Source organism: Bacillus sp. JZ105 (assembly GCF_053903125.1).
Window position 1 is genome coordinate 2415582 of record NZ_CP096387.1, and the last position, 115343, is coordinate 2530924.

Below are 115343 nucleotides of genomic sequence, written 5' to 3' on the forward strand. Positions count from 1 at the left end.
GATCAGCTATAGGTGACTCAGTTGAAAGCGTGAACGCTGCCACTTTTCCGCCAATTGCTTTTGCCTTTTTTGTAAGCACAAGCAAAGTCTCTGTTCGACCAGAGCCGCTCCCCACAATCAAAAGATCCTCTTCTGTAAAGGAAGGCGTATTCGTTTCACCAATCACATAAGCCTTGACGCCAATATGCGTAAGTCTCATCGCAAACGATTTTCCCATCAAGCCAGACCTGCCTGCACCTGCCACAAAGACTTTTTGTGCGGATAAAATACTTGTAACCAGTTGCTCTGCTTGTTCATCTTGAATGGCTGACAAATGCTCAGAAAGCTCATTTAAAATGGCTTTTACATAGTCACTGGTCTTCATGATTGTGCGATCAGCTGCTTCATTTGTGCCGCTACTTCTGCTTTATTGTCCTGGCTTGCGATACCGCCGCCGACAATGATTAAATCAGGGTTTAATTTCACGACTTCAGGTAACGTATCAAGCTTAATTCCTCCTGCAATCGCTGTTTTCGCCTGTTTGACAACTTGTTTAATCGTCATAAGATCAGCAAATGAGTTTTGACCAACCGCTTGCAGATCATAGCCTGTATGCACACAAATATAATCGACTCCAAGCGCATCCAGCTCTTTTGCACGGGCTTCAATATCTTTGATGCCAATCATATCAACTAGAATTTGTTTTCCTCTTGCTTTCGCTTCTTTCACCGCTCCTTGAATAGACATATCTTCTGCCGCTGCAAGAATGGTGACGATATCTGCTCCAGCTTCGGAGGCCTGCTGCACTTCATAGCCGGCAGCATCCATAATTTTCAGATCAGCGAGTACACGTAAATTTGGAAAAGCCTGCTTGACTTCTTTTACAGCACGAAGTCCTTCGTTAATCACAACAGGTGTCCCAATTTCGATCACATCAATGGATGCTTCTACTTCTTTGATCAGCTCAATCGCCTCTGGTATATTCACTAAATCTAATGCTAATTGTAATTTCATCAACTTTCACTCCCGTTTTTCATCTCACCTTCAAGAGCTCCGCGGATGATGCATCTTGAACGATGAAATGAGTATAACAACAGGAATGACTCAATGTAAGTACGCACTTTTTTTTTACATACTATACTTTTCCGCATATGGTTACAAAAAAGATACTGTCTTTTGGCCAGTATCTCAGCGTAAAGACAAAGGGCTAAAATAAAGTTATTTTAGCCCTTTGTCTACAAGCGGTCATCTTTCTATTTATCATCTTTTAAGAAATTGCTGTCGAGATACTGTTTTCCCCAATCATACATCGCCTCTAAAATCGGCATTAAGCTTTCTCCTAGTTCTGTGAGAGAATACTCAACCTTTGGCGGAACGACAGGATAAACCTCCCGGTGCACAATGTGATCTTCCTCTAATTCTCTTAGCTGATTGACAAGCATTCTTTGCGTAATCCCAGGCATTAACGACTTTAACTCACCAAAACGTTTTGTTCCTTCTCTGCCCAGATGCCATAAAATCAGCATTTTCCACTTACCGCCGATAATATTCAGCGTCAGCTCTTTTTCGCAATTGAACACTTTATTTTCCATTCGTGATGACAACAACATACACTCCTTTAATTTCAAACCACTTTATCATTATACTGCGGCAAAAAGAATTGCCCGAGCATACGGTCTTCGTTATTGATTTTGTTTTTTAACAAAAGCCATCACAGCCTCTGTCATTTTTTGTGCTTCTTTTGGCGCCCTGTCTGATCCAAACCATTTGTTCAGGTCACTATGGCTCAGCGTATGCACCCGAAAAACAAACCGAGAGCCTTTGTCATGATTCAGTTTTTCAGCAAATCGGTACACCTCAGGATTTTCCCAGCCCGTCACCAAATAGACAGGCGGTACATTCGCTTGATTCATATAAGTGACAGGTGATGCCTTTGTCCAGTTCTTCTCCTCTTTGCCAAACACTTTTTTATAAGATGGAATGGCTTGTATAAATTGATTGAGGTTTAAAGGCCCGTCTAAAATCACGATGGAATTAATCGTTTTTGGCGACAGCCCCACACGTTTTAAGTAGGTCGAATCTGTGGCAACCAGCGCCGTCAAATGACCGCCCGCTGAGTGACCCATGACATTGATTTTTGATGAATCAATTTGATATTCATCCGCATGATCCTTCACCCATTTAATGGCGTTTGCCGTATCATCTGCCATCTGCTCGTAATTAGCATCAGGGTGAAGCCTGTAATTCATCGAAACAAACACATACCCTTGACCTGTAAAATAATCAGCCTTTGAAGCGACTCTATTCTTATCGCCGCCTGTCCAGCCTCCGCCATGGAGATAGATCATCACAGGATGCTTCTTCTTTTTGTCTTCATCTTTGCCCTTTGGCATATACATATCGAGTGTTTGCTGTTTATTTTGTGTGTCTGCATAATGGATATTGGTTGTCGGCTTAGGCTGGTTGAAACGGAACACAAAGAATGCGCATACCAATAAACCAGCGATGACCGCCGCAAATAAGAGCCATTTCATGATTCGATTCAATGTCATTGCACCTTTCTGTGTTGGGATGGGGAAGCATGTTTAGCAGATATGTAGAGAAACTAGCACGATTCATTTGATACTAGATTCGTATGTGATGTGCAAGAGCAAAACAATTGGTCAAGTCGTAATATTTATTATACTCCTTAAAGTGGTGAAATTCATTGATTTGCTCTAGAGGGTTGACATCGAAATCAGGGATTTGTTTCTGGATTTTTCATCTAAAAACCAATGTCATAGCTTATCCTCCAAGAGGTTATTTTATAAATGCAATGATTCGTTTTCTTGTTTCTTCATGGTACTGGATATAGGAATGTAATAAAGGATACAATTCAAGGACGTGTTGAAATGATTTGATTTGAGGGTGTTGCTCTTCAAATGACTGACGCAGCACGTTTAACTGTTTTTTTGGAATTCGTTTGTGATCGATCACATAACTTAAGCTGCCTGCAACAAGTGAAAAAAACATATAAAGATCATCTGAAAATATACCAGTTTCTGCTTCAAAAGAGACGATTTCATCTGGATAAGCTGAATCTAACAAATATTGATAACGTTGTTTTAAATCATCGAATAAACCTTGTTTATCACGGCTGATTTTCATGGTTTCCCCCCAATCTCTCATAGTTTTTAATTCTTATTTAGACGCTAATGAGATCTTCCTATACACTGCAAATAAATTCTTGTGAATCGAAACATACGTTTTTCGATTCTATTGCGAGTAACATCCCATTGATTTATTTAATTCTGATACTTTTACGCTCAGTATTAATTCTTTATGAAACAAATCAAAAGTGACTCCAAGTACATTACAACCACCATCTAGATAATCGATCCATTTTTCTACACTACTAAACATCTCATTCACATTCAGATTTTTTCATTCTTATCATGTCACGGAGTTTGCAAATATTCTTCAAATGAAATAAAGTCCGCTTTTTTTCGAAATTCGCTTAAGATTTTCTGATCTCCTGTAAAAATAATATCTGTCGAATCAAAAAAACCGATTTCAAACACAGCTTGAGGGATAGCTGGTTGATAATTCACGTTCCAATATCGTTCATTATCTTCAATTTGAGGTATTGAACTGATATTCAAATGATGTACATGACGAGGCAATGCGGTCAAAACAGTGAAAATAAAAGAATAAGAATAGTCATGTAAAAATTTTTTGAAATGTTCTCCCTTCAGAAATAAAAAATCCGTATAATCCGGCATGACTTCTGAATGAGATTGATTATTCCGATCATGAAGCATTGAGAGTGTCACATCACTTATGACCCAATGATACTCTTCTACGTTTAAATTGATTTTTTTTATTAATTCATTTACTTCGAATAAATTTTTCTCTTTTGCTAAAACGATTCTCATTACTTGCTCCACCTCATCAATATAAAACATCAGACGAAACTAAAAATATTCTACAGTATCAAAATCTGGCCATAATCTCCAGTCAGTGTTCGTGTTTACATCTATAATGCATGTTGAATCTTGATAGATCAAACTCTTAGCGACCGATTGAAAAAAAGGAGATTGACTAGGCAGTTGAATATCCGTTTCTGGATGAAACCATGATTCAGTTGTATAAAGCGGTTTATCATATACATGCTGAACGATGTCAAATTGTTCTTGATCTGTCATCCATAATCTATCAAGGACCTCTCGGTGTTTGGCCATTACTCTTAAAAAAGTGATCCATTCATTTTCTTCTTTTACATCGGCTTGGCATGACTCTGGAATTTTGAATATTAAAATAGTCTCCATTTAATTGTATTTGTGAAGGTTGCTTTGTAAATCCAGGTTCTATCTCATCATCCTCTATTATTTCATGATTCCGATCCACGAAAACAAAAAGCTCATCCATCAAAAAATGGATTGATCCATTTTTCAATTCATTACTAATTGCAAAAAAATCAATAGCCGGTCCTAATTTCGATAAACCGAATAATTGAATCGTGATCAGCCAATTTTCCTCTCTAGTAAATAGAGAAAGCTTCCCTTTGGCAAAATCAAAGTTCTCGTTATCTAATAGTAGAAACTCTTTATTTAGAAAAGACTTATCTAATATGTTTAATACATGGTCTATCTGTTTCATGTCTTCCTCCTTATAAAGTTATTTCATTCAACTATAATTCCGCATCAGTGCTTTTCTAAAATCATCAGGAAGTTTTTGATTCAGAAATACAACTGAAATCCAATCTAATACAATCTCATCTAAAGTTCTCCACGTTTTTAACAATTGTTTATTCATTTGTTCTAGTTGATGAACCGCTAGTACTCCTATTTCATAACCTCTTTCGCCATAAATGATCCATTTCGCAGAAGGGGAAACCCATATCACACGTGAAGCAATATTCATCATGCTATCGTTTACACTATGTATCGGGTAATCCGTTAAGATATCAAGATAATCACTTGGTGTGATATTTAACGGGATTTTCACCCAAGGATAATAACCAAAATTAAAATAATAATCATCCATGCTCTGCTGCTCATCTAATACAGCCATGAGTATATAGTCATCATGATGATTCAAAGCTAAACCTTTTAACATCTCCCAGCTATCATCTGATAACAACCAATGGAATTCTTCGAATAAATAATGAGGGGTTTTCGTTTTCAACACTTGATTAGAGAATGTCTTCATACTGTGAACGAGCGAATGAACAAACGATAGAACATGTTCAAGTTCTTTTGGATCGGATATAAACAAATGTTTCACTTTATGCTCCTTTCTTATCTTCGGGTAAATTTATCATCAGTCATTGATACTCCATTTCACCGCTTGTAACATGACGCATAATGAGAAAGCATTTGAGTGTAATAATCATTGAATGTTTTTTGGTCCTTCAATAAGCCTTCAAGCCAATTTGCTAAAACAGGGTGATCCATTGGTTTCCACCCTTCTTTTAATAACCTATTTTTCACAGAATCTTTTGTTGATGTCAACCCTATTACACAAATTTCCATATCTCTATCTGCCCAAATCGCCCACTGCAAAGAATGCGATAACCAGACCACTATGTACGAATTCGTTATGATATCATCCGCTATAGACTCTTTTGGGTGCGTCCATAGTGCGTTTACATAATCCTCACTTGAAATGTTTACACTCGTTTTCAGCCAATTATAATACCCAAATTCCTTCAAATAATATTCGAATGGATCTGGTTGAAGGACTGCAGTTAAAAATTCTCTATCTTGTGTAACAAATGATAACTCTTTAATGGTTGGTAAAATATCATCACTCAATGCCCAATCAAACTCTTGAAACAAAAAACAATCAAATGTCTTACGGAAGACTTGTTGTGGTAGCTCTTTATTTGTGTCAAACACATGGTCTACTAAATTCTGATAGAATTCGAATTCTTTTCCTGAACGAATAAATAAGTCTTTGAGCTCTTTCAAACAAATGCCTCCACTCGTGTCAAACTAATAGTTTTTTAATTCTTCCTCTATATCTTTCTTTAATGTTTGAATATGAATTGAAACCGAATCTTTTCGATTATAGAAAATGGACGGATTGATTCCATCTGCTATCATTCCCGGCAGCCACTCTTCTATAAAATCGTCTAAATCAATCATTTCTGGCACTGTTTTTTCCCATTGATCGATTGCGCAATAACCAGCATGATCCTTTGTCGCCCAAAAATGAAGCTGCGGTACACCACGTTCATCCTCTGACATCACCCATCCCCTCTCGTTGCTTAATGACCAAACCTCATCAAAATCAACAATCTTTTTGATGAAATAGTCATAACGCTTTTTCGCAGATAACTGGACGGTGGTTTCTAATTCTTTTGGATGCATGGACATTGCGTCACTCCTTTATTTATAAATGGGCTTAACCATAAGAATTTAGCAAGCTCATATATAGGAACTATTTGTATTCTTCTAACCAGTCATTCAAATCATCTACAGGATGTAAGTAAGAATTAGGTGAATCTTTCAAATCAATTCCACTTAAAAGAATCAACATATCCCAAACTTGATCATCGTCTATTTTTGGATCGTCTGCAGAAACGTAAATTTCAGCCCATCAGATACTTGTTCTCTTGTGATCGTCCCCTTTAAGACATTTCGTATTTTATTTAAACAGTCTAGCATTTTTGGTTCAGCCATTTATTACACCATTCCTTTTTCAAAACTCATTTTACTCTGTAAATTGCCTATATTTCATATTTAATAATATCCTCCATTGACATACCTTTAAAATATAATGAAAGAATGCTAATAATAGTGTATTCGCCAAGCATACCAATCGGGTTAAATATCATTTTAGCCGTTTTTGGGTCAGCAACCTCTAAGTCCATAACAGGTGCATTGTGACCTTCTTTCCCCTTGCTTACGTAATAATTTCCATCTCGGTATTCCACGAATTTTAGATTTTGAAGATCCTCTTCTTTTATAAAATCTTGATTTATTTTTGTGATGACTTTCCATGAACCATTTAAAAAACCTGTCAGACCTGTATTTGCAACAAATAGTCCATTCTCTTTTTTCATCAATTGTTTTAACTCATTTTTTTCTATTCTTTCATCAACAAACAAATCATAGTATTGGATTAAAATATCATCATATTGATTTTTCCCCTCACCCGAAATGATCAGAGCATAGCTCAATTTTCCATCTTCTTCTAATGGGAGTTCAATAATAGCTCCTGGTTCAATGTCACTTAATTTTTTTGCTTTTTTAGTTGTTATTTTAATGTTCGTTACTTCTTTGTCGTTTAAATCATCAAAATAGTGACTGCCTCCATTGTTTAAGACCGTCATGATTGTCAAAAGCATCTCATCAATCGTTGGCTTTCTTTCCAAATGTTCCTCAGTCATTTCATAAAATTGTTCAATCGCTTCTTCAAAAATATCTAATCCGTCATCACCGATGATGATGTTCTTTTTCTTATGTTCTTCTTCCCAAAAACCCATAGAAAAACATCCCTCCTTATTGTGTTCTTGATTTCCACAAGTGTTATGTTATTCTCATTTAGCTTTATTACGATAACTGTATACTTGTATAAACAGTTTTATGTGTACGTTTGAATAGTGCCACTTCATGATCCGTTAACCATTTAAGCTCTCTCATATGATACGAAATCTCTTCTAAGTAGGTATCGGTTTCAGCAATTAATTTTTTAGATAAGATCTTTCTTTTATTGTCTTCAATGACAAGATAAAGAGTAAACTGCTTTAAATCTAATTCGATAAGTGGATAAGCTTTCTTTTTTTTATCGGGACTTAGTTTTGTTTTCCCTTTAATCTCCGCTTTATATTCCTTCTCTTTCATTTTCTTAAATGTAGCTTTGACTAGCTGACTATCCCATTTTTTTAATTCACACAGATATAGCAACGCTTTTTCCAAAGTATCAGCTAAGATTTTTTTCTTATTGGTTGCATATTCAAATTCACTATAACTGAAGGGTACTTCCAGCTCGTACGTATTTTTTAAAAATAAGATGTCAGGTTCATCTTTTGAAGTACTAATTAATTTGTAGTCTTTAAAAGATCCACAAATCAAAACAATAGCCTCACAATCTTTCGTTTGAATTTTCTTTTCTAATTCGTATAAAAACATTTCAGTCATACAAAGGGATTGGCTAGCTAAAATCCCACGATCATCATCTGACATTAATTGCAAATTTTTCAAATACACTTCTTAAAATCCACCTTTCTAGAATCACTATCTCCACCACATTCAAACTAAGGAAACTTCATTTCTATTTAGAGGAAATTATTCTTTTTAAAGATTTTTCTAACAAATCATGTGGTATATGGTCTTGACTAATAAAATGAAATATTGATATACCATTTTCCAATGAAAGAATTGTCCATGCCATTTCTTCGGATGAAAGAGTAGATGTAAGGTTCTCTTTTTTTATTAAATTCTCAATGGATTGAGAGATTTGTTTTACCGATTGTAGAATCATATTTGACCACTGACACCTTACTTCCTCATTTCTCATTGAATACAAAAGAAATTCCATATTTAGCAGGCTCCACGTCCGATTTTCTTCACGCCTTTGAATAGACTGTTGATTCATTTTTTCAGGAAAGTGCAAAAGGGAAGGCTGTTCTGCTAATAAAGCATTGATTTTTTCTACATGTAATTGCATTTGTTGTTCCAATAGAGCCAAAAAGATCTCTGCCTTTGAACGAAAATGCGCATAAAAGGCCCCTTTGCTAAATCCCGCATTTTCTGCCAATTTATCAATGGAGACCCCATGAAAACCATACTTGGCAAAATTCTCAACTGCAGAATTTATGAGTAGTTTCCGTGTTTCATCTTTCCTTTCACTTTGCGTTTTTCTTTGTCTAATCATTCCTTTACCTCCTTATCTTGACAATCATACCACATAGAATTAATATACCAATTAGTATATAAATTCTATTCGGTATGTATATTGATGTACAGCATAAACAATTAATCGCTATGGAAAAGGAGCAAAACAATGCGAAAGATGGGGAAAAAAATTCACAAAACCAAAATGGACATAATAGGTCAAACAATTAAATCAGGAATTATTAAATCAAATTTAATCCCAATGTGTGCTGGCTTAACCTTGGCATTATACACTTATCAAATTGATATCCTTCATAAATCTATTGAGATACTATTTGCATTTGCAGGTTCAATTTTATTAATTGGTGCTGCTGGAGCTTTAAACAATTTGTATGATAGAGACATAGATTCCGTGATGAATAGAACAAAAAACAGACCTACTGTAACAGGAGAAGTCAATCCTAAAAAAGTTCTATGGCTGAGTATCTTAATGTCTATTTTAGGATTGGTTTTTTTAGCATTTACAACCTATCTAGCAGCTATTATAGGATTGATTGGTTTACTTTTTTATATTTTCCCTTATACAATGTGGAGTAAAAGAAAAACCGTTTACAACACGGAAATTGGAAGTATTTCTGGGGCAATGCCGCCTCTCATTGGTTGGACGGCTATTTCACCAGACATCTCACACCCAGCTATTCTGGGGTTGTTTTTCATTACAATTATTTGGCAGATGCCGCATTTTTATTCAATAGCTATTAGAAAGCAAAATGAATACAAGACAGCAAACATTCCCATGTTACCTGTTGTAAAAGGAATGAAAAGAACATACTTGCAAACGAATCTTTATATCTTAGCAATTACCTTAAGCAGTTTTCTTTTCCGTTCTTTAAGCATAGGGCTTGTGCTTGTGTCTTTTTTTCTAGGTTTTATATGGATATGTTTAAGTATTTTAGGTTACAAACGAATGAATTCCGAGAAGTGGGCATCATTTATGTTTGTCTATTCACTAATTTATATGACAACTCTTTATTCAACGGTCATTATCTATACTCTTACTCGTCAAATTTTTTGATTTATTCAAACCTTAGTTGTGTAGATAACCATAAAAAAGTTCATATAAAAAGCATCCTAAACGGATGCTTCAATCAAATGATATTTTTTCAAAATACGATAGGTGATTTCTTTTGCTTCTAGCCCGGTGCCTTCGATATTTGTGGCGAAGATGTAGGTTTTGTTTTCATGTTTGATGAAGCCTGCGTACCAGCCGATGCCTGAGCCGGAGCCTGTTTTTCCGTATAGGGTGGCATGTTTCTCTTCTTCTTGTATCATCATTCGTTTGACGGTTCTCATGACAGACAGGTCAAATGGAAGACTTTCTTCATATAGCTGTTTGAGGAAATGGACTTGTTCTATTGGAGAAATTTTCAATGTACTGCTTAGCCAAAATTGATCGATTCCACCTGATATGTCTTCATTCCCATAATGAATAGCTTTCACCCAATGACTCATGCGTTCTTCTCCGATGTCACGCGCCATGGCTTGATAGTACCAGACGACTGAATCTCTCATGCCAGAGCCCAGTGTATGATCTTTATTCCAGTTATCAATCTCTCTTTTTACTCCGTCCCAATATTTGATGTCATATTCATCTCTCACTGCGCCTGTTTGGAGTCCGATGAGGGCATTTGCCACTTTAAATGTTGATTGTGGGGCAAAGCGCTTGTTCGCTCTTTTTTTGTTATACACCCATGGCGATTTTTCTTTTACTTCTTGTATCACAAATGTGCCTTCCCGGTCTTTCATGAATTCATCTACTGACCACGCTGGTGATGTTCCCTCACTTGATGAAGGCTGGCCGATACAAAGTGCCATCAACATGAAGCCTGAAAACAGCCATTTCATATGCTTTTTCTTCAAAAAAACCGCTCCTTTTCCTATGATTTGTATCGATTGTAGCATGCCTGAGCGATGAGACATAAGGTACGCTTGTCCTCTTTTCTGTCAAATAAAAAAAAGCCGGTTTCATCCGGCTTTCTGATCATATTAGCTTTCTTTTTTCTCTTCTATGGCCTGCCTCGCGATTTTTGAAATGGTCATATCATCCATTGGCGGGTTATGGAGCCCAGCACGAATATCTCGATAGTAACGCTGCAGCGGACAGCCTAGGCTCAAGCTTTTTGCACCGACTAAACGCATGGCTTTATCAACCACTTGCAGACTATGATTTACGACTGTATGCTTCACAGCACCGAATTCATTGATTAACAGCTCTCTTTTCTCAGGCTTTTCATACAATGTTGTCGTTGAATAAATGACGTGGCGTGCTTGCTTTAATAGTAAATCAATTTCGCCAATCAGTGTTTGGACATTTGGCAGTTCGCTAATCGTTCCGCTGATACTGTTCGGTGAATGTGTGATGGCATACTGAACTGCATAATCTCTTGCCGCTTGCGCAATCCCCAAATAGCAGGAAGGAATATGTGCAATCCAGGGGTTTAACGTACCGCCCCGAGGCCCTTTTTGCACTTCAACAAGCATGTCATCTGAAACCACAACTTGATCTAAGATTAAATCATGGCTTTCTGTTCCTCTCATGCCAACAACATCCCATGTTTCTTCTATAGAAACACCTTCTGTATCACGGTGAATTAAGAAGAAGCCCATCGCCTCTTTTTCTTCAATCCATACGCCGACTAAAAAGTATGTGAGAGCTGGTGACATCGTAGTGAAAATTTTACGTCCGTTGATCACCCAGCGATCACCTGATTTCATCGCTGTTGTCCCAGGCTTGCCGCCTCTTGTTGGACTGCCTGTCTGCGCCTCACTTACAGCGCGGTTGACAAGGGCGCCCTTCTTCACTTCTTCCGCAAAGAATTGCAGCTGCTTCTCATTCCATAGTTTCTTTTCATAAATTTCACCAACAACTCCTTGGTGCCAGCCAATCGATAAGGCAGTCGCTCCGTCCATGCTGCCAAGCGTTTCTTGAAATAGAACCATATCCGTTACAGATTGACCCCCGCCTCCATATTCAGCGGGAAGAGACAGGGCTGTATACCCCATGTTTACTAATGATTCGATATTCTGTTTAGGAAAATAAGCGCCTTCATCATGTTTTTTTGCGTTTTGTTCGATCGTTTCACGAAGAGATTCCAGCTGATTAAGCCATGTTTTTTGAAAATCGGTATCGACAAATAATGCTTTAGACAAAACGTATCCAACTCCTCTGATTCTCACAATCTATGATATCTCATTTTTCCAATCGGAATGAATAAAACATACTTTACTTATAGGATTTAATGTGTTAAATTTTATCAATATTAAGTACATCTGTCAAAGGAACGTGATGCTTTTATGATCTCAGCTACTAATCTACATAAATTTTATGGGCAGACCCATGTGTTAAAAGGCATTGATTTCACTGTACAAGAAGGTGAAGTGGTCGCAATTATTGGACCGAGCGGATCAGGAAAAACAACACTTCTCCGCAGTTTAAACAGCCTCGACATTCCAGACAAGGGAGAGCTGACTGTTGGAGAAGCCATGATTCAATTTGAACGATATCATAAAAAAGATCTTTTAAAACTAAGGCAGCAATCTTCCATGGTATTTCAGCATTATCACTTGTTTCAAAATAAACGAGCACTTGAAAATATTACAGAGGGATTGATTGTGTCCCAAAACATGTCTAAGGAAGAAGCAGAAAAGGTTGGAGAGCAATTTTTAGCGAGGATTGGACTGCTTCATAAAAAGGATGCATTTCCGAGTGAATTATCCGGCGGTCAGCAGCAGCGGATTGGAATTGCCCGTGCTCTTGCGATGAATCCTGCGGTGCTTTTGTTTGATGAACCAACGTCCGCACTGGATCCAGAGATGGTCGGAGAAATCCTTGAAATGATCAAAGATATTGCGAGCCAAGGGATGACGATGGTCATTGTGACGCATGAAATTTCGTTTGCAAAGGACGTAGCGGATACGGTGATCTTTATGGCAGATGGAGAAATCGTTGAAAAAGGCTCACCAGAAGACGTCCTCATGAAGCCTCAGCATGAACGAACAAAACAATTTTTATCCAGAATTCATCGCGGAATGTGGCAACGATCGGAGAAAGACATATGAAGCATAAGACAGCATTCATGACAGCTGGTGTCCTTCTGATTCTCCTCTCTCTGATTGGCTGCAGCAGTGTGAAAACAACAACAGATGATGGAAAACAAATTGTGAAAGTCGCACTGAGTGCAGAAGTCAATCCACCCTTTTTAGCCACAAATGACCAGAACGAACCGATTGGCTATAACATTGATTATTTAAATGAAGTGGAAAAAAGACTTCAGCACATCCATTTTGATTACATCTTTGGCGAGGAAGAATCCAATTTAATTGGTGTTGGCGCAGGGAAATTTGAAATGGCAGCTAATTGGTTTTTCAGTAACCCTGAACGTGAAAAACGGTTTCTTTACCCTAAAGTTCCGTACGGCTATTCGATGACAGGATTAATTGTGAATGAATCAAACCGGGATATTCAATCGCTTGACGATATGACATCAAAAAAGCTCGCTCCTGTCAGTCCCAGCGGTGGATTGCGTTCCATATTAAATCAATATAATGAAGAACATGATCCAGATATTCCGCTGACAACCATTGAAAGCCCTTCAAATGAACTCAACTTAAAGCGCGTTGAAAGCGGACGGTCCGATGCGGCCTTTATGAATATTTCGACCTTCGATACCATTCAAAAGCATCTGAATCTGAAGGTCAAAGTGGGCGGGATCGTGTCAAAGGAGCCGATCTATCTTGTCTTACAGCCAAGTGAGAAGCAGCTTGCAGCAGATTTGGACCGGGTCACACAAGAGATGATTGGTGATGGAACACTGCCTAATCTTGCGAAAAAGTGGTTTGGGGTTGATTTCTTTCAAGATATTAACTACATCTCAGAGCAAGGCTATCAATATGAAGAAAGGAAGGAAGCGTCATGACGTTTACAGCTGGAGATTGGCTGCGAATTTTTTTACAGGTGCTTGAACGCCTGCCACTCACTTTTCTCATTATTGCGGTGTCATTGTTTTTCGCCATCATAATAGGGCTCTTATTTGCATGCATTCGTATAAAACAAATCCCAGTGCTGAAGCAATTGGCTGTTATCTATTTATCGTTTACACGAAGTACGCCATTAATTGTTCAGTTATTCTTAATTTATTTTGGGCTTCCTCAGCTTTTACTTGTGGCAGGAATTCAAATCAATCATTGGGATCGCGTATTATTTGTGATGATGACGTTCTCTTTACATACGGGGGCTTATTTATCTGAAGTCTTTCGCAGTGCGTATTCGTCTGTTGGGAAGGATCAGCTGGAAGCCGCCTACATTGTTGGGATGACAGATACACAGGCCTTGATCAGGATCATTATCCCGCAGGCCTTTCTCATTGCCCTGCCAAACCTCGGAAATTACACCATTGATCTTGTGAAAGACACGGCGATTGCCTTTACGATCGGGCTCATCGATATGATGGGACAGGTGAAGATCATCTTAGGAAATAACTATGGAATCGGCATGTTTGAAGTGTATGTGATCATCGCGATTGTGTACTGGCTCATTTGTATGAGCATTGAACTAGTCACCATGCTGCTTGAAAAGAAATTTGTAAAAGGCCGCACCAGCCTGTCACGTTAAGGAGGCGATTTGATGCAAACCATTGATATTCCATTTGCGATTGACCAAGTACCACATATTCTAAAAGGTGTTCCTTTCACCTTATTAATTGCACTAGTTTCTATGGCTGTGAGTCTTGTGATCGGATCTGTTTTTGCTTTCATTCGCCTCTTTCGCATCCCTGTACTCAGGCAGCTCGTTGCGCTATACGTCTCCTTTTTTAGAGGAACGCCGCTTATTGTTCAACTGTTCGCTTTCTTTTATGGGCTCCCTTTTCTTCTAACCAGTATGAGCGGCACATTCGGACTGACCTTTCACCCGGATACGGTCTCCCCTTTAGCTGTGGCTCTTATTACCTTCAGCCTGCATTCAGCCGCTCATTTAACAGAGGTGGTCCGAAGTGCACTTCTGGCAGTAGACAAAGGGCAGCTTGAAGCGGCAAAAATTGTAGGTATGACAACAAGGCAGGCGATGATACGCATTATTTTGCCGCAGGCATTTGTTGTGGCTTTACCGAACCTAGGCAATCAGCTCGTTCAGTTATTAAAAGCGACATCTCTTGCATTTACAATTGGGGTACTCGAAATCATGGGTATTTCCCGGATCATTGCAAATGACGGCTATCAGTTTTTAGAAACTTATCTCGTCTCTGCTTTGATCTATTGGCTGCTGAGCATTGTTTTTGAATTAGCCTTTGCATTATTAGAGAAACGTGTCAGCGTATACGGAAGAACTCTCGGACGTTAAAAAGTCGATCAGGCACAAAAACCTGATCGACTTTTTTTATTCACCCTTTTTTGGTGTGTTAAACAGTTCTTTTGGTGCGGGTTTGAGCTTTGGTGCTGAGCCGAATACAACAGGTGCAGAAATATATCTGAACTCTCCTTTTCCATCCATGCTGCGGCCATGTGCCCATCTGCCTTGCTTGCTTTCTTCCCCTCTTGAGAAATTAAACAAGTCATAGGATACTTGCTGTTTTTCTAGTGAACGCGGGAAGGTGGTTGGTACGACGACATCCCCTTCTCGCTCTTCTAATTCCTTAATTGCTGCAAGCCACATATTTTGATGATATGTATCACGAGCAATAAGGAAGGAAAGCATATCTTTGACGCCGCGGTCATCTGTCATTTCGTAAAGTCTTGTGACCTGAAGACGGCCCTGTGATTCTGCATTTAAATTGGCCCTGAAATCAGCCATTAAATTTCCGCTTGCAATGATATACTTGGCATTCCAAGGATACCCTTGACTATCCGCTGCCATCGCCCCTAAACCGGCAACAATTGCATGCTGCGGGTTCATTCCGCCCATAACAGCCGCAAGTGCTGGATCACTTTGATACGCCTGTTCCTGTTCTTTTACCGGTGCTTTATCAAGTAGACGTGCGATCATTGTTGCCAGCATTTCGACATGACCAATTTCCTCTGTCCCAACATCAAATAATAAATCCCTATATTTTTGGTCTGCCCGGCAATTAAATCCTTGAAATAAATATTGCATCATTACACTGATTTCACCATATTGACCGCCTAATACTTCTTGTAATTTCTTTGCATACACCGGATCAGGCTTTGAGGGCTTTGCTTCATATTGCAATTCTTTGATGTGATAAAACATGATGTCATCTCCCTTATCAAAAACATCTTTTCACTTATCACTATTCAACCGCAGCTCTTATTATGAAAATGATCTGAATATATAAAAAAAGAGAACGGCTTATGCCATCCTCTTTGTTATCTTACTTATTCAGCACTGACTAAAATTTTCACTTGATCTTTTTCATTGATTAATGCATGGAAGCCATCCTCAATCACATCGTCCAGCTTGATTTTTTTCGTGACGAGTGTGTCTGCAGAGAAATAGCCTTTTCTCATTAAGTTTAATACAGATGGGAATACGTCTCTGTAGCCGATAATTCCTTTTACTGTACGTTCTTTAATGACAATGTCATTCGGCATAATTTCAGCGCCTTTTTCCCAAATGCTTACAATGACTGTTTCGCCTGAAATTCTAGTTGATTGGATTGCTTGCTTCAATACAACAGGTACACCTGTCACTTCAAAAGAAACATCGACGCCACCGTTTGTGCGGCGTGCAATTTCTTGAACAACATCTTCATACTGAGAAGGATCAACAATGATCGCTCCAAGCTCTTTTGCTTTCTCTTGACGTTCTTTTGATAATTCAACTGCATAAATATCAGTAGCACCAGCTGCTTTTAATGCTTCAATGACAAGTAAACCAATTGGTCCGCAGCCAAACACAGCCGCTGTATCCCCAGCTTGTACTTTACTAGAACGAACCGCATATAAAGCAACCGCAGAAGGCTCGACAAGCGCGCCTTGCTCATATGAGATTTCGTCTGGTAATAAATGAAGTAATTCTTCATCGACTGATACATATTCAGAGAATCCACCGCCGCCTCCGGCAAGTCCTAAAAAGCCCATGTTTTCATCTAAGTTATAAGCACCTTGATGCCCGTGAGTTGCAAAAATAGGTTCAACAACCACTCGGTCGCCTACTTTGTAATTGCTCACGCCTTCTCCTACTTCAACAACTTCACCAGAGAACTCGTGTCCCATTGTAATTGGTGCTTTTTCTTTTGTAAGTGGATGAGGTTCATTCACTGGAATGAAGATCGGTCCGCCTAAATATTCATGTAAATCACTACCGCAAATGCCGCACCATTTTACTTTCAGTTTCACTTTTCCTGGAGCAACTGTTGGTTCGTCAATTTCCTCTAGTCGAATGTCCTTTTGATCGTGCCAGCGTAGTGCTTTCATTTGTAAGACTCCTTTTCTCATCAATTTAATTAACTTACTTAAATAATGATAACATAATTTTTTTAATTTTCTAAGAAGGATGCACTATTTTTTTGACAGTCAATGGACGAAAAATGACAAAACATAGCAATAGACAGATAAGAAGCATACATATACACCCAATGATGACGGAAATTCTAATAGATAAAACATGAGCGAGTCCGCCGAATATTCCTGTCATGGTCATCGTTAGAATGGCTTCAACCAAAGCATAAAAGCTGGCTACCCTCCCCATCACCTCTACAGGGATATTTGTTTGATAGAACGTCATAAAACCTGTATTCGCAAATGCTAAAAAGAAGGCTAATATAAAAAATCCACCGGCGGCTGCAACTAGACTGCTGGAAAATGCATAAATAAGATAGCCAAACGCCACAAACAAACTGCCGATTCCAAGCATCAGCGAAACTGACAGCCTTTCGACAATCACCGAATTAAGACTTGCCCCTGCGATAATACCCGCTCCAGCTATACTGACAAGAAGGCTAATATAAAAAATCCACCGGCGGCTGCAACTAGACTGCTGGAAAATGCATAAATAAGATAGCCAAACGCCACAAACAAACTGCCGATTCCAAGCATCAGCGAAACTGACAGCCTTTCGACAATCACCGAATTAAGACTTGCCCCTGCGATAATACCCGCTCCAGCTATACTGACAAGAAGGCCATATTGTGTATCAGTCAGCATCAATACTTCTTTTGCAAAGGCTGTTTCAAGTGAGTCTATGGCCGTAGGAAGGACCGTTATCGCCGCACTAAATAATAAATATACCGCCATGATCTGGCGTGACGTCAGACTAAATCGCAGAACAAGCTTTGCATCCGCTTTTAACATTGAAAGGGAAAACCGCTTTTGGGCAGCATCTGTTTTGAGCAAATTCGGTAAACACATCGTCAACAGAGCAGAAATCAACAGGCAGATGGCATTTACATAAATTGAAAGAACAGGCGTCCCAATGAGAAAGAGCAAACCTGCTGCTGCGGGCCCAAGTAAAAATCCACCGGATTGTAATAAAGAGCGAATGGCATTAAACCGTTTTCGGTTATCCGCCGGAATGAGTCCTGTCATATACACCATCGACGCTGGATGAAACATCGCTTGTGCCATCTGTATGAAAAACACCATGACATACAGAATGAGCAGATGTCCTGAAAATAAGGCAAAAGGGATGCATGCAATGAGCAGAGCACGGGTAATATCTAAACTGATCATCACATTCCGCTGATTCAGCCTGTCAATCAAACTGCCAGACCAGCTATTGGTCAAAAGAGCAGCAGCCGGTCTTAGCAAATAAACTGCTGTTACAGCAAGTACAGAGCCCGTTTCTTGAAAAATAAGCAGATGGAGGGCAATCATATAAATCCATTCTCCTATGTTCGCAATCCCGATGGCTCCAAGTAAAATACTCATATCCCGCCAATGTTTTTTCATCATTGTCCCCCCTATTTGTCATAAAAAAAATCCCGCCCCCAAGACATGTCTGTCTTGAGGACGGGATTTACTCCGCGTTGCCACCTCAGTTCATTCATCTGTTGCCAGATGAACCTTATCGGGTGATTATTCACCCTTCTCTGTAACGGGAGAAGTTCGCTGCACCACCATCCGAGGGAATCCGGTGCAGAGCTAAGAGGCTTGGTTCCATCATGCTTCCCAGCTCCTTCTCAGCTTCACGGAGTTCTCTGTGTGGGGCAGCTATGATGTACTCTTCTCTATTTGCGCTGTGTCTTTTTTTCATCACGATCTTCAGCTGAATTGTTACATATTGTACTGCGCCCCGATCAAAGCGTCAATGTTTTTTTCATGTTAATCCGCATAAATCATTTTCCTAGTCATGCCGCCATCAACAATCAAATCTGTGCCGTTCACAAATTGATTGTCTTCATCTGTTAAATAAAAACAGGCTTTCACAATATCCTTTGGCGTGCCGACTCGATTGGAAAGATGCTGCTGATGGTCAATTTCTCGAAGACTTTTCTCATCTTTCGTTTCAATCCATCCAGGGGAAATGCTATTCACCGTAATGTGATCCTGACTAAAAGAAACTGCCAAGGCATGAGTAAGCGCGGAAATGCCGCCTTTTGATGCAGCATATGCTTCTGTATGAGGCTCTGACATGGCCGCACGGGTAGATGAAATGTTCACAATGGAACCGCCGTTTGGATTCTCTTTGATATAACGTGCTGCTTCTCTAGCGCATAAAAAAGTCCCTCTTACATTTGTATGCAGCACATGATCCCACTCATCGACCGTTAACTCATAAGGCGATACTGTAGACATGACGCCGGCATTATTAATAAGAATATCAATTGTTTTGCAGTGCTCCACCGCAAACGACATTAAGCGCTGAATATCCTTCTCCTGTTTCACATCTGTTTTAATGAAATAAACTTCATAGGACTCTTTTCTCAGCTGCTCCTCCAAACGCCTTCCCTTTTCTTCATCTATATCCGCAAGCACCACACGCGCCCCTTCTTTTGCATAACCGCAGGCGATTGCTTCACCAATACCATTGGCTGCGCCTGTGATGATGACGGTTTTATGTTGAAAATTCATCATTCATCCAATCCTTTCTCCATGAGATGTTGTCGTCTATCATATCATTTTGAGGAGTACGCATGAATAAAAAACCCCTTTATCGCAATTGAGAGCAATAGAGGGAATTTTTAAAACTCAAATGGAACAAAGAAAAATGATTAATAGGATCTAATATTTTTCAAACCAATCACCATAAAAACAATCGTAAAAGCTGCTAAAACTGTTATGTCTAATAATAAGATTGATTGGTTGACCGTACCACTCATGATCTCACCAAAACCAGACATCATCCACGTTTGCGGTATAGCCAAAGAGATCTTCTTCATCATGTCTGGAACGATATCTAAAGGCCAATAAATACCACCCAGCATACACGATCCTACAATAACAATTGCACTAAATACTTCAGCTTGCTTTTTTGTATGAGATAAGGTGGCAATCATAAAACCTAAACTCACGACTAGCCCTATAACAAATGATCCAAACACTAGAATATGAATTACGTTGCCTAAGTACACATGAAAGAACACAGATAAGACAGTCAAAAGAACACCCAGTTGTATCCATCCAAGGAGGAAATAAGCCACTAAATAGCCCAGAAGCACATATATTTTATGAATTGGACTCGAAAGCAATCTTTGCCATGTATAATCTTTATATTCCAAATGAATAGATGACACAGAGCTTGAAATCGCAAACATCATAAACATAATGGTAAAGCCAAGCGGTATTAAATTTGGTTGCTGGCTTGCTTGATCGTCTTGATTTTTTTCAATCAATGAAATGGTGCCAGATTCATTTAACTTGTTCAATGCATTGGTGAGAGAAACACTTTTTTGCTCTTTCACACCCTGATTGATTTGATAAATGATGGCAGCTGTCTCTTTTAAATAAGGAGATAAGACTGCATATTCTTCAGTTTTCTTATAAACTGTCACATCAAAAATTTCTTTATTTTCTTTTAGATGGGACTTTAATTGGTTTACGACTTTCACAGACGCCACTACCTTTTCTTTAGATACTAAATCTTTTGCGTCTCTTTCAGTCACCTTTACCCAGAGAAATTTGGTGTTTTTTTCGAGAATTTGAAAAATTTCTTGATCCAGTTTACCTTGACTAGGCTCTAGAATAAAAGCAACTGTAGGTTTCTTTGAATCAGATGCGGTACTGCCAAAGATAAAACTAAATACGATTGGCATAACAAATAAAAAAATGAGAGTCAATGGGGACTTTAATGTTTCTTTTAACTTTAACGTTATAATGGCTAATATTTTATGCATAACGATGCTTCCTTTCAAAAGACATTCTTAATAAAGCAATGATGAAGAAAGCTAGTCCCATCCCACAGCTAAGTAATAATCCGCTTTGAATTTCACTAAAATCAGCACCTGCCATACTTTTCAAAAACATTTGAAGTGCAAGAGAATTAGGTAAAAAATAGCTGATGTCAATTACCCATTGCGGGAATAAGTATAAGGGCACCATACTCCCACCTAAAGCAGCTAACACTTGAGTTCCTAAAATCCCCACACTGTTAAACGTTTTTTCTCTATTGATAAAAGAACCAATCAGCACCCCGAAACCCGCAGCATTTAATATAAAACTACATCCGATCATAACAACAGTAAAAGGCTCTCCCCAGTTCACCTTAAAGACAAAACTAGTAAATAAAATAATGACCGTAAGTTGAATCATACTCATCAAAACAATACCTAATAACTTCCCAACGATGTAACTAGTATTGCTTAATTTTGATACAATCAGCCTTTTATAAACATCTTCCTCTTTTTCCTCTATCATACTTCCAACTAGAAAAACAACAGTCATTAATAAAAAAAGCACACCCATCCCGCCTGCGTAGTATTGGAAGGATGTAATCGGCTGGCTGTTGATATGAATATTCCTCTCGTTCACCAGTTCTTTTTTCAGTTGATCAGACGCGATTTCCACTTCTTTACCTTGATTCAACGGCACCAGAATACGATTCATATGATAATTTTGAAAGAATTGCAAAACCACATTTTCCAGAACCATTTCCTGTAAGTTTGAATTAGGCCCTTTCAAAATATTCAATTGCACATGATCATGATTCAATAGGCTTTTTTCAAAATTCGGCTTGATGATTATCCCCATTGTAATGTCTCTACTATTTAAATCTTTCTCTAGCTGATTTTTCGAGGTGACCTTCACATCAAATATGTCACTTAGTTCACTCTTAGACACTGTTGAAAGAAACATTTTACTTGTAAAGGACTTATCTTGATCTGTTATTCCTACTCGAAATGAATTGATCCTGATTTCACTATCTTTCTGCATGTTATCTCCAAATGCTGCACCTAAAATAGCAATTAATATGATAGGCATAAAAAAAAGTGTAAAAAAGCTTTTCTTATCCCTAAAAAACAATAATAGATCTTTCAGTACAACCCAAATGCTCATATGCTCACCTCCAAACAGCCTAATCCCTCAATTTTTTACTAGTTAAATATAAAAAAACATTTTCTAAGTTTGGTTCTACGATTTCTGCTGAAATAATTTGAACATTTAATGCAGTCACACCTTGAATGAGACGACTTAATAGCTGCTGAGGATGTTGATCAAATATTTTAATTTGATTTCCATGAATCACGATTTCCTTTAACGGATCTTCATCATGTATGTATTGGCACACACGATCTATTTCGCTCTGTCCATGTTCACGTTTAATAGTAAAAATAATTTCCCTTTGATTGCCGACAAGCTCACTTAATTCATGTTGATCCCCCATTGCAATGATCGATCCGTGGTCCAAAATAGCCATTCTTTCACATAAATATTCGACTTCTTCCATGTAATGACTAGTATATATAATTGTCATCCCTTCACTATTTAACATTTTTACTGTTTCTAGTATGTGATTTCTTGATTGTGGATCTATACCTACAGTCGGTTCATCCATGATTAATAGTTTCGGTTGATGCAAAATCGAGCATCCGATATTCACTCTTCTTTTCATTCCTCCAGAGAATACTTTCACTTTGTCATTTGCTCTATCTTCAAGACCAATTAACTGAAGTGTTTCTTGCACTCTGCTTTTTAACTCCTTTCCTTTGAGTCCGTACATTCTCCCCCAAAATATTAAATTTTCTTTTGCTGTCAAATGTAAATATAACGCGATCTCTTGCGGGACAATACCAATCATTTGCTGTGCTCTATTTGTTTCTTTGTTTAAATCTAAACCTTCAATCGTTACAGAGCCGCTAGTTGCTCGGATAAGCCCTGTCAAGATGCCAATTAATGTGGATTTCCCAGCACCATTCGGTCCCAATAGACCAAATGATTCTCCTTTTTTTAAGTGAAAGGTTACCCCTTTTAATACCTGCTGATTCTCATAATTTTTCTTAATGTCATGTACTTTTAGCAACCTATCTCTCTCCTCACATAAAAACCCTTATAATAAATACCATCCAATCAAATCATAATATATAGTAAAAAAATTCTACTAAAGATGAATATTTCCAATCTCTTCATTTTAACATGTTACGGAATGCAGGAGAATAGTATAGGCTTTTATAAATGTTGAAAACACAAAAAAACTTACAAGGGGTTCTTGTAAGTTTTTTAATCAATATATGCGGATCAAATACTAATTTCAGTCATATTACATCACAGAAGGGGGATCACCACTCACAAATGTTTGATCCTGCTTTTTCCACAAAGTTTAATCGACATTTTTATTCTTTCCTGAAAAGAGCAATCCAGTCATCCACCTCTATTGATTCTATTTGATCCTCTGTCATGTTCAATCTATAATATTGCTTTATTTTCTCGTTAGCATCTAACATGTATTTTGTAACGATCTCTTCTTCCTTTAAAGTTTTCGTTGTTCGCTTGACCCATTCTTGAAAAGGGTAACGTTTTTTTCGTTCCATTGATCTTACTTCTTTTATTCCCTCTTTATAAAACAATTCCCGCCATTGTTCTGTAGATAGACAGGACACATGACTTGGGTCTCTCAATCGTTCCAGCTCATTGATAAATAGGGCAAGCTCTTCATCATTTGGCGAAACATTATCAATAAAGAAAAACAGACCATTTGACTTTAATACGCGAGATGCCTCTTTGGCAAACTGTTCAGGGTGCGGGAAATGGTGTGCTGCAATTCGGCATGTGACCATATCAAATGTGCCATCTAAAAAAGGAAGGCTTTCTGCATCCGCTACTACATAAAAAATTTGTGGATACGCTTTTAAATGAAGTGATGTATGCAAAAGCATCTCTTTCGTTAAATCCGTCGCAAATACTTGATTCACGTATGGAGCCAATGCTTTTGCGGTATGCCCGCCACCAGTGGCTATATCGAGGACGATCCAGCTTTCTTTTGGAGCTGTCCATTCAACGATTAAATCCAGGTCTGCTCCCTTTGCATGAGTTTGACTCGTCACATACTTTTCTGCATTTCTCCCAAATTGTTCTACAACCCTTCTTTTGGCTTGATCCGAATTCATCTGATTTCTCCCCCTTGAAATGGATTTGTATATTCTATGTGATTTTCCACAATAAAGAGCCGCCCCATTGATTGAGCGGCTCCTTCATGTTAAAAATTATCGAGAAAGCATCCCGTGCGGGTCAATGACAAATTTCTTCGCCACACCCGAATCAAAGTCACTATATCCTTTAGGGGCTTGATCAAGGTCAATGACGGTCGCATTGACGGCTTTAGCGATCCGTGCTCTGCCGCTTAAAATGGATTTCATTAGACTGCGATGATATTGCATAACAGGGGTTTGACCTGTCACAAAGGTATGAGCTTTCGCCCAGCCAAGTCCAATTCGCACTTTCAGAGAACCGACTTTTGCATCGGCATCCACTGCTCCTGGATCTTCTGTGACATAAAGCCCTGGGATTCCAAGCTTTCCGCCAACTTTAGTAATATCCATAATCGTATTTAAAACGGTTGCTGGTGCTTCTCCCTGATCTCCATGACCAGAAGCTTCAAAACCGACACAATCGACGGCACAATCAACTTCTGGCTCCCCTAAAATATTCGTAATTTGTTCGCCGATTCGATCATGTTTTCGTAAATTGATCGTCTCACAGCCGAAGCTTCTTGCCTGTTCCAGCCTTTGCTCATTCAGATCTCCAACAATCACAGCAGATGCGCCAAGAAGCTGAGCCGAATGTGCTGCTGCAAGACCTACTGGCCCAGCACCTGCAATATATACGGTCGAACCAGGCTTTACTCCAGCCGTATAAGCACCATGAAAACCTGTCGGGAAAATATCGGAAAGCATCGTGAGATCAAGTATTTTTTCCATCGCTTGATCTTTGTCTGGAAATTTGAGCAGTTGAAAATCTGCATATGGAACCATGACATACTCGGATTGGCCGCCAACCCATCCGCCCATATCTACATATCCATAGGCAGAGCCTGGACGGTCCGGGTTTACATTTAAGCACACATGGGTTTTTTGTTCCTTACACATGACGCAGCGTCCGCATGCAATATTAAACGGAACGGACACGAGATCTCCTTTTTGAATAAACTCCACATCTCGCCCAACTTCAACGACTTCACCTGTAATTTCATGGCCAAGGACAAGTCCTTCAGGTGCAGTCGTACGCCCTCTCACCATGTGCTGATCACTTCCGCAAATATTCGTCGTCACTACTTTTAAAATGACGCCATGCTCACATTTGCGCCCCACATTGGCTTTAGGTACACCCGGGCCGTCTTTTAAGACCAAATCAGGGTATCCAATATCCTCAACTGCTACTTTTCCTGCTCCTTTATAAACGACACCTTTGTTTCCCGACATGATTTCATTCCTCCCTTTTGTTTAAAAATGAAGTCTCTACAATTTTCTCTATTTCTTAAGCAATTTCCTTCTTCAAACAGCACATTATGTGAAAAAGAAGGAGGCACATGTCTTTGTGAGAAAGAAAATGTGTCTTCCAGTAAAATAAAAAAGAAAATATTGAAAAAAAAGCTAAACTTTTGCAAAATGGTGTCGATATAAGAAATAAGCCAGACAGGTATCCTTAATCGACAAACAAATTCCTTATATATACTATCATTCCTTACACACCTGGCTGGCGCCTATATCACATACAAAAGGCTCTACTGATGAAGAGCCTTTTTTTATTGCAGGCAAAGAGGCTCCGCTGACGAAGAGCCTCTTTTTTGAGTACTTGTTCATTACCTGGGAAATATTTTCATCATTTTAAGGCTTTGATACAGATGTATGTATCATAGTGATAAACCGAGATTTCTCTAAAGTGATATGCTGAAAACAGGCGGCTGATTTCTTCTTCACTGTACGATGAAAAAGATGTTGACCGTTTTTGTTCGTTGATCAGCTCCTGCTTTTGGAAAGATAAAAATACTTCTCCATCCACTTGAAGAACGCGGTACACTTCCTTCATGACTTGCTCAATATCCTTCAAGTAATAGATCGTCTGCACCGTAAATAATTTATTGAATGATCTGTCTTCAAAAGGTAATTGCTCAGCCTTACCAAGCGTAATAACGGCTTTGTCCTGTTCCGCAAGCTTCTTATGTTTTCTTTTTGCATATTTAATCATATGACGAGAGGCATCTACTCCATATACTTTTCCGCGGTCAAGTTTTTCAGCTACCTTTGATAAGGTGATGCCTCTTCCAGTCCCAATTTCTAAAATTCGGTCATTTTCTTGTATATTTAAGAGTTGAATCGTCCATTCATTGATATTATGATGATTTTTTTCCATATAGCGGGCAACCCATTTTGAGAACAAGCCTTTTGGTTCCCTCATTTGTTTTCCAATCCAGCTTTGAATCAATGTTAACACCTGCTTTTCACCAGTAAATAAAACTATTTACAAATTTTCTTACTTTTCATATCGGCTCTCACCTAACAAAAATTAAGACCTAGTCCTAATTTGTTTGTCTTTAATAAGACGCTCCTTTTCAGAAAATGTTTCGCAGAAAGTGAAAATTTTTTTAACCTGAATAGGCGTTTTCATTATTTGCGCTCAGATTGATTTCGTTTTCTCCATGAGCTGCATAATTTATAAATGTATCTTGAATAGATAAAGGTGGTGCTAGATTATGGGCTTTGGCGGTTATTCTGGAGGCTACTGCGGTGGCTACGGTGGCGGTTTTGCAGGCGGATTCGCATTGCTTGTTGTACTGTTCATTTTGTTGATCATCATTGGTGCAAGCTGGATTTGCTAATGTAAAAGGAGCAGGAAACCATGACGTTTCCTGCTCCTTTTCTTTAATACCAATAAGTCCGGTACTGATACATATAACGTCTGAGCATTTCCTCTTGCTCTCTTTGCATGCGGTATGGGTTGCCGTATCCGTGCTTTAAGGAATGCGGAATAGATGCATACCCGTGCCCGACAGACGGAAATCTCATATATGGTGACATCGACATTCATTGATCACCTCACAATCACCTTTTACGGTTATCATATGTGCAGGTGATCAATGTGGAGCGTGTCTAAACCTGGTCCTTCTCCATCGTATAACAATCAAGCATGGCAAGCATCATAAACATGTCAATCTCCTCCTTTTCACATTTTTCATTTCCTGTTTTAGTTCATATACTTTAGTTGTTTCTGTTTCATTTCTTCATAAATTGTTTCGACTTCTTGTTCGTAAAGAACGGTCTCAATGTCCTTGTATTTCCGCTTAATCGTCAAAGTAATAAAAAATAAATGGATTGTCATATACGCTCACCTCCCTTCAGTTCGCAGCACGCAAAATAGCCCGCAGATCTTCTTTATCAGTTGACCTGCGGGCACACAAAAATGCAGATCAAAAGACAGTGTCTTCCAACCTGCAATGGATGATACGTGTGAAATCCTCGTTTACTTAAACAGTTTTGAAGCGTGCACCGTATAAGGCAAAGGAAGGACACGAACTCTTCCACAGGCTGATGACATGATGAAATTGTTGGTTGAATTGATCACAAGTAGATACGAATAACATATTCTTCAGCCTCCTTTACGTTTTTTTAATTACTTTGTAAGTATATCCAGCAAGCACCATTTTGTAAACCTGTTTTTAGTCATATAGATAATTTTTGTGTTTTTGACTAAATTTCTACAGTTATTCTTGTCCGATTGTCCAATACAATGAAAAAAAGCCTCCTCAAGGTACATGAGGAGACTTTCGAATTAATCTTCATCTAATTCTTGCAGTTTCTTTTGAAAGAAAATCGCGCGTTTAACACAAACAAACGCTGCTAATAAGAAAACACAATCAATTCCCATCATCAGCATTTTTGGAGATGCTTCGATGTGCTGATTCGGTAAGATTGTACCAATATATAAAAAGGTGCTGACAGCAAGCAAAATAAAAGCGTACTGCTTGTAATCTGTCACTAAATCACTCCACTTTTTCTTCACTTGTTTCACCTTCCAGTTATCAATGTCTATTCATAGCTTAACATAGTGAGAGAAAGCGAGGAGCATGTAAATCTATCCATTTGCCAGTGCGCTTAGTCCTTGCTTGATATCATGTAGTAAATCATCCACATCTTCAATTCCGACGGAAATACGAATTAAACCATCTGTAATGCCAAGCTCCTCCCGGCGGTCTTTTGGAATGGACGCATGGGTCATCCGGGCAGGGACAGAAATTAAGCTTTCAACCGCTCCAAGGCTTTCTGCGATTGTAAACAGCTTAAGCTGGCTTAAAAATACATCGACATGTTCTTCTTTTCCGATATCAAAAGAGATCATGCCGCCGAAGCCGGATGCTTGTGTTTTCGCAAGTTCATGTCCAGGGTGAGTATCGAGACCTGGATAATAAACACGTGTGACGGCTGCATGTTGCTTTAAAAACTCAGCGATTTTCTGTGCATTTTGTTGATGTGCTTCCATTCGTAGTCCAAGCGTTTTCATCCCTCTCATGAGAAGCCACGAATCCTGCGGCCCAAGAATTCCGCCTGTCGAGTTTTGAACAAAGTGCAGTTCTTCTCCAAGCTCTTTCGTCGCTGTGACGACAAGCCCGCCTACAACATCACTATGGCCGCCTAAATACTTAGTCGCACTGTGTAAGACAATGTCTGCGCCATATTCAATCGGCTTTTGGAAATACGGTGTGAAAAATGTATTGTCGACAATCATCAAGATGTTGGCTTCCTTTGTCAATTCGCCGATGGCTTTTAGATCCGTCATTTTGAGTAAAGGATTGGTTGGTGATTCAATGTAAACGGCTTTTGTTTCAGGTAAAATGGCTTTTTTCACTGCTTCAGGATCACTCGTGTCAACAAAGGTTGCAGTAATGCCAATACGGTTTAGCACCTTTGTGATGACGCGGTAGGTTCCGCCGTACACGTCATCTGTCAGCACAATATGGTCTCCGCTGTTAAACAGCATCATCACAGCCGTAATGGCAGCCATCCCTGAACCAAATGCGTAGCCGCTTGCTCCTCCTTCAAGATCACGAATGACTGTTTCCAGTGCAGTTCTTGTTGGATTTGCTGTTCTGGAGTATTCATACCCCGTATGTTCGCCTGCTTTCGGCTGCTTATAAGTACTCACTTGGTAAATCGGCACAGACACGGCGCCTGTTCTTTCATCACCCGTTGTTCCGCTGTGAATCATCATTGTTTTTGGTTTCATGCTATTTTCCTCCCTCATAAATTCCTTTACTTAAATATCGCTCACTGCTGTCAGGAAAAATGGTGACAATGACTGTCCCAGGTGCTGCTTTCTTTGCTTCCTCTAAAGCGGCAAATAAAGCGGAACCAGAAGAGCTGCCGATGAGAATACCTTCTTTTTCAGCTGCTTCTTTCACCATTCGAAACGCATCATCATCACTGACAGTGTAAATCTCATCAAATAAAGCCTGCTCCATATAATCTGGGATAAATTCAAGGCCAATTCCTTCCGTTTTATGCGGACCCGGGTCCCCTCCATTTAAAATTGATCCTTCAGGCTCCACAACCACTGTTTTTAACGCCTGATTCTGCTCTTTTAAATAGGCGGCACAACCTTGAAAAGTTCCGCCAGATCCTGCTCCCGCCACGAATACATCGATATTCCCTTTTAAGTCGGACCATAATTCGGGACCGAGCGTTCTGTAGTAAGTCAATGGATTTACTTGGTTTTTAAATTGTAAAACACAATAGGCATTGTCAAGGCTTGCCTCTAATTCAAGGGCTCGATCAATCGCACCCTTCATGCCTTCTTTTCTGGGTGTATGAATAATCTCTGCACCGATCGCCTTCATCAGTTGTTGTTTTTCTTGACTAAAATGTTCTGGTACACAAAAAATGGTCTGCAATTGATGCTTTCTTGCACTTAGGGCAAGCCCAATTCCTGTGTTTCCAGCAGTTGCTTCAATAATGGTTCCGCCTGGACGCAGTTTGCCAGATGCTAATGCTTCTCTGATGAGCATGTCACCTAAACGATCCTTAATACTTCCACCTGGATTCATCATCTCAAGCTTTGCATACACCTCAACGCCTTCTGGGACGCCAATCCCTGACAGCTTTAAAAGCGGTGTGCGGCCAATTAATTCAGTAATATCCTTTATGACAGCCATATGATTCCCTTCCTTTGTATGGAAAAGAAGGGGGAACCCCTTCTTTTATTGTGTTTGCTTTATCATACGCAAGACAAGGTCGGTTGAGTGAATCGCTGCTTGCTCAAGGAATTGATCAAAGGAAATATTGGATTCTTTCCCTGCAATATCTGATAGCGCTCGAACGACAACAAATGGCGTACCAAAGAGCTGGCAGACTTGTGCAACAGCTGCGGCTTCCATTTCCACCGCATATAGCTCTGGAAACTTCTCTCTCACAAACGCTACACGATCCGGATCATTCATAAACGAATCACCTGTTGCAATCGTTCCTTTTGCTACTTGAATATGATCAATTTCTAAAGCAGATTCTTCTGCCAGCTTCACAAGCTTTTCATCTGCAATGAAAGCAGCTGGAAGTCCCGGCACTTGTCCATATTCGTAATCAAAGATGGTCACATCTACATCATGATGTCTCACATCAGTAGAGATGACAATATCACCTACATTTAATGAGTGGTGAAAACCACCAGCAGATCCTGTATTGATCACATAATCTGGCTGAAAGCGGTCAAGCAGTAATGTTGTGCTGACCGCTGCATTTACTTTTCCAATTCCTGATTTTAATAAAATCACTTCTTTATCTTCATAAACACCTGTTGTAAATTCACACCCAGCGATGTTTTCTTGTGTAGCATTTTTTAGTTGATCTCTTAAAATCGTCACTTCTTCTTCCATTGCACCTATAACTGCGATTTTCAAATCAAAAACATCCTTTCATTCCCTTTTCTTCGCTTCTACGATCCAAACAAAATCATTCATTTGATGAAAGGACGTGCTAAAACCTTCTTCTTGAAAGATTTGCTTTAGCACATCAATGGATGGATAATATTCCGTTTCTAAATCCTCTGCAAGCTGATCGAACCCTGCGGCTCTCGCTTTGTCGATCTCAGCTTGATGTGCTGCTTGATTTTGAAACATTGTATCAGCAAACACTATTTTACCATCTGAGTGAAGGATGTTGCTATAGGTGTGAATGGCTTGTTTTTTTTCTTCATCCGTTAAATGGTGAAACGCATATGAGCTGACGATCGTATCTGGCTCAAAAGGCGGCGCTGGAAATGATAAAAAATCCCCATCATGAAATAGATCTGGCAGTCCTTTTTGAAGAGCCGCTTTCTTCATGGCATCTGATGGTTCAACACCAAACACGTTTTTATCAGCTGCAAGGAGCAGCGCTGTTAGATTCCCCGTACCGCTTCCAAACTCAAGAACGTCTTGGCCTGAAAGGCGGACAATCTCTTTTAAAATAGCCGGATACCGGCGAAACACTTCTTTATACTGCTCGTCATGACCACTTACCGTGTCGTCATAAGAGTCAGCCCAATGATCAAATAAAGAAAGAAATTCACGTCCCATTTTCTTTCCCTCCACTTTATCTATTTATTCCTATGCGTATAGTATGTTTTATTCCGTCGAACAGTTCCTATCCTACCACAACTTCTGTTTCTTTCCTACTAAAAAATACTGGGAGTGGCAGAAAAACATTTGCCATTCTATAGGGAGAGAGATTAAGATGAATGAAGGGTATAGAGAGGTGAATCAAATGGATTTTCAGCTGGATTTTTTAAAGGATAAAATAGAATTTTTTGAAGCAACATCTTTAAAAGAACTTGAACAAAAGATCCAAAAACAAATTGAACATAATCAGGCGATTCTGCTTACCGTTCATTCTGTCAGTCATCAAACGACTGTGATTGATGAGCGGATTTTGTATACAGCAGTTGTTCATTTTAAAGCAAATGTTTAAACAAAAAAGATAGCAGATCTGCTATCTTTTTTTCATGTTTATCTTAATTTTTCAACCTTCACAGGTTTCCAGCCTTTTTCATCTACCCACGTAATTTCCACGCGGTAGCGTTCACCTGTTGATTTATCACGGATGGTTCCTTTTGCATCTTGAGGACTTCCGTTATTCCCCAACCAAAGAACGGTCATTTGATCTTCTGAAATGCCTGTCGCATAGGACATGGCTTTGATCATTTCTTTCCAGTCTTTTGAGCTGGAATCATAGGTTGCTGTATGTGAACCGGATTGCTCTGTCCCTACAGGCTCCCAGTCATCATTTTCGTATGTTTTGTCTACATCACTCGTTTTGCCGCCATCTGTTTCTTTGGCGTCTTTTAACGCATCTTTATTAGGTTTTTCTTCATCATCTGTCTTCTTCTTTTCGTCGTCTTGATCAGATGAGTCATCTTTTTTTGCATCTGAATCAACGGATGTGTCTTTCTTTGGATCTTTCACATCTTCTTGTGAGTTTTGTTTATTTTCACTTGTTGCAGGTGCCGTTTTTGATGGCTCTTTTGCTACATCTGTATCTTTCGGCTTATTAAAAATTAACAAACTTGATGCGACAACCAAAATAAGCACCACAACGATACCAATTAATATGTTAAGCACCATATTCGCCTTTCTGCGCTTATCACGATGCTCAAATCGAGAATTTCTACTCAAAATCTCTGCACTCCTTTGCCTCTGTTCCCTAAGTCGTTACTATTCTAACATGTCATGAAGGGATGTTCTATGTCTGTTTCTTTTCAATTTCATTGACCTTTTTTACAATATCATAAAACGCATCATTTGTCTTAGCCCGGCCACTTGTCTCGTCAAGGTGAACAACGACAAGGGCGTATTTTGGTTTTTCTACCGGAAAGTATCCAGCAAACCACTTATGATAAAGCGGATTCCCCTTTTTGTCTTGACTGCCGGTTTGGGCAGTACCTGATTTTCCCGCTACATCGTATGGCAAATCTTGAAACCTTCTTCCAGTTCCCTTGTCAGAGGTCACCACCTGCCTTAAGTATTTTTGCAGCTTTTGAGCTGTATAGCGGTTGATGCTGCCCCCTTCAGGCCGTTTGTTTGGAAAGGACAGCATCGTTGTTCCGTTTTGATACAGCACTTTTTCTGCGATTTTCACTTCTTTTCGTTCTCCTCCTCTTGCGATCGCAGCCATCATATTCGCGATTTGCAGAGGTGTCGTTTTCACATTTTTTTGTCCTATTGCGGTTTGTGCAATGGCTTTTTTGACATGCTTGTCTCTTTTATCTCCCCACACACTGCCTGTTTCTTCACGATCAAACTGTTTGAAGTGCTGCTTATGATAGACATCCCCTTCCCAGCCAGCTCGATCTATGAGTCCAAGCTTTGCAGCCGTCTTTTCGATGATTTGATCATCTGTTTGAATGAGCCTTTCAGCAAGTGTCGCAAAGGTATAATTGCAGCTCTCTGAGAAGCTGTCCGTCAGATTCAGCACTTCCTGTTTTCCTTCAGGCTCTCCATATAAATTCTTTCGACAGTCATACATGGTTTGTGGCTGGTCAAGGTTTTTTTCGATTACTGCGGCAAGCACAGCCGTCTTAAAGACAGAGCCTGGAGCAATCGCTGTCAGCATGTAATTTCTTGCCTCATGCCTGTTTTTACTTGTGACATTTGGGGTACTTGCCATTGCCAGTACACTGCTTTTTTCAATGTCGAGCAGAACGGCACCGCCTTTTTTAACGCCTTGTTCTTTGAGCACCTTCTCCATTTCAGCCTGCATGTCTTCATCTATCGTTGTCTGTACCTGAAGTGGATAAAAGGAATGAGCTTCTGCTGTATATTTGACGTCCATACCGAACAAAGGGTTTCCCCTTCCGTCCACATGATATAACAATTTTGTGTCTTGCTCGGGTAATAGAAATTCGTCAAAGGTGCTTTCCAGCCCAAATGTGCCGATTTCAGTACGAATAGAAAGCTCTTTTTTGTCAGGATAACGCTTTCTCAATAGTTCTGGATTTTCGCTTGTGAAGCCTAGTGTGTGGAGGGCAAGTCTTTTTTTGTCCTTCTCTTTCATATATACGCCGTACACACCTGAATATTTCATATCATTGATGTCTTTCAGCTTTTTTTTCGTGATGTCATCTTTTAAAATGAGAGGTTTTTTCGTTTCTGTTAACTGTTTTTTGAGTTCATCTTCTTCCATCTCAAGAATAGAGGCGGTTTGCTGTAAGCGTGGAAGATCATATTGCAGGAAAGGAAATAAGATAACCGCAGGCTGTTCTTTTGTAAGAAGTGCTTGGCCGTTTCGATCTAAAAACTCACCGCGCCCGTCTGAAATAACGACTTCTTCTGTTCGCTGTTTGACACTTTCTTGTATCAAATTGATATCAAGCTTTGAAAACGATTCTGTGAAGAACAGCTGAATTTCTGCCAGTCTCATCAGAAGACCGAGCAATAGTATAAAAATAATCGCACCTGTCCATTGAATTCTTCTTTTTTTGCGCATAAAAACACCTCGTCCCTATTGTGGACGAGGTGTTTACCTGATAAACGTGATTATGAAATTTTTACAATTTGGACGAACATTTCTCCGCCAGGTGTTTGAACGGTTACTTTGTCGTCTACTTGTTTACCTAAAAGGCTTTTTGCAATAGGTGAATCGTTTGAAATCTTGCCTTCGAACGGGTCAGCTTCTGCACTTCCAACAATTGTGTAAGACTCTTCTTCCCCGTCTGGTAATTCAACGAATGTCACCGTTTTACCAAGTGAAACCACATTTGAGTTTCCTTCATCTTCGATAATTTTAGCATTACGAATCATATTATCAAGCGTTGTAATACGGCCTTCTACAAACGCCTGCTCTTCTTTAGCAGAATCATATTCCGAGTTTTCAGAGAGGTCTCCAAAACTTCTAGCGATTTTAATACGCTCTACAACCTCTTTACGTTTAACCGTTTTCAAATATTCAAGCTCTTCTTCTAATTTACGTTTTCCTTCTTCTGTCATTGGAAATACTTTCTCTTGTGCCATGAATCATTCACTCCTTCTATTAATCCTCATCATACAAACTTTCTGCACGTGAGTGACGACTGAAATATACAAGAATGAGGACATGTTCAGGCCCTCATTCCTTCTGTACCATATTCGTAAAAGTCCATCTTACATGGCGTCCCTTTTAGATGCAACTAATATGCCTTTTATTAGACAGGACCACTTGCAGCGGTCTAAAATCGCACAAACTGTGGAAAGGCACAGGAAGCTCCTGTACCTCGTTCGGCCATTTCGATCATATGTAGAAGAATAGCTTATCCATTCTCCATCTTCCAATACATAATATGGTCAGTGTACGATATGTCTATGCTATATTATTACAAAATTGCATTTTGATCAAGAATTGTTTGAAAATTTGTGATGATTTGTTTGTCGTTTTTTTAATATACTTTTTCAACTTCATTCTTTCGCTATGTGGTAGTGATTTCTCCATCTCTTCTTTTCTTCATTGTTTTCTTATCATATCAAACCCTTAAGATTCTTTCTGAGAATGATGCTTTCATAAATGTTCACATATTATCAACAAATATTAACAAGGGAATATTTGGTTTTTGTTGAATTCTATCAATGCAAGACCAAATACATGCTAGGGAATGTTTTAAATGAACATGAAGAAAACAATTGTTTCTGTTCTATCCATCTCTACCTTATCTTTTTCACTAATGGGCATGGCTTCAGCCAAAGAAACAGCGGATTTCACAGTCAATAGCAGCTCGTCTGGATTTCAAACATTAGATGTGATTTCGATTCAAGATTACAGTTTACCTTTAAGAGTTGGTGAACGCTACTCGGTCTATGATTCTGCAGCTACACGTTATTGGACTGATAACCAGAGTGTAGCTTCTGTTAGCTCTAATGGAATAGTGACCGCCAATTCACCTGGTAAAGCCACTATCACTCTTTATAAAGGATCGTCTGTCTTAGGACAAGTTTTCGTGACTGTTTATTAATATGATGCTGAAAAGAAGACAAAGGCTAAAATAAAGATCATTTTAGCCCTTTGTCAACAATCTGAGACCTTTACAGTGTAAAGGTCTTTTGCTTCTCCACCATTTACTCTGCTCGGTTTTGAAGAATCGTTTGAATTTTTGTCACCATTAAGTCGATCGCCACATGGTTTTGGCCGCCTTCTGGGATGATGATATCGGCGTATCGTTTCGTCGGTTCAATGAATTGATTATGCATCGGTCTGACAACAGATACATATTGTTCAATCACAGAATCGATCGACCGGCCTCTTTCCTTCGTATCGCGTAAAATGCGGCGGATGATGCGAAGGTCTGCATCTGTATCAACATATAGTTTAATATCCATTAAGTCTCTCAAACGTTCGTCTTCGAGCGCAAAGATACCTTCAACGATAATGACATCCTTCGGCTCAACATGAACCGTCTCTTCTGAACGTGTGTTTAGTTTAAAATCGTATATTGGTTTTTCAATGGATTCGTATCTTAGGAGCTGTTCCAAATGCTCAAACATCAGGTCATTGTCGAATGCAAGCGGATGATCATAGTTCGTGAGCAGGCGCTCTTCAAATGGCATATGACTTTGATTTTTGTAATATAAGTCTTGCTGAAGCATGAGGATGGAATGTCCTTTAAATTTTTCATAGATTGAATTGGTGACGCTCGTTTTACCCGAACCCGAGCCGCCAGCAATACCAATGACAACTGGTTTACTCCTCATGTGGCTGTTATTTCCCCTTTCTCATCATGTTGCTAGGGTATACTTTTTGATCAAGCTTGAATTTGACGATTTGCAGCGGATGACGAGCGGCATCTAGTTCATTTCCTTTTTCATCCCAAATCGTCTCAATTTTGCATGTGAAATTCTCAATTTCTGGTCCGAAGAATTCGACTTCGTCGCCTTGCTTAAAGAAGTTACGCTGCTGCAATGTCACGATTTGTTCTTTTTCATCATAATGAAGAACAAGACCTGCGAAATCAAATGTCGTTTTCTTCCCATGGATGCCAAACATTTGTTCATCCGTTCCTGGTACGCCTTCGAAAAAGGCTGGTGCTGTGTCACGGTTTGCGCATTTATCTAATTCATCTAACCATTCCTGCTGAATGACAAAATTGTCTGGGTCAGCACAATACGCATCAATGACTTTGCGATATACACTTACAACAGTGGCAACATAATGAATGGATTTCATCCGTCCTTCGATTTTTAAGCTGTCAATTCCCATTTCGATCATTTGAGGAATGGATTCAATAAGCTTCAAATCTTTTGGACTCATTGCAAATGGCGCATCTTCCTCGCCAAATAAAGGCGCTTCCTCAGAACCTTCTAGTTTATAAAGATCATAATCCCAGCGGCAGGACTGGCAGCAGCCTCCGCGGTTAGAATCTCTTGCCGTCATATGGTTACTGAGCACGCAGCGGCCAGAGTATGCGATACACATCGCACCGTGAATGAATGTTTCGATTTCAATATCGACCTTTTCTTTCATTTCTCTAATTTCTAACGCACTAGTTTCACGTGCGAGCACCACACGCTCAAGCCCTTCTTCCTTCCAAAACTGAACAGCTTTCCAATTTGAAAGAGACTGCTGTGTGCTTAAATGGACTTCAAGTTTCGGTGCAACACGTTTACATGTTTCAATGATCAGTGGATCAGCTACGATAATGCCTGCTACTCCAGCGCCTTCAATCCCTTGAAGGTATTCCTCCAGCCCGTCCATGTTTTCATTGTGGGCGAAGATATTTGTTGTCACATAAATGCGTGCGCCATATTTGTTTGCAAATGCGACACCTTCTGCCATTTCTTCAATTGAAAAGTTATCTGCATTTGAGCGAAGTCCAAATTCTTTCCCGCCAATAAAGACAGCGTCAGCTCCGTAATGTACAGCAATTTTCAGTTTTTCCAAGTTTCCTGCGGGTGCAAGCAGTTCTGGTTTTTTTGTAATGACACGTTTCCCATCAATCATTTCAGAAATACCATCTTTCAATAATGCCATTTCCTCTGCCTCCTCTTATCTTAATAAACCGTTTCTTTAAAGAAGAACCCTGTATCAATCGAGCGATTCACTGGCTGAATCTCTTCAATCCGCTTCACCCAGTCATCTTTCTGATCTTCATACGCGTCTTTGTCAGTCGTTAGTAAATCAATTGCTTTTCTATAAAATGATGTCACCTCTGTCATATAAGAAAGTGACTTTAAAATTCCGTCAATTTTAAATGAGTCAATGCCTGCGTCAACAAACTCTTCTAATTCGTCAATCATACACACATCATTTGGACTCATAATATGTGTTCCGTTTGCATCCTCGAAAATAGGATATTTGTTTTGACGCTCTTGGTCATGCAGGAATAGCCCTTCCTCCATGTTTCTGCCTACGACATCCATTTGTTTGCCTTGGTATTCAAAGTAGTTGCCGATGAGTGTACGTTTCGATTGAAACATACATGTCATGCCATGGACTTGAATTTCAATCTCCACTTCAGCATTTTCTTTGATGTCGATCACACTGTCCATATTCAGCTCTTTTGCAAGAACAGCACGGGATGCGCCTTTTCTGCCCCAGTAGTTACAAGTGTAATAGTTTGTCCCAGTCGTTTCTGTACTCCAGTGAAGATTCAGGTTCACTCCTGTTTCCTTTGCTGCCATGATCACGGCTGGGTCTCCAAAGACGACGCCGTCCACGCTTAATGAATCGAGAAAGGTTAAATAATCTCCAAGCAGCTGCACGCGGTCATTATGAAAAATCGCATTCATCGCTACATACACTTTTTTGTGATGGGCATGTGCAAGCAGAGCCGTTTGTTTCACATCTTCTCTTGAAAACTCACCTGCAAGACGAATACCGTATGTTTGTTCGCCTATTAAGAATGCATCAGCTCCTGCCTCAATTAATGGCAGTACGTCTGACACGCTGCTTGGCGTCACAAGCAATTCTGGTTTCTTCATGATTGGTCACCTCTTTTTGTACTAATGGCGATCCCGTCTCCAACTGGAATAATACACGTTTGGAAATCAGGGTTTGACATGAGCCATTGATTGTATCGATCAATTTTTCCAATTAATTGTTTTTTTCGTTTATCTTCAATTTCTTCTTCATAATTCGTTGCCACTAAGCCTTTGAATAAGACATTGTCTGTGATAATCATTCCGTCGTGAGCAAGCATCGGTTCAAACAATTCAAAGAAACGCTTGTACTGCCCTTTTGCGGCATCAATAAAGATCACATCATAGGGCGCCATCGTTTGGACCGTTTTAGCCGATTCCATCGCATCACCAAAAAACACGTGTATTCTTTCTTTTAACTTTAATTCCTCAATGTTCCGCGTTGCTTCTTCATAGCGTTTTGCATTTCGCTCAATCGTATAAATCTCAGCGTCTGGAAGAGCTGTTGCCATTCGAATAGCGGAATAGCCAATCGCTGTCCCAACCTCAAGAATTTTCTTCGGCTGTTTCATCGAAAGCAGCTGCAGTAAAAGCTCAATGCTCACCTTTTCCATAATTGGCACATGATGCTCTTTTGCATAGATCTCTAATTGAGCGATTGCATCAGGACTTGGGTGAATTAAATGTTCAATATAATCATTTATTCGATCATCTTCGATAGTCATTATCTGTCTAGCTCCTTCATGACCTGAAAAAGAAGAGTCCTGCCTATTGCAGCTCTCTTTCTCGTCAATCTTTCGTTCATCTAAGTAAAAACAACCCGATATATTTTACCACAAAGAAGTGGCAATTGCGAACCTATAAAAAGGAGTTTCCAACGAAAAAAACTGCAGGCAATCTCGTATTGTCTACAGTCTTTTTCGATTCACTTGTCCATTAATTGCTGCCTGTGATGTATTTCGCTTTTGCTTTATTATGCTCATTTAACGTTTTCGTAAATACGACTTCTCCATTTTTCTTCGCAAGGAAGTAAATGTAATCCGTTTTCTCTGGATGCAATGCGGCTTTCCAAGAGGATTCACCAGCATTTGCAATAGGTCCAGGCGGCAGCCCTTTGTTGTTATACGTGTTATAAGGAGATTTCACTTTTAGGTCTTTGTAATACACGCGGGATTTATGCTCACCAAGTGCATAAAGAACGGTTGGGTCAGTTTGAAGCGGCATGTGCTTTTTCAACCGGTTATAAAATACACTTGAGATTTTTGCCCGATCTGTCTTTTCTGTTGCTTCCATTTCAATCAGTGATGCCATCGTTAACACATCATGTATGGACATGTTTCTCTTTTTCATGTCTTTTTCATACGTCTTCACGTATTGATCTGTTTGTTTAATCATCGTTTCAATGATCGTTTCGAGCGATTCATCCTCACGATAAAATGGATACGTAGCAGGGAATAAATAACCCTCCAACGGGTGTTTCACCTGTTTTCCATTCACCTGTGAAGTCACGGTTTTCGGATATTTTTTCATTACCGTTTGAATAAAAGCAGGATCATCCAGCTTCGCTTCAACTTCCTTCGCTGAAAAATTCGTCTGATTTGCAATAATGGCTGCAATATCAGACAGCTGTCTTCCCTCTGGAATCACAAGCTGAAAGGCGTAATCTGTCCCGCCAGATGTCAGCTTTTTGATCAGCGTGTCTGCGTCCATTGTTTGTTTTAAATGGAAATATCCCGCTTTAAAGCCGGACGCCTTTTTGTATTTTGCATAATAAGTGAAAATCGTGTCATTCGAAATGAGCCCATTTTCTTTTAAAATGCCCGCAATTTCGCGGACAGATGTCCCATTTGGAATATGAATATTAATGGCTTGTTTACTTTTTTGATCGACCGGTCCGAGTGCTGATTTAACATAAAAAAAGCCTGATAATGCTGCAATGATGATGACAGCAAGGACAGATAACAGGACGATCCCCATTTTTCTTTTAAAAAATGGTCGTTTCTTTTGTTCTGAAAACATGCATGGCCCTCCTCACATCTAGCTTTTATAGTACATCATTCGACGGAGTTCGGCAATTCCTTGCTCACGCATGTCGTGACAAAACTTGCCACAAAACGGCTAAACCAACGCCGCCACCGCTTCCAATAGCAGCCATGACACAGCTTCCATTCGGTAAGGCGTGCGCTTCATAACATAATCTCACCATCATAGCAGCTCCTGATGCGCTGTATGGATGCCCAAGGCAAAGTGCACCGCCTCTTCTATTGATCCGGTCATATGGTATCCCCAGCGTCCGGGCAATAAGTGCAGCTTTCAGCGCAAACGCTTCATTGATTTCAAATAACGCCACTTCTTCTGCCTTGATGTTCTCTTGATGTAAAAGTTTCTTGATCGCATCAATTGGTGAAGCAGCTGGAAAATGAGGATGTGGGCAAAGCCTGTATTTTTACCGGGAAAAGGAACTGTGACCGCCCCGAATAAGGGGAGCGGCTAATTGCTCTGGGCGAGAATTTTTCAGCATCCCATTTTTGTCACCGAAGGGTGTTCGTTTTGCTTGTACGATCACTGCTTGCATGACAATTGCTCCTCCGCCCACTTTTTCATGCTCGCGCGGGCTATTTTTCCGCCGGATGTTTCAATCATTTGATCAATCACAAGCCATTTTTTTGGTACCTTGTAGGCCGCCAGCTTTTCTTTAACAGCTTGTCGAACCGCCTTTATTTGCGGCACTTGCTCCGGTATGGCAACAGGGATTTCACCCCAATATGGGTCAGGAACGCCAACCACACATTATGTCAACATAAAATGAAATTAAGTTAACATAGTGATCGTAAAAAAAGACCTGTGAAGAAAGATCAAGAAGATCTGTTCACAGGCCTTTTATTTGTTCTATTCTTCGTCTTCTTGATCTAAGAACGTATTTAACGTTTCTTCAATCATGTCCCACTCTTCATCCGTTTCAATCGGCTCTAGCTCGCCATCTTCACCGTCTTCGTTCGGTGTAAAGCTTGATGCATGAATTTCAATTTCCTCATTGTCTTGTTCAGAAATTGGGTAGTAAAGGACATAAGATTTGTTAAAATGGTCGCTTTCAAAAGTAAATAGTACTTCGCAAAGCTGTTCATTTCCATTATCATCAACGATTGTAATTTGCTTTTCTCCGTGTTCCATTTGATTCACCTCATTTTAATTTAAGCTGTCTAAATACCCTTGCAGGATCATGACAGCCGCCATTTTATCAATGACTTTTTTACGCTTTTGTCTGCTCACATCTGCAGAGATGAGCATTTTTTCCGCTGCCATTGTTGACAGACGCTCGTCCCAAAGCACAACAGGAACATTGTACGTGTTTTCTAGCACTTTCGCAAATGATTGGCTGGCTTCGCCTCTAGGACCGACCGTACCGTTCATATTTTTTGGAAAGCCAAGTACAATTTTATCCGCTCCGTATTCCGCTATGATCTCAGACAGGCGGCTGAGACCAAAGTCTCCGCCTGCTTCATCAATTTTAATTGTTTCAATCCCTTGCGCTGTCCATCCCATTTCATCACTGATCGCAACACCAAGGGTTTTCGTGCCTAAATCTAAGCCCAAAATTCTCATGTTTTACGCCTCTTTATGTGTCTCTAAGTACGATTTAACCAATTCCTCAATTAATTCGTCTCGTTCTAGTTTACGAATTAGGTTGCGTGCATCCTGATGTCTTGGAATATAAGCAGGGTCGCCTGACAGCAAGTATCCGACAATTTGATTGATCGGGTTGTATCCTTTTTCTTGGAGTGCGTCATGAACTGTAATGAGCACTTCATTCACATTGGTTTCAGCTGAATCATCAGAGAAGTTAAACTTCATTGTCTTATCAAATGAACTCACTGCTTCTTGCACCTCTCTTCCAACATTCTACTAGCAAGCTTTTTTCTAACCGCTCATCTAATACCATTATTCTACACTACATTGCCTGATTATAAAACGGATTTGACAGATTCTTCGACAGTTGCCAGTGCTTCTTCAAGCTTTTCTGGTTGTTTTCCGCCTGCTTGTGCCATGTCTGGACGTCCGCCTCCGCCTCCGCCGCAGATTTCAGCTGCCTGCTTCACTAGCTTCCCTGCATGCAGACCTTTTTCGATCACATCTTTTGTAACTCCTGCTGAAATGTTTACTTTTCCGTTTTGAACGGCTCCCAGGACGATGACAGCTGATCCTAATTTAGCTTTTAAATCATCAACCATTGTTCTTAAATGGTTCATGTCTTTAGCATTTACTTTTTCAGTTAATACTTTCACTCCGCCAACTTCTGTCACTTTCTCTAAAATAGAGCCAGCTTCTGCTTGGCTTAATTTCGCAAGGAGAGATTCGTTTTCTCTTTGAGCCTCTTTTAAATCTGCCTGTAATGAAGCAATCCGTTTTGGTACATCCTTCGTATTTGACTTCAGCTCACTTGCTGCCTGTTCTAAAATCGCCAGCTGGTCATTTAATTCTTCATAAGCGCCTTTACCAGTCACAGCTTCAATACGGCGTGTTCCAGCACCAATACCCGACTCAGATGCAATTTTAAACAAACCGATTTCCGCAGTGTTTTGCACGTGACAGCCGCCGCATAGCTCGATGCTGTAATCGCCCACTTGGACAACACGGACAATATCGCCATACTTCTCGCCAAAGAGCGCCATTGCACCCATTTCTTTTGCTTCAGCAATTGGTTTCAGATCAATGGCAACAGAGATACCTTCCCAAATTTTTTCGTTGACGATTTTTTCAATTTGAGACAATTCTTCTTTCGTCACTTGTCCAAAGTGAGAGAAATCAAAGCGAAGTCTGTTTTCATTTACCAATGAACCTGCTTGGTTTACGTGGCTTCCTAATACATCTTTTAGCGCCTGATGCAGAAGATGTGTCGCTGTATGGTTTTTGACAATGCCTTTTCGAAGAGCTGATTCCACTTCTGCAGTGACCTCGAGACCTTTTTGAGCCGTACCGCTTACGACGACTCCTTCATGAACATGCTGACCGTTTGGCGCTTTTTTCACATCTTTGATCTCAATGATGGCTTCTGCACTTTTTAGTGTTCCTTTATCCGCTACTTGTCCGCCGCTTTCCGCATAGAAAGGTGTTTCATCTAACAAGATTTGCACCGTGTCTCCTTCATGTGCTTCAGAGACAATTTCACCATTTTGAAGCAATTCGACAATGCGAGTTTCCGCAGTTAAATTTTCGTAGCCAACAAAGGTACTTTCCACTTTAATATCGCCTAAAGCGCCGCCTTGAACCTGCATACTGCCGACATCTTGTCTCGCATTTCTTGCCCGTTCACGCTGCTTCTCCATTTCCGCTTGAAAGCCTTCTCGATCAACTGTCATGTTTTCATCTTCTGCGTATTCTTCTGTCAGTTCGACAGGGAATCCATACGTGTCATACAGCTTAAATACATCTTCACCTGAAATTTGTGAGCTGCCTTTGTCTCTTTCTTTTTTGATCACTTCTGACAAAATAGCTAACCCTTCGTTCAGTGTTTCGTGGAAACGTTCTTCTTCGTTTTTGATGACTTTTGCAATAAATTCTTCTTTTGCTTGTACATCTGGGTAGAAATCCTTCATGATCTCAGCAACAACTGGCACTAGGTCATACATAAACGGACGGTGGATATGGATCGTTTTTGCATAACGCACAGCGCGGCGCAGCAAACGTCTTAATACATATCCGCGGCCTTCATTGGAAGGAAGCGCACCGTCACTTACAGCAAAAGCAACTGTCCGGATATGGTCAGCAATGACTTTAAATGCTGTATCTTTTTCCTTCGCCAAACCATAGCTTTCTCCAGAAATGGTTTCGACTGCACGAATAATCGGCATGAAAAGGTCTGTATCGAAGTTCGTTGGCACATTTTGAATGACAGATACCATTCGTTCAAGACCCATCCCTGTATCAATGTTTTTCTTCGGCAGTGGGGTGTATGATCCATCTGGATTATGGTTGAATTCAGAGAACACGAGATTCCATACTTCTAAATAACGTTCGTTTTCCCCGCCTGGATATAATTCTGGATCGTTCATATCGTTACCGTAAGATTCACCGCGGTCATAGAAAATTTCTGTATTCGGTCCGCTTGGGCCCTCGCCAATATCCCAGAAGTTGCCTTCAAGACGGATAATACGTTCTTCAGGCACACCAATTTTATCTCTCCAAAGGATATATGCTTCTTCGTCCTCTGGGTGGACTGTCACAGATAACAAATTCGGATCAAAGCCAATCCACTCTTCACTAGTGAGGAATTCCCACGCCCATTCAATGGCCTCTTCTTTAAAATAATCACCAATAGAAAAGTTGCCAAGCATTTCAAAGAACGTGTGATGACGTGCTGTTTTCCCTACATTTTCAATATCATTCGTACGAATCGATTTTTGCGCGTTGCAAATACGCGGATTGTCAGGTATAACGCGGCCATCAAAGTATTTTTTTAATGTTGCCACCCCACTGTTGATCCATAAAAGTGTCGGATCGTCATGCGGTACAAGTGACGCACTCGGTTCTACAGCATGTCCTTTTTCTTTAAAAAAGTCTAAAAACATTTGACGTACTTGAGCTGAAGTTAAAGTTTTCATTCAAAAATCCTCCCTTTTCATTCTTCAATCTCCACACAAACGAAAAACATCCCGCCCTATGCAAGCACAAAACGACTTACACAGGGACGAGATGTTCTCGCGGTACCACCCTGATTATAGACACATTCGTCTATCACCTTCACATCCGATAACGCCGGAAGAGAGCGGCAGTGTTTATCTGCACTCGGGACTAGCTTCCGTTAAAGGTCTGATAAGGCTTTTCTCAGCAAATAAAGCCTCTCTCTGCAACAGCTTTTTAACGTACTCGGGTCCGTCATTGAATTTCAATATGTATGAATCGAAATTATTATAGACAACTCGGCTCATCTTGTCAATGAGCGCTTCGTCTCATCAGGATATATTGCACAATGATCACCCTGATAATCGCAGCTGCTGGTACGGCTAAAATCATCCCAATTAAGCCAAACAGCTCCCCTCCTGCAAGCAAGACAAGCATAATGACGACAGGATGCATATGAAGACTTCTCCCTACAATGATCGGGCTGAGAACATTGCTCTCTAAAAATTGCAGCACCGCTACTGTGATCAATACGATGATGACCGATTTCACTGAGATGGTAAACGCAATAAAGATGGCAGGAACTGCGCCAATTATCGGTCCAAAATACGGAATCACGTTCGTTGCTCCTATCAGCATGCCAAGAACGAGCGGATACGGGATATGAAAAAGCCAGAGCACTATGGCTGCTGCACCCCCGATTAAAGAACAGACAAGCAGCTGCCCTCGAATATAATCACCAAGCGATTCATCCACTGCTTTGACAAAGGCATGCCCCCTCTTCCTAAATGACGGCGGCGTTAAATACCATGCCGCCCGCTTCATCGTACTCATGTCTTTTACCATATAAAAAACAAGAAAAGGGATGAGTGCTGCAACTAAAGCGTAATCAAATAAAACCTTACAGCTAAGAATCATCCGCTCAGCGCTGTTGGCTGCATATGTCTCTGATTGAACAATAAAGCGGTCCAAGCGGTCATGAAGTCCGTCGGGCCAGTGGCTCGTATGACGATGAATATGTGATAAAGCGCCATTATACGTTTCAGCGATGACAGGAATTTGTTCTGACAGCTCATTTAACTGTGCGATCATAACAGGCGCTCCTTTATAAACCGCAAAACCAATCCCGCCAAAAAACAGCACATAGATAAGTAAGAGACTGACTGTTCTCGGCAGCCCTCGTGCATGCAGTCTTTCCACAATCGGATAAAGCAGATAAGAAATAAAAATAGCGATGAGAAGCGGAATGAGAACCGCCTTCAGCAATAAAAAAACAGGCATCCATAACTCGTCGAGCTGCAGTAAAATGAGCAAGGATGCAAGGACAAGCAGGACCCCTGCAGCATATATCAGAAATTGGATGGGACGTTTCTTCACCTTTTTCACCTCTTTTCTTATTGTTTAACCATTTTCTGCAATTATCCACGTAAATAAAATTTGTCCTAACTTTGTTAAAAATGAATACACATGAAACATACAGCTCCATCCAAAGTCACTGTTTGCTGTAAAATATCGTCAGAAAATATTCCATCATTTACTTCTTTTTACACAAGTTGTGCTAGAATCCACTTTAGCTTTAGCCAATGAAACACAAGAGGAGGTTCTTCATGATCACATTCGAAGAAGTCAACAAGCATTATGGCCAGTTCCATGTACTTAAGGACATTAACCTACATATTCAAAAAGGGGAGGTTGTTGTGATCATCGGTCCTTCAGGGTCTGGTAAAAGCACGATGCTCAGGTGTATCAATCGTCTTGAAAGCATTGATGCGGGAAAAGTTCTCGTCAACCAAGTGTCTGTTCAGCATCCGAAGACCAACATCAATCTTGTCAGGCAAAATATCGGAATGGTCTTTCAGCATTTTCACCTCTATCCGCATAAGACGGTGCTTGAAAACATTATGCTTGCGCCGATGAAGGTCAAAAAAGTGAGCAAGGAAGAAGCAAAGGAAACAGCTGAATTTTATTTAAATAAAGTCGGCATCCCTGAAAAGGCAGACACCTATCCTTCACGACTCTCGGGCGGACAGCAGCAGCGCGTTGCCATTGCAAGAGGGCTTGCGATGAAGCCGGAGGTGATGCTTTTCGACGAACCGACATCTGCACTTGATCCAGAGATGATCGGCGAGGTATTAGATGTGATGAAGCAGCTGGCTCGTGAAGGCATGACCATGGTTGTCGTCACACATGAGATGGGCTTTGCCCGCGAAGTAGCCGACCGCATTGTCTTTATTGATGAAGGCAGAATTCTTGAAGAATCAACACCAGCTGCATTTTATGAAAAACCGCAAGAGAAACGTGCTCAATTATTTTTAAGCCGTATTTTAAATCACTAGGGGGAATGGTTTGATGAAAAAAATGAAACGCTTTGGCCTGCTGCTCTTTATGACTTGCTGCATTACCGCTTTGGCTGCTTGTGGATCTACTGAAAAAGGGTCAACTGATGCAAAACAAGGAAGTTCTTTAGAAACCATAAAGAAAGACAAAAAAATCATTTTCGGTGTAAAAAATGATACACGTCTATTCGGTCTAAAAAATCCGAGCACCGGTGATATTGAAGGGTTTGATATTGATATTGCAAAAGCCATCACAAAGGAAATACTCGGCGATAAAGGAAAAGCAGAATTTAAGGAAGTGACATCTAAAACAAGAATTCCTTTGCTTCAAAAAGGGGATATCCATGCGATTGTTGCGACCATGACAATTACAGAAGAGCGTAAAAAAGAAGTCAATTTCTCAGATGTTTACTTTGAAGCAGGACAATCACTGCTTGTGAAAAAAGGAAGCGGCATTCAATCCATTGATGATCTTAAAAAAGGAACGAAGGTGCTGGCCGTGAAAGGCTCTACTTCTTCTCAAAATATACGCGAGAAAGCACCTGAAGCATCCGTATTAGAATTTGAGAACTATCAGGAGGCTTTTACAGCATTAAAGTCAAACCAAGGGCAAGTGCTGACAACGGATAATGCGATCTTATTTGGTATGGCAGATGAGGATTCAAATTATGAAGTGGTCGGCGGCACTTTTACCGATGAGCCTTATGGCATTGCTGTGAAAAAAGGAGATCAAGAATTAACAGATGCGATCAATAAAGCCTTAAAAACGTTAAAAGACAATGGAAAGTATGACAAGATTCTTAAAAAATGGATCAAAGAATAACATTTGATTCGTTAAGATCAATGCCTCAGGTGAGCCGCTCAAAGGCTCCCCTGTTGATCAGGAAGGAAGTGAACTGATTGCTGCGGTTTTCCATTCTCACTGAAAATGTTCATCTTTATTTAGAAGGCTTTAAATATACCATTGGTGCAAGTGTCATTGCTCTGATTGGAAGCTTTTTGATCGGTACATTCATTGCCATTATGAGAATTGCGCCATTTAGGCCGCTCAACTGGTTCGGAACGGCTTATGTTGAATTTATTCGGAATATTCCGTTATTATTGATCACCTTTGTTTTCTTCTTTGGTTTACCCGTACTGGGTATTGTAGCAGATGGCTTCACTGCTGGTACGATTGCTCTTGCCATTTATACGTCTGCCTTTATTGCTGAAGCCATTCGTGCAGGGATACAAGCTGTACCGCTTGGACAAATGGAAGCCGCCCGCGCCTCAGGTCTGTCATATGGCGGGACGATGCGGTATATCATTTTGCCGCAGGCGATTAAAATCGTCATTCCCCCTCTTGGGAATCAATTTATTAACCTTGTCAAAAACTCCTCGATTTTAGGTGTCATTGCAGGGTTTGATCTCATGTATCAAGGAGACCTTATTGCATCTAGAACCTTTGTGACGTTTGATGTCTACATCTTTGTTGCGATGTTCTATCTGCTATTAACCATTCCGCTCAGTCTAGGCGTCGGTTATTTAGAAAGAAGATTAGCAAGAAGCCACTAGAAAGGAGGAAACATCATGGATTTTATAGGTGCCTACCAGCCTGATCATCTCGCCTTTTTACTTGAAGGATTTGCCGTCACCTTAAAAGTGGCTTTTATCTCCATCATTTTGAGCTTTATCATTGGATTAGTCGTTGGCACATTACGGTTCGCTCAAATACCGGTTTTATCGAAGTTACTTGCGGTTGTAGTAGAGACCATTCGAAACCTGCCGCTTTTACTGATCATCTTTTTCACGTATTTTGCATTGCCTGAAATCGGCATCAAGCTAAGCATCACAGCCTCTGCCATTGCAGCTTTAACTGTGTTTGAATCTGCGATGCTGTCAGAAATTATTCGGAGCGGCCTTAAATCCATTGATAAGGGCCAGATTGAAGCAGCCAGATCTTCTGGTTTAACCTATATTCAAACACTGAAAATGATTATTATGCCGCAGGCTCTGCGCCGAATGGTGCCGCCAATTGTCAGCCAATTCATATCTCTTTTAAAAGATACGTCGCTTGCTGTAGTCATTGCACTTCCGGAATTATTACATCACGCTCAAATATTAAACGGTCAAAGCCAATCCTATTTACTGCCGATTTTCCTATTGGCAGCTATGATGTATTTTGTCGTCAATTTCAGCTTATCCATTCTTGCAAGACGCTTAGAATACAGGCAGGCATAAAAAGGACATCCGCTCTTGACGGCTGCCTAAGCGTATAGACCGGCTGGCTATCACGCTGAAAAAACAAAGGGCTAAAATGAAGATCATTTTAGCCCTTTTTGTTTACATCATTCTCATAACACGTTTTCTTAGCTTTTTCATATCCCGCTTTGAAGGCATATCATATCGGCTTGCAAAGTGATATGCGAGTGCACCTGCACCAAGCGTTAATAGTGAAGAAGTCATTTTGCCCATTCGAAATTCCCCCTTAACACTTATAGTTGAATTGAACGTTCATCGTCACTAAACAGATCATCTAAGCTGCTTAGTGTCCCGTCTTCCTCCACTTGGTGTGTAGATATTTTGCCTTTTGACAGCGTCAATTCAATAAAACAGCCCCAGCAATAATATTGATTGACCCCAATTTTTCCGATGTCTTTACATTTGCAATTTGGGCAAATGAGCATAATCAGCACCTCTTTACGTTCGGTTTAGAACCAGTGCTTCCTTTTGAACATTCATCAAGGTTCCGGCAGCCTGCAGCTGTTTCCGAATCCCTGATAGCTCTGTAAAGAAGCCGTCCGAGAGTTCATATGCTACGATTGTGCCCGAATTTGAGCAAAAGTATACATCTTCCAAAATGCCTAAATTTTCACCATCAGGCGACTGCATCATTTTCTTCTTTAATTTCGAAAATAACAAGAATGGAGCAGAGGAATCCATGCCCACTCCCTCCTGGCAGCTTACATACAAACCTTTGTCTGTCAGCTGATCAAAAGCAGAAAATGGAACGAGTGCACAGTCTTTCTTTTTCCCCTCTAACACATATCCTCCGCAGCTGCCTCCGGCTAAAAAGCAAATATCTTTTATGGAACCAAGCGATTGGGACAGCTCATCTGTATAGATCGTCATTCCTTCAAGTTCTCGGCATGTTCTCAAAATGTGCTCAACCACCTTTTGCGGAACAGTCTTATCGTGTGCGTTTGCTTCATGACTCATACGAAGAAATGGCTTCCATGAACGGAATGGGTGAAGTTCTTTTCACGCTGAAAAGAAGACAAAGGGCTAAAATAAAAATCATTTTAGCCCTTTGTCAACAATCTGAACCTTCTACTCATGCATAAAATCAAATGGAGTGATTCCCTCCATGCCAATATTTGCGTCATGTACGCTAAAAGGAAGCTCTTTTTGGAGCGCTTCAAGTTCTGCATCCATGATTTGTTCGGTTTGCACTAGCCGCATCGTTAAGGACGTTTGTCTAAGAGAATCCTCATTGTTTTTCACGCCCCACTCCAGCGCTGATTCCTCGCCGCACAGTATTAAAAACTTTTTACTGCGTGTAATGGCTGTGTACAGTAGATTCCGCCGAAGCATTCGGTAATAGCTCCTCACGACTGGCAGCACAACAATCGGGAATTCACTTCCTTGTGATTTGTGAATAGAGCAGCAATAAGCATGTGTAAATTGATGAAAATCTTTTTTTGTAAAGGTGATTTCATTTCCATCAAAGGAGATCACAGCCATGTCTTCTTTTTCTGTATTTTCTTTTGCATAAAAAATCGAGACAATTTCACCGATATCGCCGTTAAAAATGTTGTTCTCCGGCTGATTCACAAGCTGAAGCACCTTATCACCTGTCCGGTACACCACATCACCAAACGGGATTTCTCTGCCCTTTGGTTTTTTAGGATTCAAAATGTGCTGCAGCATTTTGTTGAGCTCATTGATGCCTGCTTTTCCTTTATACATCGGTGCCAGCACTTGAATATCCTTTGCCGAAAACCCTTTTTGAGCAGCATTGCTGACCACTTTCTCAATGACTTCTTTCATTTGATCAGCTGAACACTGAATGAAGGACCGATCCTTTGAGCGTGCAGTGATATCCTTTGGCAGCACACCATTTTTCATATCATGTGCAAGTTCAACAATGGTTGAGCCGTCTGCCTGCCGGTAAATATCTGTCAGGGTAACAGCCGGCACGGCTTTTGAGGCAAGCAAATCCCGTAAAACTTGGCCTGGTCCGACAGATGGCAGCTGATGTTCATCCCCTACCATAATCACTTGGATATGATCAGGAATCGCTTTAAACAAATGATTCGCAAGCCAAATATCCAGCATACTTGATTCATCAATAATGACAAGCTTGCCTTCAATCGGCTGTTCCTCATCATGAGAGAAGCCCTCCGAACCATTCCAGCCTAGCAGCCGGTGAATGGTGACAGCTGGAAGCCCTGTTGATTCTGTCATCCGTTTAGCCGCCCGTCCAGTTGGTGCCGCAAGCACAAATGGGAAGGATTCATCTTTTTTATAATCACTCGGATCAAGAGAAACACCGTGAAGATCACTGTAAAGCTCGACAATTCCTTTAATGACCGTCGTCTTCCCTGTTCCAGGCCCGCCTGTTAAAAGCAGCATCGGGGACATGAGTGCCTTTTGAATCGCTTCCTTTTGTGTCGGTGCATACTGGACGCCTAACCGCTCCTCCAGCTTGCCAAGTGCCAGCAGGAATTCTGATTCAGGAAATTGATCTGCATATTCTGATTGGGAGACGATTTTTTGAATGCGTTTGGCGACACTTTGCTCCGCATAAAATAAGGATGGATGATAGCAGCGGTCATCTTCAATGATCATTTCTTTTCCTTCGCCAAGTGCAATGATCTGATTGGCAACATCCATTTCAGTCACTTTGTAATCATTGCCGGTTTGGTTGAGCAGCTTGCGTGTTTCGACGATCAAATCTTTCGTTTGTATGTACGTATGACCGTCCTTAAGACTGGCTGTCTCCACTGTATATAGCAAGGCGGCGCGAATCCGTTCTGGGTCATTTCCTGAGATGCCTGTTCTAGCGCCAAGCTCATCCGCCTTAATAAATCCGATCCCCTCAACATCCTTAACGAGCTGATAGGGATTTTCCTCGATTTTCTGCAGCGTTTCACTCTCGTATACTTGGTAAATCTTCATGCTGAGCTGCGGACCAAAGCCATACTGATTCAGGCTGATCATGATTTGTTCCAGTCCTTGATGCTCCTGAAGCGCTGCGGCCAGCTTATCCGCCTTCTTTTTTGATAAGCGCGGTACATCATACAAAACAGCTGGGTCACGCATAATCTTATGAAGCGTCTGATTACCAAGCTTCCCCACGATTTCTTCCGCCGTCTTTTTCCCTATCCCTTCAAATAAATCACTTGAGAGATAATGTATGATTCCTTGCTTCGTTGTCGGCACTTCCTTTTGAAAATGAGTGGCCTGAAACTGTTCACCAAATTTCGAATGGCTTGTCACTTTGCCATAAAAGGTGTAGGTTTCCTCCTCATGAAGTGCGGGGAAGTAGCCTGTGACAGATGCTGTTTTTTCCTCTAAGTTTTCCGATGTTTCAATGACTTTCACCTTTAACACCGAGTATAAATTACTTTCATTATGGAAAATAACGGCTTGAATGGTCCCCTTTAAAAACGGTTCGTCCTCAAGCTTCATTTGATCTGGATGTTCCTGCACAGGTCTTCCCTCCTTCCATCTATTCTGCCTCTTGAATCAGCTTTTGCGCATGTAGTGCCAGCATATGGTCAGGCTGCACGTCAATGGCTTTACCCAGCATCTCAAGTGCTTCGTCTTTTTTCTCTAAGTACGCATACGCAACCCCTAAATTATAAAAGGCATCTGCATGCTGCGGATCACGCGTAATGACTTCTGTAAAAGTTGTCACCGCTTCCTCCAGCATGTGTTCATTGGCTAAACACATGCCAAATTGGAATCTTGCTTCATTATCTTCTTCGTTTAGTTCAACGGCACGCTGAAGATACGGCATCGCAAGCTTTGGCTGCTCTAATTTGATGAGCGTCTGCCCGAGCATATAAAACAAATCACTATTTTCCATGCCGGCTTTTAGTGCTTGTTCAAAATAGTCTTTCGCTTTCATATAGTCTTCTTTTAATGTATACACATTTCCTGCCCCGTAATAGGCTGCAGCTGCGGTGTGATCAAGTTCAATTGCTTTTCGAAAAAAGTTTAAAGCACGTTCAAATTCATTGATACTTGAAAGTAAGTTCGCAAAGTTAATATATGGAACCGGGTCCTTCGGGCTTTCTTCGATCGCTTTTGTAAAAGCTTCAGCTGCTTTTTCGATATTCCCTTGATTCAAGGCTTCTATGCCGATTTCGTTATGATTCATTCGCTCTCATCCTTTCATTAAAAAACCTCAACAGCGACGTTGAGGTTTTGAAACATGCTACACATACGACAGCTTTTGACCATCCTTGAAGACATCGTCAATTGTACCGCCGCCAAGACATTCGTCGCCATCATAAAAAACAACCGCTTGTCCCGGGGTAACAGCACGAACAGGTTCATCAAAAATAACCATCGCTTCTTGCTCACCTGTCATTTTGACCTTCACATGGTGATCTTCTTGACGGTATCTGAATTTTGCTGTGCAAGTTAATTCACCGTTTTCTCCGACAATATGAGGACGAGTCCAGCTGATATTAACGGCTGAAATGCTTTCAGAGTATAAAAGTGGATTGTGGAAGCCTTGTTCAACAAACAAGATGTTTTTCTCCAAGTCTTTTCCAACGACAAACCAAGGATCACCACTGCCGCCAATGCCAAGTCCTTGGCGCTGACCGATCGTGTAATACATTAGTCCATCGTGCTCCCCTTTTACTTCACCGTCCATTGTCTGCATCACACCAGGCTGTGCAGGCAAATATTGACTGAGGAACGTTTTAAAGTTTCTTTCTCCGATAAAGCAGATACCAGTTGAATCTTTTTTCGCTGCTGTTGCAAGCTCTGCTTCTTTAGCTAATTCACGAACCCTTTTTTTCTCTAAATCACCGATTGGGAACATGACTTTATCAAGTTGTTCCTGAGTCAGCTGATTTAAGAAATACGTTTGGTCTTTGTTTGCATCAAGACCTCGCAGCATTTTGACTCTATCGCCTGTTCTGTCAACACGGGCATAGTGGCCTGTTGCCAAATAATCTGCACCAAGTGACAATGCATGTTCAAGGAATGCCTTGAACTTAATTTCTTTGTTACACATGACATCTGGGTTTGGCGTTCTGCCCGCTTTATATTCATCAAGGAAATATTGAAACACTTTGTCCCAATATTGCTTCTCGAAATTCACTGCATAATAAGGGATTCCAATTTGGTTACATACGCGGATGACATCCTCATAGTCTTCCGTTGCTGTGCAAACACCATTTTCATCGGTGTCATCCCAGTTTTTCATAAATATGCCGATGACATCATAGCCTTGCTCCTTTAACATAAGAGCGGCAACTGATGAATCGACTCCTCCGGACATACCGACCACAACTCTTGTATCTTCTGGTCTTTTTGTCATCTTCATCAACTCCAATTTCAATGAAACAACATGCGCGTTTCGTTCTTCAGGTGCTTTGCTGTTTCATTTTTCACACACGAACAAAAGGAAGCATTTATTTGGCTAGGCGTTTGACAACAGCCGCTATCTTACGTGCCGCCTGCTTCACATGATCCTCTTCATTCCCAAGACCGAAGCTTATTCTGACTGAGGACGTCAGCTCTTTTGCTTCTTCGCCATACATGGCGCTTAACACGTGCGAAGGAAGGACAGATCCAGCCGTACATGCCGATCCGCTTGAAACAGCAATTCCTTCCATATCTAAATTCACAAGCAGCGATTCAATGGAGACGCCCGGGAAATGAACATTTAAAATGTGCGGCAATGTCTCTTTCGGATGTCCATTGATAGAGAAATTGAGAGATTCCTCTTCGAATACTTGCAGCATGGTTTCTTTGAGCTTACCATAATGCATCGCTTTTTCTCTTCTATTTTGCTTCGTTAATTGAACAGCTTCTGCAAGCCCAACAATTCCTGCCACATTTTCAGTGCCAGCACGGCGCTTTCTTTCTTGTTCGCCTCCGAATATTTGCGGAGAAAGTTTCACGCCTTCGTTTACATATAAAAAACCTGTTCCCATCGGACCATTCAGCTTATGGCCAGAAGCAGATAAAAGATCAATATGGAGATCTGCTGCATCAATGGGCACTGTGCCAAACGCCTGCACTGCGTCTGTATGAAAATGAGCAGTGTGATCACGCAGAAGTTCGCCAATGGCTTTGATTGGCTGAATCACCCCTGTTTCATTATTGCCGTACATGACGGTCACAAGAATCGTATCATCTCTCAATGCTTGTTTTAATTGATCAAGATGAATCAATCCTGTTTCGTCCACATCTAAATATGTCACTTCAAATCCTAGTTTCTCTAGACGTTCACATGTATGCAGCACCGCATGATGCTCTGTTTTCACTGTGATGATATGTTTTCCTTCATGCTGTCTTGCCATGGCAACACCTGTGATTGCCAGGTTGTCCGCTTCGGTTCCACCGCTTGTGAGGATGATCTCCTGCGGTTTACAGTGTAATTCTCCTGCAATGACTTCTCTTGCTTCATCGAGCCACTTTCTTGCCTCGCGCCCATATGAATGAATACTAGAGGGATTGCCAAATATCTCTGTAAAGTACGGCATCATCTTGTCCACAATACGCTGATCCATCGGCGTTGTGGCCGCATGATCTAAATAGATTCGTTCCATTTCCGGTACACCTCTGATCTAAATATAGAACATATACGAGTCTTGATCCCCGTCATCTGTGTAGCTTGCCAAGTCTTCAAGAGTTGTATTGTCTAGTACGTCTTTTACTGCATCACGAATACGAATCCACAGTTCACGCTTTGCTGGTTCTTCGTTTTCGATGACTTCAACAGGACTAATGGGTCCTTCTAATACACGAATAATATCACCTGCTGTGATCTCGTTTGGTTCATGTGCAAGAACATAGCCGCCATACGCTCCGCGGATACTTTTTACAAGACGGGCATTGCGGAGTGGTGATACAAGCTGCTCTAAATAATGCTCAGACAAATCATTGTTTTGAGCGATTGATTTTAAGGATGTAGGGCCTTCGCCATGTTTTTTGGCTAATTCGATCATGATCGTCAGACCATATCTGCCTTTAGTTGATATTTTCAAGTTAAACACCTCTGCGTTTTCTATTCTATGTCATCAATTATTTTTCTGATTTCATATACGCTGATATATAGACCAAAAGCAATTATATCATACTTTCAGCCAACTTTCATTTACGGGTTCCGAGCATGATAGAAGGACGAATCCCTTTTCTATTTGAAGAAATTTCGGTACTCTATACAAACAAGACATTGCTATAGGAGAGATAATTATGAAACCTTTAGCGTACCGGATGCGCCCAAGTCATATTGAAGACATTATTGGGCAGGAGCATCTTGTTGGAGAAGGTCAAATTATTAGGCGAATGGTCGAGGCAAAACATTTATCCTCGATGATTTTATATGGACCGCCGGGCATCGGCAAAACATCGATTGCAACCGCGATTGCTGGCAGTACAAGCATTGCTTTTCGAACGCTGAATGCGGTCATTCATAACAAAAAGGATATGGAAGCTGTTGCCGCTGAAGCGAAAATGAGCGGCCAGGTGATCCTTATTTTAGACGAAGTCCACCGGCTTGATAAAGGAAAGCAGGATTTTCTTCTTCCTTATTTAGAAAATGGCATGATCATTTTAATTGGGGCAACGACGGCTAATCCCTATCATGCGATCAATCCTGCCATTCGAAGCCGGACACAAATATTCGAACTGAAGCCGCTTGAAACAGAGCAAATCAAAACTGCGTTAACAAGAGCCTTACAGGATGAACATCGCGGGCTTGGCGGCTATGAGGTGACAGTGGACGATGAAGCGATGAATCATTTTGCCAATGGATGCGGAGGAGACGTGCGTTCTGCTTTAAATGCACTCGAACTCGCTGTCTTATCGACAAAAGCGGATGAGACAGGGCATATCACAATCACTCTTGCCGCAGCAGAAGAATGCTTACAAAAAAAGAGCTTCTCACATGACAAGAATGGTGATGCTCATTATGATGTCCTCTCGGCTTTTCAAAAATCCATTAGAGGATCTGATACAGATGCGGCGCTGCATTACCTTGCCAGACTAATCGAAGCAGGAGACCTTGAAAGTATTACAAGGAGATTACTCGTGATGGCTTACGAGGACATTGGCTTAGCCAGTCCGCAGGCAGGCCCCCGCGTGTTAAGCGCAGTACAAACAGCAGAAAGAGTCGGTTTCCCAGAAGCACGAATTCCGCTGGCGAACGCAGTGATTGAGCTGTGTCTTTCTCCTAAGTCTAATTCGGCATATAAGGCGATTGATGCGGCACTTGGTGACATTCGTACAGGGAAAATTGGAGAAGTTCCAGTTCATTTAAAAGATGCTCACTACAAAGGCGCTACAGCACTCGGAAGAGGCGTCGATTACTTATACCCGCATGATTACGAAAACGGCTGGGTGAAGCAGCAATATTTACCTGATCCGCTGAAAAACAAGCAATACTATGTACCGAAACAAACCGGAAAATTTGAAGGTGCATTGAAACAGGTCTATGAAAATTTAAAACGCCAGAAATAAAAAAAGCCCCCTGCATGTCAGCAGGCGGGCTGTTTATTTATCCTTCACACGTGTAATCGGAATATCTTTTAAAAGCTTCATAATGACATGACCACCCATGATCAGTCCGGCAACAGACGGAACGAATGCATTAGATGATGGCGGCATTTGCGCCTTGCGAATCTTCGCTTCATCATTTCCAACTTCTTTTCTGACATCTTCGCGAATGACAATTGGACTTTCATCAGAGAAAATGACTTCAATTCCTTTACGAATCCCTTCCTTACGCAAACGTGTTCTCACAACTTTTGCAATAGGATCGGTATGTGTTTTTGAAATATCATCAATTTTGAAGCGTGTCGGATCTGTTTTGTTCGCAGCTCCCATACTTGAAATGATGTTCACCCCTCGTTTCAGACACTCTTTCATTAAATGAATTTTATAGTGAATGGTATCTGAGGCATCAATGACATAATCAAGCGGATACTCAAAAAATTGCTCGTATGTTTCCTCTGTATAAAACATCTTCAGCGCAACAACTTCACATTCTGGATTAATATCAGCGATTCTCGCCTGCATTAAGTCAACCTTTGGCTGGCCAACTGTTGATAGCAATGCTGGAAGCTGACGGTTTACATTTGTAATATCAATATCATCTTTATCAACAAGAACAATACGGCCAACGCCTGAACGCGCGAGTGCCTCTACTGCGAATGAACCAACGCCGCCCACACCAAGCACTGCAACTGTACTGTTTTTTAGTATATTTAAGCCTTCCTTGCCAATGGCAAGCTCGTTTCTTGAAAACTGATGTAACAAGTGCCTCACTCCACCTTTATTTAAAATGAATCGAAAGAATCATATCATATTCAGACTTCTCCGTCATCCTTCTCTAAAAGAAAAAAACACAAAAAAGTCCCGATGACGCCGCCAGCATTTCCTTCGTTTTGAACCCCGCACCATGCAGGTGGGTGCTTTCTTCCTGACTTTATAAGTCCTCTAAAGAGGCATTTATGCAGAAAGGAAAGGCAAGCTCCCGTATAAAAAAATGTTCGGTCAAAACTAGGTAACCACCGTACGTATCAGGACTTTATTGATTGATTGATTGATGAAAGCATATCATAGGCATATTTCTTTTTCAAGCGTTTACATCCCTATAAACATGCGCCTATTTTACTGTTTTACTTTTGTTTTAATCGCTAAACTCAGCTCATCAAGCTGCGCCTCGCTTACATGGCCAGGGGCATCTGTAAGAACGCAGCTCGCACTTGCCGTTTTCGGGAATGCGATCGTATCTCTTAAGTTAGAGCGGCCTGCAAGCAGCATCACTAAACGGTCAAGCCCAAGCGCGATTCCGCCATGCGGAGGAACACCATGCTCAAACGCATCGAGCAGGAAGCCAAATTGTTCGTAAGCTTCTTCTTTTGAAAAACCAAGTAAGCCAAACATCTTTTCTTGAATGTCCTTTTCGAAAATACGAATAGAACCGCCGCCAAGCTCGTAGCCATTCAGCACAAGATCGTAAGCCTGGGCCTTCATGTCTTCTGGGCTTGTTTCAATTAATTCAAGATCATCGCGAACCGGCATTGTGAATGGATGATGGGCAGCATAAAAGCGGCCTTCTTCTTCATCCTTTTCAAGCAGCGGCCAATCGACAACCCATAAGAAATTGAATACAGATTCATCGATCAGTTCAAGCTCTTTACCAAGTTTTAAGCGAAGTGCACCAAGTGCATCATGGACAACAGACGTCTTATCTGCAACAAAGAGTAAAAGGTCGCCTTCTTCAACTTGCAGCTGTTCCTTTAATTCAGCTTGCTTTGCTTCATCAAAGAATTTAGCGATCGGACCTTTTAATTCAGTCCCTTCTGCTTTTAGCCAAGCTAGACCTTTTGCACCGTAGTTCGCTGCAAATGCACCGAGTGCATCAATGTCTTTTCTTGAGTAGTTCGCTGCAGCCCCTTTGACATTAATGGCTTTCACAGCTCCACCATTTTTCACAGCTCCGCTAAACACTTTGAAATCTGAGTCTTTTACTGTGTCTGAAATGTTCACTAGCTTCATCTCAAAGCGAGTATCCGGCTTATCAGATCCATAAGAATTCATCGCTTCATCGTATGTCATACGAGGTAATGGCAATGTAAGGTCTACACCTTTGACATCTTTCATCACCTTCGCCATCATCTCTTCAGCAAGCGTCATGATGTCCTCTTGACTCATAAAGGACATTTCAATATCGACTTGTGTAAATTCCGGCTGGCGGTCAGCACGCAAATCTTCATCTCTAAAACAGCGGGCAATTTGATAATAACGGTCCATCCCAGAAACCATCAACAATTGTTTAAATAATTGCGGAGACTGAGGCAGTGCATAAAATTCTCCCTCGTGTACACGGCTTGGAACAAGATAGTCACGCGCACCTTCTGGCGTACTTTTCGTTAAAATTGGTGTTTCAATGTCTAGAAAGCCGTTGTCGTCTAAGAAATGGCGGAATGCTTTTGTGACTTCATGTCGCATTTTCATTGTTTCAAACATTGCAGGGCGGCGAAGATCCATGTAACGATATTTTAAACGAACATCTTCTGATACCTCGTCTGCTTGGTCTGAAATCACAAATGGAGGAGTCTTCGCTTCATTTAAAACGGTGACCGTTTCGACTTGAATTTCAATTTTTCCCGTTTTTAAATTTGGGTTGATCGTTGCTTCTTCTCTTGCGACAACCGTTCCTTTAATATCAAGAACATATTCATTACGAATTGATTCTGCTGTCTCAAGCGCCTCTTTTGATAAGTCTGGATTGAAGACAACTTGTACAATCCCTGTACGGTCGCGCAAATCAATAAAGATTAATCCGCCTAAGTCACGCCTTTTTTGAACCCATCCTTTTAATACAACTGACTGACCGATTTGGTCTTCTGTTACTTCTCCACAATAAAAAGTTCTACCAAACACAAACATTCCACTCCTTCTTTACGCTTTCTGGTGGGCCTTCAACATTTGAATCAGCTCATCAAGCTTCACTTCAATTTGTTCACCCGTTGTCGTATCTTTCACATTCACAATTTGCTGCGCTAGCTCATCTTCACCAAGAACTGCAATAAATTTGGCTTTTAATCGATCAGCCGCTTTAAATTGTCCTTTTAGTTTCTTCCCTGTATAGTCCATTTCACTTGAGATACCTTCTTTTCTCAGACGGTTTAATAATGAAACAGAATAATCCTTCGCTTCATCTCCGAGAGCAGCAATGTATAGATCAATACCATCTTGCAGAGGAAGCTCAATTCCTTCAGCATCGATCGCAGATAAGAAACGCTCAATACTCATCGCAAATCCAATCCCTGGTGATTCAGGACCGCCAATTCCTTCAACGAGTCCATCATAACGGCCGCCGCCGGCTAATGTTGTAATCGCACCAAAGCCTTCTGCATTACTCATGATCTCAAATGCTGTGTGATTATAGTAATCAAGACCGCGTACTAAATTTGGATCGACGACATACTCAATGCCTATATCTGATAAGTATTGTTTGACCTTTTCAAAATACGTCCGTGATTCTTCATTTAAGTAATCTTGAATGGATGGAGCGGTTGTCATCAGTTCATGATCACGATCCTTTTTACAATCAAGAATACGCAGCGGATTTTGATGTAAACGCGTTTGACAGTCGTGACAGAATTCCTCAATTCTTGGTTCAAAGTGCTTGACTAGTGCTGTGCGGTAGTCTGCACGGCTCTCTTTGTCACCAAGGCTGTTAATGACGAGCTTTAAGTTAGAAAGACCTGCTTTCTCATACACACTCATCGCAAGCGAAATGACCTCTGCATCAATAGCAGGATCCTTGGAACCAATCGCTTCGATTCCAAATTGATAAAATTGACGATATCTTCCGGTTTGCGGACGTTCATAGCGGAACATTGGTCCGATGTAATAAAGCTTTGTTGGCTGAGCCGGCTGTGCAAACAATTTATTTTCAACATAAGAACGGACGGTTGAAGCTGTTCCCTCTGGACGAAGTGTGATGCTGCGTCCTTTTTTGTCTTCAAATGTGTACATCTCTTTTTGAACGATATCAGTTGATTCGCCTACTCCCCGTGCAAACAGCTCAGTATGTTCAAAAATCGGTGTGCGGATTTCTTTGTATTGAAAGGCTGCACATGTATCTCTCGCAATTTGTTCAACATACTGCCAGCGTTCTGACTCTCCAGGTAAAATATCCTGTGTGCCTCTTGGAATATTAAAACTCATTTTTCGTCCTCCTACGACCATCATTCATTTTTTATGTGGACATATAAAAAACCCCCGCCTCTACTATGTGTATAGTAGGGACGAGAGTTATACCCGTGGTGCCACCCTAGTTGGAACATGATCCAGCCATGTTCCCGCTCAAATCCTTAACGCAGATTCACGTTCTCCGCCTATTGACTCATTTTTAGAGCGTTCAGCAGGAAACCTACAGAGTGTTCTTTCGTGATAAATGCCATGCGGATTCGCTTTCAGCCTAAGGCGAGTCCTCTCTGCTCACGCAATTTACCCTACTATTCTCTATCATCAGTTCCACATTTTAAATTTTCAAGTGTGTTGATTTATATTATAATAAGGTCGGTGCTGCCACTCTGTCAACCCTTGCCGTGCCTCTTTTTCTTTTCCAGCTCTTCTTTTGACGTACATCCGTATTCAGATGCGGTTTCTTCAAGGAAGCCTGGCTGATCCATTTCGTCGTGCTGCCAGCGGTCGATATCACGATGTCCATTATATTGCACTCGTCCTAATTTTCTGCTTAATCTCATGTTTGTACATCCTTTTATCACATTTTTATTTAGTATAAACAGATTGATTCATTTTTATTAGGGAAACTGCAAGGAATTCATCCACTACATAACGAATTAACATTCATCGGTTTTACAAGGGAGGGGAAAACACCGTTTTGAATCTGAAAAAACACAATCAAATGATGATGCTGCTTACTTGTTTTGTTCTCATCGCGAGTTCTTTGCCTATGACACATGCTACAGCACAAACAGATCAAGCTGTTGTCGCAACAGATGAAATCAATGTGAGAACGGGCCCTGGTTTAAGCTACGGAATTGCAGCTGTTGTGAAACGCGGCGAAAGTTATCCTATTCTCACTGAACAAGGAGAATGGGTGCAGATCCAATTATCAAACGGACAAAAAGGCTGGGTCGTCTCATGGCTGATTACCACATCATCCGGCGCTCAAAAATCCGCGAAGCCAAAGGCGCAAGGTCAAAGCACGGCTGGAGGCAGTACAATTACATCGACAGCTTCCGATCTTCGCATCCGGACAGGCCCTGGGACTTCCTATCAAGTGATTGGTACTTTCCCGCAAGGCGCTACCGCTAAAAAGCTCGAGACAAGCGGCGAATGGACGAAAATTTCGTATAAACAAGCAGAAGGCTGGGTTCACTCTGATTATGTTTCAGGGGGGCAGAAAACTTCTCAATCAAGTTCCGGCGATTCCTCTCGCTCTAACGAGACAGGCACAGTTGGCGTATCGAGCTTGAATGTACGACAATCGGCCGCACCAAATGCACAAGTCATCGCTTCACTTGCCCGCAACACACAGATCACCATTTTGCGAGAGCAGAACGGCTGGTATGAAATTGAGGGGAAAGGCGTAAAAGGCTGGGTTGCAAGCTATTACATTGTCACAGGCAAAGGAGCAGGCTCTGCACCTGAAAAGAGTTCATCCTCTTCGGCTTCTGAGCAAAAAGCATACATTGTCTATGACGGCACCAACATTCGAAAAAGCGCTTCTACCTCTGCTGGGATTGCAGAAAGAGCAACAAAAGGAGCTGCCTATCAAATTGTTCGGACGCAAGGTGACTGGTACGAGGTGACACTATCAAACGGCGGAACTGGCTACGTGGCGAGCTGGGTCGTTCAAACGAAGAAAAATAGCAGCGAAGCGCCAAGACCTCAGCAGGATTCATCGTCTGGAACTGGTTCTTTAAAAGGAAAAACAATTGTTCTTGATCCTGGTCATGGCGGAAAAGACAGCGGCACGATTGGCGCAGACGGTGCATTTGAAAAGAACATCACCATCAAAACCGCCAATTTACTGGCAGGCAAATTAAGGGCTTCTGGTGCAAATGTATATTTAACAAGAAGTGATGATACCTTTATCAGCCTTCAATCAAGGGTGGCAACATCCCATTACCGAAATGCAGATGCATTTATTAGTCTTCATTATGATAGTTTTATGGACCAAAGTGTTAGAGGAAGTACGGCGTATTATTATCACGCAGCAAAAGATCAGCAGTTAGCGTCAAGCGTTCATTCCGAAGTCGCAAAACGCTCTCAAATCCCTGATAAGGGTGTCAAATTTGGAGATTACTTTGTTTTAAGAGAAAACAAACGCCCTTCCCTTTTATATGAACTCGGGTACTTAAGCAATCCTCAGGAGGAAGCGATCATTTATAGCGCCTCTTACCAAGAACGAGTCACAGAAGGAATGACTGAAGGATTAAAACAATATTTCCGTTAAAAAGAAAGAGGCCTCTGCGCCTCTTTTTTGTTTGACCGCAAAAGAAAAAGACTCTAAACAAACTCCCGCATGAGTTCATCTACAGTCTAAAGAGAATCTATTCTTTGCTGTCCATCAAGATCGTGACCGGTCCTGAATTGGTCAATGACACGTCCATCATCGCACCAAAACGGCCAGTTTCGACATGGATGCCTTTTTCTCTAAGGGTTTTATTGAAACATTCATAAAGCGAATTGGCTGCATCCGGCTTGGCGGCTTTCATAAAATTCGGCCGTCTGCCCTTTCTCGTATCACCATAAAGAGTAAATTGAGATACAGACAGAACGCATCCTTTTATGTCCAATAATGAACGATTCATTTTCCCATTTTCATCTTCAAAAATACGTAAATGTGCAAGTTTTTCAGCTAAGTAAAGCACATCTTCTTCTGTATCTTCGTGTGTGACACCAACGAGCACCATATAACCTTCGCTTATGGCACCTGTGATCTCTTCTTCTACTTTCACAGATGCATTTGTCACACGCTGCACAACAAGCCTCATAGACGATATACTTCCTTTCTAATTCATGAATCGGCGAACAGAGTAAATGTCTTTGATTTGTTTAATGCGTTCGACTACTTTGTGCAAATGATTAATATTTTGGATAAAGATCGCCATATGGATCGTCGCCACTTTGTTACGGTCAGACTTCCCAGAAACAGAGGAGATGTTCGTTTTGGTTTCGTTAACTGCTTGAAGCACCTCATTGAGTAAGCCGCGTCTATCATATCCTAATATTTCAATTTCCACATTGTATTCTTTACGGTTTTGAGCAGGCTGCTCATGCTCCCACTCGACCGGAATTAACCGCTCCTGCGCTTCTCCTGTCTTCACGTTCGGACAGTCCTCACGGTGAACAGATACGCCTCGGCCCTTTGTAATAAAACCGACAATGCTATCGCCAGGAACAGGGTTACAGCACTTAGATAAGCGGACAAGCAGGTTATCAATCCCTTTGACTCTTACGCCAGCTTCCCGTTTTTTCCCGTGATACGTCTTTGGTTCCACCGTCACTTCTTGAACGGTTTTCTCTTGCTCTTCTTGATCTCTTTGTTTTCTTTCTTTTTCTGTTAAACGATTGGCGACCTGCAGTGCAGTAATGCCGTTATATCCAACGGCCGCATACATGTCCTCTTCGTTTGAAAAGTTAAATTTGTCAGCCACCTTTTGCAGGTTTTCAGGTGTAAGAATATCTTTGACATCGAACTCAAGGTTTTTGATTTCTTTTTCCACGAGCTCTCGGCCTTTTTCGACATTTTCTTCACGGCGCTGTTTTTTGAAAAACTGTCTGATCTTGTGCTTCGCTTGGGAGGTTTGGGCAAGTTTGACCCAATCCTGACTTGGCCCGTAGCTGTGCTTTGATGTCAGAATTTCAATAATGTCACCTGTTTTTAGTTTGTGATCGAGTGTGACCATCTTGCCATTGACCTTGGCACCAATCGTTTTATTCCCAATTTCCGAGTGAATCCGGTAAGAGAAATCAATCGGAACTGAGCCCGACGGCAGTTCAATGACGTCTCCTTTTGGCGTAAACACAAACACCATATCAGAGAAGAGATCGATCTTTAACGACTCCATAAATTCTTCTGCATCTGTGGATTCGTTTTGGAATTCAAGAATTTCTCTAAACCAAGAGAGCTTCTTCTGGAAGACCGCTTCTTCCGTTGATTCTGCTGACTCTTTGCCTTCTTTGTATGCCCAGTGTGCCGCAATCCCGTATTCTGCAATTTCATGCATTTCCACTGTACGGATTTGAACTTCAAGCGGATCACCTTTTGGCCCAATCACCGTTGTATGAAGAGACTGGTACATGTTCGGCTTTGGCATCGCAATATAATCCTTAAACCTGCCTGGCATCGGCTTCCAGCATGTATGGATAATTCCGAGCACCGCATAACAGTCTTTAATGCTATCGACCAAAATACGAACGGCAAGCAGATCATAAATTTCATTAAACTGCTTATTTTGCAAGACCATTTTGCGATAAATGCTATAAATATGTTTTGGTCTGCCAGAAAATTCAGCCTTGATGTTCACCTCAGACACGCGGTCTTTCACTTCATTGACAACCTCGTCCAAGTATTCCTCACGTTCCGCTCGTTTGCGCTTCATCAGATTCACAATCCGGTAATATTGCTGCGGATTTAAATAGCGGAGTGCTGTATCTTCAAGCTCCCACTTAATCTTTGAAATCCCTAATCTGTGCGCAAGCGGTGCAAAGATTTCAAGTGTTTCATTTGAAATTCTCCGCTGCTTTTCCTGCGGAAGGTGTTTGAGCGTTCTCATATTATGAAGACGGTCTGCCAGCTTAATCAAGATCACGCGAATATCCTGCGCCATTGCAACAAACATTTTTCGATGGTTTTCGGCCTGCTGTTCTTCTTGTGATTTATATTTAATCTTCCCGAGCTTTGTGACACCATCAACAAGCATTGCTACTTCTTCGTTAAAATGCTCTTTTAAATCCTGTAATGTCACATCTGTATCCTCAACTACATCGTGCAGAAAACCGCCTGCAATGGTTGATGGGTCCATTTCAAGGTCAACAAGAATACCCGCCACTTGAATTGGATGGATAATATAGGGCTCACCAGATTTCCGGTATTGCTCCTTGTGTGCATTTTCAGCATATTCATATGCTCGCTCTATAAATTGAATATGTTCAGCGGACAGGTATTCTCTTGCCTTGTCAATGACCTGCTGCGCCGTTAAAACTTGTTCGTTCGCCATGGAATCACCTTTTTAAATGAAAACTGTATTGTAGTTTATTATCAAGAAAAATTCGATAGATGTAAAGAGAAGAAGTCCGCTAAAAGATTTTTGATAGGAAAAAAGCACCCTTCTTACTGAGTGCTTTTTACGAAAAACTCCATTAGTATTGCATTAACGTCATGATGTCGTAGCCGTCAAGCTTCTTTCTGCCGTCCAGATACGTCAGCTCAATCAAAAATGCAATCCCTGCCACAACGCCGCCTAATTCCTCTACAAGCTTGATGGACGCTTCAATTGTTCCACCAGTTGCCAGTAAGTCATCTGTAATCAGGACACGCTGACCAGGACGAATCGCATCTTTATGAATCGTTAATACATCTTTACCATATTCCAAGCCGTAATCGACTTTAATGACTTCACGAGGAAGCTTTCCTTCTTTACGAACCGGTGCAAAACCTACACCAAGTGCGTATGCTACAGGGCAGCCAATAATGAATCCACGCGCTTCAGGTCCAACAATGAGATCAATGTCTCTTTCCTTCGCGTATTCAACGATTTGATCCGTTGCATAACGGTACACTTCGCCTTTATCCATTAACGTTGTAATATCTTTAAATTGTACACCTTCCTTTGGGTAGTCAGGTACAACTGTCACATATTGTTTTAAATCCATCTTTTCCTTTTCCTCCTCGTACGTCAAAGCACAGGTGAGACTTCGCTCATCATGCTATTCAGCCATTCCTTCAGCTCTTTAGCTGAGGAATATGTTAGTGTTTGATCAAGTTCCATCAATCGTTGTTTTGCTGTATAGGACGCTGACGCCGTTAAATCTTTTTTAGGGGCATCAAGTACTATTGACAGCACACCATTCTCTATTTTAACAAAACCGAGTTCAAAAAACACCTTTGTCATAAAAATGATTGTATCTTTTGTCCAGCCTCTATGTTTGGCAAGCTCCATTCCTTGTTCTTTAATAGGAAAACTTCCCCGTTTAAACAAGAACCCATAAAACCATTTGAATTGGTCACGGCTTGGGAAAGAGGACATAAAATGATCTTCTTTTCTTTGAAAAACCGTATAAATTCTCGCAGGCTTTTGATTTTCTAAAAGCTGCTTCAGCAATTGCTCATCTGCGGGAACATCTGCAAAGACCACATACTTTCCTTGTACATCAAATGTTGATACATTTTCTGCATGAACATGATGAATGGGGAGATCGACATCCTGTTTTGTTGCTTCATCAAAACAGACTACCAAAGATTTTTCTGAATCAAGTGTCGAAACTTTCTTCTCCCAATCCTTTTTCCCGCGCAGATCAAACAGCTGCCATTCATCAACTCGTGCATCTTTTAGCATCAGCTGGGGCTTCTTGCGATTATTCCATTCATTAACGGACATTTCCCCAATTACAGAGATGCGGCTTCCCGGGACAATTTCTTCTTTTAATTTCCCTTGGTGAAAGCCGACACAGTCAAGCAGTGTGTCTTCGTCTTTCAGAGACATTTTAATATGGTTGTGATTTGCCCCAATCGTTCGGATATCTTCAAGCTTCGCATCTTCAATCATAATGAACGGTTTTGGGTTTGACATACCAAATGGTGACAGCATCCCCGCTTCTTCAATCGCTTGAACCGTCAATTCGTCTACTTTGCACACGGCATCGACCCGCTGAATTGGAATAAAATCTTCTTCCGTCAATGTTTCATTTGCATATTGATTTAATCTTTCTCTTAGTAAAGCGACATCATCCGCTCGAAGTGTCATCCCTGCTGCCATCGGATGCCCGCCGAAATGCGGCAGGATGTCGCGGCATTTGCTTAGATGGAAAAATAGATCGAAGCCAGGAATACTCCGGGCTGATCCTTTTGCCATTTGCGTCTCTTCATCTATTCCAAGCACAATCGCCGGACGAGAAAAAGTATCCGTCAATTTAGAGGCAACAATTCCGACAACGCCCGGATTCCAGCCAGCTTTCGCTACAACGATCGCAGACTGGTCATCACCTGCCTCTTCCACCATTTGAATGGCTTCTTCTGTGATCGTACTGACAATCTTTTGCCGTTCTTTATTCAGTTCCTGTACAAAACGAGCGAGCTCTTCTGCTTCATCCTTATCCTCAGTCATCAGAAGATGGACGGCGGGATCTGCCTGTTCAATTCGCCCAACAGCATTCAGCCTTGGCGCAATTTGAAAGCCGACCGTTTCCTCGCTCGCTTCTTCTAAAGTGGCTCCCGCTTCTTTCAATAACGCTTTCAGCCCCGGTCTATTCGACTGCCGAAGCTGCACAAGCCCTTTTTTGGCGAGCCATCTATTCTCATCATGAAGCGGTACGAGATCCGCGATTGTACCGATTGCTGCAAGATCTAACAGCTGAACTGGCAGCTCTCCAAGAAGTGCATGCGCCACTTTAAACGCGACACCTACACCAGCAAGTTCTTTAAAGGGATACTCACAGCCAGGCTGCTTAGGATGGACAATGGCAAGTGCCTCAGGCAGCTCCTCACTTGGTTCATGGTGATCTGTAATGATCAGGTCTAACCCTATTTTTTTTGCAATACGTGCTTCATTTACAGCAGCAATGCCTGTATCAACCGTGATGACAAGCGATGCTCCTTGCTCCTTGATATATCGAAAAGCCTGTTCATTCGGTCCATAACCTTCTTTAAATCGATCTGGAATATAAAAGTCTACTATCGCAGACCGCTCTTTTAATGTATGTAAAAGTACAGACGTACTTGTCACACCATCTGCATCATAGTCTCCGAAGATCACAACCGATTCCTGCTCTTCGATCGCTTTGTTGATGCGCTCTACTGCTTCTTTCATTCCTTTTAATAGGAATGGATCATGAAATTCGGCTTTTTGATCAAATAAAAAAGACCTCGCCTCTTCTACTTCTTCAAGTCCTCTTTTTACGAGAAGCGATGCAGTCAGCGCTGAAATATTCAGATTTTCAGAGAGTGATTTCACTTTTTCTTCGCTCGGATGTTCATATTCCCAGCGCATTTTGGATAATAACATAAATTCACCCCTCAACCACACTATTATACTAGAGTGGCCTGAGGGGTTTCAATTTTTATTTTATGAAATTGTGCTGGAAGATTATTTTTCCTTCCGGTCAAATGATGCTGGCTGTTCTTTTAAAGGCGTAACATGAGATTTCTTTTGAAGATCTTTGTCTGCCTTTTTCGTCGCAGCAGGAGATGCAGCGGCTGCACGCTCAGCTTTTAGTGCCTTTAGTTCACGTTTCAGTTTCACAATTTGGAAGATCCCTGCAAATGCCACAATCAGTCCGCCCATTAAAACTGAACCGATAATGACAAGGATCAGCGGCCATTCAGCCGTTCCAAATAAGTAGTGTACCTCGACAGGCCGTACATTAATCACGGCAAATACTGAGACAATTAATACGAAAATAAATGCGAGTATGATGGTCCATTGTTGTTTATTCATCTACAAATCCCCCAAGCTTTTTCTTTTATTCTTCCCTTTTCACTGCCTTTTTTAAACACCGATAGAAAGCAGTGGAAGAAAACCTATCAGCATGGGCATCATCAGCTGCTGAGTTTTTCTTTAATCAAATTCTTTAATTCTTTTCTTTCTCCAGAAATGACAAGGGTATCCCCTTCTTCGATGATGGTATCTGGTCCTGGATTTAAAATCTTCTTATGTGATTTTCTCACAATGGCGATGACTGTTACTTGATAGTTTTGGCGAACATTGAGGTCACCGATGCTTCTCTGAACTGCTGGTGCATTATTTTCAATTTTAAACCATTCAATCACCAGTTCATCAATGGCTACCTCTACGGTTTCAAGCGCTTTCGGCTTATAGACCATGCCGCCTAAAATAGCCGCGATTTGTCTTGCTTCTTCATCGTTTAGCAGGATGCCAGAAATCGTTTCTTCATGGTCGTCCTCCTGAAAATGATACATTTCTCTTCTGCCGTCATCATGTGTAATGATGGCAAGCTTCTCATTATTTCTTGTGATCATTTCGGCTTTATGACCGATACCTGGCAGTTCAGTTTCCCGAACCTTCATAACAGCCCCTCCAATGAATAAAGCCAAATGCCTAAACAGACACCCGCTTTCTATACTGGTCTAAACGTAAGTCATTATAGCAAAAGACCATTTTAAGATCAATGAAACCCGAAATGTTTTTTCAAAGCGTCTACTTTTCGGGAAAAACCGATAGAAAAAGACTGCCGAAAAAGGCAGTCTTTCATATTGTTGACAAAGGGCTAAAATGATTTTTATTTTAGCCCTTTGTCTTCTTTTCAGCGTGATAGAAAACCTTTGCAGTCTAGGAAGGACGAGTACCGGCGCGGAGCGAATTTGACATTCGTGAGCACCGGCACGCAGGCCTGACACCGAATGCGAGGGTTTGTCTACACGCTGAAAGACTGCCGAAAAAGGCAGTCTTTCTAGATTAAATATCTGTATCTATCTTAGCTGGTTTTTTCAGCTCACGGCCTTTCCACATCAGCCAAATTTGTGCTGCGATATAAAGGGATGAATACACCCCTGTTAATAAGCCGACAAGTAAGGCGATAGAGAAGTTTGTAATCGACGCTGATCCGAAGATAAGCAGTGCGACAACAACGACAACTACAGTCAGCACCGTGTTGACAGATCGCGTGAAGGTTTGCTGTAAGCTTAAGTTCACAATGTACGATAGATCTTCAATGGTTTTCGGTTTACGTTTCTTCATTTGTTCACGAACCCTGTCGAAGGTAACGATCGTGTCGTTGATCGAGTACCCGATGACTGTGAGGATCGCGGCAATGAAGGTGACATCCACCTCTAAGCGCGTAATACTAAAGAAGGCGACAATAAAGAATGCATCGTATAGCAATGAGGCAATCGCCGCAATCGCCATTTTATATTCAAAGCGGATGGATACATATATAATGATCCCAATAGAAGCAATAATAACAGCATATAATGCATTACGGGCAAGCTCTTTTCCGACAGTCGGAGACACTGTACTTACGTTTGGCTCAGTGCCATATTTATCTTTGAAGTAATCTTTTACTTCAGCAATCTTTTCTTTGTTTGGCACACCGACAAACCGCGCGGCTGCCTGGTTTTCTTTTTGACCCGATAACACGACACTGTCCGTCTCAAGACCAAGCTTTTTAAAGTCTTGCTCTACTTGTGCAGTTGTCAGCTTGTGATCGCTTTGAACATCAATTCTCGTTCCACTAGCAAAGTCAATACCAGCATTGAGCTTGAAGATCGAAAGGACGATGATTCCCGCAATAGTAACAGCTATAGAGAAAATCATAAAGCCTTTACGTTTGCTGACGAAATCCCATTTATCAAACGGCGTTTTCGGTTCGGTATTTTCTGTTGTTTCATGAATACTCATGATGTCTTTTTCGCGGACACCAAACCAGCCTTTTTTGCGGTCGAGCGCGCGGCTTTCTACAAGCAGTCCAAGAAGGAATCTTGATAGGAATACAGCCGTGATAAAGCTTGTTAAAATCGAGAGGATGAGCATTGTTGCAAATCCTTTTACAGAGCTTGTCCCGAAGAAGAACAGCACTCCGCCGGCAATAATACTAGTTAAGTTTGCATCAAAGATGGTCGCAAATGATCTGCGGTTCCCTGATCTAAAAGCAGAACGGACAGATTTGCCGAGCTTCAGCTCTTCTTTGATCCGTTCATAAGTAATAATGTTGGCATCAACAGCCATCCCTACCCCTAAAATGAGTGCGGCAATTCCAGGCAGTGTCATGACCGCGCCCATCCAGTCAAACACTTGCAGCGTAATGTAGATATAAGCTGAAAGTGTGATGACAGCTATAAGACCAGGTAATCGGTAATAAAACAGCATGAATAAGAAGATAAATGCGATTCCTACTATTCCTGCGAACACTGTTTCGTTCAGTGCTTGTTCACCAAACTGTGCACTCACAGATGTGGAATATTTTTCTGTTAATTTTACTGGCAATGCACCGGCATTTAAAATACTTGCAAGGTCTTTTGCCTCTTGGACAGTGAAATTCCCTTCAATTTGTACGTCACTGCTGTTAATCTCTTGGTTCACATTTGGTGCAGATACATACTTGTGGTTTGATTTTGAGACTTCTTTTTTGAAGGAATCTCCTTTGTGGTAATCAAGCCAAATGACAAGCTGATTATTTGGTGCCATCGCTGCTACTTTTCTTGTGACGTCACCAAATTTTTTCGCATCTTTTAGTTTGACCGTCACAATTGGCTCATTCGTTTGACTGAATGTTTGTTTTGCACTGTTTTCGACTAGGTCAGCCCCATTAAGGAGTTCTTTATCATTCGTATCTCTGAAGGATAGCTGCGCTTCAGTGGAAAGAATCTCCCTTGCTCTGTTTTGATCTTTTACCCCCGCAAGCTGCACGCGGATACGATTGTTGCCTTCAATCGAGATGTTCGGCTCACTTACTCCAAGCACGTTCGCTCTTCGGTTAAGAGCCTCCACAGTACTAACGAGAACACTATTTGTGATCTTGTCCTCTTTTTTCACTGGATGTACATCATACAGGACTTCAAATCCACCCTGTAAATCCAGCCCTAGCGTCATATCTTTCGCAACAGGCTTTGTCAGTAAGCCTACGCCAGTTCCGATTAACAGAACCACTAAGAAAAACGCAAGAATGCGCCCTTTTTTCATTATGTATTTCCTCCTTAAACACCTGAATCCATTAAGATGGCTTATTTTAACAGTTCATCAAGCATATTCTTGCCATCTTCACTGTCCAAAAAAGCAGACGTTTTAAACGACTGAACGGTTGCATAGTTCATAAATTCGCCTATTTTCACAGATAAAATATCTGCAACCATTTCATGAATCGGATACTCTTGTTTTTTCTTCCACTTCTTATTCTCTAAGTATGACCATAATTCCTCTAAATCTACATCTTTATAGCCCAAAACGATGAATTCTTCAAGCTTACTGAACAGAAAAGGCTTTAAATGGTCTTTGTAAATAGCAGCTGGGTGTTGTGACATTGCGTAGCTCCCCCTTTTCAGTTTTTTATCGAGAGACTTGTCATGCTTGGACGATATACACGCATATCTTATTGTATATGATTCTATGTCGTTTGAGAAGGCAGGTGATCTGTGATTTGACGAAGCAGACGTTTTTAAAGGGGACCATTATTTTAATTTTAGCAGGTTTTATCACGAGAATATTGGGTTTTGTCAATCGAATTGTCATTGCGAGGTTCATTGGCGAAGAAGGGGTCGGGCTTTATATGATGGCTGCACCTACCTTTTTTCTCGCCGTGACGCTCACACAATTCGGACTGCCTGTCGCCATTAGTAAGCTTGTCGCAGAAGCAGAAGCCCGGGGTGACAAACAGAAAACCAAACGTATTCTGGTCATGTCCCTTGCGATAACAGGAACACTCAGTCTGATTTTCACGCCGCTCTTTTTATGGTTTGCGCCCATCATGGCAGAAAATATGCTGACAGACCCTAGAACGGTCTATCCACTGCTGGCTATTACACCTGTCGTACCAGTCATCGCCATTTCCAGTGTGTTAAGGGGCTATTTCCAGGGCAGACAGCAAATGAGTCCGCTTGCGATGTCTCAAGTTCTGGAGCAGGTCGCAAGAATTTCGCTAGTGGCGGTATGTACAACGGCTTTCCTTCCTTACGGGATTGAATTTGCGGCAGCAGGTGCGATGGTGTCATCTGTGATTGGAGAGATGATTTCACTTGCTTACTTACTGATCGCCTTTCGCTATAAAAAGACCATTCGTATTCGAAAACGATTTTTTAAGGCGATTCATGACGGGAAGGACACATTTAAACAGCTGATGAGCATTGCCCTGCCAACAACAGGCAGCCGTTTTATCGGGAATATTTCATGGTTTTTAGAGCCGATTGTTGTCGCGCAAAGTCTTGCCATTGCTGGATATGCGGCTGTTGAGGCGACAAGGCAGTACGGGGAGTTGACCGGACTTGCTCTGACCCTTTTGACACTGCCTAGTTTTATTACGTATTCACTCTCTACTGCATTAGTTCCGGCGATCAGTGAAGGAATGGAGCAGAACAAACGTAAAACGGTCGAATACCGGCTGAAGCAGGCAATGCGCCTTTGTTTACTCAGTGGAGGCATTTCATGTATTATTCTTTTCGTTTACGCAGAAGATTTAACGCTCTTTATGTATGGTTCGTCGCACGCCGCCATATATGTGAAATTTATGGCGCCATTTTTCCTTCTATATTATTTTCAGGGACCTCTTCAAGCCGTACTTCAAGCACTCAATTTAGCTGGTGCGGCGATGACCAACAGCTTGATAGGTGCAATTGTGAAAACAGGGATGATTTTTGTTCTTGCTTCACAGCCAGGCTTTGGCATTATGGGCGCTGCACTTGCGATCTTAATCGGCATCATCCTTGTCACACTGCTCCATGCGGCAACTGTTGGAAAGGTGCTGCCTATTCATTTACCATTAAAGGAATATGGACTATGCGTCCTTGTGATAATCGGTACAGGTGCTGTCAGCCTTTGGCTGAAATCTCAAGTAAATGGACTCTTTTCTGCTCCTATTGAACTTGTGACACTCATTTTTGTTACGTGCACGCTGTATGTCATTCTATTAATCTGCCTAGGTCTAGTGAAACGAGAAGAGCTGCGCCGCATCCCGTTCGTTGGGAAGCTGTTTTAGCTCATCTCTTTTTGATCACTTCATCTTTCAAATCAATATAAAATGTTTTTTGATTAAAGCTGCAGTAAGAGATTTGTTCGATATCATGATAGCCTCTTTTAGCAAGCTCATCTTTCAGCCACTGTTCATTTTGATTGATTTGCTTTAGGTGGTCATGCTGCACCACACCATCCGCAACAAGTGGAAGCTCAAGCGCTGCATGTTTGCGCTTGTTTTCTTTTTCGACGACGGCGAGCTTTCCAGACGGCTCTAATATGGCGTATGAGACATCCTGAATGCTGTCAATGTTATTTTCTCTTAATTGAATGAGCAGGTCATCAAAATTGTATCGCTGTTTTCTCATTGCACCCTCGTCTATTTTTCCATTGATGATAAGCAGGGCCGGTTTTCCGTCAAGAAAACGCCGGACGCCTTGGAATTTCAAGGAGAGGTAGGCAAGTGTGATTTGAATGAAGGTTAACAGCAGGATTGGCCATACCGTATGTAACATGTGATCCTCTACTTCTTCTATGGCGAGAACCGCAATTTCTGCGATCATCATAAAAATGACTAGATCTAAAATGCTCAGCTCGCCAATTTCCCTTTTGCCCATTAAGCGAAATATAAACCAAATAAGAAAATATAAGATGATGGTTCTCATGGAAATGATCAAGATGTCCTGCATGTGATGTAAACCCTCCTTCTCCAACATAGCTTGTGTCAAAACACTTTATTTATGTAGAAAAGAAACGTCTGAAACATGTCTATTTTTTCTTCACTGTGAATACATTTTAGTAAAAGACAAGCTTCGTTCAATTGGAGAGGAGACGAATCTACATGCAGGAAACGAAACAAATTGGAAAAGGCATTTTATCCGGCTTAATTGCCATTTTTATCGTGATGGTTGTCACAAGTTTACTTGTGTCGCTCATGCTTACATTCACAAGTATGCAGGAATCATCATTTAAATGGATGATTATGATTTTGTCCTTTGCTGCCCTTTTATTAGGAGGCATCATTTCTGGCGGGAAAGCAAAGGAGCGCGGCTGGCTGATTGGTGCGGTCACATCTATCATTTTTTCTCTCACTGTCTTTTTATTTCAATATTTGGGGTTTGGAAAAACGTTTTCACCAGAGCAGTTTATCTATCATGGAGCATTTTTAGGCATTTGTATGCTGGGGGGAATGATTGGCGTCAACCTTCGAGGCAAATAAAAAAAGAGCGGTCATATCGCTCTTTTTTTATGGCTATGTATCAGAGGATTAGCCTTTGTCAGCTAATTCTCTAATAGCACGACGATCGAAAGTTAAACGGTTGTTTTCGCTTGTTTTGATGACCACTTTTGATTCATCAATTGAGTCGATTTCACCGTGTAAACCACCGATTGTGACGATTTTATCGCCTTTTGATAAAGATTGCTGCATCTGACGCACAGCTTTCTGTTGCTTTTGCTGTGGACGGATTAACAAGAAGTAAAGCACAGCAAACATGACAACAATCATAATGATTGAACCCATACCACCATCCATTCTATTTCACCCCTTTCTAAAGTATTGTAAAGCCTTTCGTTTATGGTTAAAAGTTTTTCGCATTCGGTTTGTTAAAGCCGTAACGCTCAAAAAACTCTTCTTTAAAATCACCTAAACGATCCTCACGGATAGCTTCTCTCACTTGCTCCATTAATTTTAACAGAAAATGAAGATTATGATAAGTTGTTAATCGAATTCCGAACGTTTCATTTGTTCGGATGAGATGTCTAATATAGGCGCGTGTATAGTTTTTACATGTATAGCAGTCGCAGTTTTCATCGATTGGTCTAAAGTCACGCTCATATTTTGCATTTTTCACAACAAGACGGCCTTCACTTGTCATTAAGGTACCGTTTCTTGCAATTCGCGTCGGCAGTACGCAGTCAAACATATCTACACCGCGAATGGCGCCATCAATTAAGGAATCTGGTGAGCCGACACCCATTAAGTACCTCGGTTTGTCTGCTGGTAAAAATGGTGTTGTAAACTCAAGTACACGATTCATCACATCTTTTGGTTCCCCTACAGATAAGCCTCCGATGGCGTAGCCTGGAAAATCAAGTGAAACAAGGTCTTTTGCACTTTGTTTTCGAAGCTCTTCGTATTCTCCGCCTTGGACAATCCCAAACAGCCCTTGATCCTCTGGACGCTGGTGCGCTGTTAGACAGCGCTCTGCCCATCTGCTTGTCCGCTCCACAGAACGTTTCATGTAATCGTACTCTGCAGGATACGGCGGGCATTCATCAAATGCCATCATAATATCAGAGCCAAGTGCATTTTGGATGTCCATGGCTTTTTCAGGAGATAGGAACAGCTTGTCTCCGTTTAAATGATTACGGAAGTGAACGCCTTCTTCTTCAATTTTTCTAAATTCACTCAATGAAAAAACTTGGAATCCGCCTGAATCTGTTAGAATTGCTCGATCCCAGTTCATAAATTTGTGCAGACCGCCCGCTTCTTTTACGATATCGTGACCTGGACGGAGCCATAAGTGGTACGTATTGCTTAAGATGATGCCTGCATCCATAGCCTTTAATTCTTCAGGCGCCATTGTTTTGACTGTAGCCAGTGTACCTACTGGCATAAATACAGGTGTTTCAAAGGAGCCGTGCGGTGTATGAACGCGGCCAAGACGTGCACCTGTCTGTTTGCATGATTTAATGAACTCATAACGTATCGGTAATTGCGACAAAAATGAGCCCTCCTGTCTTCGTTGTATAATGTTATTGAATCAGCATGGCATCGCCAAAGCTGAAGAATCGGTATTCCTCTTTCACAGCCTCATTGTACGCTTTTAGTACGTGCTCTCGTCCAGCTAATGCGCTGACAAGCATAATTAACGAGGATTTTGGCAGATGGAAATTCGTGATCATGCCATCAATTGCCTTGAATGTGTAGCCAGGGTAAATAAAGATCGACGTCCAGCCGCTTGAGGCTTTGAACTCACCATCATGTGCACTTGCAATGGTTTCAAGCGTTCTTGTCGACGTTGTACCGACTGAAATAATCCGTCCGCCTTCCTTGCGAACGCGATTAAGCTCATCAGCTGTTTCTTCATTCATTTCATAAAACTCTGCGTGCATTTCGTGTTCTTCAATACGTTCTGCACTTACCGGACGAAACGTGCCAAGCCCTACGTGCAGCGTAATGAAAGCAATGTGTACACCTTTCGCTTTCAGCGCATCCAGCAGCTCGGTTGTAAAGTGGAGACCGGCAGTTGGCGCAGCAGCGGAGCCAACCTCTTTTGAATAAACGGTTTGATAGCGTTCACGGTCGTCAAGCTGCTCTTTAATATATGGAGGCAGCGGCATTTCACCAAGTGATTCAAGCACTTCATAAAAAATGCCTGTATATCGAAACTTTACTTTTCTTCCGCCATGTTCCATTTCCTCTGTACATACAGCTTGGAGCCGTCCATCACCAAATGTGATAACGGTCCCTTTTTTCACCCGTTTGGCTGGTTTGACAAGTGTTTCCCAGTTGTCTCCTTCTTCTTGTTTCAATAGAAGCAGCTCAACTTTGGCACCTGTATCCTCTTTCATACCAAACAGACGTGCAGGCAGAACGCGCGTATTGTTTAGAACGAGACAATCACCTTTTTGAAAATAATCGATGATTTGTGAGAATGTATCATGTGTAATCGCACCCGTTTGTTTGTTTAAGACCATCAGTCTTGATGCATCTCTTTTTTCAAGCGGCACTTGTGCAATCAATCTTTCTGGTAAATCAAAATCAAATAGTTCTAGCTTCATTTCCTTCACCTATTCTGTAGTTAACTAGTTAACGTTATTTCATCCGTCCAAAGATATTCAGTAATATGGTCAGTACGATGCTAATGACAATGCATGTAATGACAGGAAAAAAGAACGTTACATTTCCTTTTTTCACAAAAATATCACCTGGAAGCTTACCAACCAATTGAAACACTAATCCTGCGGCAAAAAGGACACCGCCTAAAATCATTAACATTTTAGGGAATTCAGTCACGAATCGGAACCTCCATTTGAAAATGTTCATACGCTTCTCTCGTGACGACCCGCCCTCTTGGTGTTCTTTGCAGGAAACCAATTTGAAGTAAGTACGGTTCGTACACATCTTCAATCGTATGTGATTCTTCTCCAATTGTCGCTGAGATCGTATCAAGCCCAACAGGACCGCCTCTAAATTTTTCGATCATACTTAAAAGCAGCTTATGGTCTATATGATCGAGGCCAAGCCTGTCGACTTGAAGACGCTCAAGGGCATCTTCCGCAATATCCTGCGTAATGGCATGATTCCCAAGCACCTGCGCAAAATCTCTTACTCTTCTGAGCAAACGATTGGCAACCCTCGGTGTTCCCCGGGAACGTCTCGCAATCTCTTCAGCAGAGCGAATATCGATCCCAATTTCAAACAGCTCGGCTGTTCTTGCCACAATGTGAGCCAAATCTCTTTGCTCATAGTATTCCAATCTTGCATGCACCCCAAACCTATCACGAAGCGGCGCTGTTAACAGCCCGACACGAGTCGTTGCACCTACAAGCGTAAATGGCGGTAAATCAAGCCGTACAGAGCGCGCTGTATCTCCTTTTCCAATGACAATATCTAAACAAAAATCCTCCATTGCTGGGTACAGCACTTCTTCAATTGAGCGCTGCAAGCGGTGAATTTCATCAATAAACAATACGTCACCTGGCTCAAGAGATGTTAAGATGGCCGCCAAATCACCAGGACGCTCAATTGCTGGCCCTGACGTTGTACGCAGCTGAACATTCATTTCATTGGCAATGATCGACGCAAGTGTTGTTTTCCCAAGTCCAGGAGGTCCATATAAAAGGACGTGATCAAGCGTTTCCTGCCTCATGCGGGCAGCTTCAATAAAAACGCTGAGATTATCCTTTACTTTTTGCTGACCGATATATTGGCTAAGTGTCTGTGGCCGCAGACTTTGCTCAATGGCTGATTCATGGTTGTCTGCTTCAGTTGAGACGAGCCGTTCATCCATGAGACATCACCCTATTTCAACATTTTTTGTAAAGCTTTTTTCACATATTGATCGGTTGTGAGATTCTTTTCTTCTTTTAATAATGGAAGAACCTTTTTGATTTCACGATCACCGTATCCAAGAACACTTAACGCTTCAAGCGCTTCATCTAATGCAGTTTGCTGCGTTTCGACCTGAATGTGGTCCTCGTGATTAAATAAGTTACCAATCATTTCTGGCACTACATCTGCCAGTTTTCCTTTTAGATCCAGAATGATTTGACGTGCTGTTTTTTTGCCCACACCAGGGAATTTAATCAGGAAGGCTTCATCTTCACGTTCTATCGCTGAAATGACAGCGCCAGGATCACCGGAAGCAAGAATCGCGAGTGCACCCTTTGGCCCAATTCCTGTGACATTTAACAGTTTTGTGAACAGCGCTTTTTCTTCTCGTGTTTGAAAACCGTATAACGAAAAGGCGTCTTCCTTTATGTAATGATACGTATAAATCGTTTCTTGTTTATTTACTCGATAGATAAACGGGTTTGGGGTATAGACTTGATATCCCACTCCGCCGTTTTCAATGACAACATATTGCGGGCACACATAATCAATGGTCCCTTTTACAAACTCTATCACCGTTTTCACCTCTTTGACTGTTCTTCATTGTAACATAAATCGAAGAGAAAACCGCAATAAAAGTTAACATACGTTCGCTCAGTACATTTTTATGATGAAACCACGAAAAACAGCTTGCGGTCTTCACACCAGCAAGCTGTTACACGCTTTAAAACGATATTTCATTTCGATAAGGCTTCATGACTTCAAGCACATGCTCAAATTCATCCTTTGTTCGAAAAGGAATGCCTTGCTCAAGCTGCTTTTCCACATGGCTTTCTAAACGGGACGTATCAATTTGAAAAAAGAGATGAATAGGCTCCGCCCAGCCGTCAGGCCTTCCATGAAACGTAGAAATCACACCGTCCTCTGATAATCCGATATATCCATTTGCTTTACTTAATGGAGAGATATCATCAATTTGCTTTCTAAAAAGGGCAAAATCCTCTTTTTGTTCTACCAGCGTCCAGCCTTTATACTGCGCCCAGAATGTGTCTTTGTCTTCTAATGATGCCCGGTGTCTTTCAATACTCACATCGCCGTCTAGATAGACTTTTTCAAGCTGGACGGTAATAGAGTTTGACTGCTTTTGCAAGTGTTCTTTTCCTTCCATATCCGCAGCGAAAAAAAGCACACTTGTCATGATAAGTCCTGTAACGAAACATTTCATCTTCACTTTCACTATTTACACCTCTTTAGAACATGAGATCGATGCATGACATATGTAGTTTGACCCATTTTTCTAAACATTAACCAAATCGATGATTCAAATGTATGTTAAGAGTCTTTCGTTGTATCCTTCATTCGTAAATGTTATGTTTTATACAATCCATTGCTTTATCGAATGACACGGTTTTTTCATCATTCGTTTTTCAGCCGCATAAACTGAAACCAAAGAAGGTGAAGTCAATGTCAGAGGTCAAAAGATTAGCCGAATCGATTCAGTATCATGAAGAGAAACGTTTTCATAAGCTTGCCTATAAACCGGCAGAGCTTGAACTGTGCGGCAAAGGAAGAAGTGCCTATGTCTTTTTATACAAAAAAGACGGCAAGAAAATGGCACTAAAAGTATTTTTCCCTTCTTATCAGCATATTGCCCGCAAAGAGGCTGCCATTTACGAAAAACTTTCTGATTCGTCTTACTATCCTGAGATTTATGAGTTTGGGGATCAGTATATTTTAATGGAATATATTAAAGGCTACACATTCTATGAATGCCTTAATAAAGGAATTCCTATTAAAAAACAAATGATTGAACAAGTCGATGAAGCGCTGGAGGAAGCGCGCGAGAAAGGATTGAATCCTTCTGATATTCATCTGCGCAATCTGATCTTAACAAAAGAAGGGCGGATCAGGGTCATTGACGTTGCCAGATTCACACAAACGAAATCATGTCATCAATGGGATGATTTAAAAGCCGCTTATGCCTATTACCAAAAACCTTTTTTCCCTAAAAAAGCACCGCGTCTGTGGCTTGAAGTTATTGCTTATTTGTATAAAAAGAACTGGCTGTCCTGCGGGCAGCTTAATAATCGAAATGATTTTTCTGCATAATGAAAGCCGCTCTCTTTTGAGCGGCTTTCTGCGTTATTCTGTTTCTACATGGATACTATTGACGTTTAATAGGTTAATGATTTCATTATTCAGCTTAAACCAATGATTGGCTTCTTCAATTTTTTTATACACATCATAGGTAGCTGGACGTTTGAGCTCGAAATCAAGCACTTCCCCATTGTTCATATGAAATGTTACCTTAAATACTTTCATCATAAGATCACCTTCCACTCTTTCTTGTTCGCTGGTCAAATAGATCAGCTCTTTTCATTCATTCTCTATTGAACTCGTTTCCCCTCCTTGTTTCCATTCAAACCCAAGAAGTTTAAATTTTGTTTAAATTCACACAACATATCTATCTCTCATATCTGCAAAGAAGTATATTGGTTAAAAAGGAGGCTGCCCTTGATGAAACAGAAAAAGAAACCATCTCAAGAAAGAAAAACAGTCTTTTTTCATTTAACAGATGCCCTTATTCCAAGTGTGGACATGATGGCATATGCAGTAAAGGCATTTTTTCACCTTTTAAGAAAAGCCTTTTCAGCCGTTTAATAAAACCCCGCACAGCATCGTGCGAGGTTCTTTTTTAGGGCTGATAAATTTGACTTCCTTGATTAACAAACTCCTTCGCCTTCTTTTCCATCTCTCTTTTCACTTCTTCAGATTGATTGCGGATATCATGAGAAATTTTCATACTGCAAAACTTCGGTCCGCACATCGAGCAAAAGTGAGCGGTCTTAGCGCCTTCGGCAGGCAATGTTTCATCATGGAACGCCAAGGCTCTTTCTGGATCAAGTGACAGGTTGAATTGATCCTGCCACCTAAATTCAAATCGCGCTTTTGATAATGCATCATCGCGCTTTTGAGCCGCAGGATGTCCTTTTGCTAGATCAGCAGCATGTGCGGCAATTTTATAAGCGATCACGCCTTCTCTCACATCTTCTTTATTCGGCAGACCTAAATGCTCTTTTGGCGTTACATAGCACAGCATGGCTGTGCCGTACCAGCCGATCATGGCCGCACCGATGGCGGATGTAATGTGATCATACCCCGGCGCGATATCTGTTGTAAGAGGCCCTAATGTATAAAATGGTGCTTCCTTGCAAATGTCCATTTGCTTGTCCACATTCTCTTTAATTTTATCCATTGGGACATGGCCGGGCCCTTCAATCATCACCTGCACATCATGTTTCCAGGCGATCTCTGTTAATTCACCTAACGTTTCCAGCTCTGCAAACTGCGCCTCATCATTGGCATCAGCAATCGAGCCTGGTCTAAGTCCATCTCCAAGTGAAAAGGCGATATCATACGTTTTCATAATTTCACAAATATCTTCAAAGTGCGTGTAGAGGAAATTCTCTTGATGATGAGCAAGACACCATCTTGCCATAATCGCACCGCCTCTTGAAACAATTCCGGTCACCCGATCAACTGTAAGCGGAATATATCTTAACAGCACGCCCGCATGAATTGTAAAATAATCTACACCTTGTTCTGCTTGTTCAATTAATGTGTCTCTGTACACATCCCACGTCAAATCTTCTGCGACTCCATTCACTTTTTCAAGGGCCTGATAGATAGGAACGGTTCCTACTGGGACGGGGCAATTCCGAATGATCCATTCTCTCGTTGTATGAATATCCTTTCCAGTAGACAGATCCATCATTGTATCTGCCCCCCATCTGATCGCCCATGTCATTTTTTCAACCTCTTCATTAATGGATGATGTTACAGCTGAATTGCCAATATTCGCATTGATTTTGACATGAAAATTCCTTCCGATAATCATTGGTTCACTTTCTGGATGGTTAATATTCGAAGGAATAACGGCTCTTCCGCTCGCTACTTCCTCTCTAACAAACTCAGGGCTTAGCTCTTCTCTTATTGCGATAAACTCCATTTCAGGCGTAATGATGCCTTTTTTGGCATAATGCATTTGCGTTACGCGCGCTCCTTGTTTCGCGCGGAGCGGCTTATGATGAAAATCAGTTTGGACAGAATGGAAGGACTCCTTCTCCCTTGACCGATATCCGTTATCTTCCGGTTTTACATGACGCCCTTCATAGCTTTCTGTATCTCCTCTTTCTTCAATCCATGCTGCCCTAAGACGCTTTAATCCTTTTGTGACGTCAATATGAACGTTCTCATCAGTGTACGGTCCACTCGTATCGTATACACGGGCTGGTTCATTTTTTATGTCGCCCGCCTCTGTCACAGTATGTGAGAGCACAATCTCTCTTTTCGGTACTAAGATATCGGGCCTTGATCCTTTCTCATACACCTTTCGGCTGCCGTCAAAGCTGGATAATAATGATTGGTTGGATGGGACACTTTTCTTTTCCTTCATTTGCTGTTCTCTCCTTTTCTTCTTGTCACCGGACAGGATGGAATCAGCACCAGCAAAAAACCAGGCTCTATTTAAAGAACCTGGTTTCGTCGTCAGAAATAAACATGCATATCATTGATAGGATACATGCATCATCTTCAACTTCCCCACGCTGGTACGAGCCAGATCAGGTCCAAAGGGTTAAGAAGCTTATGCTTCTCTCTCAGCCCATTTACGGGCACCCCTAGTCACTTTTATTGATTTCCACATCAGTGTAGCATAGAGACATCATGAAGAAAAGAAGATTCAGGAAAATAGTTCCTTTCCCCTATAAGCGTTATGGATCATGTTGATATACAGTCTTCTATACATCATCTATCTCTATCATTTCAATCAAATCTGAAATAAACATTGATCCTTTTCTCCTGTTATGTATAATTAATCTAAACGGAGAATTTTTATACAATTTATTCAAAGGAAGTTCTAGTCGATTGCAAACATTTCTCACATTTATCGTCGTAGGATTCTCAATTGCTCTGCCTGTTGGAGCAATCACGGTTGAAATGACAAAACAGGGACTCAAAAACGGATTCTTTCATGGTTTAACTGTCGGAGCAGGCGGTATGACCATAGACTTATTACTTATTTTGGCTTTATATGCTGGATTTGCTCAGTTTTTATCTTTGCCGTTTGTTCAAATCCCGCTCTGGCTGATCGGAGCTGTATTTTTAATGATTCTCGCATACGATTCCATTAAAAATGCGGATCAAGATATCCATTTAGCAGGAGAAAAGGTCAATAAATCATTCGCAAAAACATATCGAAACGGCTTGCTCGTGGCGGTATCTCCTGGAAATCTTGTGTTCTGGGTTTCTGTTTTTGGGGCTGTCCTTGCGGATGCGTATACAAAAACAGACTCATCTGAATTTATGCTGGCTGCCGGCGGTATTTTGGCAGGGATTCTCCTTCATGACATCGGTCTTCTCACACTTGTATCCTTAACTAGAAAAGTGATGAATCGGACGATGATCAAGTGGACATCCATTATTGCTGGTATTTTATTACTAGGGTTTGGCTGTTATTTCTTTTACGAATTTTATATAGGCATCAAGGTTTATTTTTAAGAAAAGGCTAAAGTTCGTGATGAACTTTAGCCTTTTTGATGTCAAACTACCGGGTCATGCCTGTTTGGCCTGTTTCAAATTGCGTTCTTCTCATGTCTCTAAAGCGTGTGAATGCACCTTCATCTTTTATGACTTGGACTGCTCTTCCATCCGCATAACGAGTCGCTGCTTCTTCTACTTGTGATACACCTTCCGACGTCAGGCGGCCATCTGATTTAATGGCAATATACACATTCTCATCCGTCACCATGACTTGAGAGTCAGCCACGTGATTCATTTTATTGATGCGGTTGGCAATTTTTCTTGAACGCTGGATGTTCTCTTGTTTATCATAGCCTGAGAACGACATTTGGTTATGATAGTTCATATCTCCATGACTGTAGCGTCCATCTCCACCTGTGAGAGGGATTCGATCATCAGCTTGAGGACGTGTACGGTAATCAACATTCGTTGTATTTCTCCCGTTCATTCCCTCCATGAGTTCAGAAACTGGTCCTTGATGATCTTGGTTGTTGTCTTCCGCTCGTTGATTCGAATGATAACCAACCGGCTGGCCTGATTGATTATGACGTGTATCGACACCTGCGTTATTATTTGCACCACATGCCGTTAAACCAATAGGAAGAAGCACTAATGCGATTGTTTTTTGCCATTTTTGTCTCAAACGAAAAACCCCCTGTACAAATTCAATCTCATGAGCGCGAAACAGGCTCTGTTTTAGCATGTACAGTTAGGAAAAAAATCAAGCTGTCAGTTATAAACAAAAAAAGGAACGATTGAGATCGTTCCTTCCGACTGGTGACAAATGCTAAAATGTTCTTGATTTTAGCCATTTGTCTTCTTTTCAGCGTAATAGAAAACCTTTGCAATCTAGGAGGCGAGCACCGGAACGGAGCGAATTTGACATTCGTGAGTACCGGCGCGCAGACCTGACACCGAATGCGAGGGTTTGTCTACACGCTGAAAGGAACGATTGAGATCGTTCCTTCTGTCATTAATCTTCTTCTTCTTCCTCCGGCCTTGCAAAAACGGATTGACCTGGATATGACTGCATGTAAGGCTGAGCTGGATAAGCACCCATTTGGCCATAAGGAACAGAATTCGGATAATGTCCCAGCCAAGGCTGATGATGATGCTTCATGCCATCATCGCATCCACAATCTTCCTTGCCATATGCTGCATTTGAAACGTTTGGAAAAAAGCCTTGATTTGCGTTGGCATTTGCATTGGCATTCGGATGCATATGGTGATGCCAGTGATGTCCGTCGTTTGCATGGTGCTCATGATTTTCTCCGTAGTAAGCAGGCGCTTGATACGCAGGATAATACGGATGAGCTGGGTATGGATATGGCATCATATGATGGTGATAATATGGATGGATAGGATAACATAAGCCTGATCCCGGTAAAATTGGCGATGCCGGCACCATTTGCTGCGGATATGGATACATCGCCGGCATGTAATGACCATAACCAAAATAAGGATCATATGGTTCATGATGATGATGCTGGTGATGATGCTCGTTATTTTCAGCCATTCCCCCTACCGCTGCCCCTCCCACATTTGGCATTTGCGGGAAGTTAGGAAGGTTCGGATAATTGCCATGCTCCATGTCTTTTCCCTCCTCTTTTTGATGCGGAATATGAATAAACGGATCATACCCCTTTGCCACTTCATCTTTTAGATGACCTTTATTTTCATGATGAAAATGGTCCTTGTGATCTTTATGTTCCTTATTTTCATGATGGACATGACCCTTGTTATCTTTGTGGTCTTTATTTTCATGATGAAAATGATCCTTGTGATCCTTTTTGTCATGAACATGATCTTTCTTCTCATGAACGTGATCTTTTTTCTCGTGATGATCTTTTTTGGGAGGAGGTGTGAATGGCTGGTAGAGATTGGTCTGATAATAGTTCACATCCACTTGCGGAAAAACTGGCTGCTCGATTTTTGGCACTGGCGGTACATATGGTACCGGTTCATTTGGCTTTTCCTTCGGTTTCGTATCTTGCACTTGCACGACATCTTTTGGCTTTTCTTTCACATACGGATGTTCTTTCGTTTTTGGCATTTCTTTTGCTTTGTGATGATCTGTTTTCACAGGAACACCACTAGATGGAATTTTAATCTTCATACCCGGCATGATCAAATCAGGATTACTGAGCTGTGAATTTAGTTTTTTCAATTCTTGAAAGTCGACTCCGTATTTCTTTGAAATTTTCCAAAGGGAGTCTCCTTTTTGCACAATATGAATTTTCAACGTTTTCCCCTCCTATGCAAAACGTGAACGTAACGGTTATGTCAGAAGTACAATATGTTTCAACATAAATTTATGCCTATTTACAAGCCGATATGATAAAAACTTGTTTTCTGATAGGAGAGGCTGATTCATTATTTAATGGCGAGCATTTTCTCGAGTGCAAGCAAAGCGTCTTTCGTGATGTCTTCATTGACCTGTATCAACCCGGCCGGCTGACCCTTCTCAATGCTTTCAAGCGACCATAACAAATGAGGCAGATCAATCCGGTTCATAGTCAAACATGGACACATATCCGGATTAAGGGATTCAATTTGTTTATCTGGGTGCTGCGCTATGATCCGTTTGACTAAATTCATCTCTGTTCCAATCGCCCATTTGCTTCCTGCTGGCGCCTGTTTGATCGTATCAATAATAAATTTTGTTGAACCTGCTAGGTCAGAAGCCCTTACGACCTCATGCGTACATTCAGGATGAACAAGAATTTGAATGTCACGGTCTTTTTTTCTCATGTCTTCTATATTCCGAACGGTAAACTTCTCATGTACGGAGCAATGGCCTTTCCATAAAATCATCTTGATCCGGGAAAGCGGCTGATCAGTGATAAGCTTTTCTTCTATCTGATCCCAGACAGCCATTTCTTCTAGCGGAATACCTAAATCAAAAGCCGTATTACGCCCTAGGTGCTGATCAGGGAGAAAGAGAATCCGCTCTTTTTGCGTCAGCGCCCACTCGAGTATTTTTTTAGCGTTTGATGAAGTAACAGTCGCCCCGCCATGCTTGCCGACAAATGCTTTAATGTCTGCTGTTGAATTGACGTACGTAAGCGGAAGTATTGTATCCCCAAACAGATCAGTGAGCTGCTCCCATGCTCTGTCTGTTTGTTTCATGTTCGCCATATCTGCCATGGAACAGCCTGCCCTCATATCTGGCAATACAACGCTTTGATTCTTGTTTGACAGCATATCTGCCGTTTCTGCCATAAAATGAACACCGCAGAACACAATGTATTCAGCCTCATGATTGTCAGCAGCTATTTGCGCCAGCTGCAATGAATCTCCTGTTGCATCTGCAAATTCAATGACCTCATCCTTTTGATAATGGTGGCCTGGTATAAAAAGCTTTGAACCAAAAGCCCGCTTAATGTCTAACACTCGCTGCTTCATCTCATCATCAGAGCGGTGTTTATATTCATCTGGCATCATGACTGCATGTTGATTGGCTAATATATTAAGCATGGACATGAGTTGTTCCCCCTTTATGACTGAATTCCATATTCATACTAAAATCAAATGCTGGAGCAGAATGTGTCAGAAAGCCAAGCGAAATAAGGTCGACTCCTGTGCCCCTGTAGCTTGGCAATGTCTCTAGCGTGATGCCTCCTGAAGCCTCTGTCAGAATGGACTCTGGTGTCATTTGTTTAAAACGCTTTACCTCATCCGGAGAACAGTTATCAAACATGATGACATCCGCTTTTGCATCAATGGCTTCCATAAGCTGCGTTTCTGATTCAATTTCCACTTCAATTTTCACCATATGACCGGCATATGCTCTCGCTTTCTCTACAGCTTCACGGATAGAACCGCATGCCGCAATATGATTATCTTTAATCATCACCCCATCTGATAAACCAAAGCGATGATTCTTTCCACCGCCCGTCTTCACTGCATATTTCTCTAACATACGCAAGCCGGGTGTCGTTTTTCTCGTATCACAAATCGTAATAGACGGGTCAGCTAATCTGCGGACCGCCTCATGTGTTAAGGTGGCGATACCTGTCATTCGCTGCAATAGATTTAAAATGACCCTCTCTCCCTTTAATAAGTCGTTGACTGAGCCCTTTATTTTCGCCAGTACCGCGCCTGAATGAATCCAATCACCTTCTTGAAAATACAGCTCCGTTTGAATCTGTTCATTCAACAGGCGGTACCCTATATCAATCACTTGTGATCCTGCCAATACACCAGATTGTTTCGCAATGATAAAAGCTGTTCCCTTCTTGTCTCCAAAGATGGCATCTGCTGATACATCTCCAAAGCCAATATCTTCTGTGAAAAAATGAGTGAGCATTTGTTTTAACTGTAAACGTTCCATTTGGCACCGATCCTTTCATTTTTCATGATATGAATGTGACCTTTTTCATGAACAATCTGCCTGCCCCGCCACAACGCATCGCTCCGCTCTGGATAATCCATTCGATAATGGCCGCCTCTGCTTTCTGTACGGAGTAATGCAGATTTGGCAAGGCAAACCGCTAATGCCCATTGATTGCTTAATTCGATCTGTTTATTTGTGATATCCTTCACATTAATTTGCTGAAAATTGACATGCTGTAACGAATGAAGCAAGGTCTGCAAGCCTTTTTCATCTCTCACAATGGCCGCAAATGTAGTCATCCATTGTCTCAGTTGAGATGTTGAAATCATTGGGACCATCCATATTTCTTGAATTGAAAAAGGTGGACTTGTTTCTTTCTGTTTAGGCAGTTGTTCAATTCTCTGTGCCGCTTTGCTGCCTAACACGAGACCTTCCAGAAGAGAATTACTCGCCAATCGATTCGCACCGTGTAAGCCAGTACAGGCCGCTTCTCCAATGGCAAATAGCGCTGGAACAGTCGTTTCTCCATATTCATTGACGCGAATGCCGCCCATTAAAAAGTGCATACCGGGGGAAATTGGCAGCCTGCCGCTTGCCATATCGACGCCTGCACGCTGGCACATCTGAGCTATGGCCGGAAAACGAGCTGAAAAATGCGGAATATCATGGATGTTAAGATACAATTGATGACCTAATTGCTGCTCATGAAAAATAGCTCTAGCGACCACATCTCTAGGTGCTAAATCAGCTTGTGGGTGAATACCTTTCATGATCCGCCTGCCTGTTTCATCTTCTAAATAAGCCCCCTCTCCCCGTACTGCCTCTGAAATAAGGCCAACTGCTTTTCCAGCGATTGTTAAAAGAGTTGGATGGAATTGAACAAATTCGAGATCCACTAATTGTGCCCCGGCTCGATAGGCCATCATCAGTCCGTCTCCTGTTATAGAAGGATCATTTGTGTTTGTCTCATACAGGGAGCCGCAGCCGCCAGTTGATAAAACAACGGCATCTGCGGTCATCGTATGTACGTGTCCTGTCTCGTCTTTCCATACAACACCCGTACATGTCCCTTCATGAACCAATAGATCAATGACATGATGATATTCGTATAAATGAATATGTGAGCCGAGCTGACTTTTCAGAAACTGTATAATGGTTTTACCTGATTGATCTCCTCCTGCATGCAAGATGCGATGAGTGGTATGTGCTCCCTCTTTGCCTAATTGCAGCTCTCCCGCCTTATCTTGATCAAATGGACAGCCTTCTGCTACGAGCTGCTCCACAAGGTGTTTTCCAAGTCTCACGATTTCTTGTACGGTTCTTTCATCATTGTGGTCACAGCCGGCAGCTAGTGTATCTTGCACATGCTGCTCAGCTGAATCATGTGCTGAAAAGGCAGCAGCGATTCCTCCTTGTGCCAGCATGGAATTACTAGATGAACATTGTTTTTTTGTCATCATGATGACTTGGCAGCTTTTCGAAATGTTTTTTGCAAAGGAAAGCGCTGCAATGCCTGATCCCACCACAATGACTTTTTTGATTGATGACACCATCGCCCCTCCTGTCATTTACACCTGTCTTGACACATATCATTACACAACACTAAAATAAATACAAGAAAAAATTTTCACACGGGAGATGGATGGGTTGGTTTATTTAGATTACGCAGCTTCTACACCTGTTTCAGAGGAAGCGCTGCATGTTTTTGAACAGCTAAGCAAAAATTTCTACGGAAACGCAAGCAGCCTTCATGATGCTGGGGGAAAAGCAAATGACATATTGACTTACAGCAGACAATCACTCGCTGCCATGATCGAGGGTGAACCGGATGGGATCTATTTTACAAGCGGTGGAACTGAATCCAATCTCCTTGCGATTCAATCGATCATCAATGGACTGCCAGCACATCAACAGCATGTCATCACAACTTCAGTTGAGCATCCTTCTGTTCATTATGCAGTTAGCAGCTTAGAGCGTCTTGGCGTAAAAGTCACGATCATTGAACCCAATCAGGATGGAATCATAACAAAGGACATTCTCAAAAAAGCATTATTGCCTGAAACAGGACTAGTATCTATTCAGCATGCTAATTCAGAAACAGGAATTATCCAGCCGCTTGCTGAATTAGCGCCTCTTTTAAAAGAAAGGAACATTCTTTTTCATACAGATGCTGTGCAAACATTTGGAAAGATTCGTGTGTCCATCAAAGAACTTGGAGTCGATGCTGTGTCCATCTCAAGTCATAAAGTGTATGCTCCTAAAGGCGCTGGTGCCGTTTATATGGGCGCTCATGTTCCTTGGAAACCTTTATATACAGGAGCAGTTCAGGAAAATGGCTTACGTCCAGGGACAGTAAACGTTCCATGTATCGGTGCTTTTGCTGCCGCAAGTGAACAAGCGATGCTTAGGCTGGATGAACAGCAAAAATTAGATAAGCAGCTGCGTGATTATTTTCTTCAGCAGTTAAAAATAAGACAGCTGCCAGTTCGTACGCTTCAGGACAATGACAATCGCCGCATGCTGCCTCATATTATTGGTTGTTTTTTTGAAGGGTTTGAAGGACAATATGTAATGTTAGCATGTAACCGGCATGGGATTTGTCTATCTACTGGAAGCGCATGTGCTTCCGGTTATCACCATCCTTCCCCTGCTGTGAAGGCATTGCGTGTATCAGATCGTGATGCCCTACAATTTATTCGACTATCATTAGGATATCAGTCATCAAAAGATGACATCGATCAGCTTTTGCATACATTTGAGCATTTGCAAAAGGAGAAGAAGGGAGCTTAGGACGTGGAGCAAGAGAGGAAACTCATTGGCGAAGAAAGAAGAAACGCCATTTTAGAGTGGCTGAAAGAAACAGACACACCGCTCACTGGAAGCTTTTTAGCTAAAAAGGCGGCTGTCTCTCGACAAGTCATTGTACAAGATATTTCATTATTAAAAGCAAAAAACGAACCCATTATTGCCACAAGCCAAGGCTATGTGTATATGGCAGCGCAGCATGCGCCAGAAAGAGAAATTGAACAAATCATCGCCTGCAAGCATGATCCTGCTCGTACAGAAGAGGAACTGACCTTGATTGTAGACTTTGGAGTGACGGTGAAAGATGTGATCATTGAGCACCCTGTTTATGGTGAACTAACGGCCTCTATTCGCGTCAGCACACGGAAACAAGTCGCTGATTTTGTCCATCATATTTCTAACACCGGCGCGTCCTACTTGTCAGAACTAACAGACGGCGTGCACCTGCATACTCTCACTGCTTACAGCCAAAAACAGCTTGACCAAGCCATTCAAGCGCTGGATGATGCTGGGTTTTTAATAAAAGACTAAAAAAATAGTGTCCTGCACGGGACACTATTTTTCATTCGTTAATTCATATGTTTGATAGCTGCCGAGCAGCTTGACCTCACAGCCAATCGCTTCTAATTCTTGAATCGCACCAGGGACGAGGACATCATCCATTTCTTTTTCAATATCAATAATAAATAAATAATGTCCAAGACCTGTTTTTGTCGGACGAGATTCAATTTTTGACAAGTTGAGATTCCGCCAAGAAAAAGCAGACAGCACGCGGTGCAATGCGCCTGATTGGTCATCCTTAGGCAGACTGACCACAATGGTCGTTTTTGGCTTTGATGAGAAACCAGAATTCATTGGGAACGATGCGTTAGGATTTTTATGTAAAATCACAAAGCGTGTATGGTTGTGCGGATAATCATGAATGTCTTTTTTCGCAATCGTCAAACCATACGTTTTTGCGGCAATTTCATTGGCAATAGCCCCGACAGCTTCATCTGGATGCTCACTGATGTATTTTGCTGCATAGCCTGTTGATTCCACTGGCCGATGAGGAATATGAGGGTACTGCTTTTTCAGAAATTGATGACACTGGGCAATCGCGTGAGGATGCGATTGAATAACATCTAACGTCTCCCAGCTCTCCGCTCTTGATGGGTGGACAAGCAAATGCTGCCGAATCGGTGCTGTCATCTCCCCCACAATGGACAGCGCTTCTTCATGAATTAAATAATCAATCGTTAAGTTCACAGATCCTTCAAGTGCATTTTCAAGTGGAACGACCGCCAAATCGACTTCGCCTTTTGACACAGCATCCATACATTGCGGAATCGTTGCATAGGCACGCTGCACCGTATCTTTTGGAAAACAAGAGCATACGGCCAAATGAGTAAATGTTGCCTCTGGTCCAAAATAACCTACAGTTAATTGCTTCATCTGCTATGATCTCTCCTTTTACGCCCCAGAACCTAGAATTTCGACTTTTTCGACAAATTCAAGCTTTCTTAATTGATTCATGACGGTGTTGATATCATCTGCCATACCAGCTGTACTAATTGATAAGGTGACATTCGCTCTTCCTTGCAGCGGAATCGTTTGGTGAATGGATAACACATTACAGCCAGAGTCAGCCACAATTTGAAGCAGTCTTGATAAAGCCCCAGACCGGTCCTCAAGGTGGAAAAACAATGTGATGATCTGCTCTTTCACCATTGTATAAAATGGAAAAACAGCATCTCGGTATTTATAAAAAGCACTGCGGCTTAAATCCGCTTTTTGAACAGCATCGGCAACTGAATCCGCTTTTTTGCGATCGAGAAGCTTTTTGACCTCAAGCGTTTTTCGCATCGCATCTGGAAGTACATCCTCTCTTACTAAATAGAACGTTTCTTCTTTCACCTGTTTTCTCCCCTTTTAAAAACGGGAGAGCCCATGGTCTGGACCCTCCTTTTGATCAATCAATAAATTCGAATTCAAATTCAAGCAGACGAATGATGTCGCCATCTTTTGCTCCGCGCTCACGCAACGCATCATCGACACCCATTCCGCGCAGCTGTCTAGAGAATCGTTTAACAGATTCATCTCTTGAGAAGTCTGTCATCTTAAACAGACGCTCAAGTGCTTTACCCGTTAAGACAAATGTGCCATCAGGATCTCTAGAGATTTCAAATGGTGCATCGCCTTCATCAAACCTGTACATCACGCGGTTATCCGACAGCTCATCTTCATTATAGAGCGGGAATTCCGGTGTTGTTTCAAGCTGATTGGCGATTTCAAATAAGAGCTCACGAAGCCCTTCTCTTGTGATCGCACTAATCGGGAACACTTTATAGTCATCCGTTAATTTTTCTTTAAATGCCTCTAGGTTGTCAGCTGCATCTGGCATGTCCATTTTGTTCGCAACAATGATTTGCGGACGCTCTGTCAATCTCATATTGTACTGCTCAAGCTCTTCATTAATCGTCACGTAGTCTTCGTATGGGTCACGCCCTTCAAGTCCAGACATATCAATGACATGGACAATGACACGTGTACGCTCAATATGACGTAAAAATTGATGACCTAAGCCAACGCCTTCGTGCGCTCCTTCGATCAGTCCTGGCAGATCCGCCATAACAAAGCTTCGGTTATCGTCTGTTTCAACAACACCGAGGTTCGGCACAAGCGTTGTAAAATGATAATCCGCAATTTTTGGTTTCGCAGAAGAGACAATCGAAAGCAATGTTGACTTCCCGACACTTGGGAAACCAACAAGTCCAACATCTGCAAGTACTTTTAATTCTAAGATGACGTCACGTTCTTTACCTGGCTCACCGTTTTCAGACAGCTGTGGTGCAGGGTTTGCTGGTGTTGCGAAGCGTGAATTCCCGCGTCCGCCACGTCCGCCTTTAGCAATTACAGCCCGCTGCCCATGCTCTGTCAAGTCAGCTAGTACTTGTTCCGTCTCTGCATCTGTCACAACCGTACCCGGCGGAACTTTGACAATCATTTCTTCCGCATTTCGGCCATGCTGGTTTTTACTCATTCCATGCTCGCCGCGGTCAGCCTTGAAATGGCGCTTATAACGAAAGTCCATTAACGTTCTAAGTCCTTCGTCTACTTCAAATACAACATCTGCACCATTTCCGCCGTCGCCGCCTGCTGGGCCGCCCTTTGGTACATATTTTTCACGACGGAACGCCACCATACCGTTTCCGCCGTCACCGCCTTTAACATACACTTTAACCTGATCTACAAACATAACTTCCTCCGTTTCTCTGCATCACATATCTCGTTCTTGCCTCAAACAAAGCTCAATCATGGACTCATGAGGCGTCACATGAAATTGCGTTATACTCATACATGGATAGTTTGCGTCATGAAACGCATTTAACGCATCCAAACTTGTTAATTTTCCTTTGAAATCAAAATATAAGATCACATCATTTTCTTCATGATCTGTTTGGAACGTGACCGTTAAATGATTTTCAGTTTTTTGGCAAACTGATTGATCGAATATCGAAAACAACTCCTGTGATACCGTTAGCAGCTGCGATTCATATGCTGATAAGTCTCGGGTTTCACCAAGCACTTCATAATCTAAGGTGATAAAATGCGACTCCCAATTAAATGTTAGAAAGTAATAGGCCAATTGGGGAATTTTTAAATTTGAGAGTTTGGATTCATGCTGTGCTTCAATGACCATTTCTTCTATAATTTCAAACACGCGGTCATATTTTTCTAATGTCAAGTTGCCTTTGATCAGCTGTAATTTATTCATCCAGTCGTGTCTGGAACGACTGAGCAGATAGATCAATTCATTTGTTAATGCAACGTGAGTTAATTTTTCATTTTCTTTACTTGGTATCTCTTCCATTATCGCACTCCCAATCGTTTGGTCTCTCTTTTAGGAGTCTTATCATCAATATGTCTCCCTGAATTATAACAGAGAAGACAGCATAGAAAAACACTAGTTATGTGAGGAAAGGTTGTTTTTTCTGATCGTATAGGAGAAAATGAGGCAAAGTCAGCAAACGTTCTTTGATATTTATGGAGTGCATCTTCTTTTATCATCTTCGGTACTGCTTGTAAAAAGTGAAAAAAACTCCAGTCAATGACCGGAGTTTTTAGCAATTATTGTGCCGCAGGATATACGCTCACTTTTTTACGGTCACGACCGAAACGTTCGAATTTAACCGTTCCGTCGATTTTAGCGAAAAGAGTGTCGTCGCCTCCGCGTCCAACGTTTTCACCTGGATAGATTTTCGTTCCACGTTGACGATAAAGGATAGAACCACCAGTTACGAATTGACCATCAGCACGTTTAGCGCCTAAACGTTTAGACTCAGAGTCACGTCCGTTCTTTGTAGAACCTACCCCTTTTTTAGATGCGAAAAATTGAAGATCTAATCTAAGCATGAAGTTCACCTCCTATTTTTTTGTTGATATTCTCACATAATCGTGATAATCTCGTTCAATTGTCTCTAAGGAAACGACCATGCCTTCTAAAAGCAGCTGGGCTTTTTCAAAGGATACTGGATCTGTATCAGCCGGCAGTTCAAAAGAGAAGTAGCCGCCTTCTTCACCAATATCAAGCAGTGGGTCCAATCCTGTCAGTGCAATAATTGAATTGACTGAGCCGAAAACAACAGCAGATACACCTGCACAAACGAGATCCTGACCTTTTTCAGCAAACTCGGCATGTCCAGTCATCTGAAAAGACGTAATGCTTTCATCTGCTGAAGACCGAGTAATGGTTGCTTTGATCATATCACTCACACGCCTTAAGCGTTGATTTTTTCGATAACAACTTTAGTGTAAGGTTGACGATGACCTTGTTTCTTGTGGTTGTTTTTCTTCGGTTTGTACTTGAACACAGTAATTTTCTTACCGCGACCTTGTTTTTCAACTTTAGCCGTTACTGTTGCTCCAGCAACTGAAGGATTACCCACTTTGACAGTGTCTCCGCCGACAAACAATACGTTTTCGAAAGTTACTGTTTCACCTGCTTCAGCAGCTAGTTTTTCAACATAAACAGTTTGACCTTCTTCAACTTTTACTTGTTTACCACCAGTTTCGATAATTGCGTACATCTCTGCACCTCCTAATAAACTCAGACTCGCCGAATACAGGGGGCCATAGGCACTTTACACCTGCTCCGCGCGGTTGTAGCACGGGTGCTACATATCCATAACATTAAAAAATATATCAAACTAGACGCAGAATGTCAATGTATTTTCACCATTAGTACGGTAAAAGAAGCTCTTCCATTGAGGAGGTAGTTCTGCGATCTGAAAAATACGCATGGAGCAGTTCATTTTCATCAAGCTGGCTCATCTTCACGCCATCTCTTTCAATAATAATCGGATGCTTACAGCCCCTTTGAAATCGGGCCATCACTTCATATACTTTTTCCTCTGCACTTGCTCTCAGCGGAATGAGTTTTTCTACCTTTTGCTCTTTTTTACCGTAATACCGTTCTAGTAAAAAGCGAACTCTGACGTAATGCCGCTGCCTGTGTTCCATCACGAGTGAATAAGCTAAAAAAGTAAGCAGCACCCAGCCATTGAATTGCAGCGGTGCAAACAAAAGTAATCCTCCTGTCAATAGGCCGAAAAAGACAAGTGAGCCTTTTATTGTTAGGGCATGGGCACGTTGGAAAGGGTAAAAAACGGATAAGAGCAAAAAGAATAATTTTCCGCCATCAAGCGGCCAAATGGGCAAAAGATTCACAAGGAAAATTGCCATATTATAAAAGGTAAACATCGTAAAGACGTCATGTGAGATAAGAGAAGCCTCCATGAAAAGCCATGCCATGAGCTGGAGCGGTACATGCTGAAGCGGCCCGCACAAAATGACCGCCAGCTCTTCTTTTAGCGGACGGTTTCCATGTTCCTCTACTTCCACCGTTCCGCCAAATGGCAGTAAAAAAATCCGCCGAATGCGCCAATGATAATAGCAGGCAGCCGCTGCATGTCCAAGTTCATGGACACAGACGATCACGAGCAGACAAAGCAGCGGCTTGATTTGACCTGACAGAATCGCAAACGCCATCACAATCCACAGCAGCGGATGGATGTGAATTTTGGTCAGCATGAGCAGCCATCTATTCAAAGGTCATCACCTGAATAGGATCGATAAATTGTTCATTTTGCTTAATGGCAAAGTAATACGTGCCTTTCCCTTGATCATCAAGCGAAATCTGGCCAATTTTTTCACCCTTATCAACAAAATCATATAAGGCCACATCGGCTTTCTTTAATTGACCGTACCAGCTATAGCTATTATCTGCATGCTGCACCACCACGGTAAGCCCTGTGTCGCTTTTCTTTTTCACCTCAATCACATAGCCTTCCTTCATACTATCAATGGCTTCAGCGGATGTCTCCACTTTGACCCCTGCGCCATTTTGCGTAAAGGATTCCTGCACTTTACCAGAGGCAGGAACAGCTAGTTCTTGATTCGCTTGTACGTCTTTTTGACCATCTTTTTTCTCTATTAAAAAGGCCAGCGGATGTCCAACTGTTTTTTCAAACCAGCGGTTGGCAGCAGCAAATTGAAAATCTTGCTCAAAGGTCTGAGTAATCATCGGCTTCAGCTGCTGAAACGGACCTGTCTGACCTTTAAATGAAATGGCTGCAATCAACACAAGGGACGCTGATAATAAGCATTTAAGCACAAAGGTATTCGGGTTAAATAAGGGATGACGATATTTCTTTGGCTGATGGGACGCCGGTTCATAGGAGGTCGAGCCAGAATGCTTTTCTTCCTCTGTCAGCATAACCCATGGCGGGATATCTTCTTTTTTCTTGAAAGCCGCCTTATTAGGGGGAGCAGCTGGCTGCATCGTTTTGCGGCGCTGCGCGATTTTCTTTCGGTACTCGTCCACTCTTTTCATGAGATCACCCTTTACATACAAACAGTTTGTACATTTTATGTGACAACCCCATCTGATATGCAACAAAAAGACCGATTCTCATCGAATCGGTCTCAGCGTGCAGACAAACCCTCGCATTCAGTGTCAGGTCTGCGCTCCGGTGCTCACGAATGTCAAATTCGCTTTGCAAAGGCAGCCGTCTTTCCTGACTGCAAAGGTTTTCTATCACGCTTTAGTGATTATGCTCTTACACCAAAAAATGCTTTGAGTTTTGCAAACATTCCCTTGTTTTCTTCTTCAAAAGATTGAAGCGGAACAGATTCGCCTAGTACGCGGCGGGCAATATTGCGATAGGCAATCGATACTTTGTTTTTAGCATCCATAACAATCGGTTCACCATTGTTTGAAGCCTTAATCACATCATCATCATCTGCAACAATGCCAAGCAGATCAATCGATAAGTGATGTACCACTTCATCTACATCCATTGAATCGCCATTTTTCGCCATGTGTGTACGAATACGATTGACAATCAAACGAGGCGGTTCGATATCTTCTTGTTCTAACAAACCGATGATCCGGTCCGCATCTCTCACAGCTGAGATTTCAGGCGTCGTCACGACAATGGCCTTGTCTGCACCGGATACAGCATTTTTAAAGCCTTGCTCAATTCCAGCAGGGCAGTCAATGACAACATAATCAAAGTCTTGTTTCAATGATTGAATTAAGTCTTTGATCTGTTCCGGCTCTACAGCCGTTTTATCACTTGTTTGAGCAGCAGGTAAAAGATACAAAAGATCCTCGAAACGCTTATCTTTTACAAGCGCTTGGTGAATTTTGCATCTTCCTTCTACTACATCGACTAGATCATAAATAATGCGGTTTTCAAGCCCCATCACGACATCCAGATTTCGAAGGCCGATGTCGGTATCAACTAGACACACCTTTTTCCCTTGAATTGCTAGTGCTGTGCCTAAGTTTGCAGATGTTGTTGTTTTGCCAACGCCGCCTTTTCCTGAGGTAATCACAATAGCCTCGCCCAATTTCACATTCCTCCCTCAAGCCTTGTCAGATTAGGTCTTATATGAGCCAATTGCTGCAGGCGTTCAATGATCATATTGCCATCTATATCTAAATAAGCACATTCCATTTCATTTCCATCTTCTTTTTGGTCTGGCGCGCGGTTAAAAACTTGTGCGATGCGAAGCTGTGTTGGAATCATATGAGATGCCGCAATAACAGCCTGTTTGTTGCCATTACATCCAGCATGCGCCACACCTTTTAAAGCGCCAAGCACAAAAATATTTCCTCCTGCGCGAATCGTTCCGCCAGGATTGACATCTCCTATTAATAAAAGATCTCCTTCGACATGCAGCACCTGTCCAGAGCGCACAATTTTTGCTACAGAAGTAATTTCAGCCTCTGCTTTTAATCGTCTCGCCTCTTCAGTTGACATGACTTCACTTTCAATGGAGTGGATGACGAGATGTTCATTTTCAGACACCGCTTCAGTCAAACGCGTCTCCTGATCCTCTGTTAAATACCGAAAACCAAGCTTAATATGCACATTGACCTTATGTCCTTCTCTTCCATCTGTATATTGCTCAAGTAATAGAACCTCTCGCAAGCCGGAAAGAAGGTCATCAAACGAACAGTCATCATTTAACTGTAATGTTAATCCGTTTTTTGTACCTTTTATCGTCACATATTGCTGTTTTTGAGTTTTCAAGATGCTCACCTCAACAACATACTCATTTCGCCGTAATTGGACAAACTCCTGCTTTTATTCGTCGATCAGTCCTTGTTTCACGTGGGTGAAAAAGAGCCTAAACGGCACAACAAGTATGAGAGACGCAGCAGTATTTAAAAGAATCGTTGGAATAAAGCGTTCGATGACATACGTATTAAACGGCATAATCCCTGGTTGAATTGTCGCTTGAACGCCGTATACATAAAACTCCATCACGGAAACAGCAATAATCGACAGAAAAACAACGACTAACATATTCGTTTGCAGAACTTTAAAGGCTTTTGCTAACAAATAGCAAAGCGCCCCAAAGCCAAACATATGAACACCAAGTATGCCTGTATATGAAATATCATATAAAAGTCCAAAGATAACTCCGTAAATCACACCATATTTTTGATTCACAAAAGCAGTCATAAATACAAGTGCAAGTAAAATGAAATGAGGAGCTAAAATTTGATTCTCTGAAACAAATGGGAGCTTCACTAAATCCACAAAAATGCTGTCAAATACGAAGATAAACAACATGACGAAAGCAAGAAGGACACGTTTCACGAGCCTTCCTCCTTCGTCAATTCAGATGCATCTGCTGTACTTGTGCTGCGATTCACCACAATCACGCGGTCTAAATTGTTGAGTTCAGCCGCTGGTTCTACGTAAATGATCTTTGTCAGGCCGTAATGGTCTGGCTCGATTTCACTTACCTTACCAATCGTTAAGCCTTGCGGAAATACGCCCCCTGCTCCAGATGTTTCAACAAGATCTCCTTTTTTGACATCCCCATCTGCATCGGATTTCAGAATATTCATAGTCAGCATTTTTTTCTTGCTGTCATAACCGTTAATGATTCCATTGAGTTCTTCTTTGCCCTTTTTCGCAAAAATTTTCGTTGAAATTCTATTATTTTGGTCAGTAGAGCTTAGCAATCTTACAGTCGAAGTAAAATTGTTGAGCTTATCACTTTCAATCTTCCCAATTAATGCGCCACTCTCATTAGTGACTGCCATATCTTTTTCCACGCCTTGTTTTTTCCCTTTATCAATCATCACAAAGCTATCCCAAAGAGAAGGGTTTCTTGCGATAACAGTTGATAGAATTGGCGTGTAGTCACGAATAGAGTTCACATAGCCAAGCTGTTTGCGAAGCTTTTTGTTCTCATCTTCTAGTTCTTGAAGTTTCGCCTCATATTGAGTTTGTCCATCAAGTTTTTTTCGAAGACGCTCGTTTTCATCATATGTGTTCTTTAAATCTTGTACGTTCCCATAAATACCGGCAATAAATTGTGATGGTTTATGAAAGACACCTTGAAAAAAGCCTGTCGTATCCCCCACTAATTTTTCCGGCCATGAAGCACCTCTGCCGCTTTTCACTGAAAAACCAATCATGGCCACCAGTACGATGACACAGACAAGGAGCAACATTAATCTTTTATTCATAAAAAACTGCGGCATGTCTTACACCTCTTTAATTACGCCCGATTATCGATTATCTTTTGATTTTCCTTTGAACAAATGAATATGTTCTAGTGCTTTCCCTGTCCCGATTGCCACACAGTCAAGCGGGTCTTCTGCAATAATGACTGGCATTTTCGTTTCATCGCTAATGACTTTGTCAAGATTACGCAGTAATGCACCGCCTCCTGTTAATACAATTCCGCGGTCCATAATATCTGCTGCGAGCTCAGGCGGGGTTTTTTCAAGAGTCATTTTCACTGCATCGACAATTGTTTCCACCGTATCGCGAAGCGCTTTTGCAATCTCTTCTGCCGTAATAGAGATTGTTTTTGGCAGACCTGTTAAAAGGTCACGTCCGCGAATGTCCATCTCATCATGTACGTCAGGCTGAGCAGAACCGATTTCCATTTTAATCGCTTCTGATGTACGATCACCGATCATTAAGTTATACGTTTTACGGATGTAGCTGCTGATCGCATCATCCATCTCATCTCCTGCCACACGGATTGATTGTGATGTCACAATGCCGCCAAGAGAAATAATCGCTACTTCTGTTGTACCGCCGCCAATATCCACAACCATACTTCCTGTTGGTTCCCATACAGGAAGGTTAGCACCGATTGCCGCAGCAAATGGTTCTTCAATAGGGTATGCGTCACGTGCACCAGCTTGTCTTGTTGCATCAATGACTGCACGCTCTTCTACAGCTGTAATACCAGATGGTACACATACCATGACGTAAGGTTTACGAGCAAAAAGCCCTTTGCCTTTTAATGCTTGATTAATGTAATATTTCATCATTGTTGCTGTCGTCTCGTAATCTGCAATGACACCGTCTTTCATTGGGCGTAGTGCCACAACATTACCAGGTGTACGGCCAATCATGTTTCTAGCATCATTTCCGACTGCCACTATAGACTTCGTATCAGTTTCCAAGGCTACGACCGAAGGTTCTCTTACAACAATGCCTTTTCCTTTAATAAAAACAAGTGTATTCGCTGTGCCAAGATCTATACCAAGGTCTTTTGTACCAATTCCAAACATATGTATGTATCTTCCTTTCTTAAACCAAAATTCCCTTAGGGAAAAACTCATAAACTCTATTATATCGTAAAACATTGAAAAAAAAAGTGTTACAAATACCCTTTTTCCTTCAAACTCACAAATTTTTGATCACCTATGACAAGATGATCAAGCAGCTGTATTCCAATCAGCTGTCCACATTCAAAAAGTCGCTGTGTGACTTCAATATCTTCCCTGCTGGGCGTCGGATCTCCAGATGGATGGTTGTGCACACATATAAATGAAGCAGCGGACCGTTTAAAGGCCTCTTTGAAAATTTCACGCGGGTGAACGATGGATGAGTTCAAACTGCCAATAAACACGGTATGTTTATGAAGGACTTGATTTTTAGTATTGAGATAAAGACAAACGAAATTTTCCTGTTGTAAAAACCTCATATCTTCCATCACAAAGTTTGCCCCATCCTCTGGTGTGCGGATCACATAGCGGTTGTCCGTCGTTTGATGGTGTAATCTAGTGCCAAGTTCTAAAGCAGCTAAAAGAGAGACCGCCTTCGCCTTTCCAACTCCTCGAATCTTCGACATTTCTTCAATTGAGGCTTCTCTTACAGAGCGAAGACCGCCAAATGTTTGCAGAAGTCTTGCGGAAATTTGAAGAACTGATTCCTTTTTTGTGCCTGTCCTTAAAAGAATCGCAACAAGTTCATGGTTTGACAGACTGCCGGGACCATATTTGATCAATCGTTCTCTCGGCTTTTCATCTTGAGGAAAATGCTTTAGCAACATAGGGAAATCGTTCATGATACCCACTCCTTTTAGATTCCTTCCTGTCATCAAAAAGGGGTGATTCCAAATGTTTCGAGCACTCTAACTGTTTTGGCAATAGGGAGACCTACAACGGAAAAATAATCACCATCTATTTTTTGAACAAACAGTGCGCCTTTTCCTTGAATGCCATAGCTCCCCGCTTTATCAAGCGGTTCTCCCGTTTCGATATAGCGTTCTATTTCATTTTGCGTAAGTGTCCAAAACGTCACTTCTGTCTGTTCATAAAATGTTTCTTTTCTATTCTCTGACTGAATCGTGACACCCGTCAAGACTTGATGTGTCTTTCCTGACAATAATTGAAGCATTGAGGCCGCTTCTTCCCTGTCTTTTGGTTTCCCAAGACATTTGCCGTCAATTGCAACAATCGTATCTGCACCAATAATCACAGCTTCGGGATATAATCTTTGAATATCACTTGCTTTTTGTTCTGCCAACCATTGGACGTTCTCTGCAGGAGAAAAGTTTCGATTTATTTCTTCTTTTAATTGACTTGCTTGAATGTCATAAGAAAACCCTGCTAGATCAAGCAATTCTTTTCTTCTAGGGGATTGAGATGCGAGAATCAATTGGTTCATGTTTGTTCATCCTTTCAGGGTTTAGCCTAAGAAGTAAGATACCCATTCATCCTATCAAATGTACATCTTACCGACAATTTACGAAAATTCATTTTTCATGTTCCTTCATCATTATGTTGGATGCAAAAGAAAAAAACTAGTCATTTTTTGACTAGTTTGGTTTCTTAAAATATGATTTTACGTATTTAATTGATCAAGCAGTGCCTGTTGAGATTTCCACCCGTTTTCAGCAGTAGGTTCATTTAACAGCTGCACCGCTTTCAGCAAACTGCTTTTAGCTGGTGCGTCCGTTGTTTTGGCACTTTCAAGCTCAGAGATTAGCTGGGCAACGTCCTTTTGATCCACATCATCCCCTGCAATGACCTTAGAGGATAAAACAGATGCCTTTTCTATTAAACTAGTCAGTTCCTCCGGTACTTGAAATGAGAGCTCCTTGCCTCCCCACGCCTCAAAGTGCTGATCAATCAGCTTCTTCCCAACAGCACTTGTCATGCCCTGTTCTGTCGCAAGCCCGGCAATGACATAATAGCCATCATCCATCGAGACCTTTTTCCCCGCATATCCTGCTTCTTTTAAACTGCCAACTAATTCATCTGCTCCTTTTTCAGAGGAAAACTTTCCAGCCTGTACGACATAGGTTGAAAAACTGCCAGAGGCGCTTTTTTCATCCTTATTCTCTTTTGATTCATCAGCAGTATCTGCTGGCGGCGCATCCCCGCCCGCTTTCATTGATGATTGATTTCCGGACGCTGAAACGCTGATATCTCCCCCTGATGGATTCTGAGTACCATCTTGACTTAAGCTAAGTGCAAACACACCAAGGCCTGTCCCAAGAACCACTGCAAACACAATCGTTGTCATCACTCTCTTAAACGGGCCGCGGTTTTTACCGAACTTCTGGTCAAAGGAGCCTTTTTTCTTTTGATAAGGTGTGACGACCTTGGGGTCAGAATGATAAATATGATCAGCTGCGTCATCCCACTGGAAGTCTTCTTCTTTCGGTTTAGCCGGTTCTTCCTCGGATGCAGCTGTCTCCTGTTCTGCCTGCCTTTTTTCCTCCCAATTCGAAAACGTCACTTGATCATCCTCTTGCTGCTTTGGCGGCTGGTGGTCATCTTCATGAAGCATTTCTTCTTTGCCATTAATATTGACTTTTAACCCTTGTTTTTTTGCCTGCCTTTTTTTCACTGTCATTCCCCGCTTTCTGACATTGTTTGTAAGAAAGACCTTTTTGTCCAATGAATCAGCGCGAATGTAACCCGTCCTTCTTTCTGTTTCACACTTTAACATAGCGGATAAAAAAAAGAACAAGACTTTTGTCGGCAGGGAAAAAAAGTGTTCGCCAATTTTTTCAACCGATCGACCCGGCCAACGGGAGCATGACATGAGCTCCATAGAGATACAGCCAAAAAGAAAAAGAGATCGCAGGAACAAAGGGAAATGGCTCATCTAATCGAAAAGAAAAAACCTTCGCATAGACGATTCCAGTGATACACGAGAGGAAAAGAATGAGAAGGAATGGCTTTAAGCCAAAGCAAAATGCAAGCACACCGAACAGCTTCATATCAGCTCCACCCATGCTATTTGGCTTGAAACGATCTAAACTATAAAACAAGAGAAAGCAAAAAAGAAGCGAAGCCGCTCCTTCCCACCAAATAAGAAGAGGTTCAAGCGTGCGGTATATGACGAAAAGAGGGAAAAAGAAGAGAAACAGCTCGTTTGGCACCCTCATATAAAGGAGATCGCTCACGACAGCAATCACAAATAAACTACAAAGAATCACAAGAAAGAGACCTTCAAACGAAACACCAGCGATTCTATACATGAGCAAAAAAAGACTGCCTGACAGCAGCTCAATTATTGGATATAGTATTGGCAGCCGAGTGCCGCAATGTTTACAAGTCCCCCTCAATAAAGCATATGAAACTAGCGGGATCATCTCACGTAAGGAAAGCGGCTGTTTACAGGCTGTGCAGTGAGAACGAGGAAAAAGAATAGACCGCTTCAGCGGCAGCCTTTCACCAACTAAATGAAAGAACGACCCCATGGTGATGCCTGCAAGAAACACAAAAATGCCTATCATATATCGTGGCTCCTTCCAGAAATTAGATAGACAAGATTTTACCACGACCGTAATCATTGAGCACATAGCAAAAATATAATTTTACTTCCCTTCTAGGTCTCAAAAGAAAAAAACGCAAGAGGCATTGAAGCCATTTGCGTTTTTTTGTTACCCGATCATACGATTTCGTATATCTGAAATAAAATAAAGAGAGCCAGTCACAAGAATCACCGCTGAAGGATCATCACTTTTTTTCTGAATGAACTCAAGCACTGTACGAGGGTCATCATCATACGACTTTGCATCTAAATGACTGCATACATAAAGCTTTTCAGCAGATTCGGCTCTTGGAAAATCAAATGAAACAAAATGGATAGAAGAACTTACAGCTTCAAGCTTTTGAATCATTTGCTTGTACGGCTTATCTTTTAAAGCACTAAAACATATATGCACCTGTTTACTAGAAAAATGAGCTTGTACGGTTTCAATTAAACGGTCGATCCCTTCTTCATTATGTGCGCCGTCTAAATACACTGGAGGATGATCTTTGACCTTTTCAAACCTCCCAGCCCAAACTGCCTGCCGAATGCCTTCATATATTTGCTCTTCTGTCACGCTAATATAGCCTTCTTGCTCCAGCCATTCAATGAGCAAAACAGCAAGGGAAGCATTTTGCCTTTGATGCGTTCCAATTAATCCTGTTTCAAGCTGAGGATACTGCCTTTTTGATGTGCGTAACGTGAAACGTTCACCTGTTTCTGTCGGCTGCTGCTCATCAAAGCTGCAAGTATCATGTAAGGAAATACATTCGGTATTCTTTTCTTTTGCTGTGTTTTGAATGACAGCAAGAGCTTCTGGCTGGTGGACTGCCGTAATCATTGGAATACCCTCTTTGATAATACCCGCTTTTTCAGCTGCAATCTCTTCAAGTGTGTCACCTAAAATGGCCATATGATCATGACCAATCGACGTAATCGCTGTTAAAATTGGCACAGTAATATTTGTAGAATCAAGCCTTCCGCCAAGCCCTGTTTCCAAGAGGACAAAGTCTACTTGATGCACATGAGCAAAATAAGCAAATGCACATGCTGTAATGATTTCAAATTCTGTTGCTGCGCCAAGCTCTGTTTGATCTAATTCATCAACAAGAGGCTTGATTTCATTCACCAAACCCAGCCATTCTTCATCCTCTATAGGCACTCCATTCACGCTGATTCTTTCATTGAACGTTAGTATAAACGGAGAGGTGAAGGTTCCGACTGAATAGCCGGCTCCCTGTAAAACAGAACGCGTAAACGCAATGGTTGATCCTTTGCCATTTGTACCTGCAACATGTACTGCTTTTATACTTTGTTCCGGATTTCCTAGTCTGTTCATCAGCCATTTCATTCGTTCAAGACCCGGTTTTACGCCAAAGGCCAGTCTGCCGTGAATCCACTCAATCGCTTCATGATAGGTTGTAAACAATGTCATCTCTCATTTCATACGAAATTTTCAAAAAAGACGACTCCATTTCATTAGGAGCCGTCTTTTCACTCTTATGCTTTCAGCTCTTCAATACGCTTTTGAACAGCTTCGCGTTTTGCGACATAATCACGTTCTTTCGCACGCTCTTCTTCTACGACACTTTCAGGCGCTTTTTTCATAAAGCCTTCATTGCCAAGTTTTTTCTGAACTCGTTCCACTTCTTTTGTCAGTTTATCAAGCTCTTTTTGCAGCCGGGCAATTTCTTCATCTAAGTTGATTAAGCCTTCAAGCGGCAGAATGAGTTCTGCTCCAGAAATGACAGCCGTCATCGCTTTATCACTAGCTGGGACATCTATGCCAATTTCAAGAACACTTGGGTTCGTGAATCGCTCAATATATGAACGATTTTTCTCTAAACGTTCCTGCACATCAGACGTAGATGCTTTAATGTAAAGCTCAACTTGTTTGCTCATTGGCGTGTTCACTTCACTGCGAATGTTACGAACAGAACGAATGAGTTCAACAAGCAGCTTCATATCAGCAGAAGCTTGTTCGTTGGAAAGCTCCGGCTTCACTTCAGGCCATGCCGCTACAGTAATAGACTCACCTTCATGCGGTAGATGCTGCCAGATTTCTTCTGTTAAGAACGGCATAAACGGATGTAAAAGTCTCATTGTTTGATCTAATACATACGCAAGGATCGAACGAGTCGTTTTCTTTGCTGCTTCGTCTTCACCATAAAGCGGAAGCTTCGACATTTCAATGTACCAATCACAGAAATCATCCCAAATGAAGTTGTATAAATGTCTGCCCACTTCACCGAATTCATACTTGTCAGCAAGCTGTGTGACACTTTCAATTGTTTCATTTAAGCGTGTTAAAATCCATTGATCAGCAACTGATTTTTCTCCTGATAAGTCAAGCTCATCATACGTTAAACCATCCATATTCATTAAAGCAAAACGGGATGCGTTCCAAATTTTGTTCGCAAAGTTCCAAGTGGATTCAACCTTTTCAAAGCTAAAACGAAGATCCTGGCCTGGTGAGCTTCCAGTCGCTAAGAAATATCTTAATGAATCCGCACCGTATTTGTCGATGACCTCCATTGGATCAATTCCGTTGCCAAGCGACTTACTCATTTTACGTCCTTGTTCGTCGCGGATGAGCCCATGAATGAGGACATCTTTAAACGGTTTTTCTCCTGTGAATTCAAGACCTTGGAAGATCATGCGGGATACCCAGAAGAAAATGATGTCATAGCCTGTTACAAGCAGATTGGTTGGGTAGTAGCGCTTGAAGTCTTCACTGTCTGCATCCGGCCAGCCCATTGTAGAAAACGGCCACAGCGCTGAACTAAACCATGTATCAAGTACATCGTTATCCTGTTCCCAGTTCTCAATATCTTCTGGCGCTTCAAGTCCAACGTATACTTCTTTTGTTTCTTTATGATACCAAGCTGGAATGCGGTGTCCCCACCATAGCTGACGAGAAATACACCAGTCACGGATATTTTCCATCCAATGTAAATATGTCTTTTCAAATCGGTCTGGAACAAATTGAACTTTGTCGTCCCCTTTTTGCAGATGAATGGCTTCGTCTGCCAGCGGCTGCATTTTCACAAACCATTGTGTCGATAAATACGGTTCAACGACAGCTCCACTTCGCTCACTATGACCAACTGAATGCATGTGGTCTTCAATTTTGAACAAAATGCCTTCCTCTTGTAAATCCTTCACAAGCTGTTTGCGGCATTCGAAGCGGTCCATCCCTTTATATTGCAGGGCATGCGCATTCATTGTACCATCGTCATTCATGACAAGAATACGCTCTAACCCATGGCGGTTTCCAAGCTCAAAGTCATTCGGATCATGAGCAGGTGTAATTTTCACAGCACCTGAGCCAAACTCCATATCGACATAGTCATCACCGACGATTGGGATTTCACGGCCTGTGATTGGTAAAACCACTGTTTTTCCAATCAAATGCTGATAGCGTTCGTCATCAGGGTGTACGGCTACGGCTGTATCCCCCAGCATTGTTTCAGGTCTAGTCGTCGCAATTTCAATTGAACCTGTTCCATCTGAAAGCGGATATCTCAAGTGATAAAACGCACCTTGAACATCCTTATAAATGACTTCAATATCAGAAAGTGCCGTTTTCGTTGCTGGATCCCAGTTAATGATGTACTCTCCGCGATAAATAAGCCCTTTTTCATACAATTGAACAAACACTTGGCGGACGGCTTTATTCAGACCTTCATCTAAAGTAAAACGTTCACGAGAGTAATCGAGACCAAGACCCATTTTCGCCCACTGGCTGCGAATAAAATCTGCATATTCTTCTTTCCACTTCCACGTTTCTTCCACAAATTTCTCCCGGCCAAGGTCATACCGGCTGACGCCTTCTTCGCGAAGCTTTGCCTCGACTTTTGCTTGAGTCGCAATACCGGCATGGTCCATACCTGGAAGCCAAAGAACGTCATAGCCCTGCATCCGTTTCATACGTGTCACGATGTCTTGCAGTGTAGAATCCCATGCATGCCCAAGGTGCAGTTTTCCTGTCACGTTTGGTGGAGGAATGACGACTGTATATGGATCTTTCGTTTTGTCATTTTGTGCTTCGAAAAATTTTCCTTCAAGCCAGTACGTATAGCGGTCTTTTTCAATCGCATTAGGGTCGTACTTTGTTGGCATTTCTTGATTATTTGTTCCCATTTGTGTAACCTCCACATTTTTTCGGCTGATGAAACATAAAAAAAGCCTTTCCATCCTTATAAAAGGACGAAAAAGCTTTTTCGCGGTACCACCTTTTTTCACGAGACACATACACGTGTCCCATACACTCTAAAGGATAACGGGGTTCTCCCGAATTTCTCTACTTGTTCATTCAAGAAATTAAGCTCACAGGCGACCTTCCAAACAAGTACATCCTAGGAAACCTTTCAGCTCTTGGTTTCCCTCTCTTTAGGGTCTTGCTCGTACTCTTCCTGATCCACGCTTACGATATATCACGTTCATCAGCACATACTCATCTTTTATTAATATTACTAAATGCCTTTTGTTTTCGTCAATCATCTTTTCCGCTTTTCTTCTTCTTTATACAAATTGGGCAGGCACCCTTCGCCCTTTTGCCCATATGATAATAACAAAATGAAAAAGGAGGGCGTTTGATTTGAAGAAGATCAATCCTTACACACTTCCCCCCTGGCTGAGACAAATTCGGGCAGTTGCTTCCCAAGTCGTTCTCCCCATTGCTATATTTCAAGGATTTCGTACGATCATTTTCCCTACGACATTTGACGTCCTCATTCTAGGTATTCTTATTTTTCTCGCCTGTGCCTTTCATCTTGATTGGTTTTAAAAACTCATCATTATGTACCTGCCCATATAAAGCCAACGAAGCATCACCTCGTCATTCCGCCGATGACGAGGCACTTTGTTCTTCTTCAAGCCGTCTAGCCTGCTCAATTTCGTGAATTTTCATGACGGTCGGCTCAGAATTTTTCATCTGCCAATACGCTCTTAACAGCTGCTGGCAGCTTTCCATTTCATCCTGCCCGCCTGCCTCATAGGCTTTTACTGTATCAAACAGCCCTTGCGGATATGCAAGGTAGCTTAAGAATAAATGCAGTTCTTCCTCCCGAAGAGGGTTTCCTTTTTGATACGTATAAAACAAAGAAGTACATTCAGGACAAGACGTAGGATAGGTTTTGAAAGTCCGAAAGTAAAAGGTCAGAAGATCATAAATGGGGGAGGCTTTTTTAGACCGCTCGAAATTGGTGAAATGTCCTGTCCCTACATCATTATACAAAAAGTGATGGATCGATAGCTGCCCATGATTTAGCACAACACGCGTTGTCTCTTTGTCTTTCATTTCTTCATGCCAATCTTCTAAACGTTCAAGCGCAAATTCACTGGCAGACATCGCCTCTGAAAAATACATAGCAGCGGCCAGCTCAAATGGCGACATATACCACGTTTGCTCTGCCCGCTCTATGAATCGTTCATACATGTCTTTCTCTGTTTCCCATTTGGTCTTGATTTGGGTGTAATGCGCTTCTATCTCTTGTGCTGTGATATCCATCATGACTTCAGTCCGTTTATGAAGTCTTGCAATCTCTTGAAATAAATATTCGTGCTTATCGTCTTGCTCTTCTCTCTTTTCATTCGTCAGCCACGGCATCAGATAATATGCATACTGGCTTTCCCGATGACTTGAGAAAAAGGAACCGCTCGTCGTCCGATAAATCGGCACAAAGGAGCGATAGCCCTTTGATTCCAGTTCAAGCATTTGCTCTGTAAATTGCATATGCCGGCTGGCTTTTACTCGTTTCAGGGCAAATACACCCTGTTTTGTATATACCTTGATGACAGCAGGACTGACAGGTTCAATATATTCAGCCTCAAGTCCGTATTCGTATAAGACAGCTTGGATTTCATCCACGTTCACTCACCACATTTTCTCGGTCAGTCATCGCTTGCTATGCATTGCTTTTTTGATATTCAGGAATATAAAGAATCTGCCCTTCCTCAAGCTCCGCATCAATCGATAATGAGTTTGTGCGAAGAAGCTGCTGCACATTTAACTGATATCTCTCACAAATACGATCGACCGTATCTTCTTGCTGAACTATACATATTTTCATGCGGGAAAAATCTTCCTCCTCCTGCTTAGCGAACAGCTTTGTTAAATAAAGAGAGTTCTCACTGCCAGACGTTTCTCTCACGTCTTCTTCAAGCTCCTCTTCTTCTTGAGCTGACTCATATATTTTAGGTGCTTCCCGTTCATATAACCGCCCGAGCTGATATTCGTCATCTGTCGCCTCTTGCTCAGGCTCTACTTGATCAGCAGGTGATTCAAAAACCGGATACGACTGTACCGTTTCTTCCTGCTCTTCAGCAGCTTCCGGATCCTTTCTTACTTCCACTTCAAAAAACGGCTCTTCCCGCTCCTCTTCTTCTAATAGCTTTGGCGGTTCAAAAAATGGCGGTTCCTGCACCTGAGCTTCAGGG

The 115343-nt window shown here is 41.5% G+C and carries 128 protein-coding genes, 1 other RNA gene, 2 pseudogenes, 1 riboswitch and 4 other annotated features (2 of these 136 cut by a window edge); of the genes and pseudogenes, 22 read left to right on the forward strand and 109 right to left on the reverse strand.

All coding sequences use genetic code 11. The features are described from left to right. From hxlB to M1D81_RS12450, 15 genes and pseudogenes are all read right to left on the reverse strand, one after another. On the reverse strand, positions 1-364 hold the 5' portion of the coding sequence (hxlB, locus tag M1D81_RS12380) for a 6-phospho-3-hexuloisomerase (RefSeq protein WP_456266754.1). The gene continues 194 nt to the left of window position 1, outside the view; 364 of the gene's 558 nt are visible here — the first part of the coding sequence; it begins with the start codon at positions 362-364; its stop codon lies beyond the left edge, outside the window. Further along, positions 361-993 (reverse strand): 3-hexulose-6-phosphate synthase, encoded by a 633-nt coding sequence (gene hxlA, locus M1D81_RS12385; protein ID WP_456266753.1) that lies wholly within the window; start codon positions 991-993, stop codon positions 361-363. Before hxlA ends, hxlB begins: the two co-directional genes overlap by 4 nt. A gap of 239 nt (positions 994-1232) precedes the next feature. After that, entirely contained in the window at positions 1233-1589 is a 357-nt protein-coding gene (locus M1D81_RS12390; RefSeq protein WP_029708013.1) for a winged helix-turn-helix transcriptional regulator, read from the reverse strand. A gap of 72 nt (positions 1590-1661) precedes the next feature. After that, a complete protein-coding gene (locus M1D81_RS12395) occupies positions 1662-2531 on the reverse strand; it encodes an alpha/beta hydrolase (RefSeq protein ID WP_456266752.1) in 870 nt (289 codons plus the stop codon). Positions 2532-2778: 247 nt separating this feature from the next. After that, positions 2779-3126: a YxiJ family protein gene (locus M1D81_RS12400; RefSeq protein WP_456266751.1), complete on the reverse strand. Its 348-nt coding sequence runs from the start codon at positions 3124-3126 to the stop codon at positions 2779-2781. A gap of 290 nt (positions 3127-3416) precedes the next feature. Next, positions 3417-3893: a hypothetical protein gene (locus tag M1D81_RS12405; protein WP_456266750.1), complete on the reverse strand. Its 477-nt coding sequence runs from the start codon at positions 3891-3893 to the stop codon at positions 3417-3419. A 39-nt stretch (positions 3894-3932) separates the two neighbouring features. Next, entirely contained in the window at positions 3933-4199 is a 267-nt protein-coding gene (locus M1D81_RS12410; protein ID WP_456266749.1) for a DUF7003 family protein, read from the reverse strand. Positions 4200-4221: 22 nt separating this feature from the next. After that, on the reverse strand, positions 4222-4617 hold the full coding sequence (locus M1D81_RS12415) for a DUF7003 family protein (RefSeq protein ID WP_456266748.1): 396 nt from the start codon (positions 4615-4617) through the stop codon (positions 4222-4224). 27 nt (positions 4618-4644) lie between these two features. After that, positions 4645-5244, reverse strand: a complete 600-nt coding sequence (locus M1D81_RS12420; RefSeq protein WP_456266747.1) for a hypothetical protein — start codon at positions 5242-5244, stop codon at positions 4645-4647. Positions 5245-5300: 56 nt separating this feature from the next. Beyond that, entirely contained in the window at positions 5301-5930 is a 630-nt protein-coding gene (locus M1D81_RS12425) for a hypothetical protein (RefSeq protein ID WP_456266746.1), read from the reverse strand. Positions 5931-5954: 24 nt separating this feature from the next. Further along, the gene (locus tag M1D81_RS12430) at positions 5955-6338 is read right to left on the reverse strand and encodes a DUF2750 domain-containing protein (protein ID WP_456266745.1); all 384 of its coding nucleotides are present in this window, start codon (positions 6336-6338) and stop codon (positions 5955-5957) included. A 64-nt stretch (positions 6339-6402) separates the two neighbouring features. After that, positions 6403-6644, reverse strand: a pseudogene (locus tag M1D81_RS12435) (DNA-binding protein). A gap of 47 nt (positions 6645-6691) precedes the next feature. Beyond that, positions 6692-7450, reverse strand: a complete 759-nt coding sequence (locus M1D81_RS12440; protein ID WP_456266744.1) for a hypothetical protein — start codon at positions 7448-7450, stop codon at positions 6692-6694. A gap of 67 nt (positions 7451-7517) precedes the next feature. Further along, positions 7518-8174, reverse strand: coding sequence for a hypothetical protein (locus M1D81_RS12445; protein WP_456266743.1), 657 nt, complete (start codon positions 8172-8174; stop codon positions 7518-7520). Positions 8175-8238: 64 nt separating this feature from the next. Then, entirely contained in the window at positions 8239-8841 is a 603-nt protein-coding gene (locus M1D81_RS12450; RefSeq protein ID WP_456266742.1) for a TetR/AcrR family transcriptional regulator, read from the reverse strand. A 138-nt stretch (positions 8842-8979) separates the two neighbouring features. Between M1D81_RS12450 and cyoE the strand changes: the two genes are divergently transcribed. Beyond that, positions 8980-9876 (forward strand): heme o synthase, encoded by an 897-nt coding sequence (cyoE, locus tag M1D81_RS12455; protein WP_456267121.1) that lies wholly within the window; start codon positions 8980-8982, stop codon positions 9874-9876. A gap of 56 nt (positions 9877-9932) precedes the next feature. On the opposite strand, the gene blaBPU is transcribed toward cyoE, so the two are convergent. Together blaBPU and M1D81_RS12465 are read right to left on the reverse strand one after the other, a co-directional pair. After that, the gene (gene blaBPU / locus M1D81_RS12460; RefSeq protein ID WP_456270879.1) at positions 9933-10721 is read right to left on the reverse strand and encodes a BPU family class D beta-lactamase; all 789 of its coding nucleotides are present in this window, start codon (positions 10719-10721) and stop codon (positions 9933-9935) included. Between the two features lie 126 nt (positions 10722-10847). Then, entirely contained in the window at positions 10848-12011 is a 1164-nt protein-coding gene (locus M1D81_RS12465; RefSeq protein ID WP_041106983.1) for an acyl-CoA dehydrogenase family protein, read from the reverse strand. Between the two features lie 144 nt (positions 12012-12155). Here M1D81_RS12465 and M1D81_RS12470 point away from each other — a divergent pair, with 144 nt between their 5' ends. Genes M1D81_RS12470 through M1D81_RS12485 form a run of 4 tightly spaced genes read left to right on the forward strand, consistent with a single transcriptional unit; the run spans position 12156 to position 15198 of the window. After that, on the forward strand, positions 12156-12920 hold the full coding sequence (locus M1D81_RS12470; RefSeq protein ID WP_456266741.1) for an amino acid ABC transporter ATP-binding protein: 765 nt from the start codon (positions 12156-12158) through the stop codon (positions 12918-12920). After that, positions 12917-13777, forward strand: a complete 861-nt coding sequence (locus tag M1D81_RS12475; protein WP_456266740.1) for an amino acid ABC transporter substrate-binding protein — start codon at positions 12917-12919, stop codon at positions 13775-13777. The genes M1D81_RS12470 and M1D81_RS12475 overlap by 4 nt, the downstream gene beginning before the upstream one ends. Further along, positions 13774-14472, forward strand: coding sequence for an amino acid ABC transporter permease (locus tag M1D81_RS12480; protein ID WP_264315980.1), 699 nt, complete (start codon positions 13774-13776; stop codon positions 14470-14472). Before M1D81_RS12475 ends, M1D81_RS12480 begins: the two co-directional genes overlap by 4 nt. Before the next feature lie 12 nt (positions 14473-14484). Then, complete coding sequence (locus tag M1D81_RS12485) at positions 14485-15198, forward strand: amino acid ABC transporter permease (RefSeq protein WP_456266739.1); 714 nt, start codon at positions 14485-14487, stop codon at positions 15196-15198. 36 nt (positions 15199-15234) lie between these two features. On the opposite strand, the gene M1D81_RS12490 is transcribed toward M1D81_RS12485, so the two are convergent. The 11 genes and pseudogenes from M1D81_RS12490 to M1D81_RS12540 form a co-directional block, all read right to left on the reverse strand. Then, positions 15235-16065, reverse strand: a complete 831-nt coding sequence (locus tag M1D81_RS12490) for a manganese catalase family protein (RefSeq protein ID WP_185853712.1) — start codon at positions 16063-16065, stop codon at positions 15235-15237. Between the two features lie 125 nt (positions 16066-16190). Beyond that, complete coding sequence (locus M1D81_RS12495) at positions 16191-17231, reverse strand: 2,3-butanediol dehydrogenase (RefSeq protein ID WP_456266738.1); 1041 nt, start codon at positions 17229-17231, stop codon at positions 16191-16193. A gap of 70 nt (positions 17232-17301) precedes the next feature. Beyond that, positions 17302-17751: pseudogene (locus M1D81_RS12500) on the reverse strand (MFS transporter); the annotation flags it as partial. Next, a complete protein-coding gene (locus M1D81_RS12505; protein WP_456270880.1) occupies positions 17739-18707 on the reverse strand; it encodes an MFS transporter in 969 nt (322 codons plus the stop codon). The pseudogene M1D81_RS12500 and the gene M1D81_RS12505, both read right to left, overlap by 13 nt. A 369-nt stretch (positions 18708-19076) precedes the next feature. Further along, complete coding sequence (locus M1D81_RS12510; RefSeq protein WP_456267118.1) at positions 19077-19826, reverse strand: SDR family oxidoreductase; 750 nt, start codon at positions 19824-19826, stop codon at positions 19077-19079. Positions 19827-19966: 140 nt separating this feature from the next. Next, positions 19967-21088 carry an ABC transporter permease gene (locus tag M1D81_RS12515; RefSeq protein WP_456266737.1) on the reverse strand — a complete coding sequence of 374 codons (1122 nt, stop codon included), beginning with the start codon at positions 21086-21088 and terminating at the stop codon, positions 19967-19969. After that, positions 21081-22247: an ABC transporter permease gene (locus tag M1D81_RS12520; protein ID WP_456266736.1), complete on the reverse strand. Its 1167-nt coding sequence runs from the start codon at positions 22245-22247 to the stop codon at positions 21081-21083. The genes M1D81_RS12515 and M1D81_RS12520 overlap by 8 nt, the downstream gene beginning before the upstream one ends. A gap of 19 nt (positions 22248-22266) precedes the next feature. Then, positions 22267-23211, reverse strand: a complete 945-nt coding sequence (locus M1D81_RS12525) for an ABC transporter ATP-binding protein (protein WP_456266735.1) — start codon at positions 23209-23211, stop codon at positions 22267-22269. 310 nt (positions 23212-23521) lie between these two features. Next, the gene (locus tag M1D81_RS12530) at positions 23522-24295 is read right to left on the reverse strand and encodes a class I SAM-dependent methyltransferase (protein ID WP_456266734.1); all 774 of its coding nucleotides are present in this window, start codon (positions 24293-24295) and stop codon (positions 23522-23524) included. 96 nt (positions 24296-24391) lie between these two features. Then, the gene (fdhA, locus tag M1D81_RS12535) at positions 24392-25606 is read right to left on the reverse strand and encodes a formaldehyde dehydrogenase, glutathione-independent (RefSeq protein ID WP_456266733.1); all 1215 of its coding nucleotides are present in this window, start codon (positions 25604-25606) and stop codon (positions 24392-24394) included. 400 nt (positions 25607-26006) lie between these two features. Continuing rightward, positions 26007-26609, reverse strand: a complete 603-nt coding sequence (locus M1D81_RS12540; protein ID WP_347343002.1) for a class I SAM-dependent methyltransferase — start codon at positions 26607-26609, stop codon at positions 26007-26009. 268 nt (positions 26610-26877) lie between these two features. Here M1D81_RS12540 and M1D81_RS12545 point away from each other — a divergent pair, with 268 nt between their 5' ends. Next, positions 26878-27003 carry a YjcZ family sporulation protein gene (locus M1D81_RS12545; RefSeq protein WP_008342643.1) on the forward strand — a complete coding sequence of 42 codons (126 nt, stop codon included), beginning with the start codon at positions 26878-26880 and terminating at the stop codon, positions 27001-27003. A gap of 43 nt (positions 27004-27046) precedes the next feature. Here M1D81_RS12545 and M1D81_RS12550 read toward each other — a convergent pair whose 3' ends face one another. From M1D81_RS12550 to M1D81_RS12580, 7 genes are all read right to left on the reverse strand, one after another. Beyond that, positions 27047-27208: a hypothetical protein gene (locus tag M1D81_RS12550; RefSeq protein ID WP_155267112.1), complete on the reverse strand. Its 162-nt coding sequence runs from the start codon at positions 27206-27208 to the stop codon at positions 27047-27049. A 160-nt stretch (positions 27209-27368) separates the two neighbouring features. Beyond that, entirely contained in the window at positions 27369-27503 is a 135-nt protein-coding gene (locus M1D81_RS12555; RefSeq protein ID WP_065214597.1) for a YrzI family small protein, read from the reverse strand. 450 nt (positions 27504-27953) lie between these two features. Further along, positions 27954-28184, reverse strand: a complete 231-nt coding sequence (locus M1D81_RS12560) for a YrhC family protein (protein ID WP_034279976.1) — start codon at positions 28182-28184, stop codon at positions 27954-27956. Positions 28185-28256: 72 nt separating this feature from the next. After that, on the reverse strand, positions 28257-29405 hold the full coding sequence (locus M1D81_RS12565) for a bifunctional cystathionine gamma-lyase/homocysteine desulfhydrase (protein ID WP_024423100.1): 1149 nt from the start codon (positions 29403-29405) through the stop codon (positions 28257-28259). Between the two features lies 1 nt (position 29406). Continuing rightward, complete coding sequence (locus M1D81_RS12570) at positions 29407-30330, reverse strand: PLP-dependent cysteine synthase family protein (RefSeq protein ID WP_456266732.1); 924 nt, start codon at positions 30328-30330, stop codon at positions 29407-29409. A gap of 45 nt (positions 30331-30375) precedes the next feature. Further along, positions 30376-31071 (reverse strand): 5'-methylthioadenosine/S-adenosylhomocysteine nucleosidase, encoded by a 696-nt coding sequence (gene mtnN / locus M1D81_RS12575; protein ID WP_024423101.1) that lies wholly within the window; start codon positions 31069-31071, stop codon positions 30376-30378. A gap of 15 nt (positions 31072-31086) precedes the next feature. Continuing rightward, positions 31087-31728, reverse strand: coding sequence for a class I SAM-dependent DNA methyltransferase (locus M1D81_RS12580; protein WP_456266731.1), 642 nt, complete (start codon positions 31726-31728; stop codon positions 31087-31089). A 187-nt stretch (positions 31729-31915) separates the two neighbouring features. Between M1D81_RS12580 and M1D81_RS12585 the strand changes: the two genes are divergently transcribed. Beyond that, positions 31916-32119 (forward strand): YrzA family protein, encoded by a 204-nt coding sequence (locus M1D81_RS12585; RefSeq protein WP_024423103.1) that lies wholly within the window; start codon positions 31916-31918, stop codon positions 32117-32119. Positions 32120-32157: 38 nt separating this feature from the next. Here M1D81_RS12585 and M1D81_RS12590 read toward each other — a convergent pair whose 3' ends face one another. From M1D81_RS12590 to greA, 3 genes are all read right to left on the reverse strand, one after another. Further along, on the reverse strand, positions 32158-32823 hold the full coding sequence (locus tag M1D81_RS12590) for a YrrS family protein (protein ID WP_456266730.1): 666 nt from the start codon (positions 32821-32823) through the stop codon (positions 32158-32160). Positions 32824-32890: 67 nt separating this feature from the next. Then, a complete protein-coding gene (locus M1D81_RS12595; protein WP_456266729.1) occupies positions 32891-34633 on the reverse strand; it encodes a peptidoglycan D,D-transpeptidase FtsI family protein in 1743 nt (580 codons plus the stop codon). Between the two features lie 50 nt (positions 34634-34683). Continuing rightward, positions 34684-35157 (reverse strand): transcription elongation factor GreA, encoded by a 474-nt coding sequence (greA, locus tag M1D81_RS12600; protein ID WP_008358505.1) that lies wholly within the window; start codon positions 35155-35157, stop codon positions 34684-34686. 623 nt (positions 35158-35780) lie between these two features. Here greA and M1D81_RS12605 point away from each other — a divergent pair. Then, entirely contained in the window at positions 35781-36128 is a 348-nt protein-coding gene (locus M1D81_RS12605; protein WP_456266728.1) for an Ig-like domain-containing protein, read from the forward strand. A 103-nt stretch (positions 36129-36231) separates the two neighbouring features. Here the strand turns inward: M1D81_RS12605 and udk are convergent, their stop codons facing one another. From udk to M1D81_RS12670, 13 genes are all read right to left on the reverse strand, one after another. Further along, complete coding sequence (gene udk, locus M1D81_RS12610) at positions 36232-36864, reverse strand: uridine kinase (RefSeq protein WP_024423106.1); 633 nt, start codon at positions 36862-36864, stop codon at positions 36232-36234. Positions 36865-36871: 7 nt separating this feature from the next. After that, positions 36872-38140, reverse strand: a complete 1269-nt coding sequence (locus M1D81_RS12615; RefSeq protein ID WP_456266727.1) for a peptidase U32 family protein — start codon at positions 38138-38140, stop codon at positions 36872-36874. A 20-nt stretch (positions 38141-38160) separates the two neighbouring features. Beyond that, on the reverse strand, positions 38161-39090 hold the full coding sequence (locus M1D81_RS12620; protein WP_456266726.1) for a peptidase U32 family protein: 930 nt from the start codon (positions 39088-39090) through the stop codon (positions 38161-38163). Continuing rightward, positions 39087-39752: an O-methyltransferase gene (locus M1D81_RS12625; protein WP_024423109.1), complete on the reverse strand. Its 666-nt coding sequence runs from the start codon at positions 39750-39752 to the stop codon at positions 39087-39089. The genes M1D81_RS12620 and M1D81_RS12625 overlap by 4 nt, the downstream gene beginning before the upstream one ends. A 211-nt stretch (positions 39753-39963) precedes the next feature. Then, a complete protein-coding gene (mltG, locus tag M1D81_RS12630) occupies positions 39964-41046 on the reverse strand; it encodes an endolytic transglycosylase MltG (protein ID WP_456266725.1) in 1083 nt (360 codons plus the stop codon). Positions 41047-41110: 64 nt separating this feature from the next. Next, entirely contained in the window at positions 41111-41428 is a 318-nt protein-coding gene (locus M1D81_RS12635) for a hypothetical protein (protein ID WP_456270903.1), read from the reverse strand. A gap of 45 nt (positions 41429-41473) precedes the next feature. Next, positions 41474-41602 carry a hypothetical protein gene (locus tag M1D81_RS12640; protein ID WP_456266724.1) on the reverse strand — a complete coding sequence of 43 codons (129 nt, stop codon included), beginning with the start codon at positions 41600-41602 and terminating at the stop codon, positions 41474-41476. Next, positions 41590-41814, reverse strand: coding sequence for an AMP-binding enzyme (locus tag M1D81_RS12645; RefSeq protein ID WP_456266723.1), 225 nt, complete (start codon positions 41812-41814; stop codon positions 41590-41592). The genes M1D81_RS12640 and M1D81_RS12645 overlap by 13 nt, the downstream gene beginning before the upstream one ends. 102 nt (positions 41815-41916) lie before the next feature. After that, on the reverse strand, positions 41917-42198 hold the full coding sequence (locus M1D81_RS12650) for a DUF1292 domain-containing protein (RefSeq protein WP_024423112.1): 282 nt from the start codon (positions 42196-42198) through the stop codon (positions 41917-41919). 15 nt (positions 42199-42213) lie between these two features. Further along, the gene (gene ruvX / locus M1D81_RS12655) at positions 42214-42630 is read right to left on the reverse strand and encodes a Holliday junction resolvase RuvX (RefSeq protein WP_024423113.1); all 417 of its coding nucleotides are present in this window, start codon (positions 42628-42630) and stop codon (positions 42214-42216) included. Between the two features lie 3 nt (positions 42631-42633). Beyond that, positions 42634-42900: an IreB family regulatory phosphoprotein gene (locus tag M1D81_RS12660; protein ID WP_008358522.1), complete on the reverse strand. Its 267-nt coding sequence runs from the start codon at positions 42898-42900 to the stop codon at positions 42634-42636. A gap of 89 nt (positions 42901-42989) precedes the next feature. Further along, positions 42990-45626 (reverse strand): alanine--tRNA ligase, encoded by a 2637-nt coding sequence (gene alaS / locus M1D81_RS12665; protein WP_456266722.1) that lies wholly within the window; start codon positions 45624-45626, stop codon positions 42990-42992. A 79-nt stretch (positions 45627-45705) separates the two neighbouring features. Further along, positions 45706-45913 (reverse strand) — a binding site (T-box leader). 44 nt (positions 45914-45957) lie between these two features. Further along, a complete protein-coding gene (locus M1D81_RS12670) occupies positions 45958-47022 on the reverse strand; it encodes an AI-2E family transporter (protein ID WP_456266721.1) in 1065 nt (354 codons plus the stop codon). 230 nt (positions 47023-47252) lie between these two features. Between M1D81_RS12670 and M1D81_RS12675 the strand changes: the two genes are divergently transcribed. The 4 genes from M1D81_RS12675 to M1D81_RS12690 all read left to right on the forward strand — a co-directional run bounded on the left by M1D81_RS12675 (position 47253) and on the right by M1D81_RS12690 (position 50201). Beyond that, entirely contained in the window at positions 47253-47981 is a 729-nt protein-coding gene (locus M1D81_RS12675) for an amino acid ABC transporter ATP-binding protein (RefSeq protein WP_024423116.1), read from the forward strand. A 13-nt stretch (positions 47982-47994) separates the two neighbouring features. Beyond that, the gene (locus M1D81_RS12680; RefSeq protein ID WP_456266720.1) at positions 47995-48804 is read left to right on the forward strand and encodes a transporter substrate-binding domain-containing protein; all 810 of its coding nucleotides are present in this window, start codon (positions 47995-47997) and stop codon (positions 48802-48804) included. A 77-nt stretch (positions 48805-48881) separates the two neighbouring features. Next, positions 48882-49535, forward strand: coding sequence for an amino acid ABC transporter permease (locus M1D81_RS12685; protein ID WP_456266719.1), 654 nt, complete (start codon positions 48882-48884; stop codon positions 49533-49535). Between the two features lie 15 nt (positions 49536-49550). Continuing rightward, entirely contained in the window at positions 49551-50201 is a 651-nt protein-coding gene (locus M1D81_RS12690) for an amino acid ABC transporter permease (protein WP_456266718.1), read from the forward strand. Between the two features lie 102 nt (positions 50202-50303). Here the strand turns inward: M1D81_RS12690 and M1D81_RS12695 are convergent, their stop codons facing one another. The 8 genes from M1D81_RS12695 to cymR form a co-directional block, all read right to left on the reverse strand. Beyond that, the gene (locus M1D81_RS12695) at positions 50304-50435 is read right to left on the reverse strand and encodes a YrzQ family protein (protein WP_003216198.1); all 132 of its coding nucleotides are present in this window, start codon (positions 50433-50435) and stop codon (positions 50304-50306) included. Positions 50436-50455: 20 nt separating this feature from the next. Further along, the gene (locus M1D81_RS12700) at positions 50456-50647 is read right to left on the reverse strand and encodes a hypothetical protein (protein WP_003216308.1); all 192 of its coding nucleotides are present in this window, start codon (positions 50645-50647) and stop codon (positions 50456-50458) included. Positions 50648-50660: 13 nt separating this feature from the next. Further along, positions 50661-51179: a PRC-barrel domain-containing protein gene (locus tag M1D81_RS12705; protein ID WP_051582016.1), complete on the reverse strand. Its 519-nt coding sequence runs from the start codon at positions 51177-51179 to the stop codon at positions 50661-50663. A gap of 111 nt (positions 51180-51290) precedes the next feature. After that, entirely contained in the window at positions 51291-53675 is a 2385-nt protein-coding gene (gene recD2 / locus M1D81_RS12710) for an SF1B family DNA helicase RecD2 (RefSeq protein WP_456266717.1), read from the reverse strand. A 19-nt stretch (positions 53676-53694) separates the two neighbouring features. Beyond that, positions 53695-54348 carry a tetratricopeptide repeat protein gene (locus M1D81_RS12715; RefSeq protein ID WP_456266716.1) on the reverse strand — a complete coding sequence of 218 codons (654 nt, stop codon included), beginning with the start codon at positions 54346-54348 and terminating at the stop codon, positions 53695-53697. Positions 54349-54405: 57 nt separating this feature from the next. Continuing rightward, positions 54406-55524: a tRNA 2-thiouridine(34) synthase MnmA gene (mnmA, locus tag M1D81_RS12720; RefSeq protein WP_456266715.1), complete on the reverse strand. Its 1119-nt coding sequence runs from the start codon at positions 55522-55524 to the stop codon at positions 54406-54408. A gap of 94 nt (positions 55525-55618) precedes the next feature. Then, a complete protein-coding gene (locus M1D81_RS12725) occupies positions 55619-56761 on the reverse strand; it encodes a cysteine desulfurase family protein (RefSeq protein WP_041086402.1) in 1143 nt (380 codons plus the stop codon). A gap of 18 nt (positions 56762-56779) precedes the next feature. Continuing rightward, positions 56780-57199, reverse strand: a complete 420-nt coding sequence (cymR, locus tag M1D81_RS12730; RefSeq protein ID WP_024423125.1) for a cysteine metabolism transcriptional regulator CymR — start codon at positions 57197-57199, stop codon at positions 56780-56782. Positions 57200-57407: 208 nt separating this feature from the next. Here cymR and M1D81_RS12735 point away from each other — a divergent pair, with 208 nt between their 5' ends. After that, positions 57408-58673, forward strand: coding sequence for a replication-associated recombination protein A (locus M1D81_RS12735; protein WP_456266714.1), 1266 nt, complete (start codon positions 57408-57410; stop codon positions 58671-58673). 33 nt (positions 58674-58706) lie between these two features. Here the strand turns inward: M1D81_RS12735 and M1D81_RS12740 are convergent, their stop codons facing one another. The 5 genes from M1D81_RS12740 to M1D81_RS12760 form a co-directional block, all read right to left on the reverse strand. Then, on the reverse strand, positions 58707-59471 hold the full coding sequence (locus M1D81_RS12740; protein WP_024423127.1) for a tRNA threonylcarbamoyladenosine dehydratase: 765 nt from the start codon (positions 59469-59471) through the stop codon (positions 58707-58709). Between the two features lie 92 nt (positions 59472-59563). After that, positions 59564-59744: non-coding RNA, 6S RNA (gene ssrS / locus M1D81_RS12745), on the reverse strand. Between the two features lie 81 nt (positions 59745-59825). Further along, a complete protein-coding gene (gene aspS, locus M1D81_RS12750) occupies positions 59826-61604 on the reverse strand; it encodes an aspartate--tRNA ligase (protein WP_456266713.1) in 1779 nt (592 codons plus the stop codon). A gap of 18 nt (positions 61605-61622) precedes the next feature. Beyond that, positions 61623-62897, reverse strand: coding sequence for a histidine--tRNA ligase (gene hisS / locus M1D81_RS12755; protein ID WP_024423129.1), 1275 nt, complete (start codon positions 62895-62897; stop codon positions 61623-61625). A gap of 73 nt (positions 62898-62970) precedes the next feature. Then, positions 62971-63210: a binding site (T-box leader), on the reverse strand. Between the two features lie 58 nt (positions 63211-63268). Continuing rightward, positions 63269-63439 (reverse strand): YrzK family protein, encoded by a 171-nt coding sequence (locus M1D81_RS12760; protein WP_003216250.1) that lies wholly within the window; start codon positions 63437-63439, stop codon positions 63269-63271. Between the two features lie 137 nt (positions 63440-63576). On the opposite strand from M1D81_RS12760, the gene M1D81_RS12765 reads away from it, so the two are divergent. Continuing rightward, positions 63577-65157: an SH3 domain-containing protein gene (locus M1D81_RS12765; RefSeq protein ID WP_456266712.1), complete on the forward strand. Its 1581-nt coding sequence runs from the start codon at positions 63577-63579 to the stop codon at positions 65155-65157. Between the two features lie 97 nt (positions 65158-65254). On the opposite strand, the gene dtd is transcribed toward M1D81_RS12765, so the two are convergent. The 8 genes from dtd to M1D81_RS12805 form a co-directional block, all read right to left on the reverse strand. Next, on the reverse strand, positions 65255-65698 hold the full coding sequence (dtd, locus tag M1D81_RS12770; protein WP_456266711.1) for a D-aminoacyl-tRNA deacylase: 444 nt from the start codon (positions 65696-65698) through the stop codon (positions 65255-65257). A gap of 18 nt (positions 65699-65716) precedes the next feature. Further along, positions 65717-67927, reverse strand: coding sequence for a RelA/SpoT family protein (locus M1D81_RS12775; RefSeq protein ID WP_456266710.1), 2211 nt, complete (start codon positions 67925-67927; stop codon positions 65717-65719). A 142-nt stretch (positions 67928-68069) separates the two neighbouring features. Continuing rightward, positions 68070-68582 (reverse strand): adenine phosphoribosyltransferase, encoded by a 513-nt coding sequence (locus M1D81_RS12780; RefSeq protein ID WP_024423133.1) that lies wholly within the window; start codon positions 68580-68582, stop codon positions 68070-68072. Positions 68583-68605: 23 nt separating this feature from the next. After that, positions 68606-70930, reverse strand: coding sequence for a single-stranded-DNA-specific exonuclease RecJ (gene recJ / locus M1D81_RS12785; RefSeq protein WP_456266709.1), 2325 nt, complete (start codon positions 70928-70930; stop codon positions 68606-68608). A gap of 81 nt (positions 70931-71011) precedes the next feature. Next, positions 71012-71362, reverse strand: a complete 351-nt coding sequence (locus M1D81_RS12790; RefSeq protein ID WP_456266708.1) for a LapA family protein — start codon at positions 71360-71362, stop codon at positions 71012-71014. Between the two features lie 101 nt (positions 71363-71463). Continuing rightward, the gene (locus M1D81_RS12795; RefSeq protein WP_456266707.1) at positions 71464-71952 is read right to left on the reverse strand and encodes a cation:proton antiporter regulatory subunit; all 489 of its coding nucleotides are present in this window, start codon (positions 71950-71952) and stop codon (positions 71464-71466) included. Between the two features lie 388 nt (positions 71953-72340). Beyond that, positions 72341-74563 carry a protein translocase subunit SecDF gene (gene secDF, locus M1D81_RS12800; RefSeq protein ID WP_456266706.1) on the reverse strand — a complete coding sequence of 741 codons (2223 nt, stop codon included), beginning with the start codon at positions 74561-74563 and terminating at the stop codon, positions 72341-72343. 41 nt (positions 74564-74604) lie between these two features. Beyond that, positions 74605-74901, reverse strand: coding sequence for a post-transcriptional regulator (locus M1D81_RS12805; protein WP_456266705.1), 297 nt, complete (start codon positions 74899-74901; stop codon positions 74605-74607). Between the two features lie 116 nt (positions 74902-75017). Here M1D81_RS12805 and spoVB point away from each other — a divergent pair, with 116 nt between their 5' ends. Next, entirely contained in the window at positions 75018-76568 is a 1551-nt protein-coding gene (gene spoVB / locus M1D81_RS12810; protein ID WP_041107054.1) for a stage V sporulation protein B, read from the forward strand. A 1-nt stretch (position 76569) separates the two neighbouring features. Here the strand turns inward: spoVB and M1D81_RS12815 are convergent, their stop codons facing one another. Then, entirely contained in the window at positions 76570-77232 is a 663-nt protein-coding gene (locus M1D81_RS12815; RefSeq protein ID WP_076840397.1) for a DUF421 domain-containing protein, read from the reverse strand. 152 nt (positions 77233-77384) lie between these two features. Between M1D81_RS12815 and M1D81_RS12820 the strand changes: the two genes are divergently transcribed. Beyond that, the gene (locus M1D81_RS12820) at positions 77385-77762 is read left to right on the forward strand and encodes a TIGR04086 family membrane protein (RefSeq protein ID WP_024423140.1); all 378 of its coding nucleotides are present in this window, start codon (positions 77385-77387) and stop codon (positions 77760-77762) included. A 48-nt stretch (positions 77763-77810) separates the two neighbouring features. Here the strand turns inward: M1D81_RS12820 and yajC are convergent, their stop codons facing one another. From yajC to M1D81_RS12855, 7 genes are all read right to left on the reverse strand, one after another. After that, positions 77811-78077 carry a preprotein translocase subunit YajC gene (gene yajC / locus M1D81_RS12825; RefSeq protein ID WP_008360993.1) on the reverse strand — a complete coding sequence of 89 codons (267 nt, stop codon included), beginning with the start codon at positions 78075-78077 and terminating at the stop codon, positions 77811-77813. A gap of 46 nt (positions 78078-78123) precedes the next feature. Beyond that, positions 78124-79269, reverse strand: a complete 1146-nt coding sequence (gene tgt, locus M1D81_RS12830) for a tRNA guanosine(34) transglycosylase Tgt (RefSeq protein WP_024423141.1) — start codon at positions 79267-79269, stop codon at positions 78124-78126. Positions 79270-79300: 31 nt separating this feature from the next. Further along, entirely contained in the window at positions 79301-80329 is a 1029-nt protein-coding gene (gene queA / locus M1D81_RS12835) for a tRNA preQ1(34) S-adenosylmethionine ribosyltransferase-isomerase QueA (protein ID WP_456266704.1), read from the reverse strand. Between the two features lie 34 nt (positions 80330-80363). Then, complete coding sequence (locus M1D81_RS12840; protein WP_095409186.1) at positions 80364-80564, reverse strand: DUF2905 domain-containing protein; 201 nt, start codon at positions 80562-80564, stop codon at positions 80364-80366. Then, positions 80557-81561 carry a Holliday junction branch migration DNA helicase RuvB gene (gene ruvB / locus M1D81_RS12845; RefSeq protein WP_024423143.1) on the reverse strand — a complete coding sequence of 335 codons (1005 nt, stop codon included), beginning with the start codon at positions 81559-81561 and terminating at the stop codon, positions 80557-80559. The genes M1D81_RS12840 and ruvB overlap by 8 nt, the downstream gene beginning before the upstream one ends. Positions 81562-81572: 11 nt before the next feature. Further along, entirely contained in the window at positions 81573-82178 is a 606-nt protein-coding gene (gene ruvA / locus M1D81_RS12850; protein ID WP_024423144.1) for a Holliday junction branch migration protein RuvA, read from the reverse strand. 148 nt (positions 82179-82326) lie between these two features. Then, positions 82327-82827: an intercompartmental signaling factor BofC gene (locus tag M1D81_RS12855; protein ID WP_073979823.1), complete on the reverse strand. Its 501-nt coding sequence runs from the start codon at positions 82825-82827 to the stop codon at positions 82327-82329. 239 nt (positions 82828-83066) lie between these two features. Here M1D81_RS12855 and M1D81_RS12860 point away from each other — a divergent pair, with 239 nt between their 5' ends. After that, positions 83067-83711 (forward strand): protein kinase family protein, encoded by a 645-nt coding sequence (locus M1D81_RS12860; RefSeq protein WP_456266703.1) that lies wholly within the window; start codon positions 83067-83069, stop codon positions 83709-83711. 33 nt (positions 83712-83744) lie between these two features. Here the strand turns inward: M1D81_RS12860 and M1D81_RS12865 are convergent, their stop codons facing one another. Next, positions 83745-83927, reverse strand: a complete 183-nt coding sequence (locus M1D81_RS12865; RefSeq protein WP_008342761.1) for a hypothetical protein — start codon at positions 83925-83927, stop codon at positions 83745-83747. 192 nt (positions 83928-84119) lie between these two features. Between M1D81_RS12865 and M1D81_RS12870 the strand changes: the two genes are divergently transcribed. Next, the gene (locus M1D81_RS12870) at positions 84120-84263 is read left to right on the forward strand and encodes a hypothetical protein (RefSeq protein WP_456266702.1); all 144 of its coding nucleotides are present in this window, start codon (positions 84120-84122) and stop codon (positions 84261-84263) included. Positions 84264-84297: 34 nt separating this feature from the next. Here M1D81_RS12870 and thiC read toward each other — a convergent pair whose 3' ends face one another. Next, a complete protein-coding gene (gene thiC / locus M1D81_RS12875; protein ID WP_456266701.1) occupies positions 84298-86058 on the reverse strand; it encodes a phosphomethylpyrimidine synthase ThiC in 1761 nt (586 codons plus the stop codon). Positions 86059-86184: 126 nt separating this feature from the next. Beyond that, a riboswitch (TPP riboswitch) is annotated at positions 86185-86293 on the reverse strand. Positions 86294-86528: 235 nt separating this feature from the next. Here thiC and M1D81_RS12880 point away from each other — a divergent pair. After that, the gene (locus tag M1D81_RS12880) at positions 86529-87161 is read left to right on the forward strand and encodes a LysE family transporter (RefSeq protein ID WP_024423148.1); all 633 of its coding nucleotides are present in this window, start codon (positions 86529-86531) and stop codon (positions 87159-87161) included. Positions 87162-87207: 46 nt separating this feature from the next. Here the strand turns inward: M1D81_RS12880 and M1D81_RS12885 are convergent, their stop codons facing one another. The 5 genes from M1D81_RS12885 to nadB all read right to left on the reverse strand — a co-directional run bounded on the left by M1D81_RS12885 (position 87208) and on the right by nadB (position 93071). After that, the gene (locus M1D81_RS12885) at positions 87208-87825 is read right to left on the reverse strand and encodes a YhcN/YlaJ family sporulation lipoprotein (protein ID WP_456266700.1); all 618 of its coding nucleotides are present in this window, start codon (positions 87823-87825) and stop codon (positions 87208-87210) included. Positions 87826-88155: 330 nt separating this feature from the next. Then, the gene (safA, locus tag M1D81_RS12890; RefSeq protein WP_456266699.1) at positions 88156-89424 is read right to left on the reverse strand and encodes a SafA/ExsA family spore coat assembly protein; all 1269 of its coding nucleotides are present in this window, start codon (positions 89422-89424) and stop codon (positions 88156-88158) included. Between the two features lie 131 nt (positions 89425-89555). After that, complete coding sequence (gene nadA / locus M1D81_RS12895; protein WP_456266698.1) at positions 89556-90665, reverse strand: quinolinate synthase NadA; 1110 nt, start codon at positions 90663-90665, stop codon at positions 89556-89558. Next, on the reverse strand, positions 90652-91515 hold the full coding sequence (nadC, locus tag M1D81_RS12900) for a carboxylating nicotinate-nucleotide diphosphorylase (RefSeq protein WP_456266697.1): 864 nt from the start codon (positions 91513-91515) through the stop codon (positions 90652-90654). The genes nadA and nadC overlap by 14 nt, the downstream gene beginning before the upstream one ends. After that, positions 91497-93071, reverse strand: coding sequence for an L-aspartate oxidase (gene nadB, locus M1D81_RS12905; protein WP_456266696.1), 1575 nt, complete (start codon positions 93069-93071; stop codon positions 91497-91499). The genes nadC and nadB overlap by 19 nt, the downstream gene beginning before the upstream one ends. Before the next feature lie 94 nt (positions 93072-93165). Between nadB and M1D81_RS12910 the strand changes: the two genes are divergently transcribed. Both M1D81_RS12910 and M1D81_RS12915 read left to right on the forward strand, forming a co-directional pair. Further along, positions 93166-94308: an IscS subfamily cysteine desulfurase gene (locus tag M1D81_RS12910; protein ID WP_456266695.1), complete on the forward strand. Its 1143-nt coding sequence runs from the start codon at positions 93166-93168 to the stop codon at positions 94306-94308. A gap of 3 nt (positions 94309-94311) precedes the next feature. Further along, positions 94312-94854 carry a transcription repressor NadR gene (locus M1D81_RS12915; RefSeq protein ID WP_247721574.1) on the forward strand — a complete coding sequence of 181 codons (543 nt, stop codon included), beginning with the start codon at positions 94312-94314 and terminating at the stop codon, positions 94852-94854. Positions 94855-94878: 24 nt separating this feature from the next. Here M1D81_RS12915 and pheA read toward each other — a convergent pair whose 3' ends face one another. From pheA to M1D81_RS13015, 20 genes are all read right to left on the reverse strand, one after another. Beyond that, positions 94879-95757, reverse strand: a complete 879-nt coding sequence (gene pheA / locus M1D81_RS12920) for a prephenate dehydratase (protein WP_456266694.1) — start codon at positions 95755-95757, stop codon at positions 94879-94881. A gap of 18 nt (positions 95758-95775) precedes the next feature. After that, a complete protein-coding gene (locus M1D81_RS12925; protein WP_008342790.1) occupies positions 95776-96219 on the reverse strand; it encodes an ACT domain-containing protein in 444 nt (147 codons plus the stop codon). A 55-nt stretch (positions 96220-96274) separates the two neighbouring features. Further along, positions 96275-97561, reverse strand: a complete 1287-nt coding sequence (gene obgE / locus M1D81_RS12930) for a GTPase ObgE (protein ID WP_264007673.1) — start codon at positions 97559-97561, stop codon at positions 96275-96277. A 21-nt stretch (positions 97562-97582) separates the two neighbouring features. Then, positions 97583-98176, reverse strand: coding sequence for a Spo0B C-terminal domain-containing protein (locus M1D81_RS12935; RefSeq protein WP_456266693.1), 594 nt, complete (start codon positions 98174-98176; stop codon positions 97583-97585). 257 nt (positions 98177-98433) lie between these two features. Then, complete coding sequence (rpmA, locus tag M1D81_RS12940) at positions 98434-98718, reverse strand: 50S ribosomal protein L27 (protein ID WP_003216586.1); 285 nt, start codon at positions 98716-98718, stop codon at positions 98434-98436. 12 nt (positions 98719-98730) lie between these two features. Beyond that, positions 98731-99069, reverse strand: a complete 339-nt coding sequence (locus tag M1D81_RS12945; protein ID WP_034279847.1) for a ribosomal-processing cysteine protease Prp — start codon at positions 99067-99069, stop codon at positions 98731-98733. 14 nt (positions 99070-99083) lie between these two features. Then, the gene (gene rplU, locus M1D81_RS12950; RefSeq protein ID WP_003216781.1) at positions 99084-99392 is read right to left on the reverse strand and encodes a 50S ribosomal protein L21; all 309 of its coding nucleotides are present in this window, start codon (positions 99390-99392) and stop codon (positions 99084-99086) included. A 12-nt stretch (positions 99393-99404) separates the two neighbouring features. After that, positions 99405-99477, reverse strand: a sequence feature (ribosomal protein L21 leader region). 66 nt (positions 99478-99543) lie between these two features. After that, a complete protein-coding gene (locus M1D81_RS12955) occupies positions 99544-100413 on the reverse strand; it encodes a M50 family metallopeptidase (protein ID WP_456266692.1) in 870 nt (289 codons plus the stop codon). Beyond that, positions 100406-101197, reverse strand: coding sequence for a peptidoglycan DD-metalloendopeptidase family protein (locus M1D81_RS12960; RefSeq protein WP_456266691.1), 792 nt, complete (start codon positions 101195-101197; stop codon positions 100406-100408). Before M1D81_RS12960 ends, M1D81_RS12955 begins: the two co-directional genes overlap by 8 nt. Positions 101198-101415: 218 nt before the next feature. Next, complete coding sequence (gene minD / locus M1D81_RS12965; protein ID WP_456266690.1) at positions 101416-102219, reverse strand: septum site-determining protein MinD; 804 nt, start codon at positions 102217-102219, stop codon at positions 101416-101418. Between the two features lie 2 nt (positions 102220-102221). Next, a complete protein-coding gene (minC, locus tag M1D81_RS12970) occupies positions 102222-102905 on the reverse strand; it encodes a septum site-determining protein MinC (protein ID WP_024423161.1) in 684 nt (227 codons plus the stop codon). Between the two features lie 54 nt (positions 102906-102959). Further along, the gene (gene mreD / locus M1D81_RS12975) at positions 102960-103478 is read right to left on the reverse strand and encodes a rod shape-determining protein MreD (protein WP_456266689.1); all 519 of its coding nucleotides are present in this window, start codon (positions 103476-103478) and stop codon (positions 102960-102962) included. Beyond that, positions 103475-104374 (reverse strand): rod shape-determining protein MreC, encoded by a 900-nt coding sequence (mreC, locus tag M1D81_RS12980; RefSeq protein ID WP_024423163.1) that lies wholly within the window; start codon positions 104372-104374, stop codon positions 103475-103477. Before mreC ends, mreD begins: the two co-directional genes overlap by 4 nt. 27 nt (positions 104375-104401) lie before the next feature. After that, positions 104402-105421, reverse strand: coding sequence for a rod shape-determining protein (locus tag M1D81_RS12985; RefSeq protein ID WP_007501538.1), 1020 nt, complete (start codon positions 105419-105421; stop codon positions 104402-104404). Between the two features lie 89 nt (positions 105422-105510). Further along, positions 105511-106185, reverse strand: a complete 675-nt coding sequence (gene radC, locus M1D81_RS12990; RefSeq protein WP_456267116.1) for a RadC family protein — start codon at positions 106183-106185, stop codon at positions 105511-105513. Between the two features lie 47 nt (positions 106186-106232). Next, a complete protein-coding gene (locus tag M1D81_RS12995) occupies positions 106233-106802 on the reverse strand; it encodes a Maf family protein (protein WP_456266688.1) in 570 nt (189 codons plus the stop codon). A gap of 177 nt (positions 106803-106979) precedes the next feature. Continuing rightward, positions 106980-107996 (reverse strand): SPOR domain-containing protein, encoded by a 1017-nt coding sequence (locus M1D81_RS13000; RefSeq protein ID WP_456266687.1) that lies wholly within the window; start codon positions 107994-107996, stop codon positions 106980-106982. A gap of 157 nt (positions 107997-108153) precedes the next feature. After that, positions 108154-108885 carry a prepilin peptidase gene (locus M1D81_RS13005; protein WP_456266686.1) on the reverse strand — a complete coding sequence of 244 codons (732 nt, stop codon included), beginning with the start codon at positions 108883-108885 and terminating at the stop codon, positions 108154-108156. A 147-nt stretch (positions 108886-109032) separates the two neighbouring features. Continuing rightward, positions 109033-110337: a bifunctional folylpolyglutamate synthase/dihydrofolate synthase gene (locus tag M1D81_RS13010; RefSeq protein ID WP_456266685.1), complete on the reverse strand. Its 1305-nt coding sequence runs from the start codon at positions 110335-110337 to the stop codon at positions 109033-109035. A gap of 65 nt (positions 110338-110402) precedes the next feature. Then, the gene (locus tag M1D81_RS13015) at positions 110403-113045 is read right to left on the reverse strand and encodes a valine--tRNA ligase (RefSeq protein WP_456266684.1); all 2643 of its coding nucleotides are present in this window, start codon (positions 113043-113045) and stop codon (positions 110403-110405) included. A 59-nt stretch (positions 113046-113104) separates the two neighbouring features. Continuing rightward, positions 113105-113334, reverse strand: a binding site (T-box leader). Between the two features lie 168 nt (positions 113335-113502). Here M1D81_RS13015 and M1D81_RS13020 point away from each other — a divergent pair. Beyond that, entirely contained in the window at positions 113503-113691 is a 189-nt protein-coding gene (locus tag M1D81_RS13020) for a hypothetical protein (RefSeq protein ID WP_003216497.1), read from the forward strand. Positions 113692-113742: 51 nt separating this feature from the next. On the opposite strand, the gene ysxE is transcribed toward M1D81_RS13020, so the two are convergent. Both ysxE and M1D81_RS13030 read right to left on the reverse strand, forming a co-directional pair. Then, positions 113743-114774 carry a spore coat protein YsxE gene (gene ysxE / locus M1D81_RS13025; RefSeq protein WP_456266683.1) on the reverse strand — a complete coding sequence of 344 codons (1032 nt, stop codon included), beginning with the start codon at positions 114772-114774 and terminating at the stop codon, positions 113743-113745. Positions 114775-114811: 37 nt separating this feature from the next. Then, positions 114812-115343, reverse strand: partial view of a LysM peptidoglycan-binding domain-containing protein gene (locus M1D81_RS13030; protein ID WP_456266682.1) — the 3' end only. It continues 782 nt past the right edge of the window; the window shows 532 of its 1314 coding nt (coding positions 783-1314); its start codon lies off the right edge, out of view; its stop codon occupies positions 114812-114814.

Coding starts and splice junctions, on each gene's coding strand:
- hxlA (WP_456266753.1), bottom strand. CDS start 993: ATGAAATTACAATTAGCATTAGATTTAGTGAATATACCAGAGGCGATT.
- M1D81_RS12390 (WP_029708013.1), bottom strand. CDS start 1,589: ATGTTGTTGTCATCACGAATGGAAAATAAAGTGTTCAATTGCGAAAAA.
- M1D81_RS12395 (WP_456266752.1), bottom strand. CDS start 2,531: ATGACATTGAATCGAATCATGAAATGGCTCTTATTTGCGGCGGTCATC.
- M1D81_RS12400 (WP_456266751.1), bottom strand. CDS start 3,126: ATGAAAATCAGCCGTGATAAACAAGGTTTATTCGATGATTTAAAACAA.
- M1D81_RS12405 (WP_456266750.1), bottom strand. CDS start 3,893: ATGAGAATCGTTTTAGCAAAAGAGAAAAATTTATTCGAAGTAAATGAA.
- M1D81_RS12410 (WP_456266749.1), bottom strand. CDS start 4,199: ATGGCCAAACACCGAGAGGTCCTTGATAGATTATGGATGACAGATCAA.
- M1D81_RS12415 (WP_456266748.1), bottom strand. CDS start 4,617: ATGAAACAGATAGACCATGTATTAAACATATTAGATAAGTCTTTTCTA.
- M1D81_RS12430 (WP_456266745.1), bottom strand. CDS start 6,338: ATGTCCATGCATCCAAAAGAATTAGAAACCACCGTCCAGTTATCTGCG.
- M1D81_RS12440 (WP_456266744.1), bottom strand. CDS start 7,450: ATGGGTTTTTGGGAAGAAGAACATAAGAAAAAGAACATCATCATCGGT.
- M1D81_RS12450 (WP_456266742.1), bottom strand. CDS start 8,841: ATGATTAGACAAAGAAAAACGCAAAGTGAAAGGAAAGATGAAACACGG.
- cyoE (WP_456267121.1), top strand. CDS start 8,980: ATGGGGAAAAAAATTCACAAAACCAAAATGGACATAATAGGTCAAACA.
- M1D81_RS12470 (WP_456266741.1), top strand. CDS start 12,156: ATGATCTCAGCTACTAATCTACATAAATTTTATGGGCAGACCCATGTG.
- M1D81_RS12475 (WP_456266740.1), top strand. CDS start 12,917: ATGAAGCATAAGACAGCATTCATGACAGCTGGTGTCCTTCTGATTCTC.
- M1D81_RS12480 (WP_264315980.1), top strand. CDS start 13,774: ATGACGTTTACAGCTGGAGATTGGCTGCGAATTTTTTTACAGGTGCTT.
- M1D81_RS12485 (WP_456266739.1), top strand. CDS start 14,485: ATGCAAACCATTGATATTCCATTTGCGATTGACCAAGTACCACATATT.
- M1D81_RS12490 (WP_185853712.1), bottom strand. CDS start 16,065: ATGTTTTATCACATCAAAGAATTGCAATATGAAGCAAAGCCCTCAAAG.
- M1D81_RS12495 (WP_456266738.1), bottom strand. CDS start 17,231: ATGAAAGCACTACGCTGGCACGATCAAAAGGACATTCGACTAGAGGAA.
- M1D81_RS12505 (WP_456270880.1), bottom strand. CDS start 18,707: ATGATGAAAAAACATTGGCGGGATATGAGTATTTTACTTGGAGCCATC.
- M1D81_RS12510 (WP_456267118.1), bottom strand. CDS start 19,826: ATGAATTTTCAACATAAAACCGTCATCATCACAGGCGCAGCCAATGGT.
- M1D81_RS12515 (WP_456266737.1), bottom strand. CDS start 21,088: ATGCATAAAATATTAGCCATTATAACGTTAAAGTTAAAAGAAACATTA.
- M1D81_RS12520 (WP_456266736.1), bottom strand. CDS start 22,247: ATGAGCATTTGGGTTGTACTGAAAGATCTATTATTGTTTTTTAGGGAT.
- M1D81_RS12530 (WP_456266734.1), bottom strand. CDS start 24,295: ATGAATTCGGATCAAGCCAAAAGAAGGGTTGTAGAACAATTTGGGAGA.
- fdhA (WP_456266733.1), bottom strand. CDS start 25,606: ATGTCGGGAAACAAAGGTGTCGTTTATAAAGGAGCAGGAAAAGTAGCA.
- M1D81_RS12545 (WP_008342643.1), top strand. CDS start 26,878: ATGGGCTTTGGCGGTTATTCTGGAGGCTACTGCGGTGGCTACGGTGGC.
- M1D81_RS12550 (WP_155267112.1), bottom strand. CDS start 27,208: ATGTCGATGTCACCATATATGAGATTTCCGTCTGTCGGGCACGGGTAT.
- M1D81_RS12555 (WP_065214597.1), bottom strand. CDS start 27,503: ATGACAATCCATTTATTTTTTATTACTTTGACGATTAAGCGGAAATAC.
- M1D81_RS12565 (WP_024423100.1), bottom strand. CDS start 29,405: ATGAAACCAAAAACAATGATGATTCACAGCGGAACAACGGGTGATGAA.
- M1D81_RS12570 (WP_456266732.1), bottom strand. CDS start 30,330: ATGGCTGTCATAAAGGATATTACTGAATTAATTGGCCGCACACCGCTT.
- M1D81_RS12580 (WP_456266731.1), bottom strand. CDS start 31,728: ATGGGACGTGAATTTCTTTCTTTATTTGATCATTGGGCTGACTCTTAT.
- M1D81_RS12585 (WP_024423103.1), top strand. CDS start 31,916: ATGGATTTTCAGCTGGATTTTTTAAAGGATAAAATAGAATTTTTTGAA.
- M1D81_RS12595 (WP_456266729.1), bottom strand. CDS start 34,633: ATGCGCAAAAAAAGAAGAATTCAATGGACAGGTGCGATTATTTTTATA.
- greA (WP_008358505.1), bottom strand. CDS start 35,157: ATGGCACAAGAGAAAGTATTTCCAATGACAGAAGAAGGAAAACGTAAA.
- M1D81_RS12605 (WP_456266728.1), top strand. CDS start 35,781: ATGAACATGAAGAAAACAATTGTTTCTGTTCTATCCATCTCTACCTTA.
- udk (WP_024423106.1), bottom strand. CDS start 36,864: ATGAGGAGTAAACCAGTTGTCATTGGTATTGCTGGCGGCTCGGGTTCG.
- M1D81_RS12615 (WP_456266727.1), bottom strand. CDS start 38,140: ATGGCATTATTGAAAGATGGTATTTCTGAAATGATTGATGGGAAACGT.
- M1D81_RS12620 (WP_456266726.1), bottom strand. CDS start 39,090: ATGAAGAAACCAGAATTGCTTGTGACGCCAAGCAGCGTGTCAGACGTA.
- M1D81_RS12625 (WP_024423109.1), bottom strand. CDS start 39,752: ATGACTATCGAAGATGATCGAATAAATGATTATATTGAACATTTAATT.
- mltG (WP_456266725.1), bottom strand. CDS start 41,046: ATGTTTTCAGAACAAAAGAAACGACCATTTTTTAAAAGAAAAATGGGG.
- M1D81_RS12640 (WP_456266724.1), bottom strand. CDS start 41,602: ATGCAAGCAGTGATCGTACAAGCAAAACGAACACCCTTCGGTGACAAA.
- M1D81_RS12650 (WP_024423112.1), bottom strand. CDS start 42,198: ATGGAACACGGAGAAAAGCAAATTACAATCGTTGATGATAATGGAAAT.
- ruvX (WP_024423113.1), bottom strand. CDS start 42,630: ATGAGAATTTTGGGCTTAGATTTAGGCACGAAAACCCTTGGTGTTGCG.
- alaS (WP_456266722.1), bottom strand. CDS start 45,626: ATGAAAACTTTAACTTCAGCTCAAGTACGTCAAATGTTTTTAGACTTT.
- M1D81_RS12675 (WP_024423116.1), top strand. CDS start 47,253: ATGATCACATTCGAAGAAGTCAACAAGCATTATGGCCAGTTCCATGTA.
- M1D81_RS12680 (WP_456266720.1), top strand. CDS start 47,995: ATGAAAAAAATGAAACGCTTTGGCCTGCTGCTCTTTATGACTTGCTGC.
- M1D81_RS12690 (WP_456266718.1), top strand. CDS start 49,551: ATGGATTTTATAGGTGCCTACCAGCCTGATCATCTCGCCTTTTTACTT.
- M1D81_RS12695 (WP_003216198.1), bottom strand. CDS start 50,435: ATGGGCAAAATGACTTCTTCACTATTAACGCTTGGTGCAGGTGCACTC.
- M1D81_RS12700 (WP_003216308.1), bottom strand. CDS start 50,647: ATGCTCATTTGCCCAAATTGCAAATGTAAAGACATCGGAAAAATTGGG.
- M1D81_RS12705 (WP_051582016.1), bottom strand. CDS start 51,179: ATGAGTCATGAAGCAAACGCACACGATAAGACTGTTCCGCAAAAGGTG.
- M1D81_RS12715 (WP_456266716.1), bottom strand. CDS start 54,348: ATGAATCATAACGAAATCGGCATAGAAGCCTTGAATCAAGGGAATATC.
- mnmA (WP_456266715.1), bottom strand. CDS start 55,524: ATGACAAAAAGACCAGAAGATACAAGAGTTGTGGTCGGTATGTCCGGA.
- M1D81_RS12725 (WP_041086402.1), bottom strand. CDS start 56,761: ATGGAACGAATCTATTTAGATCATGCGGCCACAACGCCGATGGATCAG.
- M1D81_RS12735 (WP_456266714.1), top strand. CDS start 57,408: ATGAAACCTTTAGCGTACCGGATGCGCCCAAGTCATATTGAAGACATT.
- hisS (WP_024423129.1), bottom strand. CDS start 62,897: ATGAGTTTTAATATTCCAAGAGGCACACAGGATATTTTACCTGGAGAG.
- M1D81_RS12760 (WP_003216250.1), bottom strand. CDS start 63,439: ATGAGATTAAGCAGAAAATTAGGACGAGTGCAATATAATGGACATCGT.
- dtd (WP_456266711.1), bottom strand. CDS start 65,698: ATGAGGCTTGTTGTGCAGCGTGTGACAAATGCATCTGTGAAAGTAGAA.
- M1D81_RS12775 (WP_456266710.1), bottom strand. CDS start 67,927: ATGGCGAACGAACAAGTTTTAACGGCGCAGCAGGTCATTGACAAGGCA.
- M1D81_RS12780 (WP_024423133.1), bottom strand. CDS start 68,582: ATGGATTTAAAACAATATGTGACAGTTGTACCTGACTACCCAAAGGAA.
- recJ (WP_456266709.1), bottom strand. CDS start 70,930: ATGTTATTATCCAAAATGCGCTGGGAATATGAACATCCGAGCGAAGAA.
- M1D81_RS12790 (WP_456266708.1), bottom strand. CDS start 71,362: ATGAATAAACAACAATGGACCATCATACTCGCATTTATTTTCGTATTA.
- M1D81_RS12795 (WP_456266707.1), bottom strand. CDS start 71,952: ATGAAGGTTCGGGAAACTGAACTGCCAGGTATCGGTCATAAAGCCGAA.
- secDF (WP_456266706.1), bottom strand. CDS start 74,563: ATGAAAAAAGGGCGCATTCTTGCGTTTTTCTTAGTGGTTCTGTTAATC.
- M1D81_RS12805 (WP_456266705.1), bottom strand. CDS start 74,901: ATGTCACAACACCCAGCTGCTATTTACAAAGACCATTTAAAGCCTTTT.
- M1D81_RS12815 (WP_076840397.1), bottom strand. CDS start 77,232: ATGCAGGACATCTTGATCATTTCCATGAGAACCATCATCTTATATTTT.
- M1D81_RS12820 (WP_024423140.1), top strand. CDS start 77,385: ATGCAGGAAACGAAACAAATTGGAAAAGGCATTTTATCCGGCTTAATT.
- yajC (WP_008360993.1), bottom strand. CDS start 78,077: ATGGATGGTGGTATGGGTTCAATCATTATGATTGTTGTCATGTTTGCT.
- queA (WP_456266704.1), bottom strand. CDS start 80,329: ATGAAGCTAGAACTATTTGATTTTGATTTACCAGAAAGATTGATTGCA.
- ruvB (WP_024423143.1), bottom strand. CDS start 81,561: ATGGATGAACGGCTCGTCTCAACTGAAGCAGACAACCATGAATCAGCC.
- M1D81_RS12855 (WP_073979823.1), bottom strand. CDS start 82,827: ATGAAATGTTTCGTTACAGGACTTATCATGACAAGTGTGCTTTTTTTC.
- M1D81_RS12860 (WP_456266703.1), top strand. CDS start 83,067: ATGTCAGAGGTCAAAAGATTAGCCGAATCGATTCAGTATCATGAAGAG.
- M1D81_RS12865 (WP_008342761.1), bottom strand. CDS start 83,927: ATGATGAAAGTATTTAAGGTAACATTTCATATGAACAATGGGGAAGTG.
- M1D81_RS12870 (WP_456266702.1), top strand. CDS start 84,120: ATGAAACAGAAAAAGAAACCATCTCAAGAAAGAAAAACAGTCTTTTTT.
- thiC (WP_456266701.1), bottom strand. CDS start 86,058: ATGAAGGAAAAGAAAAGTGTCCCATCCAACCAATCATTATTATCCAGC.
- nadA (WP_456266698.1), bottom strand. CDS start 90,665: ATGTCCATGCTTAATATATTAGCCAATCAACATGCAGTCATGATGCCA.
- nadC (WP_456266697.1), bottom strand. CDS start 91,515: ATGGAACGTTTACAGTTAAAACAAATGCTCACTCATTTTTTCACAGAA.
- nadB (WP_456266696.1), bottom strand. CDS start 93,071: ATGGTGTCATCAATCAAAAAAGTCATTGTGGTGGGATCAGGCATTGCA.
- pheA (WP_456266694.1), bottom strand. CDS start 95,757: ATGAAGCAATTAACTGTAGGTTATTTTGGACCAGAGGCAACATTTACT.
- obgE (WP_264007673.1), bottom strand. CDS start 97,561: ATGTTTGTAGATCAGGTTAAAGTGTATGTTAAAGGCGGTGACGGCGGA.
- M1D81_RS12935 (WP_456266693.1), bottom strand. CDS start 98,176: ATGGAAGAGATACCAAGTAAAGAAAATGAAAAATTAACTCACGTTGCA.
- rpmA (WP_003216586.1), bottom strand. CDS start 98,718: ATGCTTAGATTAGATCTTCAATTTTTCGCATCTAAAAAAGGGGTAGGT.
- M1D81_RS12945 (WP_034279847.1), bottom strand. CDS start 99,069: ATGATCAAAGCAACCATTACTCGGTCTTCAGCAGATGAAAGCATTACG.
- rplU (WP_003216781.1), bottom strand. CDS start 99,392: ATGTACGCAATTATCGAAACTGGTGGTAAACAAGTAAAAGTTGAAGAA.
- M1D81_RS12960 (WP_456266691.1), bottom strand. CDS start 101,197: ATGAAAAGAGTGGACGAGTACCGAAAGAAAATCGCGCAGCGCCGCAAA.
- mreC (WP_024423163.1), bottom strand. CDS start 104,374: ATGCCGCAGTTTTTTATGAATAAAAGATTAATGTTGCTCCTTGTCTGT.
- M1D81_RS12985 (WP_007501538.1), bottom strand. CDS start 105,421: ATGTTTGGAATTGGTACAAAAGACCTTGGTATAGATCTTGGCACAGCG.
- radC (WP_456267116.1), bottom strand. CDS start 106,185: ATGTTGCTAAAGCATTTTCCTCAAGATGAAAAGCCGAGAGAACGATTG.
- M1D81_RS12995 (WP_456266688.1), bottom strand. CDS start 106,802: ATGAACCAATTGATTCTCGCATCTCAATCCCCTAGAAGAAAAGAATTG.
- M1D81_RS13000 (WP_456266687.1), bottom strand. CDS start 107,996: ATGACAGTGAAAAAAAGGCAGGCAAAAAAACAAGGGTTAAAAGTCAAT.
- M1D81_RS13005 (WP_456266686.1), bottom strand. CDS start 108,885: ATGATAGGCATTTTTGTGTTTCTTGCAGGCATCACCATGGGGTCGTTC.
- M1D81_RS13010 (WP_456266685.1), bottom strand. CDS start 110,337: ATGACATTGTTTACAACCTATCATGAAGCGATTGAGTGGATTCACGGC.
- M1D81_RS13015 (WP_456266684.1), bottom strand. CDS start 113,045: ATGGGAACAAATAATCAAGAAATGCCAACAAAGTACGACCCTAATGCG.